Raw genomic sequence first — 111,458 nt, 5'->3', positions numbered from 1 at the left:
GCCGCTTCACCCCGTGGATCGTCAGGTCGGAAGAGCCGATCCCTTCGATTTCGGCGCCCATCGCGGTGAGGAGATTGCACAGATCGACAATCTCGGGTTCGCGCGCGGCATTGAACAAGCGGCTTGTGCCATTCGCCAGTACCGCTGCCATCAAGGCGTTCTCGGTCGCACCGACTGAGACCACTGGAAAATCGAAATCGCCGCCGGGCAATCCGCCATCGGGCTGCATGGCTTTTACGTAACCCTGCGCCATCTCAATCTCGGCGCCAAAGGCTTCGAGCGCCTTGAGGTGCAAGTCGATCGGCCGGTTTCCGATCGCGCAGCCGCCAGGCATGGATACGGTAGCCTCTCCCATCCGCCCTAGCATCGGCCCAAGCACCAGAATCGAGGCGCGCATTTTGCGAACCAGATCATACGGCGCGACGGTCGACGTGATCCGTGTCGCCTCCATCGTCATGACCCGACCGAAATCCTCCGGACGCGTCCCTTGGATCGCGGTAGTCACCCCGAATTGGTTCATCAAATGCTGAAAGCCGTCGATGTCAGCCAGCCGCGGCAAGTTGCGTAGAGTCAGCGGTTCTTCCGTCAGCAACGCGCAGGGGATCAGCGTCAACGCAGCGTTCTTGGCCCCGGAAATCGGGATCGTACCCGACAGGCGATTGCCGCCTTTGATAATCAGTTTATCCATGACGCATCGCCTTAGCGGATCATGCCTTTCGCGCAACTGACGCGGAGGACCATTATCCTCGACATTGACCTACCGCTGCTCGGACGGCACGACAGTCGAGCAATCAGGGAGCCTCTTTCATGACGTCGCACAAGCCCATCAAAAAAGCCGTCTTTCCCGTCGCCGGGCTCGGCACACGCTTCCTCCCAGCAACCAAAGCGATCCCGAAGGAACTGCTCCCAATCGTTGATCGCCCTCTGATCCAGTACGCGGTCGACGAAGCGCGCGAGGCCGGGATCGAACAGATGATCTTTGTCACTGGTCGCGGCAAAACTGCGATCGTCGAGCATTTCGATGTCGCGTATGAGCTCGAGGACACGATGAGCGAGCGCGGCAAGGATATGAGCGTGCTCGATCCGACCCGGGCTACGCCGGGCGATATCATCACCGTTCGCCAGCAAGTGCCGCTGGGTCTGGGTCACGCGATCTGGTGCGCGCGGGCAATCGTTGGCGACGAGCCATTCGCGATCTTCCTCCCCGATGAGCTGATGATCGGCAAGAAAGGCGGGACTGGCTGCATGAAACAGATGGTCGATGCCTATAATGAAGTAGGCGGCAACCTGATCAGCGTGCTCGAAATTCCGATGGAGGAAGTGTCCAGCTATGGCGTGATCCAACCCGGTGCAGAACAAGGCTCGCTGACCGAAGTGACTGGCTTGGTGGAGAAGCCGCCGGTCGCCGAAGCGCCTTCGAACAAGATCATCTCAGGACGCTACATTCTGCAACCGGAGGTCATGCGCACTTTGGAAAACCAAGGCAAAGGCGCTGGTGGAGAGATTCAGCTGACCGACGCGATGGCGCGGATGATCGGTACACAGCCGTTTCACGCGGTCACGTTCGACGGCAATCGCTACGATTGCGGCAGCAAGGTTGGCTTTGTCGAGGCGACGTTGGCACTGGCACTGGAACGCGAAGACATGGGCGCGGATGTTCGCGCCATGGTCCAGAGACTGCTCGGTTAAGTGTCCTTGCCAAAAATGTCGCCGGTCATACGTGCGATCATCTCATCGTCGAACTGCCAATCCTGAATCAGATATTTCGGATGCAGCGCAGCGTTGAGGCAAGCCAGATGGACGCTTCCGCCCTGACTCATCCCTGTCTCGGGATCGAGCGAGACATCGATGGACGTGAATTCCTGGCCCATTCCCTTGCCGCAGATCCAGCACGGGCTGAGGTTGGGCTTTGGAGCTTTCTTGGCAGGTTTCTTAGCCGTCGCAAGCGGCTGATTAAGCCGATCGATCAGGTCGGTCATCGCAAGATTGAAGCCCGCACGATCATCGGACTCTGCCCAAAGGTCGCTTAGCTCGCTGTCGGAGATCACCATCGACACGCTGTCGCGCGCATTGTCGAACAATTCGTCCGGCGGCGGTCCAAAGGCATGGACTGTCTGTGCCAGATCGTCCGGCATGTCCTGATGCCGATGGCCGCGCATTGCCGCCACGCATTCGCCGACCACGATCACGCGGCAGGCCTTGTCGACGTCCAATGCCGCGCCGACATCGTGCAGTCGAACTTCGTTAGCTAAATCGTCGAGGGACCGGATTTCACCAGCGAAATCCAATGCATCGTCGTTTTCGAAGGAACCCGTGCCCCATACGCCCATAAAGCAAACCTCCCGGATGGCGGTGCGCTATCCGGGAGGCCTTGCGATGTAGTAAAGATGGGGTGAAGTTATTCGGCGGCTTCATCCGTCGGCAAGTCGTCTGGCGAAGTCCCGTCTTCGATCCCATCATTCGCGATGAATTGCGGTTCTTCCGCCTTAGGTTCCCCAGCAGGGTCTTCAGCCGCAGCCTCAACCAGGCTGCCGAGCGAAGAACCGTTCAAGCCCAATTCCTTCATCAACCCGTCAAGCACGGGTGCCTGAGCGCGGTAGGCCAATGCGGCTGACACAGCGTCGGTCGCAAGGTTGCCCGAACCGCCTCCAACTGCGCCGCCGCCATCGTTGGCCGCGCCGCCTCCGGAACCGCCATTGGTGAGCCCGTCGACCTGAACGATCTTGATCGAGTCGATTGCCTCCATCGGCTTTGCGCTTTCCTTGATGACCTCGGGCAGCACTTTGAGCAGCGCCAGTTTGGTCTGCAGGCTGATCTGATCCATCGACAGGATGTTTGCCGCTTCGTTGATCGCTTCCTGACCGGCGGCTTCGACTTCAAAGCGCACTCGGTCGGCTTCGGCGCGCAGGACTTCGGCGTCGGCATCCCCCTTCGCCTCGAGCCTTGCAGCCTCGGCACGGTTGGTCGCCGCGTCCTTCTCTGCTTCAGCTTCAACCTTGATGCCGATAGCTTCACGTTCAGCCTGCTTGGCCGCTTCGATCAGCTCGATCTTCTTCTGACGTTCAGCAATCTCGCTTTCACGTGCAGTCGCGACTTGCTCTTCAGCCGCAACAGCCTTGGCACGGGCAGCATCGGCTTCGGCCTTGGCCTGGCTTTCTTCGCGAGACTTGTTCTGGACCGCGATCTGCTGTTCCTGACGAGCGATTTCGAGAGCGCGCACCTGATCGATCCGGGCCTCTTCAACCGAGCGATCAGCTTCGATCTGCTGGCTGTCGACCAGTTTCTTGGCTTCGATCTTCGCAGCGTCGGCTTCGCGCTGGCGCTCGGCCTGTTCGCGAGCAATCTCCGCCATTTGCGCGGCACGGCGCACTTCGACTTCGCGTTCTTGAGCAAGCCGTGCGTATTCCTGATCGCGCCCGATTTCGAACGATTTGGTATCGGCTTCGAGGTTTTTCGTCTCCATCTGGACACGCGTGTCCTGCTCGATGTCGTTGCGCAGTTTCTTGCGCGCTTCGATCTGTTCGGTGAGCTTGGTCAGGCCTTCGGCATCGAACGCGTTGTTGGCGTTGAAGTGCTCGATTGAGGTCTGGTCCAGCCCAGTCAGAGAGACCGATTCCAGTTCGAGGCCGTTCATCGCGAGGTCGTTTGACGAAACCTGCTGCACCTTCTGAACGAAGTCCGCACGCTGTTCATGCAACTCGTTCATGCTCATCCCCGCCGCGACCGAGCGCAGCGCGTCGACGAATTTACCCTCGACGAGATCCTTGAGCATTTCCGGCTGCATCGTGCGTTGACCCAACGTTTGCGCCGCCATCGCAATCGCGCCTGCATCCGGGCGAACGCGGACATAGAATTCCGCCTTCACATCGATCCGCAAACGGTCGAGCGTAATCAGAGCTTCGCCATCGCGGCGTACAACCGCGAGCACCAGAGTGTTCATGTTGACCGGCATGGTCTCGTGGAACACCGGAAGAACCAGCGCGCCACCATTCATCACGACCTTTTCGCCGCCAACACCGGTCCGCACGAAGGCGATTTCCTTGGAGGCCCGGCGATAAAGCGTGGTGAGGAAGAAGATGATCCCGAAAAAGAGGACCAAGACGATCCCGATCCAGACCGCATATTCGACTAGGTAATCCATATTTTCTCCTGTTTCGTTCAGCGCGGCCCTTGGGTTGTCGCGCGACTAATGGTGGTTCCGCCTATTCCAGACCCAACAGCGGATTTTCATACTGGACCCCATAAAAAGTCTCGCCTTCGCGCCGCACCAAGAGGACGGTTTCGCCCTCGTGCAGCTCCGCGGCGGGATCATGCGGTTCAACCATGACAAAATGGGGGTGACCATGCATGTCGATCACCTTTGAACGCGCCGGTGAACCCGTCCGCGCGGTGCCAATCTGAATCTCGGCATCGCGACGGACCAGGCTTTCCAGCCCGACTGCGCTGGTCTCGTCCTTTGGCAGCATGCGCTCCAGTGGACGGGACAGAACACCGTTGACCGGCAACGCTGCTCCTCCTGCGAGGAGAGCTGCGAGCGGCGCGTAAAATGGCGTCCCAAGCAGAGAGATCGCCAATTGCTGTCCTGAGACGCCGATCGCGGCAAACACCACCAGGAACATCATCAGCCAGATCATGAGCGGCACGCGGCCGATCCCGAGCAGACTGAGCCCTCCTTCAAGCAAGCCGCCACTGACGGCGCCATCCGCATCGAAGTCCAAATCGACATCGGCATCGCCTTCGAACAGCTCGCCGAGCCCGATCACCTGAGCGATGACAAGAAACAGCATAAAGCCGATAGCGACGGCAAAAGGCAGGTTGTGCGGTTCGAGCAGGGTCATGTCATTGCACCTGCAACGAAGCACGCCGCAAACACTGCAACGGTCTCGTTCCTGATTTTTCCCATGAACATGGCATTAACACATGTTACGTTGAAATAACAGGAAAATCGTACAATCTTTCGACATAAACCTCATATTGCATCAATATTTTCTCTCAAACCTTGTATTGTTGCGCAGACTTCCTATTTGAGATGCTTAGGCTGCTTCTGTTGAGGCCGTAATTCTGAGCGGCAGCGACTTTAGTCCGCCCACGAATGTGCTGGTCGCACGGCGCGCCTCTCCGGCAGGTTCGACGCTCTCGATCCGATCAAGCAAAGCCTCGAACAATATCCGCATTTCCAGCCTTGCCAGGTGCAAGCCCAGGCATTGGTGCGCGCCCGCTCCGAACGCCAGATGGCGGTTGGGCGAACGCCCCGCATCGAATCTGCGCGGATCGTCGAATTGCGCCGGATCGTGATTGGCCGCGACATAGTTGATCATCATCCAGTCGCCCGCTTTGATCGACTGTCCGCCCATTTCGACGTCTTCAGCGGCGGTGCGCATGAAGTGCTGCACCGGTGAAGTCCAGCGGATGGCTTCCTCGACTATTCCGGGCAGCAGCGAGCGGTCGGCTTTCACTTTCGCAAACTGCTCGGGATCGTTGGCGAGTGCCATCATAGCTCCGGCGGTCGAAGCGCTGGTCGTGTCGTGTCCGGCAGTGGCTACAATGATGTAATATCCCGCCATGTCACGCGGAGGCAGCGGCTTGCCGTCGACCGTCGCATTGGCAATTACGCTGGCGACGTCTTCGGTCGGATTGACGCGGCGGTCCTCAGCCAATGTGGCGAAGTAGTCTTCAAATGTCTTCACTGCCCCTGCGACCAGTTGCACCACCTGCTCAGGGGTCATGTTGTCCATGCCGCTGCCGGAAAGGTCTTTGTCCTGTCCGCCGAACAATTGCTGGGTGAGCATCTGCATGCGCGGTTCGTCTTCGGGCGGCACGCCGAGTATCTGCATCACCACCCGCAGGGGAAAGGGGCCAGCGACCTCCTTCACAAAGTCCACTTCCGGACCCGCCTCGATCATTCGATCCACGGTCCGGTGCGCCAGAGCGCGTATCTCGTCCTCAAGCCGCCCGAGATTGCGCGGCATGAACCATTCTTGCGTCAGCTTGCGATATTTCGGGTGGATCGGCGCGTCGAACACCACCAGCGAATCCACCAGCATGTTCGACCCTGTCGCCGCGCGGCTGAATTCAATCGCCTGATTGAAGCTGAACACAACCGGGCGCGGATTGTTGAGGAAGGTCGCGTTGTCCTTCGAAATGCGCATCACGTCATCATAGCCGGTGATCAGCCAGAACGGCTCGAACAGACCTTCTTCCTCAGGCATGATCTTCGCCACCGGAGTGCTCGCACGGATGTGATCGAACGTGTCGAGCAGACCGTCCCACTCAGCGTAAGAATGCGGGTCGATGACTGCTTTGGCGAGCGCGGTCGGCAGAACGGCAGGATCGCTGGCCACTATGCGGTCTCCTGCGCCTTGGCAGCATATTCGTCGCGCAGCTCGCGCTTGTAGAGTTTGCCGTTGGCTTCACGCGGCAGGTCAGGGCGGAAATCGAACAGTTTGGGCATTTTGATCCGCGCCAGTTGCGGCGCGAGAAATTCGCGCAACTCGCCCTCAAACGCGTCACCGGCATCCGCCATATCGAGCGGCTGCACAACCGCGACGACCTTCTCGCCAAGGTCCGGATCGGGCGCGCCGATCACTGCGGCATCCATCACTTTATCGTGAGTAACCAGCAGGTTCTCGATTTCCTGCGGGTAGATGTTGACCCCGCCCGAAATGATCATGTGGCTCTTTCGATCGGTCAGAAACAGGTAACCGTCCGCATCGACATGGCCGATATCGCCGAGCGTCATCCAGCCTTTTGGATGCATCGCATCGGCGGTCTTTTCAGGATCGTTGTGATAGGTCGGAAGCAGCACGTTTTCGAAGAAGATGAGGCCATCCTCACCCGGTGCAACCTCTTCGCCCTCGGGCCCGCAGACGTGGATCTGACCGTAGATCACCTTGCCAACCGAGCCCGGATGTTCGAGCCAATCGGCGGCGCCGATCATCGTCATCCCGATCCCTTCGGACCCGGCATAATATTCGTTCACAATCGGCCCCCACCATTCGATCATCTCGCGCTTGATCGGCACAGGACACGGAGCGGCAGCGTGAAGCGCCCGCTTGTGGCTGGAAAGATCGTATTTCGTCCGGATCGCAGGATCGAGCTTCAGGAACCGCACGAAGTGCGTCGGCACCCATTGGCTGTCGGTAATCTTGTACTTCTCGATCGCCGCCAGGGCTGCTTCGGGTTCGAACTTTTCGAGCACCACCAGCGTCGCACCAAGGCGCTGCGCAGCCGAGCACCAGGCCAGCGGCGCCGCGTGATAAAGCGGCGCAGGCGACAGATAGATCATTGAGCCATCGGCGGGCATGCCCGCGCCCATTGTCGCTAGCCCCAGAAATGGAATCATAGCCTGGGGATCGGGGTCTTCCGGAGGTGCAGGGCGAATACCCTTGGGCCGCCCGGTCGTACCCGAACTGTAGAGCATCGTCGCCCCGGCACGCTGGTCGGCAATCGGGTCGGAAGGCTGCGCTGCAAGCGCGCCATGGAAATCTTCTACGCCCGCATCATCCACCAACAGCACCGGCAAGTCAGGGCAGTCCTTGCGAATATCCTCCATCACCCCGTCGAAGGCATGCGAGGTGATCAACAGCTTCGCGCCGCTATCCTTGAGAATATAGGATATTTCGGGCGCAGTCAGCCGGGTGGAGATCGGCACCAGCAACGTTCCGGCGCGCTGCGAACCCCAGACCAGAGTGAAATACTCGATCCGATTTTCCAGCAGGACGGCGAACGCCTCATCGGGCGCAAACCCACGCGCCCTCAAAAGCTGCGCAAAGCGGTTCGCCGCTTTGTCCATCTCGCCATAGGTCATCTGCTCGCCCGACCCCGCCATAATAACGGCAGGATGGTCGGGGCGGTTCGCGGCATGCGCGATCGGATGCAAGCTCATTCGTAAGTCTCTCCCTTGCGGCGGCCACCCAAGGTGGACGCGCTGTCTCTCGGGAAGGAAATCTAACGGCGAAGGGGGCGCTCGCAAGCGAAATCGGCAGCAGCACCTGTCTGCAACTGACGCACAAAAAAAGGCGGCGGGATGACCCGCCGCCCATATTCGGACACCCTCTCCAATGTCCGACCCGCTTCCAGGCGGGTTATCTCGTCTGGCGAATTACTCGCCGCCGCGTCCGGTCATTTCGCTGCTTTCGCTAGCGGCGACCCGCGGTGTGCGCTCTACCATATAGGGAATTGGATCGACTGCAACCCCATCGACGCGCACCTCGTAATGGAGGTGTGGACCGGTTGAGCGGCCGGTCGAACCGACATAGCCGATCAGATCGCCTTTGCGCACGCGCTCACCAGCAGCAACGGCGAGTTTGGAAAGGTGCGCGTAACGCGTTTCCATATCGGCGCCGTGATCGATGCTGATGTAAAGACCGTAGCTGGAGAACCAGTCGGCGCGGCCGACCATTCCATCAGCAGTGGCATAAACCGGAGTACCCGTCGGCGCAGCAAGATCGACACCTTTGTGACGGCGGCGCTTACGCAGGACCGGATGGTTGCGCATCCCATAGCCGCTCGTCAGGCGAGCACCGGCCAGAGGCATGCGCGAAGGAATGGCAACGATAGCGCGTTCGACCGGGGCATCCGGCCCAGCCTTATCCAAAGCGACCCAGCTCGCGAAAAGTTCGCGAAATTTGGTGTCGCCGGTTGTCAGAGTTTGGTTCTGAGCCTCACGAACAGGCTCTGTAACATCGGCCGCTGCCGCGTTGGCAGAAGAATTGGCGATTGCGGGGGTGGCCGCGATCAGGGTGGCGGCCGCGAAGGACGCGCCTGCCAACCTCGAAAAATGCCGCTTGATTAGCGTGCTCATACCTGACCCGGTCCTATCTTCATTGCGGCGCTTTCGCCTGCAAAAATGGTTCAAAGCGCTCAGCCCGCTTTGGCGAAGTTCATCGCCGCTGCGTTCCTCTGCTTTCGATTTGAACTGGCCCCAAGACCCGCCAGAACTTGTAAAACGGTGTTATCGAGCTGATTCGTTAATGCGCAATGTTTTCGTAAAAATCGCGCGACAAACCGGCTGCAAGACGGGCTGAGTCGTTGAATGGCGGCTTAACTGATCCTCTGAAGTGCTCCCGAACCAAGGATTTCCATAGGTTTTGGGGATTCTCTCCAGCGCTTTCGGCAACCCGCAGAAAGTGTTTGGTGCCAAAACCGACATGATTGATTTCATCGTCAAGGATACGCGCAAGGATTTTTCCACCGTGATCGTCACCCGCCGCCTTCACGCGTTCAAGCGTGGCCGGTGTGACATCTAGCCCGCGCGCTTCGAGCACCATTGGCACAATGGCCAACCGGGCTGCCACATCGCCGCGTGTGGAATGCGCAGCCTGCCACAGGCCGCCATGCGCCGGCAGCGCGCCGTAGTGGCTCCCGAGACTCTCGAGCTTGCGAGCCAGCAGCGCGAAATGCATCGCTTCGTCGGCGGCGACGGATAGGAAATCGTCAACGAACTCCTCGCCCATCGCCTCACCGAATCGGCCCGCCATATCCAGCGCGAGATCGATCGCGACGAATTCGATATGCGCCAGGCTGTGCCACAGCGCGATTCGCGCGCGCTCCGATCCGAACTTGCCGCGCTTGGGCATCTGATTCGGAGGAAGCAGCTCAGGATGGGCCGGTCGCGCCGGTTCGTCGGGCATTTCTTGATCAAAAACACAGCCAAGGTCCCTGCGCCGCCAGCGCCTTGCGACATCGCGCGTCGCAAAGCACTTGGCGCGCGGATCGGCGGTGAGCAACGCCGCTCGAATGGCGGATGCGACCGATTCCATAGTCTCAGAGAGCTTTCGCCGCTGCGAGCACTTCCTCGGCGTGGCCTTTGACCTTCACCTTGTTCCAAACCTGCGCGATTGTGCCGTCTGCGCCAACCAAATATGTCGTGCGTACCATGCCCATATAGGTCTTTCCGTACATCTGCTTCTCGCTCCAGATGCCAAGCGCGTCGGACAGACCGTCTTCCTCTGCATCGGTGGCGAGCGGCGTTTTCAGATCGTGCTTGGCAATGAAGTTCTGATGCTTCTTGGCACTGTCCTTGCTCACCCCTAGCAATTCTACACCTGCCGCATCGAAGTCGCCTTTCAGCGCCGTAAAGTCTTTCGCCTCGGTGGTGCAGCCGGGCGTGTTGTCCTTCGGATAGAAGAACACGACCAGTTTCTTACCCTTGAAGTCGGACGACTTGACCGTGCCTCCATCGGGCGTGCCCATTTCGATATCGGGCATTGCATCACCGGCGGCGGGGAAATCGGTCATCATTCTAACTCCAATTGCTGATCGAAAATGTCGGCCCAGGCGGCGGCGACACATGCGCGGGAAACGGCGAGATCCTGTGTCAGTTCCGCGAAGCTTTCGCGGCGGCAAGCCCGCGCCAGAGCATTAGCGGCGGCTGGTGGCGGTTCAACTCCGTCGGGAGCCAGCAATCGACCGGCAACGAGCAAATCCGTCAGGAGATCATGCGCCTGGGCAAAGTCCGCTGGCAGAAGCCCGCGTTCGACCAAATTGCCAATTGCGACGCTAAGATTGGGCGACATGGCATCAGGCCGGCTCACCGACAAGTTCTTAGCCTCGCGCAATTGCACGAAGTGAACGAGAAATTCGACGTCGACCAACCCGCCGCGCGCCAGCTTCACATCCAACTCGCCGCGCATCGGCTTATGTGCGGCAATCTCACCGCGCATGGTCAACACCGCATTGCGCAGTGCATCAGCGTCACGCTCCTGCGCCAACACGCCGGCCATCACCTTCGTTAACTCCGCACGAGCGGCGTCGGAGCCGACAATCACGCGCGCACGGGCGAGCGCCATATGCTCCCAAGTCCAGGCGCTTTCGCGCTGATACTTGGCGAACGCTTCGACAGATACGGCAAGCGGCCCCTGATTGCCTTGCGGGCGAAGCCTTGTGTCGACCTCATAAAGCGGACCTTGCGCTGTCGGCACAGAAAGCGCCCCGCTAACTCTGGTTGCGAGCCGATTGAAGTAGAGTGTGCCGCCGAGCGGTCTACGTCCGTCGGACTCCGCACTGTAATCGCCGGTAAACAGGTAGATCATGTCGAGATCAGAAGCGTGGGTCAGCGCTTCCCCGCCGAGACGTCCCAGACCCAACACAACCAGTTCACTGCCTTCGATATGGCCATGATTGCGGGCGAATTCGGTTTGAGCAGCTTTGGCTGCAACAACAATCGCAGCCTCCGCCGTTGCAGACAAAGCCTGCGCGATGGATTGCGGCGGATACTCCGCTTCAATCAGGCGCAGACCAAGCTCCAACCGTTCCTCACCGGTTACGCGCCGGATGCAATCAAGCTGCGCTTCGTAGTCGTCCCGTTCGGCTCCATTCTCCATCCGCTCGACAATCTCGGTCACCGATACTGGAAACGAGAGAGGTTGAAGATCAAGCAGGGTATCAAGCAGCTCCGGTCGCCGCCCAATCTCGTCAGATAGCATCGGCGCCAGAGTCAGCGCGGCGATCAGGCGGTCGAGCAGTTCGGGTCGCGCATCGAGCAGACGAAAGAGCGCAATCGCCGAGGGCGCCCGTTCGAGAACGCTTTCCCACCGTGTGAGAGCCCGGTCCGGATCGTCACTCGCAGCCATCGCTTTGAGCAGCGCGGGCAGCAATCGGTCAAACGCTTCTAGCGCTTGTGGTGAGCGCAGCGATTGAAACCGGCCGTCGCGCCAACCTTCGATCCGTGTGGCAAGCCTTCTCGGTCGCTCGAAGCCAAGCTGCTTTAGCCGCTCAGCAAACTCGGTGGTTTCCCGACTGGACTGTGGGAGCGTAGGCTTCGCTCCGACCAATTGCTCATAAATCTGTCCAGAACGCTCGGTAATCTCGACCAGTTCTTGAATAAGCGCCGCGCCATTGGCCAAGCCATCGAGCCGCGCGACTGCGTCGAGAGCGTCGCCATCAGGTAGGCTATGGGTCTGCCGGTCGTTTATCATCTGCAGCCGGTGCTCAATGGTGCGTAGGCGGTCGTAGGACTCACCAAGAATTCGCGCCTCATCGAGTTTGATCTGCCCTGCCGCCGCCAATGCATCGAGCGCAGAGCGTGTCCGGCGCACTCGCAGCGACGGGTCGCGTCCGCCGTGGATCAGCTGGTGGGTCTGCGCAAAAAATTCGATCTCGCGAATACCGCCGCGTCCGCGTTTGACGTCAAAGCCCGGGCCGGGACTTGTGGGGCCATCATGATTGTCTCGGATCCGGGCCGTGAGCGCGCGGATTTCCTCGATAGCACCGAAATCGAGATGGCCGCGCCAGACGAAGGGGCGAATCGCGTCGAGAAAGGCTTCTCCTGCCGAAATATCGCCAGCCGCCGCTCTTGCCCGGGTGAAAGCGGCGCGCTCCCATGCCAGCGCAGCCCCTTGATAATGCGATAGCGCAGAGGCTCGCGGCACAACCAGCGGGCTAATCTCGCTTGCCGGACGCAGGCGGAGATCGACGCGCAGAACGTATCCTTCGGCGGTGTTCTCGGATAGGAGCTTGACGATCCGCCGTGCGTAACGCTGAGCCGCATCACCCGGGTCATCGGTCGCGCGTCGTGGGAGCGTTTCTGGATCGTAGAGCAGGATCGGGTCTATGTCGGACGAGTAATTCAGCTCGCCCGCGCCCTGTTTGCCGAGCGCCAGCGCAATGAACCCGTCAGCGCTGTCTTCGCCAGACCGTTCGGCAATCGCTGTTCGTATGGCTCGGTCAAGCGCGCGATCGGCGAAGGAAGTGAGTTCCTGCACCACCCGGTCCAGCGTGAATGCGCCTGCCAGATCGGCGATCGCAACCGTTGTCGCCAGCGCCAGCCGCTCTCGCCGCAACGCAACACCGGCGTCATCGTGCTGCCCCCGCAGGCGCGTCCATTCGAATGCGGCTTCGACATCACCTGCAGCCAGCAACTCCGCCAGTTCCGGCTGCCTATCGAGAGTACGCGCGAGAAACGGGGCATTCTCCCGCGCCCGCTCCAATGCGCGGTTCCAATCAGGTTGTGCCGTGGTCGCCATCGCGCCTCTCTTGCAGTGCCCCTCACGCTCTGCAAGAGAAGCCCGCAGCAAATTGGACGAGGGAACTTTCTCAATGATCAAACGCGCAATTGGCCTTGGTGCCGTTCTTGCGGGCGCACTCGCGCTGGCAGGTTGCGAAGATATGATGCCTGGCGGCGACGCTGCTGCCGAGCTTATCATCCCCGAAGTGGAGTCGGGCGAAATCTCCGAAGCCACGATGAAGGACATCACCCGCGAACTGTCGAGCGACGAATTCGATGGGCGCATGCCGGGCACCGAAGGCGAGACCAAGACGGTCGCGCTGCTCACCGAACGCTTCGAAGCTGCGGGCCTTCAGCCGGGCAATGGCGATAGCTGGGTGCAGGAAGTGCCGTTGGTCGAGATTACCGGCAAAAACTTTGCCCCGCTTACCATCACCAATGGCGAAACGGATTTCGCGCTGGATTTCGGCAGTGAATGGGTTGGCGTCACCTATCGTGAAGATGCGCAGACGCAGCTTGCCAACAGCGAAATGGTGTTCGTCGGTTACGGTATCAACGCTCCAGAGCGCGATTGGAATGACTACGAAGGCGTTGATGTCACAGGCAAGACCGTGGTGATCCTCGTCAACGATCCCGACTATGAGACCGAAGGTCTCGAAGGGAAATTCAACGGCCGCGCGATGACGTTCTATGGCCGCTGGACCTACAAGTATGAAGAGGCCGCTCGCCAGGGCGCAGCGGGTGCGATCATCGTTCATGACACCGAACCGACGAGCTATGGCTGGAATGTCGTGGAAAGCAGCTGGAGCGGCCCGCAAGCCTATCCTCAGCGCGGTGAAAATGCCCCGGATCTCACGATCATGAATGGCTGGGTGCAGAAAGAGGTCGCCCGCGAAATCCTTGCTGCTGCCGGACAGGATCTCGACGAGCTTACCGCTGCCGCGAAGACGGAAGACTTCGAGGCTGTCGAACTCGGCATGACGGCTTCGACCAGCTTCGAAAACGACATCCGCACATTCTCTTCACAGAACGTGATCGGCGTTCTTCCCGGGAGCGAAGCACCAGAAGAATATGTCATTCACACCGCGCACTGGGACCACCTTGGGCGCTGCACACCGGCACCCGATGGCGACGACATCTGCAACGGCGCGGTGGACAATGCGACCGGAACGGCCGCTCTTGTCGCCCTGGCTGAAGCGCATGCCAAAGCGGGTGCGCCAAAACGCAGCCTTGTTTTCCTGGCGGTTACTGCTGAGGAATCCGGTCTGCTCGGCGCATATTACTACGCTTCGAACCCGGTCTTCCCGCTCGATCAAACCGTGGGCGGGATTAACATGGATGCGTTCCTGATCGCCGGCCCGGCCAAAGACGTAACCGTCGTCGGCCCGGGCAAATCGCAGCTCGACGCATTCCTTGATGCGGCGCTGGTGGCCGACGGCCGTGTGGCGACTCCGAATCCCAATCCGGAAGCAGGCTACTACTACCGCTCGGATCACTTCGCCTTCGCCAAGCAGGGCGTGCCGATGCTCTATCTCGACGGCGGTGAAGACCTGATTGAAGGCGGGCGCGAAGCGGGCGCTGCGGTTGCAACCGACTACCGCGACAACCGCTATCACGGACCGAAAGACGAGTTCGACGAGAACTGGGACTGGTCGGGCGTGATGGCCGATCTGCAGCTTTTCTACCGCATTGGCCGGTCGATGGCGCAAAGCAGTAGCTGGCCGAACTGGAACGAAGGCGACGAATTCCGCGCCACCCGTGACGAAAGCTGCGCCAGCGCCGATACCGGGTGCTAAGCAGCACCTAGCGTCGCAGAGCGGTACTGAAAGCCGATCCATGGCCGTCCTGATGCCCCCGGAATGGGCACCGCAGGATTGGCTGTGGATCGGCTTCCCGCATCTGGCCGAGGAATGGCCGGGCTATCTCGATCGCGCGCAGGAGCAGCTTGCAGCCTTTGCCAATGCGGTGGCGGAGAGCGGCCAGGACGTTCGGCTGCTGGTCCGCGACGAAGCCAATGAAGCGCGTGCCCGGTCGCTCGTCAGCGAAAAGGTGACGCTCGAACGACGCTCCTATGGCGACGTCTGGTTGCGGGACACCGGGCCGCTCATCGTGTTCGATGGCAAGAGCCGTTCAGCACGCCGTTTCGGCTTCAATGGCTGGGGCGGCAAGTATGAAATGCCGGGCGACGAGACGATCGGCGCCGAGCTGGCACGCGACGCCGGCATGCCGCTCGAAACGTCGGCCATGATCCTCGAAGGCGGTGCTGTCGATGGCGACGGCACAGGCCTCGTCGCCACAACCGAGCAATGTCTGCTCAATCTCAATCGCAACCCCGGCATGTCACGCCCGAAAATCGAGGCTGAGCTGGAGGGAATGCTCGGTTTCGACCGCGTTCTTTGGCTCGGCGACGGGCTGATCAACGACCACACCGATGGCCATGTTGACAATCTAGCGCGGTTTGTAGGACCAAACCGATTGGTCGTTCCGGAAGCGACCGGAAACGACGATCCCAACGCCGCGATCTATGACGACGCGGCGGAGCGCGCCAGCGACTACGGCGTTGATGTGGTCCGCATTCCGTCTCCGGGCCTCATCATCCGCGACAGAGCAATTGAACCTGCCAGCTACGTTAATTTCGCGATCACAACGCATCTGGTCGTCGTCCCAACCTTCGGATCGCCTAACGACGCGGATGGAGTTGCAGCGATCGCAGCCCTTTTCCCGGACCGCGAAACGCTCGGCCTGCCCGCCGATGCCGTGCTGGCGGGCGGCGGCGGATTCCACTGCGCCAGCCAACAAATGCCTCGGCAAATGGGCGCTGCGCTGAAAAGTTAACCTGTCGTTAGGAATTTGCCGCGATCCTGCGCCCTATGACGAAGGCTATCGCCCTTTCCCGGACCGCCTATGCAGCGGCGCAGCAGCGCCAGTTGGATATTGCGCGCAGTGCGATCGTGCTGGCCTGCGCAGCCTCGCTGATTTTCGCCGGACAAGCGCTCCCTTTCTAAATCTTTTTCAGACCGCGTAACCAATCGCTCCGCCGCCGCGAACACCCTAGCGACGACCAGCGGATGCGAGAATGCGCGTGACGAAACCCCTCTACGCCCCCCTAATCGCGCTGATCACCCTTGCGACAGCATCGCTGGTCGTCCCCCATCAAAGCTCGGCACAGGCCGACGGAGAAAAACTCTCCGACGAGCCGGTCTTGCTTGAGCTGTTCACCAGCCAAGGCTGCTCATCATGTCCCCCGGCAGATCGCCTTGCGCAGAAACTTGATCGTGAAGGCGAGCTGATCGTCATTTCTCGCCCGGTCGATTACTGGGACAGGCTCGGGTGGAAAGATACGTTTGCAAGCCCCGCCAACACCAGCCTCCAACGCACCTACGCCCAGCGCGGACTGGCGGGATATAATGGCGTCTACACCCCCCAGACCGTGGTCGATGGCCTGCTTGGCGAAGTGGGTTCGAATGAAGATAAGATCCGCCGCTTTGCGGCAGAAGCAGCCAGAGCGAAGCGCGCAGCCATTCGAATCCTCAAAACCAAAGGTGGCAATTTCGGTGTAGGTTTGGGCGGCACAACGAAACAACGCGCGGAGTTGATGCTGATCGGAGTGTCCCGGAGCGAAACCGTCGCGATCGGACGCGGAGAAAATGGTGGGCGCCAAATAACTTACACCAACGTTCTGGTTGGCGAGAAGCGTATCGCAACCTGGAACGGTGGCAAAGCCAGTCATCCGATAGATCGCAGCGCACTCAACATTCGTGGAGCCGATCGCTATGCTCTGGTCTTGCGCGAACAGGGCGGCGGCCGCGTTCTTTCGGCGCGCTGGATCGATTAGGACAAAGATGTCGTAAAACACCATTTCGCTAGCCCAACTCGCTCTGCTATTCTTGCATCAAGCAGGAGGAGCGAAGTCGATGCCCTACACACCATTTACCCGCAACGAAGTAAAACGGATTTTCCAGCTATCCGAGCAGGGCCGAGGACATGCGGGTGAGCGCCACGTCAACATCACAAATCAGGGTATGGCCGAACGGCAGATGGGCACGCACGAACGCAGTGGAATCTCCGACGTCACCTCGTTTGTGAAGTTCGATGATCAGATCGACGCCGCGCTCGCGCTTCTCAACGCTCCAGCCAACGACGCAGCGCTGGAGCGTTTTCGTGTCGAGAAGAAACAGGGCCGCGGTTATTCCGGCGGCGGGGGTCGCTATGTCGAGCTCACCCACACTCTCAATGCGCCGGTTCTGATGCGCTATGCAATTGGAGGCACCACTCGAACGTTTCCATGTCGCCGGGTGAAAATGATCATCGACAAGTGCAACGGACGCCCGCGCAACATCCACATCGTCACTTTTTTCGGCGAGTTTGGCGGCTGATCAGAGCAGTTTCCAGAGCGCGCCCAGCGCAGCTCCGCCCAAAACCAGAGCTGTACTGATCTGCCACTGGCGAGCGGTTACCCTGCCAAAGGCGCGGTGGCCGAACCAGTCCCCGATAAGCACAAACGGGAAGAGCGCCGCAGCCAATGCGGCCTCGCGCCACGTTCCTACGCCAAGCGCAATGAAGAACAGCGCCGATAGCGGCGTGACCACGAGGAAAATCGCCATCATCGAAGCGCGTGCCGCTTCGGGGGCTAACCGCCCACGCAGATAGAAGGGTGCCATTCCCGGGCCGGGCATGCCTGCAAAACCGCCAAAAAAGCCTGTCGCCAACCCCGAAATTGCCAACGCCGATTTGCGCGGCATCTCGACCTTGCCGAGCGGCACGACGACCAAGACGAACGCTCCGAGCGAAACCAGCGCGATCAGAACCCGCGCCCAATCGGCAGGGAGTGCGGTCAACGACCATAGGCCAAGCGGCATGAACGCGAGCGCAATCAGCGTAAGCGGCACCGCCGAGCGGTCGGCATCGCGGCGAATGCGACCGATGTCGGTCAATCCAATCAGGAATAGCGACACGATCCCGACCAGCACCGCCGCCGCCGGATCGATTGCCAGTTGCAGCACCGGCACCAGCACCACCGACAGGCCAAACCCGGCAAGCCCACGGACGAAACCTGCCGCAAAGGCGGTGAGCGCGGCAATTGCCAACGCCTCAGGCGCAAATCCGAAGATCGCGGAGCGCCTTGCTACGCAGCCAGATCGGGCGGGGTCGCAGCAGAGGTCAACAGCGAAATCGCCTCGTCGAGCGAGAGTACTCTCTGCTCTTTCTCGCCGAGCGTCCGCATTGCAACACCGCCTTCCTCTGCCTCGCGTTTGCCGACAACCAGTATGTGCGGGACCTTCGCCAATGAATGCTCGCGCACTTTGTAATTGATCTTCTCGTTGCGCAGATCGCTCGTCACGCGAAGTCCAGCTGCCGCGAGCTTCGCTTCGACCTCTTCGGCATAGCCATCGATATCCGAAACAATCGGCGCGACCACGGCCTGCACAGGCGCGAGCCACACGGGGAGGCGGCCCGCATAGTGCTCGATCAGAATGCCGATAAACCGCTCGTAAGAGCCGAAGATCGCGCGGTGCAGCATCACGGGGCGGTGCCTTCCGCCATCCTCACCGACATAGGTCGCATCGAGACGGTCGGGCAACACGCGGTCGCCCTGGATCGTGCCGACCTGCCACGTCCGGCCAATTGCATCGGTCAGGTGCCATTCGAGTTTCGGCGCATAGAACGCGCCTTCGCCCGGCAGCTCTTCCCAGCCATATTCTTCATTGTCCATGCCTGCTTCGGCCACGGCGTCACGCAGTTCCTGCTCGGCCTTGTCCCAGTCCGCATCGGAACCAAAGCGCTGCTCAGGCCGCGTCGCGAGCTTCACGTGATAGGTGAAACCGAAGTCCTGATAGACGCTGTCGGCGAGCTTGCAGAACTTGCGCACTTCCTCGACCACCTGGTCTTCGGTGCAGAAGATATGCGCGTCGTCCTGCGTGAATTGCCGCACACGCATCAGGCCGTGCAGCGCGCCGTGGGGCTCGTTGCGGTGGCAACAGCCCATTTCGCCCAGCCGGATCGGCAGGTCGCGATAGGACGTGATGCCCTGCTTGAAGACCAGCACATGCGCCGGGCAGTTCATCGGCTTGATCGCCATCCAGTCGGCATCTTGCTCGACTGACGGCTTTGCTAGGCCGTCACCCGCTTCGTCCACTTCGGGCACCATGTCGGGCACGGCGAACATGTTCTCGGCATATTTGCCCCAGTGGCCGGATTGCTCCCACTGGCGCACATCCATCAGCTGCGGCGTCTTGATCTCACGGTAGCCGCCGCCATCCATCTTGCGGCGCATATAGCTCTCCAGCTCGCGCCAGATGCGATAACCTTTGGGGTGCCAGAAGACGCTGCCATGCGCCTCTTCCTGAAGGTGGAACAGGTCCATCTCGCGGCCCAGTTTGCGGTGATCGCGCTTGGCCGCTTCCTCAAGGTTGTGGAGGTGCTGTTTCAGCTGCTTCTTGTTGAGCCAGCCGGTGCCGTAAATGCGCGTCAGCTGTGCGTTGCGCTGATCCCCGCGCCAATAGGCGCCCGCCGTGCGCATCAACTTGAAAGCCTGCGGATCAAGCTTGCCGGTCGAAGCAAGGTGCGGCCCGCGGCACATATCGAGCCACGCTCCTTCGGTGCCCGGCTCGCCGGACCAATAGACCGTCAGATCTTCGTCCTCTGGCAGTTCCTGCGCCCACTCGGCTTTGAACGCTTCGCCTTCGGAGGACCATTTCTCGATCAACTGCTCGCGCGACCAGACTTCGCGGACCAGCGGCTTGTCTGCCTTGATGATCTCGCGCATTTTCTCTTCGATGGCAGGCAGGTCGTCCACACCGAATGGCTCGCGAGAAGCCGGGGCCATCACGTCGTAGTAAAAGCCATCATCGGTTGCTGGGCCGAACGTGATCTGCGTGCCTGGCCATAGCGCCTGAACAGCCTCAGCGAGGACGTGGGCGTAATCGTGGCGGACCAGCTCGAGCGCGTCGGCCTCATCCTTGGTGGTGATCAGCGCGAGTTCCGCGTCGCCTTCAAACGGGCGGCCGAGGTCCCGCACTTCGCCATCCACGCGCGCGGCCAGCGCAGCTTTGGCAAGGCCCGGCCCAATCGCAGCGGCGATATCGGCAGGCGTGCTGCCCGGTTCTACTTGGCGCACGGATCCATCGGGCAGGCTGATCTTGAGCAATTCGGTCATCGTAAAAATCCGTCTCGTTTCGCGCGCCCATGACATAGTCGCGCGCTCGCTTGAAGAGCAGCGTTTTGTTTTGTGCCGATTTCAGGAGGACGCTGCGCCACCCGAAACCCAAAGTCCGGGGCGCGGCGATCGCTGCGACTAAAGCGCGAGCACCCGCCCCCGGACATCCGAGGTCGTAGTGGTCGTGGTTATGGTCAGCAGCTTGGCCATGCGCGCTAAATAGCGATGAGGGATGGAAAAGTCATTACCTTGCACACGACCGGGAAGTCCGGAAAGGACACGCTCCTTTATGGAAAGTGTGCTTGACAATTTCGCGAATCAATGACAAGTGTCCTTTCCATAGTTGAAAGGGAGCTTTCCTTATGACCCGATTTCTTATGGTGATCACCTGGGCCGCCTTCATTCTCGGCGCCGCGATCTGGACACAGGCACAGGGGCTGAACAGCGGTGCCAGCTTTGGCATTATCGCCGGGCTGAGCGGTGCCGCCTGGGGCACGCTGCATTCCGACCTCGGCTGTGGCCGTAGGTGTGCGCAATGAACGCGCAGGTCGAAAACGCGCCGGCAGAAGGTCGCGCCTGCGTGATCGCCGCCGGATGTTCGGTCCTCACGGCGCTGCTGGTGCTTTTCCTGTGGAAGTCCGACGCCATCGGTATCACCACCGCCTACATCCTCGCGATCATCCCGACAGCGTTGATGGTCTTCGCGTTCGTGAAGACCATCAGCCAGAAGCAGACGAAGGCAAGCCTGCGCTACCTCGCGCGGATGGCCATCGTCATGGCGTTTTACCTGCTGACCCTGTTCCTCGCAGAAAACCTGATCGAGGATCGCGGTTTGACCGGACCTCTGGCGGTTATCATAGCGCTTCTTCCAGGCTTGTCCTTCGCAGGGGTGATCTGGATATTCGGCGGACTGATCGTGGAGGAGACCGACGAATTCTATCGGATGCTCTACGTCCGACAGGGCCTGATAGCGACCGCGATCTCGTTCACACTCGCGGCCGTCTGGGGATTCCTCGAAACCTACAAGATCGTTCAGCCAGTCGAGGCATACTGGTGGCCCACCATGTGGTGCTTCGGCCTCGGCATCGGTGCGATTTTCAACAAGATCAAATACGGCGTGTACGGAGAGATCCGGTGATGAGAATGACCGTCCAGAGGCTCGATTGGTTTGTAGCGCTCCCCTTGCTCGCATCGGTGGTCATGATCGTCGAGATCGATCCACCCCGCGAGAGCATTCTTTCGATCGGGCCGTTTGTGCAGGGGATGATTGTTATTGCCCTATCGCTTGTAGTTTGTGTTTCGATAGCGGCCGCCTCCGCTCTCGATAGGCGATGCAGCGAAGAATATGTCTTCCAGATCATGGCCAATGCAGCTCTCGTCGGCTTTGCTTCGACCATGCTCATCAATCTTCTCTGGTTGATTGGAGTGAAAGTCTTCGGCTTGCCGGACCTATCCAGTGAAAACATGATCGGTATTCTCACATTGTGCTGGGCGCTCGCCTATTACTGGTTCCGCATCAAAGGCATCGCCCAGTGAAGAACCGTCTCAAAGTCCTCCGGGCCGAGCGCGATTGGAGTCAACAAGACCTCGCCGACCGCCTTGGCGTCAGCCGTCAGAGCGTCAACGCGATCGAGAAGGGCCGTTACGACCCCTCGCTCCCGCTCGCCTTCAGCATCGCCGAAGTGTTCGAACTGGCGATCGAAGAGATATTCAGCCGAGACTAAACGTCGAGGGAGTGGGTCCCCGCCGCGCTGGATATCCGCTTTGTGCCCGCCAGCTTGGTTGAGCGCTGCTTGATCGTGTCGACAAAGCGGTACTCGGTCGTCGCGCGCTCGGGGGTTAGCTCGACTGCCATATAGCCACGCTGGGAAGTATTGGCCCATTTGAGTTGCTCGTTTGTGCTCATTGCCGCTGCTGCAAAATCTGCGGGCGGAACCGCTGCCAGGGTCCGCTCCAAACCGGGCGAAGTCACACCGGGAACGCCGAATTCGACACCGGCCTTCGCGCCCTGATGATCCAGTTCGAACGCCCAGCCATTGTGGCTATCGCCCGCCAGAACCAGCAGATTGGCATCCGCATCCAGCGCTCCCTTCAGCGCGCGTTCGCGGGCGGCGGGATATCCATCCCAAGCATCCATATTGGCGGGCAGCCCAGTCTGGCTCGCCAAGGACGCCGCAATCAGCCGTTGGCGTATCCAATCCGGCATTTCGTCGCTCAAGCCGTCCACTATGCTCGACGGAGTTCTGAGATTGCCCATGAGCACTTGTTGCACCAACACCTGCCACGTCGCCCCGCGCGCCTTCGACGCCGCCAGACCTGCCGCCAGCCACTGTTCCTGCGCCGCGCCAAGCAATTGGCGCTCTGGGTCAGCCCAGTCGCCATTCTTGAATGTAGCCAGAGCGGCGATAGCTGCTTCGGGATTCGCCGCGCCTTCGAGCACTTTGCCAAGATCGAGCTGCTCGTCGCGCCCTTCGAGCCGTGTATCGAGCCGGAACAGGGTTGCGAGGTCACCGACATCGTAGGTCGCATAGGCCTCATCGGAGACCGGCATCCACTCGCGATAGACGCGCTTGGCGATAGATTTACGCGCGCTCCATTCGCCCTCGCTGTCGGGCTGATGGTTCTGTGCGCCGTCCTCCCAACTGTCATTCGCGCTTTCGTGGTCGTCCCATACCGCGATCATTGGGAGCACCTGATGCAGGCGCTGGAGGTCTGGGTCCGCACGATACGTCGCGTAGCGCAGCCGGTAATCGGCTAGCGCGACAATCTCGGTGTCGGGGTTGAGGCGGCGGCCCGGATTGGTTTCGGCTGGGCCGGGGTAATTGTCCTTGCCGTATTCGTAGATGTAATCGCCCAGATGCACGGCAAGGTCGCAATCATTGGCTTCGACCGCGTGTGCGTAAGAATTGAACCAGCCGAACCCGAAGTTGGAGCAGGAGAAGACCGCCATGCGGAACTTTTCGGTCGGCCCTTGCGGCAGCGTCCGGGTCCGTCCGATTGGCGAAACGGTGCCATCGGGGGCAACGAAGCGGAAGAAGTACCAGCGGTTTGGCGCGAGACCACTGGCAATCGCCTTCGCGCACCAGTCCCGGTTCGGTGAGGCTTTGACCTGACCTTCGGAAACCGGATTGTTGAAATCCTGCGTTTCGGACACCTGCCATTCGAGCGTGGTTTCCGCCTCACCAACATAGCGCGTCCAAAGCAGCACGCTCGACGATTGAGGTTCGCCGCTCGCAATCGAATGGGTGAAGCCACTGCCAAAACCCCGCGCGATTGCTGGAGCCGAAGCGATGGCTGCGGACGCTCCTACAAGCGAAAACAGCCCGCGCCGCGTAAGCGCAGATGCAGGTCGGGCAGGAAGGCTTACTGGGTCGTTCTTGATCATGGCGGCGCTATATTCCTTCCCAGTGTCGAAGCTGTGACAACCCTTGCGCTGCACCGCATAGCACAGGCATTAACGCGCGCATGAGCGACGTTCAATTTCATGAAATGCAGGACGGTCGGCGGATCGCGTACCGGCTGACCGTAGACACTGAGCCAAAAATTGGCCCGACATTGGTGTTCCTGCCCGGTTATATGTCCGACATGGCTGGCGGCAAGGCGACCGCGCTGTTCGAAGAAGCACAGGCGCAAGGTCGTGCGTGCCTACTGCTCGACTATTCAGGTTGCGGAGAAAGCTCGGGCGATTTTGCCGACGGCACCCTCAGCTGCTGGCGTGACGAAGTGCTGACCTTGATCGAAGCGCATGTCAGCGGCTCTGTTCTCCTGGTCGGCTCTTCGATGGGAGGGTGGCTGATGCTGTTGATCGGCGAAGCGCTGGGTGATCGCCTTGCTGGCATGGTCGGCATCGCCGCCGCGCCTGATTTCACCCGCTGGGGATTTGGCGAAGAACAACGCGCGGTGATGGCCCGCGGTGAAACTCTGTTCGAAGAAAACCCCTACGGACCAGAGCCGACGCCAACGCATCCCGGTTTCTTCGCTGACGGCGAGGCCAATTTGCGGCTTGAAGACCAGATCGCCATCAGTTGTCCGGTGCATCTGCTCCACGGACAACGCGACGAGGATGTTCCTTGGAAGACCAGCCTGAAACTCGCTGAAGCTCTGCGTTCGGATGCGGTTCAAGTGACCTTTATCAAAGACGGCGATCACCGCCTGTCGCGCGATCAAGACATCGCCCGGCTGAAGGCGACAGTCGCCAGCTTCTATTAACGGAAACCGATAGCCAACGTGTCCATCCTTCTCGCCCTGCTGCTGCAAGTCGGCCCCAATCCTGTCTCCCCGCCGCCCGGTGCCGAAGAGGAAATCCTCAACCGACCGCCGCGCGAAGACGCAATCGCGCCGCCGTCAAATCCGACCAGTGCCTGGCTGCAGGATTGCCTCGATCAATTGGATGAAGATCCAGCGCGCGCGCATTCAAAAGCGCAGATTCGTCGGAGCGAGACCGCTGGGGCCGAGCGGGTTGTCGCCAATCATTGCTTGGGACTAGCCGCGACGGAATTGGGTTTGTGGCAAGACGCTCAAACGGCATTTGTCGGCGCCAGAGACGAAACGCCGCCGGAAGAGCTGCGCACCCGAGCACGCTTTGGGACGATGGCAGGCAATGCCGCACTGGCAGGCGGCGATCCTCAGGAAGCGGTGGCCCTGCTGACTGTGGCGCAAACCGATGCCCGCGCGGCTGCCTCGGCCACGCTTGAGGCGCTCGCCGCCACCGATGCCGCCCGCGCGCTGGTCGCTATGGACCGGACCGACGAAGCCCTGGCGGCGCTCGATACGGCAAACCGGCTTGAACCGAACAAAGCCGAAGGCTGGCTGCTCAAGGCGACTTTGCTACGGCGGCTGGAGCGGCTCGATGACGCGCAGGCCGCGATTGAAACGGCTGTTAGGCTTGCCCCGCTCGAAGGGCTGATCGGGCTGGAGGCTGGTGTTATTGCCGTCCTGTCGGGCCGCGAAGATGCTGCGCGGCAGAGCTGGCAGTCGGTGATCGACACCCAACCGGATTCGCTGGCAGCGCAGACCGCGAAGAACTATCTCGCTCAGATTGAACCCGCGGCTGAGGAGCAAGCAACGCCATGACCGAATTCTCCGTCCTCGATCTCGTCCCGGTACGCGAAGGCGGAAGTGTGGCAGAGGCTTTCGATGCCGCGACCGACCTTGCTCGCTATGCCGAGAAGCTCGGTTGCAAGCGTTTCTGGGTCGCCGAACATCACGCGATGGACGGAATTGCCGGCGGTGCAACCTCGGTGGTGCTCGCACATATCGGCAACGCCACCAGCCGTATTCGGATCGGGTCGGGCGGGATCATGCTGCCCAACCACACGCCGTTTCAGATTGCGGAGCAGTTCGGGACGCTCGATGCTCTGTTTCCCGGACGCATCGACCTGGGGCTAGGCCGGGCACCGGGTGCCGGGCCGGAATTGCAGCGCGCTTTGCGAAAGAACCTTGCGCAGGCTTCGGAATATTTCCCGCAGGACGTTGTGGAACTGCGTGCGCTGCTTACCGGCGATCTGGATTTGCCTGTTGCAGCCACGCCGGGCTTGGGTGCGAACGTTGAATTGTGGATGCTCGGGTCGAGCCTGTTCGGTGCGGAACTCGCCGCCAAGCTTGGCATGCCCTACGCCTTCGCCGCGCATTTTGCGCCGGACCATCTTGATGCGGCGCTTGAAGTTTATCGCCGCGATTTTCAGCCATCCGAAGCACTCGAAAAACCGCATGTGATGGTCGCAATGAATGTGTTCGCCGCCGATACCGGTGAAAAAGCGCAATTGCTCGCATCCAGCCAGCAACAGAGCTTTGTGCGTTTGCGCACAGGCAATCCCGGTAAGTTGCCGCCGCCCATCGCGGACTACACCGCTACCCTGCAAGCACCCGCGCGCACGATGCTCGATCATATCGGGCAGGCAGCCGCTGTCGGCTCGCCTGCAAAAGTGCGCGACGATATCGAAGTGTTTGTGAAGCGCACGCGCGCCGACGAGATCATTCTGTGCGGGGCAACCTATGACCCCGAAGCCCGGATCCGCTCGCTCGAATTGACCGTCGAGGCCTGCTCGACTGCCTTGGCAGCTTAAGCAGGAACTCCCAAGCAAGCGGACCCGGGGAATGGCTGAGTACCGTGCAGCGCCCATCCGTCAGAGGACGGGACGGAAGTGCGCCGCAATTCCTTTATAGAGGCCGCGATCCAGTTCCGGGCGATGCCGTAAAATTTAACTGCCGGATCGGTAGTGATCCGGCTTGCGCGGACTCGCATTAAGGGCGTATTGGCGACGGATAACTACAAACCGGCACAACAAAATTTCACGTTGTTCGAGTGCTGGAAGCAGGATGCCGGGAGCACATCATGGTATCGAAGAGGGCGAAGAAACCCGCGAAAAAGGCCAGCAAGCAAGATAGCGCCATGCGCTCGGCACTGGCAAAGCACCTCACCGACGCGATCCTCCCCGGCGAGCCTTGCCTTGAAGGCGAAGACAGGAACGACGCGGCCGATTTCCTGCTGAAAGCCGCGCAGCATCGCGAGCTTGATCGGTCGTCACTGTTGCTAGAATCTGCGACAGAAGAACGCCGAATGCTCCGGATCGCCGTGGTCAATGACGACATGCCGTTTCTGGTCGACTCGATCGCAGCGACCATTGCCGCACAGGGGCTGAGCATCGACCGTCTGGTTCATCCGGTGGTTCCCGTTTCCCGCGATGACCAAGGTCAGTTGGTGAAGCTGGGCAAATCCGGCGATGATTTGGGATCGCGCGAGTCGATGATCTACATCGAAACGCCGCGCGTTGACGCGCGTCAGCGGCGCGAATTGCTCGCTCAATTGCGGGTGACGCTGGGCGATGTGCGCGCAGCTGTGAATGATTGGCCCAAAGCGCAGAGTGCGATGGCAGCTGACGCTGAAGTGCTTGAAGCCAGCAATCCCGAAGCCGCAGCGATGCTCGAATGGCTGAACGGCGGGATGCTTACCCAGCTGGGCCACCTGACGCGCAACCGCGATGGCAGCCACAGAGATGTGCACGGCATTTGTCGCAAGAGCGCCAAGGCGCTGCTGGCGGACGCTTCTTACGATCTTGCCTTCGAGTGGTTTGATCAGACGCCCAAGGGCGGCGAGCGCCGCGATCTGCTGATCATCAAGTCGAACCGCCTGTCCAATGTCCATCGCCACGTGCCGCTCGACCTGTTCATCGTGCCGCACCGCACCGGGCAGGGTAAGAGCAGCAAAGTCTCGGCGCTGTCGATCCATGCCGGGGTCTGGACCAGCGCGGCTTTGGCATCTCACCCTGAGAACGTGCCGCTGCTCCGCAAGATGGTCACCGAACTGACCGAAGAACTTGGCTTCGATCCCGGCGGGCATGCGGGCAAGGCTCTGGCCCACGCCTTCACGGTTCTGCCGCACGACCTGATCGTTTCGCTGGAAATGGCCGATATTCGCCAGCTCGCGACGACGATCATGAGCCTGGTCGACCGCCCTCGGCCGCGCCTGGTGCAGGTGCGTTCGCCACTCAAACGCCATGTTTTCGCGTTCGTCTGGCTGCCACGCGATACTCTGTCGACCGATGTGCGGCTCAAGATTCAAGACCTGTTGATGAAGCAGGCGGGAACGCAAGTTCTTGACTGGAGCCTTGAAGTCGAAGGCGGAGCGCTCGCCATGCTCGAGTTCATGCTCGACACGCGCGAAGCCTCCGGAAAACTCGATACCGCCGGGATCGAACGTGAACTTGAGGACTTGCTGCGCGGTTGGGGCGAAGCGGTCGAGCATCACCTTGCCGGTGGACCCGAGGGCTCGCGAGCCACCGCCATTGCATCGCGCTACGCCTCGGGATTCCCGTCGAGTTATCGCTTCCGCTACGGCGCGGAAGAGGCCGCGATCGACATCTCCCGCCTGCGTGCGCTTGCTGTCCAGGAAAGCGATACGGGAGAGCACCTGCGCGACGCCCGGCTGTATGGTCTTGCAAAAGACGAACCGGAAATTCTGCGGCTCAAGGTCTATCATCATCAGGGCATCCTGATGCTGTCCGACGCCGTTCCCGCGCTTGAAAATTTCGGCTTCACAGTGATCAAGGAAGTTCCAACGCTGCTCGATCCGCGGTCGCTCGGGACAATTCACGAATTCACCCTGTCGTTGCCCGAGGGGGACAAGGCTGCTCCGCTGCTCGACCGGGCATTCGTCATCGAACGGGCGATCACCGAAGTTCTGAACGGGCAGGCGGAGAACGATCCGTTCAACCGGCTGGTGCTGAGCACGGCGCTCGAAGCGCGCGAAGCCAACTGGCTGCGTGCCTTCTATCGCTACCTGCGACAGACCGGCATGAGCTTCACCATCTATACCGTGGTCGATGCCTTGAACGCTGCACCGGCGGTGACGCGGGCGATGATCGATCTGTTCGTCGCTCGCCACGATCCAGCCTTCGAAGGCGACCGTGACGAAGCCGCAGAGGCTGCGATCCAGAGCTTCACGCGCGGCTTGGCCAAGGTCTCGGCCATCAACGATGACCGTTTGCTTCGTCTTTACCGCGCCTTGATCGATTCCATCCTGCGCACCAACGCCTTTGCCGATGCCGCGCAAGAGGCGCTGGCGTTCAAGATCGATTCTTCGCTGGTCCCAAACCTGCCAAAGCCCGTGCCGTGGCGCGAAATCTTCGTCTATTCGCGCCGGGTGGAGGGCATCCATTTGCGCTCGGGCGCGATTGCGCGCGGCGGCCTGCGCTGGTCAGACCGCCGCGACGACTTCCGCACCGAAATCCTCGGGCTGATGAAAGCGCAAAAGGTCAAGAATGCGGTCATCGTACCGACCGGAGCGAAGGGCGGGTTTTATCCCAAGCAGCTCCCTTCACCCGCCAAGGATCGCGCAGGCTGGGCCGCCGAAGGGCAGGCGAGCTACGAAGTCTTCATTCGCACGCTGCTGTCGATCACTGACAACATTGTCGACGATTCGGTTGTGCACCCGAACGATGTCGTCATCCATGATGGCGAAGACCCCTACTTCGTCGTCGCCGCAGACAAGGGCACTGCGAGATTCTCCGATGTCGCGAACGGAATCGCGCAAGCCAAGGACTTCTGGCTCGATGATGCTTTCGCCAGCGGTGGATCGAATGGCTACGACCACAAGGCTATGGGCATCACTGCACGCGGCGCATGGGTGTCCGTTCAGCGCCACTTCCTCGAAATGGGAATCGACGTTCAGAAGGACAGCGTGCGCGTGGCCGGCTGCGGCGACATGTCGGGCGATGTGTTCGGCAATGGCATGCTGCTGTCGAAAGCGATCAAGCTGGTCGCAGCATTCGATCACCGCCACATCTTCATCGATCCCGACCCCGATCCCAAAGCCAGCTGGAAAGAGCGCAAGCGATTGTTCGATGCGCCAAGCTCAAGCTGGGAGGATTACAATTCCGACCTGATTTCCAGCGGTGGCGGCGTGTTCTCGCGCGATCAGAAGAGCATCAAGCTGTCGAAGAAAGCACGCGAGGCTCTTGGCATCGATGGCAAGGAAATCGAGCCCGATGCCCTGGTCAGCGCGATCATGAAATCGCCGGTCGACCTGATCTGGTTCGGCGGTATCGGCACCTACATCAAGGCCGAAACGGAGAGCAATTCCGATGTCGGCGATCCAGGTAATGACGCTCTACGTGTCAATGCCATCGAGGTGCGCGCCAAGGTCATCGGCGAAGGCGCCAATCTCGGCGTGACCCAAGCCGGGCGGATTGCGTTCTCGCTGAATGGTGGGCGGATCAACACCGACTTCATCGACAATTCGGCCGGGGTCGATTGCTCGGATAACGAGGTCAACATCAAGATCGCGCTGGCAGCCGCAAACCGCGCTGGCAAACTGTCCGACAAGCGCCGCAATGCGCTGCTCGAAGACATGACCGATGAGGTCGCCGATATCGTGCTTGAGGACAATCGCCTTCAAGCGCTTGCGCTGTCGATAGCCGAAGCGGGCGGGGCCGACGCCACCGCATCCTACATTCGCCTGACCGAACAACTCGAAGATCTCGGCGATCTCGACCGCCGAACCGAAGGACTTGCTTCAAGCGACATCCTGACCCGCCGTGCGGCGGACGGAAAGGGGCTGACCCGGCCAGAGCTGGCGGTGCTGCTATCATCGGCCAAACTGGTGCTGCAGGACGCAATCGAAGAATGCGGGCTGCCCGACGATCCGATCCTCGAAGATTCGCTGATCGCGATGTTCCCGGAGCCGATGCGCAAGAAGTTTGCGCCACGCATTCGTGAACACCGCCTGCGCCGTGAATTGGTTGCAACCGATCTGGCCAACCGGATCGTTAACCGCCTGGGGCTGGTACACGCTTTTGAACTGGCGGAGGAGGAAGGCGTCGGCCTCTCCGATGTCGCCGCCGCCTTTGTCGTTGTCGAGCGACTGTTTGATCTCGGCGCGCTGTGGTCGGAAATCGACTCAGGCAAGATGAACGAAGACGCGCGCATCGCGCTGTTCGACCGTCTCTCCGCTGCCGTTGGCAATCTGATGTCAGACGTGCTGCGTACTGCCTCTGGACAGGTCGAAGCGGGCGAGATGATTTCGCAATTGCGGGGCCGCGTGACCGATCTGACCGACGCTCGCGACGAATTGCTTTCCTGCGAGCCGCGCGAGCGGTCCCGGCAATTGCGCGAGCACTTTGTCGAACGCGGCGCTCCCGATGCACTAGCAGCGCGCGTGGCCAATCTGTTCGATCTTGATGGATCGATCGGTCTGGCGCAGCTCGCGCTCAAGACCGAGATCGACGCGCGGATGCTGACGCATGCCTTCACCGATATCGGCGAGCGGATTGGGCTGGATTGGGCGCAAAGTACGGCAGCCCATATGTCGCCTTCAGATATCTGGGAGCGTCTGCTGGTCGATGGATTGGCACGTGATTTCCAGCACATGCGGTTGGAATTCCTACGGCGGTTGATGCGCCGCAAGACCGGCAAGGACGACCCGCAAGGGGCCGTGGCGGACTGGGCGGAGCGCAATCAGGGCGCTGTAGATCAGTTCCGGAGCATGATCGGCAGAGCGCAGGCGCAACCGCCCATTGCCCCGGCTGTTCTCGCACAGATTGCCAGTCAGGCGCGTAACCTGCTCGAACGGTGAAGATCGCCCGCAAGCAATGCCAGCTTGACGAAGTGAAGCATTTGCGGGCACGCATCAGCGCATGGTGAGTGAGGGAAACGGGTCGGCTGGGCAGGCTGACGTTGTGATTGTCGGCACCGGCCATGGCGGTGCGCAGGCTGCGATCGCGCTGCGGCAAAAGGGGCATGAAGGTTCGATCATGATGATCGGGCGCGATTCCGCCCCTCCGTATGAGCGCCCTCCGCTCTCAAAAGAATACCTCGCAGGCGACAAGGGTTTCGAGCGGATCATGATCCGCCCCGAGAAATTCTGGGCCGACAAAGATATCGAATTGCGGCTTGGCAGCGGTGTCGCGGAAATCGACTGGATGGCGCACACGGTGACGCTCTCCGACGGAAACACCATTGGCTACCGCAAGCTGATCTGGTCGGGTGGGGGCGACCCGCGCAGGCTCCCATGCACCGGCGCAAATCGGAAGAACGTCTTTTACGTCCGGGACAAGCGTGATGCCGATGCGATGATGGCCGCGCTGGAGGCAGGTGCCAAACAAGCGGTGGTGATCGGTGGCGGCTACATCGGACTGGAAGCGGCGGCCGTGCTTCGCAAGCTTGGTTGCGGCGTAACACTGGTTGAAACCGAAAGCCGGGTCTTGAAGCGCGTTGCGGGCGAAGAGCTATCCCGTTTCTACGAGGAAGAGCACCGCCGCCAAGGCGTCGAAATCAGGCTTGAACGCGGCGTGACCGAAGTGGTCGGTGAGGACAGGCTGGCAACCGGCGTCAAGCTCGACAATGACGAGATATTGCCGTGCGACATGGTGGTGGTGGGAATCGGAATCGTTCCGGCGGTCGCGCCGCTGATCGCAGCTGGTGCCGCTGGCTCCAACGGGGTCGATGTCGATTTTTGCTGCCGCACATCGCTCGACGATATCTACGCGATCGGCGACTGCGCCGCGCACGCCAACCCCTATGCAGACCAGGCGGTGATCAGGCTCGAATCGGTCCAGAACGCGCATGACATGGCGAACACCGTGGCGAAGGCGATCATGGGCGACAAAGAGCCATATCACGCGCTCCCTTGGTTCTGGTCCAACCAGTATGATCTCAAGCTGCAGACCGCAGGCCTAAGTCTGGGATACGATGCGACCGTGCTGCGCGGCGATCCGGAAAGTCGCAAATTCACCGTGGTCTACCTGAAAGAAGGGCGCCCCATCGCATTCGACTGCGTGGGCACGATGAAGGACTATGTGCAGGGCCGCAAACTGCTCGAGAAGGGGATCGAGAAAGTCGATCCGGAGCTGTTGGCCGACACAGACGTGCCGCTCAAGGAACTGATTTAGGCGCGCAGTCTAGCAAGCGCCCATTCCGCTGCCTCGGCCACGACGGGATCGGGATCGCGCTGCAACGCCTCGACCGGGGCAATCAGGTTTGCATCGCCGCTGTTGCCAGCCGAATAGAGACAATTGCGGACGAACCGATTGCGTCCGATCCGTTTGATCGGCGAACCTGAGAACACTTTGCGAAATCCGGCGTCGTCGAGTGCCAGCAATTCGGCGAGTTTTGGCGCGGTCAGCTCGGCGCGTGGGAGGTATGCCCGCGCCGCGTTGGCGGTTTGGGCAAACTTGTTCCAGGGGCAAACCGCGAGACAATCGTCGCAGCCATAGATGCGGTTGCCCAGCGCTTCGCGGAATTCCTCGGCAATCGGGCCTTTGTGCTCGATTGTGAGGTACGAAATGCAGCGCCGCGCATCGAGCTGATAGGCGCTCGGGAAGGCGTCCGTGGGACAGCTGTCCAGACAGGCGCGGCACGAACCGCATTGATCGCGCTGCGGCTGCGACGGTGACAGATTCAGTGTCGTGTAGATCGCGCCGAGAAACAGCCAACTGCCATGCTCGGGGCTGACGAGATTTGTGTGCTTGCCCTGCCAGCCAACGCCAGCTGCTTCGCCGAGCGGCTTTTCCATCACTGGCGCGGTGTCCACGAAGACTTTCACCTGCGCCTCTGGCCGTTCCACCACAAGCCACCGGGCCAGCGCCTTCAGCCGCTTTTTCACGACATCATGATAGTCCTTGCCCTGCGCATAGACCGATATCCTTGCGCGATCCCGGTGTGCTTCCAGCGCCATAGGATCATGCGCGGGGGCATAGCTCATGCCGAGCGCGATCACGCTCTGCGCTTCAGGCCACAGCCCTTGCGGCGAACGGCGATGGTGCGCGCGTGCTTCCATCCACTCCATCGAGCCGTGGTGGCCTTCGCCCAGCCATTGTTCGAGGCGCTCGGCCCGCACCGGATCTTCGCCCGCGCTCGCGATCCCGCAGGCAGCAAAACCCAGTGCCCGTGCCTGCTCTTCGATCCGCTCCGTAAGATCACCTGTCATCGCGCCGTTAACCATGCTTGGGGTTGCTCCCGTTTAGTCCTGCGCGTTAACCGTGGCACTCATGCATATGGCGATAGGCGAACACATGTCGGCGAGCAATCGGGCCGCACCCCCTTCTGAAATCCGCAAGCTCGCAATCGAGGCGCGCGGACTGGTGAAACGCTTCGACGGCACCTTGGCGGTGGCAGGCGTGGACCTGTCGGTGCCCGAAGGCGCGATCTACGGCGTGCTCGGACCCAATGGCGCGGGCAAGACCACCACATTGCGCATGTTGCTCGGCATTATCGACCCGGACGAAGGCGTACGCCGCATTTTCGGGCATGATCGTCCGCACGAAATCGGCCGCTTGATCGGATACCTGCCAGAAGAGCGCGGACTGTATCCGGCGATGAAAGCGATTGAAGCGATTGCCTTCATGGGGGCGCTGCGCGGGCTGCCACTGGCCGAAGGGCGCAAGCGCGGACTGGAATTGCTCGAACGCCACGATCTCAGTCACGCAGCAGATCGCCAGATCCGCCAGCTGTCGAAAGGCATGGCGCAGACCGTGCAATTGCTCGGAACCTTGGTTCACCAACCGAAACTGGTGGTACTCGACGAACCGTTTTCCGGCCTCGATGCGATCAACCAGGGCAAGCTGGAGCGTATGATCCGCGCCTTGGCAGAAGACGGGGTCACGGTAATTTTCTCAACCCACGTCATCCACCATGCCGAGCGCCTGTGCGAAGGTGTCGCGATCATCGCCGGAGGCAAGGTGCCTTATGCGGGAAGCGTCGAAGCGGCACGCGACCGCATCCCGGCACAGGTACGCCTCGAAACCCGAGCGCGCGAAGGGGGTTGGACTTCGGCCCTGCCCGAAGACGCGCGGCGCGAGGGGGATTTCTTCTATTTCTCGCTGCCGGAAACCGGGGTCGAGCCCTTGCTCAAGCAACTCATCGACGGCGAGGCGGGTATTCTGTCGCTTTCGATCGAGCGCGCTGGCTTGCATGATGCATTCGTCGCCATCGCCGGTGAAGCAGCCGCTCGCCAGCTTGAGGCCGATCAGGCGGGAGAAGCGGTATGAGCGATTTCGATCAAGCCACAGTCGTCGCCAATCCGCGCCTCTCGCGGCTCGAGGCCGCCTGGGTCATCGCCCGGCGCGATTTCATCGCCGTGCTGTTCAGCCGCGCCTTCCTGTTCTTTCTGATCGGGCCGCTTTTCCCGGTGATCGTCGGTGGCCTCGCGGGGAGCATCGGCAAGCAAGTCTCCGTCCAAGCGGTCAGCACCGAAATCGGCATCGCCATGAGCACCGAGAACAACGCCAAGATCCTCGCTGCACGCGAACAGCTTGTCGGCGAATTAGGCGGAGGATTGCCTGAGCTGCGCGAAGTGCCCGAGGCCCAGAGCGAGCCGGACTTCGACGCCAAGGAATTCCTCGATCAACGACGCGGCAACTACGCAGCCATCGTCACGGGAACGCCTGAAGCGCCTGAACTCGTCGGCACCGAGGGCCAGGTGAACCGCTGGGAAGGTCCGATCGGGCTAATAGCCGCAGCATCGCTTCGGGCCGCGCCTACCGAATTTCCTGCGATCAACCAGACCATCGTTGCCAGCAGCGCGGCATCGGAACGCTCGACCCGGACCCGCACCGCACAGGCAGCGCAAATGGTGCTCTTCCTGCTGACAATGCTGCTCGCGGGCATGGTCCTATCCAACCTCGCCGAGGAAAAGGGCAACAAGATCATCGAAATCCTTGCCGCCGCCATCCCGATGGACGCGGTGTTCATGGGCAAGCTGTTTGCGATGCTGGGTGTTTCCTTTGTCGGGATCGCTGTGTGGGGCGTTGCGGGATGGGGCTTCTGGACCGTGGCCGAGGACGCGATCATCACGGTGACCAACACCGATTTCGCCAATCTTCCCGGCCCGGCGGTGGGTTGGCCGCTCTTCATTGCACTTGGCATCGTCTATTTTTCGATGGCGTACCTGCTTCTGGGAGCGCTGTTCCTGACGATCGGCGCGATGGCGAACACGGTTCGCGAAGTGCAAACCATGTCGATGCCTGTGACGATGATGCAGCTGATGGTGTTCTTCCTCGCCGCCTATACGATCACACAGCCCGGATCCGCGCTCGAGATGTTTGCGATGATCTTCCCACTGTCCTCGCCTTTCGCGATGCTGGCACGCGCCGCTCTTGACGAGACATTGTGGACGCATGCTGCGGCGATTGCGTGGCAAGCGGTGGCGGTCGTCATCCTAGTCAAAGGCGGGTCGATGTTGTTCCGCAAACGCGTGATGAAATCGGGCGGCGCAGGGCACGACAAGACCAAGCGCCGCAAGTGGGGCTTTGGGTCACGCGGCAGCGCGAACGCTACGGCGGAGCCAGCGGAATAGGGCCAGCCGAATAGGTCGCAAATCGCAACCCACTATTGACATGGGTGTCAGTTAAGGCAGGATGCGAATCGAGGAACCGGCTGCACCATAAGAAGACCGAAGCACTGCCGGACGGGAGAGTAGAATGGCGACAATGGCCCCAGAACGTCCAAAGGTGCGCACCAGCCCTACGGCTTACCAGGCGCTGAAGGCGCATTTCGAAAAGCACCCTGAAGAACGCCCGCAGCATTCGCACAAATGGGACGTCAGCCGCAGCGACATCTACTTTGAGGACCGCTGGCAGCCGATCTTCAAGGAAATGCAGGACGCAGGGCCGCTGCACTACATCCCGGAAAGCCCCTACGGCCCCTATTGGGCAGTCGTCGGCCACAAGGCGATCCAGCATATCGAAGCACTGCCCGAGACTTTCTCGTCCAGCTGGGAACATGGCGGGATCACGATCCTCGAACGGCTGAGCGAAGAAGAGCTTGAAGAAAGCACTGCCGATCGCCGCGAATTGCCGATGTTCATCGCGATGGATCGGCCACAGCACACGGGCCAGCGCCGTACGGTCGCGCCCAAATTCACGCCAAGCGCGATGACCGACATGGAAAAGGAAATCCGCCGGCGGACAGGCGAATTGCTCAACACGCTGCCGCGCGGCGAGGTCTTCGATTGGGTCGACACGGTCTCGATCGAACTCACCACCGGAATGCTGGCAATCCTGTTCGGTTTCCCTTGGGAAGATCGCCGGATGCTGACTTTTTGGTCCGATTGGTCCGGGGACACCGAACTCGCCACGGTTCGCGAACTCGACGAATTGCGCTGGGAACTCCTCCACGAAATGGGTGCCTATTTCCAGTCGCTGTGGATCGAGCGGACAATGGACAAGGAGCCGGGCAACGATCTCATTTCGATGATGATCCACTCCGAAGCCATGAACCAGATGCGACCGGAGGAATTCATCGGCAATCTCGTGCTGCTTATCGTCGGTGGCAACGATACAACCCGCAATTCGATGAGCGGGTTCATTCACGCGCTCGACAAATTTCCCGATCAGCGCAAACTGTTTGAGGAAAATCCCGAAATCATCCCCAATACGGTGCAGGAAATGCTGCGGGTTCAGACCCCGCTTGCGCATATGCGCCGCACCTGCACCGAAGACACCGAAGTGTTCGGGAAGACGATCAAGAAGGGCGACAAGGTTGTGCTGTGGTATCTCGCGGCCAATCACGAAGAAGAAATCTTCCCGGATCCCCACAAGCTTGACCTAAACCGTGAAAACGCCCGTCGGCATATCGCGTTCGGCTATGGCATCCACCGCTGCGTTGGTGCGCGCCTGGCCGAGCTGCAATTGCGCGTCCTGCTTGAGGAAATGCACAAGCGGCGGATGCGTGTGCATGTTGCGGGCGACGTTGAGCGGGTTCGGGCAAACTTCGTCCACGGTTTCCGCAAGCTTGAGGTCGAAATCACCGAATTCTGACGCGGCGTTTTCCGCGCCAAAACGTAACCTTTTCCCGTTTGCCTGCGTATCTGGTGTAGAGACCTTTTTCCAAGGACGGGATAACTATGCGCTTCGCACAGATACATCGCAGAAAATTCCTCGCAGGCGCAGCGGTTGCCGTTGCCGCCCCGGTACTTGCCGGTTGCGGTGCGACACCGGCTGAAGCCAAGAAGAACTTCCGCGTTACCAAGACACCGGCCCAGTGGCGGCGCAAACTGTCTCGCGCCGAATATCGCATTCTGCGCGAAGCCGGGACCGAACGTGCCTTCAGCTCACCGCTCGACAAGGAAAAGCGCAAAGGTACCTTTGTGTGTGCAGGCTGCGGCAACAGGCTGTATTCCTCAGCGCACAAATACGACAGTAAGACCGGTTGGCCGAGCTTTTACAAGGCGATCGACAAGGGCGCTGTGGGCACTTCGACCGATTACAAGATCGGCTATCCGCGCACCGAAGTGCACTGCGCCGATTGCGGCGGCCACCTGGGGCACATTTTCGGCGACGGACCAAAACCGACCGGCAAGCGCCATTGTATCAACGGCCTCGCGATGGATTTCGTCCCAGCCTAGACCTGCGCTGCAGCTGATAGAGCAATCATCGGTAGAGCCGGGAGTAAAGCAAACACCACTCCCATTGTGGCGAGAACGCGCGGCGCAGGGCGTTTCATATTTCGGATAGCCCGCAGCCAATGCCGCACTTGCCAAGCAAGCGGTGCGGCGGCGAGCGCGCATGCAATTGCGCCAAATCGTGCATCGAGCACCGACACCAGCAACGCAGCGCCCAGGATAATGGCATAATCCCCCCAGAACCGGCGCAGCCAGTCACGAGACGATTGCGCGAGGTTCATGGCAGCTATCACTCCGATAATGGGCGTAACCCCGTATTGCAGGATGGTTGCGAAGCCCTGGTTCCAGATCGGCAAACCCGCATTGGTCGCCGCTTGATCGTCTGCCAGCCCAAGCGGGCCCGCAAACAGAACCGCACCGGCTGAACCAAGAAATACGAGACCAATCCCGCCAAGGCGCATGGCCGGAGGAATGGGTTCCAGCTTGGAAAGTGCAGTGAGTGCAACCGCGCTCGCGGCAAAAACTCCGAGGTGCAGCAGACTGACTGTGCCCGAATAGTTCGCTGGATTGGCAAGCAGGAAAGTCAGCGCATACAGCGCTCCGCTGGCAATCGCGAGTGACTGAGAAGCGCTGACCAACCAGTCGCGGGCATTGCGGTCCCGCAGCCAGCGTAGCGCAAGAACGCCGAATATGGCCGCGACCAGCAACAGGCCATCGGTTGAGATTGCGAGCAATACAGCGCAGCTCACTCCGAGACCTATGCCCGCGATGCGCGGCTGACGGGACATGAGGGCGTTTACCGCAGTGAGAACGCAAACGATCTGCCACGCCAGGAAATCGATCCGTTCCGAAGCCAGCCCGAACATGACCGGTATGGAAATAGCCATCACCAGAGCGGCAAGCGACGCCTCCTCATCCCCCATCAGTCGCCACGCGATCCGCGCAACAAGCATCATCGCGCACAGCAAGGCGGAGAGCGATACGATCGCCAAAGCCATCAGCTTGGCATTCGCGGCTGCCACAAAAGGTGAGAGGGCAGCATGCACAAGCCAAATTGGAACATCGACCAGCCGATCAACGCCGTCAAAACTTGGCAGAGTTGCTCCGCCCATATCGCTCCAATGGACCGCGACTAGAACTGTCGCGACAAGGCTCCAGGCGATCGCAACGCGGGCGATGAATTCGATTGGAAAGGCATTGCGGCGACGGTCGACCAACATAGCCTCAGTCTCCCCGCCGAACTTGTGCCGGAGCGATCATGGTGTCGCTGTCCAACATCCGGAAGGCGAGCACGGAAAGCGCGCCGAAAACATCGGCGCCGTGCTGTCGGATTCTTGGCTGATGGGCGTTCCCCATCCCGTTCATTCCCCCGATCAATGGGCCAAAACATTGGTCCACTGCCCGGAATGAACGATATTGGTTAGGACCCGGTAAACGCGCGAGGCGGCCCCTCGACCGGAAATGTTATTCCTCAAGTAGAGCGGGAGCCTGCAACCGAGCGGCCATCCGCGCAAAATCTCCCAACGTGAACGTGTCGTCGAACACGACCCCGTAATTCTGATCGCGCCGCCAGCGCACTTTGGCGCGTACTTCGTTTAGCTCTTCACCCTCGATGCGAAGGTTCTGATCGATCGCAAACAGACCATCACAGCTGAACCGCGCACCTTGTTGAGAGAGGTTTTCGACGATCGCTTCACAGGATTGCGTGAGCGTGCTGACGGTGATGGGAAAGCACAGGCCCAGCCGCAAACCGCGCTTGGGATATTCCCCGGACTCGGTGATCAGCTTTGCAACCCGGACCGGCTCTGTGAATTCGAACCCAGCCTCGTTCCCGCGCTCCCACACGCTGCGGATCGTGTATTGGGTGCCTCCGGGCAGCTCCAGATCGAAAGTGTCGCTTTTGGGCAGCTTGTGAAACAGCCGGACGCTGACGCCTGTCTCGGACACATCGCGTATGACGCAGACAAACTCGCCCTGATCGGCGATCAGCTTGGCAGCGCGGATCAATAGCGTGAAGCGCGGCGCGGCACGCTTATCCGCGCCCGAGACCGCATCGGCCGACAGCTCTTCTTCGGACTGCGGTGACTTCGCTGCAATATCCATGGTCGCTCGCCTTGGCTCGCATCAGCAATGTCGCTGAGCGGAGCGTCGTGTGATCCCTAACCCAATCAGGCTCTGGCCTAACTTCCCCGGAGTTAAGACAGAGATAATGGACCATAGGGGATTGATGAATATTGCAGTATTTCTTCGCAATACTTGTCGTCAAGACATCCAAGGTCACGCCAAATTCCTCCTGCGCGCGTGTTTAGGAGCTTTCCCGTCGCAAGGAATTGGCGCTTTGGGACAGGACAATCTCGAACTCGAAGAGTTAGCAAGCGCGACTGCGCGCCGGCTGGTCAGGCCGTCCCCCGGAGAAGTGAGCGAAGTGAATTTTCGCGAGAGAAAAACTGGTGCGGGTGGCGGGACTCGAACCCGCACGATCAAAGATCAGGGGATTTTAAGTCCCCGGCGTCTACCATTCCGCCACACCCGCCCATTTGCCTGAGCCGCGCGCCGCGATAGCCAGCCGTCTTGAGTCAAGCAAGCGGGCACCCCTTGCGCAGGCGCCCCCAGCGCTCCATTTGGAATGGCAGCTAGCGATCGTCACATTTCAAGGGGCACCTCATGGCGAATGAAGTGGTGGAGACGATCCAGCCAGCGGTGGTCCTGCTGGGCCTCGGCATTGGCGCTGCTCTGGTTTCAAGGGCGTGCAAACTCAATCCGATCGTCGGATATCTGGTCCTAGGTCTCAGCCTGGCCTCGCTCGGCTTTGCCGATGATTTCAGCGGTTCGGTGGTCGCGACGCTCGCCGAGGCGGGGATTATGTTCCTGCTGTTCAATCTCGGCCTGCATTTTTCGCTTGGCCGGATACGGTCCGAAGCGGCGAATATCTTTGGATTTGGCAGCCTGCAGATGCTGGTTGCAGGAGGCGCGTTCGCTGGCCTGTTTTACGCGTTTGGCTTGCCCATGGAATTCGCGGTGATCGGCGGGTTTGCCATGGGGCTGTCATCGACGGCCGTCGTAATCGGCCTTGTGCGTGAGCGCGCGCAAGAGGATTGCCCTGTGGGGCGGGCCGCACAATCGATCCTGATTTTTCAGGACATCGCTGCGATCCTCTTGCTCGTCGCAGCCGGTGCCTTGGGAACGGGCGGAGCCATGCTCCCCGCATTGGGGGCAGCCGGTGCCAAAGCCTTGGTGGCTTTCGCGATTGCAGTCTTGTTTGCGCGTTATCTTACCGAGCCGCTCTTCCGGTTGATTTCGCGGGCAGGCAGCAGCGAGGTTTACACCGCGACCGCCTTGTTCATTGCGCTGGCGGCGGGCTGGGCGACTGGCATGTCGGGCCTTTCCCTGACGCTCGGCGCCTTTCTGGGCGGCATGGCGGTCGCGGATTCGCGCTATCGCATCATGGTCCAGACTGAGATCGACGCATTTCGCGGGCTGTTTCTGAGCTTCTTCTTCATCTCGGTCGGGCTGGCGATCAATCCGGCCATTCTGGTCGAGAACTGGCTCCTGGTGATAGCGGCAGCGACCGGTCTGATTGTGCTCAAATGCGGTCTGAACGTGCTTGCGGGTCTTGCCAATCGTTGGTCGGTGCCAGGCTCGATCCAGCTTGGTTTCCTGCTCGGACAGGGCAGCGAATTTGCTCTGGTCCTGTTCGCGATGCCCGCCGTTGCCGGATTGGTTGAGCCCCGCCTCATTTCCATCTTTGTCACGGCCATCGCAATCAGCCTTGCCGTTACGCCGCTGGTTTCGAACCTAGGGCGCAAGCTTGCAGGCAAATTACGCGCTGGACCGCCCGACGAAAAAATGGCGGGTGACGATGCGCCTGTGGTGATCATCGGGCTCAGCCCGTCAGGGCGCGCGGTGGCAGATGCGCTTGCCTTCAACAATGTCGGCTATCTCGCGGTCGAAGCCAATCCGGAGCAGTTCGAAACGGCGCTTGCCGATGGCTATCAAGTGCATCAGGCGAACCCCGCCGATCCGCGCAGTTGGGACGCGCTGGGAATGGGCAAACGCGAAGTTGTGCTGGTCGCGACCGGCAACACGGAAATCTCGCGCGAACTGACTCCGTTGGTGCAAGAACGCCTGCCCGGGATTACCCGGATGATAGCCTTGCGCGGCTCCGATGCGGTTGAAGAGTTTACCGATCTTGGCATGCTGCCGGTGGATGTCACTTCGGCGCACGGCATTGAACTGCTCGTCGATTCCGTTTTCAAGGCGATCAATATCGAGCGCAAGCGTCCGGTTCGGGAACTCACGCTGGAAGAAGTCGCACTGGAAGCGGCCTGACCGATACTGATGTTGGGGTTGGCGCTGAAGCGCCGACCTTTAGTCGTCGTTCAAGCGGCGACGGATTTCCTTGCCCGCCTTGAAGTACGGCACACGCTTGGCCGGCACGGAGACCGCTTCGCCAGTGCGCGGGTTACGACCAGTGCGGGCTTCGCGTTCGCGTGTTGAAAACGCACCAAAGCCGCGCAGTTCAACCCGGCCGCCTTCGGACAATCGCTGCGCGATCTCATCGAAGAAGATATCGACCACTTGCTCGATCTCTTCTGCGCGCAACTCCGGATTGTCTTTGTGAAGTTCCTGCAGCAGTTCGGATCTGATCATTTAGACCTCCCCACGAATCCGTCGGACCTGCATACCCACGGTTCGCCGCTTGTGCGGGCTAGCCCGCTGTTCCCAAAAATTGCGCTCCGACCCGAAGAGCACTCTAATTTGATAGTGCCAGAGCAGAGCCTTCGCCGCAAGCGATGGTCGAAATAATGCTGGTTAACGGGGTGGTCGCTGCTCAGCTGCGCTCAAGCAGGCGAGCGAGATCAAGGCCAAGCCGCTTCATGCGCGAGCGGATTTCTGGCCATTCTTCGCTGAGGAACTGATCGCGTTCACGTTCTCGCAGGCGCTCTGCCGCGCCATCGACAACGTACATGCCGACGCCGCGCTGGACCTCGACCAGACCATCATTCTGAAACTGCTGATACGCCTTGGCCACTGTCAACGGGTTAGCCCCTTGTTCGGCAGCAAGCGCGCGGACCGAAGGCAGCATCTTGCCTTCGGGATAGACGCCTTCAATGATGGCGGCCGCGATTTGATCGCGCAGTTTGAGATATACGGGTCGGCTTTGGCTCATGACATCCTCGTTAGGTGCATCAGTGCCATAATACAGCCATGCGCGTCAAGCTATCGCCAATGCGGCACTACGCGCTGCAGTGGGGTCGAATTGGACGAAATGCTTCACCGTTCGACGGACCGACAGGTCGAGCGTCCAATCCGGTGGACATCGATTGGCTTTCGGGTCAAGACGCATAACGCCTTGGAATACGGGGGACCTCAATGTCGCTTTCTGGTTTCGCTCGCGCACGGTTTGCTGCGCTGACTGTCTTGGGAAGCGCATTTGCGCTTGCCGCTTGCACCACCACCGGCTCGGCCAATTCTGCCAGTAGTAGCGCCAGCAGCGATGATGATGAGCCGCGCTTTGCGGCCTTGACCGAAGCCGAAGGCCCTTTCCCCTCTACCTACTCCGCCTATCCCGGCGTCGAGACGCTGATCATCCCGGCCACCGTCTATGACGGGGCTGGCGGCAGGATCGACAATGGCTGGGTGCATTTTCGCGGTGGCAAAATCGTCGCGGTTGGCGGTCCGACCACCGCGCCGCCAGACGTCGCCAATGTGATCGACGGCAGCGACAAGTTCGTCACACCGGGCATCATCGATATCCATTCACACCTTGGCGATTATCCAAGCCCTTCGGTGCAGGCGCATTCCGATGGCAACGAAGCAACAAGTCCAACCACGCCAGATGTCTGGGCCGAGCATTCGGTCTGGCCGCAGGATCCCGGTTTCAGCCGGGCGATGGCCAATGGCGGCATCACTGCCCTGCAAATCCTGCCCGGCTCCGCGAACCTGATGGGCGGACGCTCGGTAACGCTCAAGAATGTGCCAAGCCGCACGGTCCAGGGCATGAAGTTCCCCGGTGCGCCTTACGGCTTCAAGATGGCCTGCGGTGAGAATCCGAAGCGGGTCTATGGCGGACGCGGGCGCAAGCCCTCGACCCGGATGGGCAACTTCGCCGTGAACCGCCAGACCTGGTACGACGCGATCGACTACGCCAACAAGGACGAATCCGATCGCAAGCGGGACCTTGGCAAGGAGACGCTGGCGGGCGTTTTGGCTGGCGATATCCTGGTTCACAACCATTGCTACCGCGCCGATGAAATGGCGCTGGTCATGGATATGGCCAAAGAGGTCGGGTACAAGGTCACCGCCTTCCACCACGCGGTCGAAGCCTACAAAATCGGCGATCTGCTGCGCGAAAACGACGTGTGCAGCGCGATCTGGGCCGATTGGTATGGCTTCAAGATGGAAGCCTATGACGGCATCTTGGAAAACGCGGCTCTGCTCCAGAAAGAAGGTGCCTGCGTCGTTATCCACTCGGACAGCGACAACGATATCCAGCGCCTCAACCAGGAAGCCGCCAAAGCACGCAAAGCGGGTCTGCGGATGGGGATCGAGATTTCCGATGCCACGGCGATCCAGTGGATTACGCTAAACGCGGCCAAGGCGATGGGCATCGCCGACATGACTGGCAGCCTCGAGCCCGGCAAAATGGCCGACGTGGTGCTGTGGAACGGCGATCCGCTGAGCGTCTATTCGCGGCCGGAGAAAGTCTGGATCGACGGCGCGCTGATGTTCGATGCGATGGATCGCAAACGCCGGCCGGTGAGCGATTTCGAGCTCGGCCAGCCCGGTGAAGGAGACGTGAAATGAAGACGCTTCTCACACTCGCAGTCTCCGCCTTTGCTCTCGCCGCCACACCCGCCGCTGCGCAGGACTTCGTCATAGCCAATGCGACCGTGGTCAAAGGAGACGGCAGCGAACCGATCGAGAACGGTGCTGTCATAGTTGAAGATGGCAAAGTGATCTTCGCCGGCGCGAGCGCTGGACAGTCGTTTGAGACAGATATGGTGCTGGACGTGAATGGAGCCTTCGTGACTCCCGGCCTGTTCGCCACCATCACTACCCTCGGCATCTGGGACGTTAGCGCGGTACGCGATTCGAATGACACCCGCGCAGGCGGATCGCCGTTCAGCGCAGCGCTGGACGCCGCGCCGATCGTCAATCCCAGCTCACAGCACATTCTCGTGCACCGCGCCGCTGGGATCACCCGCGCTGCGACGACGACGCTGCCTTCGGGTTCGATCTTCGCCGGACAGGGCGCTATTATCGATCTCGATTCGGACGCTAGCCCGATTATGCAAGCCCGCGCGTTCCAGATGGTCGATCTGGGCGAAAGTGGTGCCCGGATTGCAGGCGGAAGCCGGGCTTCAACGCACACCTTGTTCCGCGCGGCTCTGCGCGAGGCGCAAGCGCTGATCGGAGCAAACGGCACACCGCAAACGACCGAGATCACAAAGGGCGAGGACGTCATGCTGAGCCGCTTCGATGCGGAGGCACTCGTGCCGGTCGTGCGAGGCAGGCAGAAGCTTTACGTTTCGGTAGAGCGTGCGGCGGATATCCGCGTCGTTATCGGCCTCAAGCGTGAATTCTCACAGCTCGATCTGGTTATCGTTGGCGCCAGCGAAGGCTGGTTGGTCGCGAATGAACTTGCCGCATCCGGCATTCCGGTGATCGCCGACGGTCTCGATGATCTGCCAGCAGGCTTCGATGAACTCGCGGCGACCCAAAGCAATATCGGCCGAATGGCCAAGGCCGGAGTGAAAGTCGCGATCAACGCCGCTTCGATGGAAGATCCTCGCCGATTGCAGCAGCACGCTGGTAATCTGGTTGCGCTGACCAAGGTGCCCGGCGCCGACGGGCTGAGCTGGGGCAAGGCTTTTGCTGCGATCAGCTCGATTCCAGCGGATATCAGCGGAATGGGCGGACGCGTGGGCGTGCTCGCTCCGGGCGCAGTAGGCGATGTGGTGATCTGGGATGGCGACCCGCTTGAAGTCGGCTCGGTGCCGACAAGGGTCTATATCGGCGGTGTCGAACAACCTCTTGGCAGCCACCAGAGCCGTCTGAAAGAGCGCTATCGGGACCTCGATGAAAGCGACTTGCCCAAGGCTTACGATTGGTAAGGGGTTAAGTCGCCGGCCACTGGCCGCGTGTCTCGCCCTCTTCGAAAAGGTGCTTTGAACCCCATTCCGCCATCTCGCGATAGAGCGGCACCAATGCGTGCGCGCTGTCGGTCAACACATAGCGCGCGCGTTTGCCCTCGGGCGGTTCGCGCACCAGCAAACCTGCTTCCTGCAAAATTGCCAAGCGTGACGTCAGCGCTGCGCGGTTGATCCCTAGCCGATCGACGAACTGCTCGAACCGGTCCACGCCCAAGAACGCCTCCCGCAAGATCAGGATAACCCAGCGATCGCCAAGCAGCCGCGCGGTGCGGCCAATCGGGCAGGGGGAACGCGAAGGGCGATAGCTTTTCATGCAGTCTGCATATCAGACTTGCGCTGGTCGCTGGCAAGAGGCATAACATCTGTAAAGCAGACTTTATGCGAGGCGCCACATGAGCAATTCCCGGTTTGATTCTCCCGAAGCGTCTCTCGAATATATGCGGAAAGTCGCAGTGAAGGGCTCTGGCTTCACCAACTGGCTGCAAGTCGAGCCGCTGAAGGTCTGGCAGGGCGAATCCGAACTGCTCCTCGAGTTGCGAGCGGAGATGACTCAGCACCACGGATTTGCACACGGGGCGATCGTCGGGCTGATGGCGGACAATGCCTGCGCTTGGGCCGGTGCGTCGGTCGTTGGTGACGTCGTGACTGGCGGATACACGATCAACTTTCTGCGCCCGGCACAGGGCAAGCGCCTGCGCGCAAAGGGAAATGTGATCAAACCCGGCAAACGACAGGTCATCGTTCGCGCCGATGTTTGGGCGGAAGGTGGCGAGTCCGATCCGGTCCATGTCGCCACCGCGCAAGCGACCATCATTCCCACCGGGCTGGCTTCCTGATACCGTTCCGCCGGGCCGCCCGCTCCGTCCACCCTTCCACCCGGAGCCTACCGGGACACAATCCAAGTGGAAGGGTGGAGGGAGCGGGTGGCGAGGGATCCATAGGAGACACCCATGGACGGGGCACTTATCGAACTTATCTTGGCCAATGCGGCCTTTGTCGGAACCCACTTTGCGATGTCGCATCCGCTGCGTGCGCCGTTGGTAAAGATGCTCGGCGAGGTCGGTTTCCAGATCGCCTATTCGCTGGTCAGCATCGCCACGCTCGCTTGGATCTATTTCGCCTTCACAGCCGCTCCGCCCGCCGATCTGCCCGGGAGCGGTGATATCGGATGGGGTATCGCCACCCTTTTGACATTGCCCGCGATGGTGCTGTTCGCCGGATCGATGGCGGGAAATCCAGCGCTCGGATTGCCCGGATCGGAAGACATGGCCCGGGCCGAGCCCAAGGGTGCATTCCGCGTCACGCGCCACCCGATGATGTGGAGCTTCGCGCTTTGGGCGCTTTCGCACATGGTGCTGTTCTGGAGCATGCGGACGATGATCACTGCGTTCGCCATGGGCTTTCTCGCTCTGGTCGGAGCGCACATGCAGGACCGCAAGAAAGAGGTACTCATGGGCGATGCATGGGAGACCTGGGAGAGCAACACGAGCTTTTGGCCACGTCTCGGATCGCTTTTCGGAGTTGGCACAGGACCGTGGGCGATCGGGCTGATCCTGTTCGTCTTCCTCAGCTGGCTACACCTGCCAATTGGCGGCATCGCGGCCGGTATCTGGCGCTGGTTCTAGCCGCCCCGCTCCTGCCACAGCGCAAGTATCCAGTCGCGCCGCGCAACTTGCGAACGCGGTTCGAAGGTCAGACTATGCCCTGATCCCTCGTATGGCTGAAAGACGGCGTTATCTGCCTTCTGACTTAGCGTCCTTCCCTGTTCGAACGGGATCAACGTGTCCGCATCGCCGTGTTGGATCAGGATCGGCATGTCGAGGTCGTCGATCTTCTCAGCGTTGCGATATTGATCGCGAACCAACATCCTCGCCGGCAGCCACCACAGATTGCTTTGCGCCGCTTCGGGGAGAGAAGTAAAAGGAGCGACAAGGATCAGCGCGGCGGGATCGTGACGCAGCGCCATCTCGGTCGCCACGCCGCTTCCAATTGAATTGCCGATGATGATCGTTTCTTCGCGCGCGATTTGCTTGTCGGAGAGCCACGCCATCGCCGCTTCGCCATCGCGGTAGAAGCCTTGCTCGGAAGGGTCGCCCGAATTGCCGCCATAGCCTCGATACTCGACCAGCAAGCTGCCGAATCCAGCCTCCGTCAGTCCGATGTTCGAAATGCTGGCCTCGGCAAGCGTACCGCCATTGCCATGGAAATAGACGACAGTGGGCAGGCCATCGGCTGCTTCCCGATAGAACGAACGCAGGCTCAATCCGTCGGAGGTTTCGAGCTGCACTTCCGAATAGCCCGGCGTCAGTGGCGCGGGCGTTTGCGGCGCGGGATAGATAAAGCGTGACTGAAACGACCAGAGCACGACCAGCAGTACGACATAGAGGGTCGCGACGAAGACCAGCGCGTTGAACAGCAGCCTCATGTCGGTGCCCTATTCGCCCTTGAAGGTCGGCGGGCGCTTTTCGATCAGCGCGGCGACGCCTTCGGCATGATCCTGCGTCATGTGCATCATCGCCTGTGTGTTGGCCGCCATTTCGAGCGCCGTGTCGTAACTGACCTGCTGGCCCTGACGCAGCAGGTTCTTGGCCTGTCGCAACCCATGCGGAGGCATCGCGGCGATCTTGCTGGCGAGTGTTTGGGCTTCGGCAAGCAAATCGTCATGCGGCACGACCCGGCTGACCAGCCCCCAATCCTGCGCTGTTGCGGCGTCGATCACATCGCCGGTGTAGAACAGCTCCGCTGCGCGGCTCTGACCAATTACGCGCGGCAGAATCCAGGTTCCGCCATCTCCGGGGATGATCCCAAGCTTGAGGAAGGTAACGCCGAACATCGCTTTGTCCGAAGCGATGCGAATATCGGCGAGACAGGCCACATCGCAGCCCAACCCGATCGCTGGCCCATTGATCGCCGCAATCACCGGCACGCGCAGCCCATACAGCGCGCGCAGCATCTGATGGATGTTGTCGCGGTACCCGTCCGAGATCGCAGGCGGATTGCCGCCAAACGTACCGGTCTTGTCGCGCATAGCCTTGATATCGCCGCCTGCGCTGAATGCTCGTCCGGCTCCGGTCAGGATAACGCAGCGCGTTTCGAGATCGCGATTGATCTCGGTACAGACGCGCGCAAACTCGTCGCCATCGCCGGGAGCACCGAGCGGGTTCATCGTATCCGCGCGGTCGATGGTGATCGTGGCGATGGATCCGGCACGGTTGATCGAAAGTAATGGCATGGAAAGCTCGAAGCCTTTCGTTAGCTTGGGCGAACAACGGGATTATGCAAAAGTGGATGGAATCTTGATAGAATTGAGAGGGCTACTGGTTGACCGTAGCTAGCGTTACGTAAGTCTGCAGCGGGGGCTGGAGAAAATTAAATGCCTGGTCTTCCGTTGGTTGTCATAACATCGCCGCTGTTGATGGGCCAGCCAGCTGCACATATCGCAGCAGCTCCGATTGCGCACCTGCCCGAAGTTTCGGTCGCATCGCGTCAGATCGACACACCGCAGACTACGCTGATCTCGTCGAACTGGTCGCTGATCGCCGTTCAGGGCACCACTTCGGGACTTCCCGCAGGCGAGGATCAGCCTGAAGTTGATACTTGGGAAGACGAACCCATGAATGAGATCGTCGTTCAGGGCGCCTACGGCCCTGCCGAAGGCGATCCGATGGAGCGGATGAATGCCGATACATTCCGCATCACTCAGGACGTCGACAGAGCGGTTGTTGCCCCCCTGGCTTATGCGTACGAAGACGGCCTGCCGGGGCCTTTGCGCGACGGATTGCACAATGCCGTGCGCAATCTAAGCGAACCGAGCAATGCGCTAAACTTCCTGCTTCAACTCAAGGTCGGTAAGGCGTTCGAGACTCTGGGGCGGTTTGCGATCAATTCGACCCTTGGAATCGGCGGCCTGTTCGACATTGCCGGTGAGCCTGGAATCGGTCTGCCGTATCGCCGAAACGGGTTTGCCAACACGTTGGGATATTACGGGGTCGGGTCGGGCCCTTATCTCGTGCTGCCGCTTGCAGGGTCGACCAGCGTTCGCGATGTGATTGGAAACGGTCTCGACGGTCTTCTGCTTCCGACTGTGGTTGGCGGGCCATTCCGCGATCCGGCGGTCGGCATTCCGTTATTTACAGTAAGCTCGCTGCAATCCCGGCTTGAGATCGACGAGCAGCTGGAACGGATCAACTCGTCGGATGACCCCTACGCCACAATGCGCGACGGATATCTCGCTCAGCGCAAAGCCACTATCCAGGAATTCCGCGATGGATCGCCGTTGCAGGGTATCCCTGACGCAGATCGGCCCGATGGCGAACGGTTGATGTCGCTGGCGAACGATCCGGCACCGGACCTTGATGAAACAAACGTTCAGGACCAAGGCGCGGACCGCATCACCAACCTAGATACAGGCGGTCTTCGATATGCCCCGGGTGAGATCGTCCTGGTGCAGACTCGCAAGAGCCACCCGACGCGCTAGGCAGGGATCAGGCTCGTGCCCCCTCTTCTGCTGCGGTCGTGTTATGCTTGAGCGCTTTCAGCACCGTCTCGACGATATTCGGAGCGGTCAGCCCCGCTTCTTCGTATTGCTTTTCGGGCGAGTCCTGATCGATGAAGGTATCAGGCAGGCGCAGGGTGCGGACCTTCAATCCGTTGTCGGTCAAGCCTTCATCCGAGGCATAGGTCAGCACATGCGCGCCGAGGCCGCCAATGGCGCCTTCTTCGATGGTCAGCACAACCTCATGCGTGCGCATCAGTTTCGCGATCAGGTCTTCGTCGAGCGGCTTGGCGAAGCGCATGTCGGCAACCGTGGTCGAAAGCCCCTTGGCCTCGAGCTGGTCGGCCGCCTTCTTGGCTTCTTCAAGCCGAGCGCCAAGCGAGAGGATCGCGACCTTGGTGCCTTCGCGCACAACGCGGCCCTTGCCGATTTCGAACTTCTCGAGCTGGTCCGGGATCGGAACGCCCGTGCCGCTGCCGCGCGGATAGCGGAAGGCTATCGGGCCATCGTCATATTCGACCGCAGTGTAGGTCATATGCGCCAATTCGGCTTCATCTGCTGCCGCCATCACCACCAAGTTCGGCAGCGTTGCGAGGTAGGTGATGTCGAAACTGCCCGCATGGGTGCAGCCATCGGCACCGACCAAACCAGCGCGGTCGATAGCGAAACGTACCGGCAGGTTCTGGATCGCGACGTCATGGACCACCTGGTCGTAAGCACGCTGCAGGAAGGTCGAATAGATCGCCGCAAACGGACGCATGCCCTGTGCTGCCAGACCGGCAGCGAAAGTCACACCGTGCTGTTCTGCAATGCCTACGTCAAAACTGCGCTCGGGATGAGCTTTGGCGAAGCGATCAACGCCGGTGCCCGAAGGCATCGCAGCAGTAATTGCGCAGATGCGGCTGTCGGTTTCGGCCAGTTTTGCCAGAGTGTCACCAAAGACGTTCTGATAGGCAGGCGGGCCAGCCGCGCCTTTCTTCTTCTCGCCGGTGATGACGTCGAATTTGGGCACGCCGTGATATTTGTCGGCGCTTTCTTCTGCGTATTTGTAGCCCTTGCCCTTGGTCGTCACGACGTGGATCAGCACCGGGCCTTCCGACGTATCGCGGACATTTTCGAGAACTGGGATCAGATGATCGAGATTGTGCCCGTCAATCGGGCCGACATAGTAGAAACCCAATTCTTCGAAAAGCGTCCCGCCGGTCACCATGCCGCGGGTGTATTCTTCGGCCTTGCCGATGGCTTCGTGCATCCGGCGGCTCATCTTCTTGACCGCGCGCGAGGCGAGGCTGCGCAGGCCGAGATATTCGCTCGAGGACACCATCCGCGCCAGATAGGCGGACAGTCCGCCCACCGGAGGTGCGATCGACATATCGTTATCATTGAGGATCACGACCAGCCGATTTCCCGCCTGCGCGGCGTTGTTCATCGCTTCGTAGGCCATGCCCGCGCTCATCGCGCCGTCGCCGATTACCGCGATCCCGCGTCCAGGCTTGTCATTCAGCTTGTTGGCCATGGCGAAGCCAAGCGCCGCGGAAATAGACGTCGACGAGTGCGCCGCGCCGAACGGATCGTATTCACTCTCGGCACGCTTGGTGAAGCCGCTGAGGCCTCCGCCTTGCCGCAAGGTCCGGATTCGGTCGCGCCTTCCGGTGATGATCTTATGCGGGTAGCATTGGTGGCCGACGTCCCACACCAGCTTGTCGTCGGGCGTGTTGAAGACGTAATGGATCGCCACGGTCAGTTCGACCACACCGAGACCCGAACCCAGATGCCCGCCTGACGTACTCACCGCGTCGATCATCTCGGCGCGCAGTTCGTCGGACAATTGCCGGAGTTGTTCGGGCTGGAGTTGGCGAAGCTCGTCGGGTGTCGGGACCTGATCGAGCAACGGCGTTTCTGGTGATCGACTCATATCAAAAGCTTTACACCCTCAAATCCTGCCTGTCGATGAACGGGTCGTCGCTCGTGAGCAACGGTTTGTCTGCTAAGTGTGAGTTTTACGCAATGATCGCTGTGTCAATATCGAGTGACAGTTGCGTCAGGCGCAAGCTTGGCAAAGCCCGCGAATCTCCAGGACCGGCCTCTCGGGCTTGAATTGCTTCGACGAAGCAATCTTGCGCACCGTCCGGCTGACTTCTTCATCATCGACATGGGTCGCCTCGCCGCATTCGTCACAGACAAGGAAAATACAATCATGCGCGCAGCCCGGGTGGGTGTTGGCGAGATAAGCGTTGGAGCTTTCGACCCGCATGGCGAGATTGTTCGACACGAACAGGTCAAGAATGCGGTAAATGCTGTTGGGCGCGACGCGTTTTCCGCGCGCCTGCGATAGATTGTCCGCGATATCGTAAGCTGAGGCTGGGCGCTCATGCTTCGCCAGCTCGGTGAACACGGCCTCGCGCATGCCGGTCCACTGCTCGCCCGACTCGATTAGTGACGCACGCGCCGCCGCGACGAGACTTTCGCCGCTCAATTCCTGGTGCGCGTGCGAATGCGGCGCTTCTTTCAGTTTGGTGTCCATGCCGGGAATATAGGCACACTCGCCCGGTGATGCCAGCCAAGCGTCAAATCCGGCCGGGCATCAGCCGTCGCGCAGGAATCTCGGCCGGTAATCTGAAGGGAACATCGCTTTGAGCGCCCGAACCTTGGGCTTGTCCCAGCGCAGGATGTATCCGTGGCGCGGGTTCTTGGCCATGAAGTCCTGATGATAGGTCTCAGCGGCGTAGAACTTCTTGTGGCTTTCGATCTTGGTCACGATCGGACGCTTCCAGACGCGCGAGGAACCCATTTGCTTCAGATAGGCTGACGCAACGGCGCGCTGTTCGGCGTTAAGGGGGACCAGCGCCGTGCGGTAATGCGCACCGACATCCGGTCCCTGGCGGTTCTTCAGCGTTGGATCAGCGACCACCGAGAAGAAGATCCGCAGCAGCTCGTCATAGCGCACGACATAGGGATCATAGGTGATCTTGACCGCTTCGGCATGGTTGGTTGTGCCGGTGATGATGCGGTTGTACTTGGCCGTGCCAGCAGCGCCGCCGTGATAGCCGGCAACCGCAGACTTCACGCCTTTGACATGGCTGAAGACGCCTTCGACGCCCCAGAAGCAGCCACCCGCGAAAATCGCGGTTTTCAGCCCAGCGCCTTCCTTGGCGATGCGCTTGGGGGCGGGAGCATTGACCGGCTCTTCCGCGAATGCGGGAGCGGCACAACCGGAAATGGCGAGCGAAGCGGCAGCGATGCCGAGCGTCAGGCGCTTCATTCTTCGACCTCGATCAAAAATTCAGGCGCGACTTCGACCGGCTCAAAAGGCACTTCGGCGGCCTGCGCAGCCGGCGCGAAATCAGCGTTGACCTGTGACCAATCGTCGATCGAGGCTGCACCAAGGGCAAGCGCAGTGGCAACAAAGCCGATGCCGAAATTGCGGTACAGGTCGGGGGTGAAGAGGGCCATTTTCGAATCTCGTCGGGGGTCTGTGTGTTGTGTCATCGGTTCCATACCGTTCAGGGCTTTCAGCTCAGTGAACATTGCTGTCAGGAAAGCCATTCGCGACAAACCGCGACAAAGTTACGTTTGTTCTTGGGAAAAGTTGCGCTGCAACTTTCCCACCCTCAGACGCCGGGCGCGGGAGTCTTTGTATTACGCATCCCATCCGGGATGCGATATCCTCGCTCATGCGATCAGAGATCGCATCGCTGCGGGCGGCCAGTCGGCCTTGCGGTCGCTGGCGCGACCGTGCTCCGCGACAAAGTAGCAAAATTGCACTGGTTCGACGCCGCAGGCGTCGCAAGGGCGACCGCCCGTTGCGCCTTATGGCGCGGAAGCCAAGCAGCGCGGATGCGCTGCGCCCGGCGCTTGAGGGCGCAACAAACTAATGCCTGAAATGCCGCATCCCGGTTAGGACCATTGCCAGGCCTGCCTCGTCCGCCGCTGCAATGACTTCTTCGTCGCGGATAGATCCGCCGGGCTGAATCACGGCTGTTGCGCCTGCTTCCGCAGCTGCGATCAGGCCGTCGGCGAAGGGGAAGAAAGCGTCCGAAGCTACCGCGCTACCGACCGTCTTGGGCGCAGCCCATTCGTAGGTTTCAGCTGCCTCAGTCGCCTTGATCGCGGCAATGCGAGCGGAATCGCGGCGGTTCATCTGGCCAGCACCTATACCGGCGGTCGCGCCGTCTTTGGCGTAGACAATCGCATTGGATTTCACATGACGCGCAACTGTCCAGGCGAACAGGCAATCCTTCAATTCCTGCGGCGTCGGTTCGCGCTTGGTTACGACCTTGAGATCCGCTTCGCTCACCGAGCCATTGTCGCGACCCTGGATCAGCATCCCGCCCGCGATGGTCTTCATCGCAAAGCCGCCGCGCCTAGGATCGGGCAAGGTCCCGCATTCGAGCAAGCGCAGGTTCTTTTTACGGGCGAACACCTCGCGCGCCTCGGCACTGACCTTGGGAGCGATCACCACTTCTGTGAAGATTGCGGCGATGGCCTCGGCGGTCGCGCCGTCAAGCTCGGTGTTGACCGCGACGATCCCGCCAAAGGCCGAAACGCTGTCGCATTGCAGCGCCGCGTTCCATGCATCGAGCAGAGAGCCACCCTGAGCGACGCCGCATGGGTTGGCGTGCTTGACGATCACGACCGCCGGATCGCTCCCGGCGAATTCGGCAGCGAGCTCCAAAGCGGCATCGGCGTCGTTCAAATTGTTGTAGCTGAGCGCCTTGCCCTGCAATTGCTCAGCCTGCGGGACGCCTGATGTGCCGGTGACCTGCGGGATATAGATCGCTGCCGATTGGTGCGGGTTCTCACCGTAACGCAGCACGTCGTCACGCTTGAACGCCAGCGGCATCGTGTCTGTGAATGGCGTGGCCTTCAGCGCCTCCATGCCGAGCGGATGGGTGAAGGCATCGCCGAACGCGAACCAGTTGGCGATGGCGGCATCGTATGCGGCGGTCCGGGCATAGGCCTTGCCTGCCATGCGTATCCGGAACGCTTCGCTGGTCGCACCATCATTGGCGTCCAGCTCTTCGAGCAGCTCGGCATAGTCCGCCGCGTCCGTCATGATCGTCACGAAGCCGTGATTCTTCGCCGCCGAGCGCACCATACTTGGTCCGCCAATATCAATGTTCTCGATGATCTCTTCGCGGGATGCACCCTTCGCAACGGTCGCCTCAAACGGGTAGAGATTGACCACAACCAGATCGATCGCGCCGATTTCATGTTCGGTCATCGCGGCGACGTGTTCATCATTGTCGCGCAGCGCCAGCAACCCGCCATGCACCTTGGGATGGAGGGTCTTGACCCGGCCATCCATCATCTCGGGGAAGCCGGTAAGGTCGGAAACATCACGAACTTCCAGGCCCGCTTCGCGCAAGGTTCTCGCGGTGCCTCCTGTGCTCACCAGTTCCACACCGCGTGACGCCAAGGCAGCGCCCAGTTCCGCCAAACCGCTTTTGTCGGACACTGACAGCAGCGCCCGCTTGATCGTCAAATCACCCATTCTTCTTGCCCTTTGGGATCTATCCCATTTTCTTGAGCAGCCAGGAGAATTGCCCCCCGCCACGCGACGTCATTCCTTCGATCACCAATTGCTCGGTCCCATGTGGACGGCCTTCGCCGTCGACCCACAGACTGTCTTCGCAAGCCAGTTTGAGATTGCTCGCATCGGGGCCATCAGCGGCAAGCCGGAATTGCCACAGCCGGCCATTGGGCAGCAGCAGGCTCGCGCCTCGCCCATCATCGGAAAGGTGTGCCTCGACTCCGCGCCCCAAATGGAACCGGATCGCAAAGCCAATCTTGCCGCGCTTGCCCTTGCGCGAAACTGGAACGAGGATGTCCTCGCCCGCGAGCTGATGGCCATCATCGCGCAGGGTCAGCACGCGGCGATGCGTCAAGCCAAAGCGCGCGGCGTAGCCATCATGGCTCGCCTCCATCCGGGTCGCGCTGCCATGTTGCCGCGTGAGTTCGCGGGTTTCGGTCTCGACCAGTTCTGCGCCCTTACCGAGCTTGCCGTGAAGCAGCACTGCAGTGGAATTCGCGTTGTCTAGAACCAGCGTCGAATGTGCCGCCGTCGCGCGAAGCCCCTGCCCGATCCGTGCAGGAACTTGTCCGCCCGACATAGCCGCACCGCCGCAATTCACGACGACGCGCGATCCGCCGTCGGAAAGCTCGAAGGCCAATGTCGACGCGCAGCCCATCCGCGCATGACGCGCTCGCGGAGGCGGGGCTGCATCAAACTGCAGGATCGTCTCGCGCGCGCTCAGCCTTTGGAAGCCCCAATGCTGCACGTCCTTCAGCGGACGGGTACGCACACCCGTCGCGGCAATCAGAGCGGCAACACGGTCTGCGGAGATCGCCCCTTGTCCCTGCCAATTGCCCAAGGCTCCATCGCCGTGGCGCAAAGATAGAAGCGGCGGCACGAGCAATTCACGCATCACGATAAGCGCGCGCGGCGGCTCGACCTCTGCAGCCTCATAACAGGCGAGCAGATTGGTAAGCAGCGCAATGGCGTCCATTTGCGCGGCTGGGCAGCGCGACAGCACTCCCCCATCCTCGGCCACAAGGTCACCCAGCGATTTGATGAGCGCCGCTTCGCCATAGAGCCGCCGAGGCTTGCCCTCAGGCAGCAGCAGTCCAGCAGCGGTCACCGCAGCCCACCCGGCGACCTGCCCAAAGCCTGCGCCAGCGCGCGCCGCCTTACGATCGAGCCAGTTTGCGGTATCTTCGATAGCTCCCAAAAGGCGCGGTTTCAGATCGCCTTCGTGGTTCGCCAGTACGATTGGCGCGTGGACAAGCCACGCCATCAGGCGCAGGCCGGTGTGCTCCACATTCCAAGCGGCGCCCTTTGCTGGAACAGGATTCGCGTCCAGCCACAGCCCTGTGATCCTTTCGGCCACTGCGCGGCAATCGGCACGAGGGGCGCTGGCGGCCAGATCGAACAACCACCCGAAACTGTGCAGCGAACGCTCAAGGCCGGGACTCAAACGCGCATTGCTATCGAAATCCACTTGTCCAATGGCCGTTTTGACACCGTGGATCAGGAAATGCCCCGCCCGCAAAGCAGTGCCAGCCGCACGGTCGCCGCGAACCGGGCTTTCAACCGTTGCCAGGATCCGCATCGCTTGTGGCCGCCGGAGAGGCGCAGAGAGCGTATGCCCGGGGACGCCCATCCGGTAAGCCATGCGGATCAGCGCTTCACCTGCGCTGCTGCGCGGCGCGACCACATCGGTCAGCGCGAGAGCGCGTGATGGCTCGACTGTTTCGGTGGTTTCGGATGTGTTGTCAGAAGCTTCGTCGCGGAGCGGGTCCTCACCTTTGCCAAGCGGCAGAGCGGACTGATCGCCAGTGTCTTCGCTCAGCTCATCGACAAGCGGATCATCGTTGTTGCTGAACAGCGTTTCCATCACGAAACTCCCTTCAGCGCGGCGATGTTGGCCGCATATTGCCCTGCGCCGCCTTTGAACGTCGCGGACCCGGCGACCAGAACATCGGCCCCTGCGGCGACACACTGCCTGGCGGTTTCTGGATTCACGCCGCCATCGACTTCGAGATGGATCGGGCGACCTTCGCGCTCGATCATCTCGCGAATGCGAGTGATCTTGGCGAGCTGCGACGGGATGAAGCTTTGCCCGCCGAAACCGGGGTTGACGCTCATGACGAGAACCAGATCGACAAGGTCCATGAGGTTGTCGAGCACTTCAACCGGCGTGCCGGGGTTCAGCACGACGCCTGCCTTCTTCCCCAGCGCGCGGATCGCTTGCAGCGTGCGGTGAACGTGCGGCCCGGCCTCGGGATGGACAGTGATGATATCCGCGCCGGCTTCGGCAAAGGCTTCGAGATACGGATCGACCGGCGCGATCATCAGGTGGACGTCGAATGTCTTGTCGGTGTGCGGGCGCAGCGCCTTCACAACGTCCGGCCCGATGGTGATATTGGGCACATAATGCCCGTCCATCACGTCGATATGGACCCAGTCGGCCCCGGCCTCGTCGATCGCGCGCACTTCTTCGCCCAGCCGCGCAAAGTCGGCTGACAGGATCGAGGGGGATATCAAAGGTGCTGGCATGATCGCTTTCACGCGCCCATTCGCGTGATGTACGCAGTACAGGAGCCGCGAATCCCGCCACAAGCGTGCGCAAACCTCTTTTCCACGGTGCTAAACACCGATTTACGAGGCTGAACCGCTCCAGCAGCACCAATTCAGGTGCAATTCAGCGCCAAGATGGCAATTTACGGATCAAATCTGCGGAATGACTCAAGGCCAAAGCATTCGCTGCCACGCCATGCCGCATCAGGCAATCACAGCAATAGACGGGTTATCATGAAAGCACTTGCGACAGGATTGAGCGCGCTCGCGCTGTTAGCGGCAGGCTCCGCTGTACCAATCGCGCCTGCTTCGGCGCAGGCGACCAGCACCAGCGATTATCGCAACACTATCGGCAATGACATGCGGCGCTGTGCCCCGGGCAAAGGGCCGGCAGTGCGCGTGACCGTCAACGGCGTGAAGAGCGCAACAGGCAAGGTTCGCGTGCAGGTCTATCGCGGCACGAAGGCCGATTGGCTCCAGAAGGGCAAATGGCTGAACCGGATCGAGACCAACGCGCGTAAAGGCCGGATGACTTTCTGCGTGCCTGTTCCTGCGAGCGGAACCTATGCGATCGCAGTGCGCCACGACGCAAACGGCAATGGCTCGACGGATATTCGCAAGGATGGCGGGGCGATGTCGAACAATCCTTCGATCAACATATTCAATCTCGGTAAGCCGAGCGTAAGCAAAACGAAGTTCAATGTCGGATCCGGAGTCAGTTCGATTTCGATCGTGATGAAGTATTTCGGCTAAGCTGACGTCTCAGCGCTGCTGGCGGCGATGACGCCAGAGCGACCATAACACGCTCGGCGCGGCCAATATCGGATAGCGCTCACGGAACGGCGTGACTTCAACCGGCATGCCGGTGTGACGCTCAATCTTCCATGCGGCGTAGCGGGTCGCCCCTTCAAAAGTGGTGCTAGCCTTAATCAAGCGCGCAAAATTCAGCGGCTTGCCCAGCCGCCTGCGTCTCTTCCACCAATCGAGGGTGAGTGACCGTTGCTCTGCTCCGAACTCAGGACGGAGAGCGTCACCATCGGTCTCGAATGGAATACCGGCTGCCTCAAACGCCAGCGGGAGCAACCCGGCGAAATGTTCGGCATTCACTGACAGGATATCGTTCTCGCGCCCCGGCTTTTCGACCCGGAACTCGGCTTGGTAGGTCGCGCGAAATAGCGCACGCCAATAGTCCTCCGCAGTCCCGCTTTCGGGCCCTAGCGCTGCCGCGAGTTTGGCTGCGGTCTGAGCCGCCGCTCCGATCGCCTCGATCACATTCTTTCGTGCCGCATCATCCCCTTGCCATACCATCGCGCTCGGCTGCACGAACCGCGCCCAAATCGTTGTGTCGGAGAGTTCTCCTGACGCAGCCTCGGCAAAGGTCGACAGCGCCATTGTCGCAACCTTCGCCCTCAGATTGACTTCGCCATGCTGCCGCTCATGATAGCTGACCCGCGGCCAGATCCTGGCGCGTTCTTCGCCCGGCAGCAAAACATAGAAATCAAGCACGCCCTCAAGCGAACCGGTCCGCAAATTCGATCCGTAGAACAGCACCGCCTGCGCCCCGGCATCCTCTGCCAGCGCGCGCGCGAATTCCCTCACCGCCGGATCAACCGGCGCAGCGAGGCGTGAGGAAATGCGCTCGGCGAGCGCCGACATCAGCTTTGCCGGATCATGGGACGACGAATTCCAGCTCAGGCCCCTGACCGATCAGGTAGCGGCCAGCGGGAAAGGCTTCCCCGTCCAGGATGAACTGGTCGTCGATATCGAGCGTGAATTGCGAGGCGCTGAGCTGGTGAATCCCGCGCTCGCGCAGCTTTTTGGTGAAGTGCCCGGTGATCACACCGGGAACCAGCGCCGTCGTGCGCCGCGAAATCTGATCGACCGCCACCAGCTTGAGGCCCTTGCGCAGCTTGCCAAACGGATTGATCCCGGCAGGCAGTCGCTCCAGCGTGCTTGCAAACAGCAATTGCCGATATTCCGGATCGCCAAGCCCGCTATGTGCCATCGGCGCTTCGCCGCGGCCCAACATGATGTTCATCCGGGCACCGCGCCGCCATTTGTTCGAGCGCGAGGCAAAAACCGACTGCGCCAGCGCCCATAGCGCCGTGGCGCCAACAGCGAGGCCATTGAAAGCACCCAAACGGTGCGCGCTCTGGCCAGCTTGCGTGGCAGTCGCAAAGGCGCCTGCACCGAGAATGAACCCGAGCACATTGGCATTTGCCGTATCGGGCGCTGCCACCTCAATCGGACGACGGTGAATACGAATGCCGATCTCAAACGCGTCGATCGCATCCTGAAGATTCCATTCGGCTGGAATTCCGAGATCGACCGTCAGTGCGTTGGTTTTGCCTTTGGGCAACACCGCAATCGCAGGCCAATCGTCGCCGAAGATACCATGCCCGCAGGTCAGGACGTCGCGAACGGTGCCATCCCCGCCGTTAATGACGAGCAGGTCGATGCCGCGTGCAGCCAGTTCTGCCAGAGCTTCTGGCAACTGAGCACGGTTGCCTGGTTGAGCGATGAGAACATGCGGGCAAACGCCGCAGTCGAAGTCCGCGCCCTTGTTCCGGTGGCTGCGCGGGTTGTAGATCACACCGACCTTTGGAGCCACACCGGGCGCGCGCACAGGGCGCCCACGCCCGTTAGACGGACGGTAAGCCTGCACGCTCGGCAGCTGCGAAAACTCGTAAATTGGCGTCGCCATGTCGGTCCTTTAACCGCGAAACAGTGAATTTGTCACTGCTATCCTGACCCTAATGACTGGCATTCGGTCGCATTCCTTGATCGGTTACATCGGTATTGATGCATTTTTCGCAAGGTTTGTGTCAGGCTTTCTCTGCGTGAGCTTGTCTGTTTCGGACGAAGTGTCCCGCCGAGATTCCTGCTGATCTCTGACGGCGAACACGATAGACTGGCGGCATGCTGACAACTTCACTGCTCGAATCCGCCCGTTCACTCGCCCCTGAAATCACCGCGCTACGCCGCGCGATCCATGCCGAACCCGAACTCGGACTCCACACCCCGATGACGATGGCCAAGGTGCGCGAGGCGCTGGCGGATCTGCCACTGGAGTGGAAGACGGGCGCTTCGACAACGGGCGCAGTGGCAACCTTGCGGGGGGGCAAAGCCTGCGATGACTCCCCGCGCGTGTTGCTTCGCGGCGACATGGATGCGCTGCCGATGGACGAGAAGACCGATCTCGAATTCGCTTCGACCATCCCGGGCAGAATGCACGCCTGCGGCCACGACACGCACACCGCGATGCTGGCCGGTGCAGCGCGATTGCTGTGCGACAAGAAGGACGAGATTGCCGGCACAGTCGATTTCATGTTCCAGCCCGGAGAAGAAGGGCATCACGGCGCACGCTTCATGCTGGATGACGGGTTGATCGACCCGCTACCCGATGCCGCCTTTGCGCTGCACATAATGCCGAACGCTCCTTTCGGTGTAGTTGCCGGGAAGCCCGGCCCGCTTATGGCGGCGGCCGACCAATTCAACATCATTGTGAGGGGCAAAGGCGGGCATGCTTCCATGCCGCATGATTGCTCGGACCCGGTGCCAGCGGCAGCCGCGATCGTTGGCACGTTGCAGTCGATGGTCACCCGCCGCTTCAACGCTGCAAGCGCGGTTGTTGTGACCGTCACACAGATCCACACGGGGACGGCGCACAACGTCATTCCGGACGAAGCCATGCTGGCCGGAACAATCCGTACTCTCTCACCGGAGCATCGCGCCAAGGCGCACGCCCTGCTCGCCGAAACCGCCGCCGATATCGCTCGAAGCTATGGGGTCGAAGCAAGCTGCGAGATCGAAGCGGGTTTCCCGGTTACGATCTGCGATCCGCAAGCGGTGGCGCTAGGCAACAAGGTCGCGACAGAGATCGGCGGCGAGGAAGGGTGGCGCGATTTGCCCGCTCCGATCATGGGCGCAGAGGACTTCTCCTACATCCTCGAGAAAGTGCCGGGCGCGATGTTCTTCCTGGGTGTCGCGCCGCAGGGCGAGGACTGGACGCAATGTTGTGCGATCCACTCTCCGCGTATGCATGTCGATGAAAGCGCGCTGCCTCAGGGCACTGCGATGCTGGCAGGATGTGCGCTTGAATTTATCGAGAACGGCTTCGCGTAATTTGAAAACGAACAGGCCGATGCAGTGAATAAGCAGTCGACTTGATATTGTCATGAATGTTGCTTGAGCCCGGATTATTTGCTCTTCTTCTCTTGGGGTTGGAATGAATTCACCGGAAACGGTGGATCAATTTGGGGGAGAATTTTCATGCGGCTTGCTCTATTTGGAGCGTTGCGGTCTTTTGCAGCAACATTTGCTGCCGGGCTGGGGGTTGTTTCCTTGGCCTCCCCGGCGATAGCGCAATCGGGCGACTGTCTCGCGATACAAACAACCGGCGAAAAGACCACGCTCACGGCGCTTTCGGATGTGTGGTTCGGCGACGGGAGCTATCGTTTCGCGATCATGCTCGCGTCCAACAAGCGCGCAGGCCAAAACGGGATCGGTTTTATCGGCGATCCAGACGCGCTCGCCTCGAAGAGCAAGGTCTGCATCCCGCATATTGCCGAGGGCGAGCAATTGCGCCGCCGATATGATCGCTATGTCGAGGCAGTCGAAGACATGGCAGTCGCGCAGCCGTGGGAAGAGGTCGATACGCTAACCCCGCTTCCGCAAACCGGCACATACCGGGTCGCCACCTGGATCAGGAGCGACCAGGTCAGCCGCTATCCCAAGACGCCGTCAACCAGTTTCGACTATGCGATGGGCGGCGACACATGGGTGACACTTGAGCCCAACCTCCAGAATTTCTGCAAGGCATACGCCAATGACGTCAGCAGCGACCCGGCTGCTCTTACGCTCAGGCTGGAACAGCGTCTCGGCCTGCCTCCAGTGTCCGCAAAGACCCACTTCGTCATCTTCGAGATCGACGCCGCTGCGCCAAATAGCGGGCAGAAGATCTTCCGCCCCTGCGGAGACACGGCGACCAACACGAACACCTGCAAAGCCGGCATCACAACCGACAATCTGTTCCTCTATCGCCAGTATTATCAGGCGTTCGGCACGACCAAGCCAGTCCAGTACCCCTGGACCTCACTAGGCTACACCTTCGATTGGGCGCCAAATCCGGACGTTCTCGGCAAGCGAGACGGCTTCGTCCGCGTGGGCGAAAGCGAGTATGTCGTGCCGGAGAAGACGATGACCAAATTCGTCGGCATCACACCAACGGCGCAATATTGCGCACCCTGATCAGACGAAGCGCGCGATCAGTTCTTCCAGCGGAAGGTCTTCTCGCTCGCCCGTCGCTCGGCTTTTAAGCTCGACAGTACCACGTTCTACACCCTTCGGACCGATGATGATCTGCCACGGCAGACCGATCAGATCCATTGCGGCAAACTTCGCTCCGCCGCGTTCATCGCGGTCATCATAGAGCACGTCGACCCCGGCATCCGATAGGCGCGCATAGATCTGCTCGGCCAATTCACTGGAGGCCGCATCGCTGGCGCGGATGGTTATGATGCCAACGCGAAACGGAGCAACGGCTTCGGGCCAGATGATGCCATTGTCATCATGCGAGGCTTCGATGATCGCACCAGCCAGTCGGGACACGCCCACGCCGTAGCTGCCCATTTGCGGGGTAACGACATCGCCATCCGGCCCCTGAACCTTAAGGCCCATCGATTCCGAATATTTGGTCCCGAAATAGAAGATGTGCCCGACTTCGATGCCGCGTGCCGTCCGCATCGTGTCGCGCAATTCCGACTCTTGGGCTTCATCGCGCATTTCATCAGTCGCGGCGTAGAATTTCGTGCGATCCTCAACGAAGGCATCGATCGCATCATTGTTCGAGAAATCGGGCAGCTCCAGGTCGGTGCTCGCTTCCCACTCAGGATGGTAGAACACGTCGCTTTCGCCGTTATCCGCCAGCAGAATGAACTCGTGGCTCATGTCCCCGCCGATCGGTCCCGGATCGGCCTTGGTCGGGATGGCGTGCAGACCCATCCGCGCGAAAGTCCGCAAATACGCGACGAACATGCGGTTGTAGCTGTGCCGCGCGGATTCGATGTCGAGGTCGAACGAATAGGCATCCTTCATCAGGAATTCGCGCCCGCGCATCACGCCGAAGCGAGGGCGGATCTCGTCACGAAACTTCCATTGGATGTTGTAAAGCGTGCGCGGCAGATCGCGGTAGGAATTGATCGAACCACGCATCAGCGACGTGATCACTTCCTCGGCTGTCGGGCCGAACAAGAGATCGCGATCATGCCGGTCGCGAATACGGAGCATTTCCGGTCCATAAGCGTCATACCGGCCGGACTCGCGCCACAAATCGGCGGGCTGGATCGTAGGCATCAGCATCTCGATCGCGCCCGCGCGGTTCTGTTCTTCGCGTACGATCTGCCCGATCTTGTCGAGCACGCGCAGACCTAGCGGCATCCAGGCATAGATCCCCGCAGCGGTCTGACGCACCATACCCGAACGCAGCATCAATTGATGGCTGACGATCTGCGCATCGCTGGAATCCTCGCGCAGCAACGGCAGCACGTATTGGGACAGTCGCATGAAATCCTCCGAACCATGCCCGAGACAAAGGTACCGGGCAGAATTGCGGGCCTACTATCACTCTCTTCCGCGGAGTACACCCACGGCGAGGCCGACAAGCTTATACAAAGAGGAAAAGCTGGCGCACCCGAGAGGATTCGAACCTCTGGCCTCTGCCTTCGGAGGGCAGCGCTCTATCCAGCTGAGCTACGGGTGCCTGTTGTCATCAAGACATCGGGCGCGGCGCTTAGCAAGCCCCTTTGCTCTTCGCCACCCCATTCTCTCGCCTTTTCGGGTCGCCGTGCGATTTGCACGGGGCCGCTTAACCAATCGGCAAGGGCGGGTGCCTATGCAATCCCCATCATGTCAGCCCTTCCTCCCGATCAGACCCGCGAAATGCGGAGCTCGACTAAGCGCGATAGCCATTCGTCTGAAGCGCTCGCGCAGCGGTGGGAAGAATTGCATGCGCAAGCCGCAGAGCTGGCGGAGCTCGCTGCGATTGCGCCCGAGTCGTTTGGCAAAGGACTTGCCTGCTTCCCAGAGCGCTTTGAAGCCGCATCTCAGTGGCAACGCGAACTGGTGTGGCAGGGTATCGAGGATATCGATGCGATGATGCAGCCGGGATTGACGGCGCTGCGCACCATCGCCCTTCGCGATCAGGCTGTGACGGCACCGGCACTTGCCCTGTGGCGCGAGTTTTTCTGCGCTCGCAATGCTGTGCTTGCATTGGTCGAGCAATCGCCACTCAGCGAAGCCGCGCGCGCCGCTTGAACGGGTCGGACGACACAATCCTCGCTTGACTGTGTTCGCACTATGTTCCAGCTTTGGGGCATGACCGACGCAGCCTCCCCCACACTTGATTCGCCGACCATCACAGCGGGCAATGTCGCGCGCGGCATCATGCGGCTGTTTGCGCGCAACGACATTTGGTGCCTGCCAGAAATGCCGCTCAAGAACGGTCGGCGCGCCGACCTTATGGGGGTAGATGCCAAGGGTCTTGTAGTAATTGTCGAGATCAAGGTCGCGCGCGGCGATCTGCTTGGCGATGCAAAATGGCCCGATTATCTCGATTTCTGCGACCGGTTTTTCTGGGGCGTGCCGCCGGGTCTGGATCGCGGCCCGCTCGAGACCGAGGCCTATCAGCCGGATGATTGCGGTGTGATCGTGGCGGACGGCTACGATGCAGAGATTGTGCGGCAGGCTCCGCTGTCTTCACTCGCATCGGCACGGCGCAAGGCTCAAATCGAGCGGCTGGCACGCGCAGCTATGCGGCGACACACCGCGATGCTCGACCCGCATTGCGCCGATATCAGGGTGTGACAACAAGAGCTGGCAATACACGCTGTATTCGTTCGCAAATCTGAGTCATAGATAGGCGGTGCTGAGCTCCGACACGCCCGTATTGCTTGCGCTTTTGATCGTGAGCCTGGCTACATCCCTGATGGTTGCGCTGCGCTATTTCCTGTCGAGCGGGTTGTTCGCCTGGGCGACCAAACGGATGCGGCCTGGCCTCTATGACGGTCTTGAACAGCAAATCTCTCGCGAGATCCGCTGGTCGTTGATAGCAGCGCTGATCTACGGCGCGCCTGCGGGGATCGTATTCTGGGGGTGGCGCCATCATGACTGGACCCTGCTCTACACCGATCCTGCCGCCTATCCGCTGTGGTACATGCCGGTGTCGGTTCTGATCTATCTGTTTGTGCAGGACACATGGTTTTACTGGTCGCACCGCGCGATGCATCACAGGGTTCTGTTCAAGCCGATGCACGCCGTCCACCACCAAAGCCGTCCGCCAACGGCCTGGACGGCGATGAGCTTTCATCCGCTGGAGTCGCTGACCGGCGCTATCGTGATCCCGGCGCTGGTCTTTTTCGTCCCGATCCATATCGGCATGGTCGGTGTGGTGCTGGCGATTGCGACCATCATGGGGGTCACCAATCACATGGGCTGGGAGATCTTTCCCCGGTCGCTTGTTCATTCCCCATTGGGAAAGCTGCTGATAACGGCCAGCCATCACGAGCGGCATCACGAGGAGTATCGATGCAATTTCGGCCTGTATTTTCGGTTCTGGGATCGTGTCTGCGGGACGGATCGCGGGTTCTCGGCTCGCATCGTCGAAGAGGCGGGACACGCACCGCGCGCCGCTCGATGAAGGCACCTGCCCTTCTGGTCGCGGGCGCGTTGGCCGGCGTCGCTGCACCTGCTGCCGCCAATGAAGTGACGATCACCGTCACCAATCTGCGCTCGACCGAGGGTGTTGTGCGGGCTTGCATGACAACCAACGAGGACGTGTTTCCGCGCTGCCGGAAAGATCCGGCTTCGCACCGCACCGTTGTCCCCGCTGGTAAGACCGTCACAATCCGCTTTACCGGAGTGAAGCCGGGCGACTACGCCATCGCGCTGCTGCATGACGAGAATGACAATGGCAAAGCCGATCGCACGCTCGGTATGATCCCGCGCGAAGGATATGGCTTTTCCCGCGACGCCAAAGTGCGAATGGGACCGCCCAAATTTCGAGACGCAGTTTTCACGCACGGCGCCGAGAAGCAGAAACTGAACATCAAGATGCGGTATTTCTGACGTCAACTCGCCAAGTTTTCAGGCTCTGTGACGTCAGAATCGCTGCATCCGCTCCGGATTGCAGCCAAGCGCCCAAATAATCGCCCAACTTTCCGGCGCGACTTAACAATATGTTTACCACGTAAGCCCAGAACCCCTCCGATAACCGGTCAAACAAGGGGCATTACTGGCCATGGACACGCTTCGGGGCGCATTTGATACCAACGATGGGGCTGAAGACAGCCACGATTGGGATGCCCATGATGATGAGGTAGCGCGTCAGCTGCCGCCGGAAGCGATTGGCCAGGACGAGCGCCGCATGCAGGTGCGCGCCTATAATCACTGGGCCAGCCTGCTGGGAGAGCGCAGCTACCCTTCGATCGAAGACCTCGAACCGCACAATCTGACCGATTTCGGTCCAAACTCGGTCCTGCTGGATTTTTCGGCCGGGATCGACGATCCAATCGTGCAGTATCTCGGCGACAAGCTGGGCGAAGAATGCGGTGCGCAAGGGCCGATTTCGAAGCTGTCGGACGTTCCGCCGCGCTCGCTGCTCAGCCGGATCACCGATCATTACATGCAGATTCTCGCCAATCAGGCGCCAATCGGTTTCGAAGCTGAATTTGTGAATCAGCGCGGTCACTCAATTCTCTATCGCGGAATCCTGCTGCCCTATTCGAGCGACGATGACACAATCGATTTCATCTATGGCGTGATCAACTGGAAGGAAATGGCCGACCAGATGACCGCCGACGAGCTCCTGCTCGAAATCGACCAGGCGCTGGAGACAGACGAGCCGGTTGAAGACGAAGACGAGCCGCACAAGCATCACGCCGATCCGGTCACCGACTGGGCGGATTCGCCGCTTGCCGATCTCGATGTCGGGGCGGGCGACACCGAACATGCTGCACCTGAAATTGAAAGCGCCGAAGTCGCTGATGATTTTGCTGACAACATCGCGCCGCTTATCGATGGCCTCGACGAGCCAGAGCGCGAAGACGATCTGCCGATACCCGATTTCGGTCAGTACAGCCTCGACGATGAAGACGATGACGAAGAGGAAGACGGTGATGCACCGGGCTACAGCTTCGCGTCGCTGACCGACTACATCGAGGCGCCTGCCAAAAAGGCACTCGACCTCGGCAGCGCTGAATTTGAGGCATCTGAATTCGATGCTCCCGAGTTCGACAGCTCCGAACTGGAAGCGAGCGTCGAAGAGACCATCGCACAGGATGACACCTCGTACGAGGCGGAGCCTGTCGCGGAAGTAACCGATGAAGTCTCAGTCGAACCCGCCGAACTTCCTGAAGACGCTGGCCTTTACGATTGCCTCGCCTCAGCCCGCGAACTGGCACTAAGCGCCCGCGCTTCGGAAGACCGCAGCCGTCAGGCGCTCTACGCCGCCGTTGGCCGCGCTTACGATTTCTCGCTCGCCGCCAAGAGCGAGCCGGACGAATACAACGAGTTGATCGAGGAAAGCGGCCTGACGATTCAGGATCGCGCCCCGATGACTCCGGTGGTGAAGCTCGTATTCGGTAGCGATTACGACAAGACCCGCCTTACCGAATATGCTGCTGTACTGAGCCATGCTCATCGGCTGGAGCTGGAGCGCGGATCGCTTGCCGAATTCTTGACCGCAGCCGAAGGCGGATTGAAGGGCGTGGTAGGCGCCGAACGCCGCCTGCGCCGTGAAGAAAGCGGTAAGACGGTCGAACCGGAAGATGCCGTCCGCCACGCGCTGGCGAAGAAGCTGCGCGAGTTGGAAGCCCTCACTCTGGATGCGCTGTCAGGCGAAGGTCCGGAATTCGCTCTGGTGATGGTGCGCCGAGACGGCACAGGCAATGTGGATGTGCTGGGCGAAGTGCCCGATGATGTTGCACTTGTCGAACGCGCCGCACGCAAACTGGTCGGCTAACTGCCCTCACCCAGCGGTAGCAGGCGCTTGGCCTGCTACAAGAACAAGTCTAAGCGGCAGCCGATGTTTTTCGGCCGAGCCCCCTTGCGCGTGCAACCGTTCTTCGGATTCCGTAGCGAGGACCGGATCTCGCTGACGGCGCGAGCGCTGCGGTCGCGCGAGGCATTGTTCAACAGCCGCAATTTCCTGAGTGATTTTAGAACGATGCTGGGGCAATACACCTCTCATGAAGTGCCCGGCGTTGAGGTAGAATTCGAATATCAAAGCGCCTGCGGCGAACCATTGAGGCATACCGCCACCACCGATGATGAAGGCTTTGCGCGGTTCGACTTCGCATTCCCTTCGCCGCACAATCGGCCTGCTCAAACCGAATGGGAAACGGCGACGCTTCGTTGGCAAGCGGTGGCGGGACAGCACGATGGCGGCGAAGTCACGGCGCACATCCTTGCTCCCGGCACTAGGGCGGGCGTCGGGATTATCTCCGATGTCGATGACACGATCATGGAGACCGGGATAACCGGAAACCTGCGAGCCATTGCGCGCAACTGGAAGCGCGTGATGGTGCAAATGCCGAGCGAGCGTATCCTCGTGCCGGGAGCGCGCGATTTCTACGCTGCGCTTGGCGGCAACCCGGCTATAAGTCGGCCAGATGAGCCGCAGGCGCGCGAGCGTCCGGTGTTCTATGTGTCGTCAAGCCCTTGGAATCTCTTCACCTATCTCGTGACTTTCAAACGTGAGCGCGATCTGCCGCTCGGGCCGATTATGCTGCGCGACTGGGGCTTCAACCGGAAGACCCTGGGGTCGGAAGGGCACGGATCGCACAAGCTCGAAGTAATCGAGCGCGTCCTCGACCATTATCCGGATATGCGCTTCGCTCTCGTCGGGGACGACACGCAAAAGGATGCAATTGCATTTGCCGAGATCGTCGCCGCTCGTCCCAAGCAAATTGCTGCTGTGTTCATCCGCACGGTTTCCTGGGCAAACCCCAACGAAGCACAGCTTGCGGCCCGCAACGCCATCGAGCAGGCGGGCGTTCCGTTCTGGACCGGCAGCGATTACCGCGCGGTAGATGAGTTTCTGGCCGAGATTGGCCTGGACTCAGACAAACAAGTCGAACACCTGGTTCGCGCTAGTGAAGACGATATCGGGGCAAAGGATTGACCACACAAAGATCGAAAAGGATCCGCCGAACAATGCTTTGGATTATCGGCGGGCTTGTCCTGCTTGTCATCGCAGGCGCTTTGGCGCTGCAATTCGCCATTTCGCGCAATGGACCGGCGGTTCTGACTCAAGTCGACCGACTGACCGGTGGTTCGGGCGATGCGGGCCTGCGTGCGTCGATTTCTCTCGGCGAGCACCCATCGCAAAAGGCAATCGTCTGGGCGCCTGAGAACCGCGATCCGGACTCCGAACCCCTTCCTGTGCTGCTCTTCGTTCATGGAGGCAGCTGGAACTGGGGTGATCCAGTCGATTATGGATTTGTCGGGCGGTCGTTTGTACCAAAAGGGTTCATCGTGGTTCTGGGCGGATATCGCCTGCATCCGGACGCCGTCTATCCGGCCATGCTCGAAGACACCGCCCGCACCATCGCATGGACCCGTCAGGAAATCGCGCAATATGGCGGCGATCCTGACCGTATCACCATCGCCGGCCATTCGGCCGGAGCCTACAACGTCGTCCAAACCGCGCTCGAGCACCAGTGGCTTGGCCGCCACGGCATGTCGGCGAATGATATTGCGGGCGTTGTTGGCCTGTCGGGGCCTTACGATTTCCATCCGTTCGATAGCGATTCGACGATTGCTTCGTTTGGAGATGCGCAAAACCCGGAAGCGACACAGCCGATCAACCACGTGCGCAGCGACGCGCCGCCGATGTTGCTGATCCACGGCGACAAGGATAATCTGGTCAAGCCGCGCAACACACGCGAGCTCGCCAAGCGGATCGAAGCGGCTGGCGGCAACGTCACAATGCACTTCTATCCGGAAATGGAGCACAACGATCCGTTGATCTCGCTCGCCGCGCCATGGCGCTCAAACCGCGATGTTGACGACGTTATCGCGGAATTCGCCCTTTCTGCGACACTAAAGGACGAAACTTCAGTTCCGGTTCAGGGCGAAACGCGCTAATCCCGCGCCTATGCCCACAGCATCCCTCTCCAGCACGGCGAAAGAGCGCCTGCCTATTTTCGGCGCTTACCTGCTCGCCTTCATCGCGAGCCTCGCATTCGCATTCCAGCCGGTTGCCGCGCAATCGATCCTGCGCGACGCCGAAACGGAAGCTTTGCTCAACGATATGGCCGCGCCGCTGATCGAGGCGTCTGAGCTTGAACCCGGCAATGTCGAGATTGTCCTGATCAACGACACGTCGATCAACGCCTTCGTTGCCGGCGGACAGGTCGTCTATGTCCACGCCGGCCTGATCAACGCTGCGGAAACCGCCAACGAAGTCCAGGGCGTGATCGCGCACGAGCTTGGCCACATCACCGCAGGACACGTGGTTCGGTTCGAAGAGCGCACCCGCAGCGCGCAGGGCATCACCATTCTTTCGCTGTTGCTCGGCGTTGGCGCAGCCCTGGCTGGCGCTGGAGACGCAGCGCTTGGCGCGATCATGGCAGGGCAACAGGCTGCGCTGGGCAGCTTCCTCGCCTTCAACCGGAATCAGGAAGCCTCAACCGACCTCGCTGGCGCTCGCTATCTGTCGGGCGCAGGCATTTCGGGGCGCGGCTCGATCAAGTTCTTCGAACGCCTGCGCAGCCTCGAAATTCGCCGGGGTTTCAGTCAGGCCGATGAAGCCGCGTATGGCCGCACCCACCCTCTTTCGGGCGACCGGATCGCAACCCTGCGCGAAGTCTATGAGAAAGACCCCGCCTGGGACACACCGGATGATCCCGAATTGCAGGCCCGCTTCGAACGCGTCCGCGCCAAGCTTTACGGCTACCTCGCTGAACCCAAGCGTACCTTCAACTTGTACCCGGAAAGCGATACCAGCGATCCGGCACGCTACGCCCGCGCCTATGCGTTCCACAAGGATGCGCAGATGGACAGGGCGATCGCCGAAGCCGATGCGCTGCTGGCGACCGATCCCGACAACCCCTACTACCTCGAGCTCAAGGGGCAGGTGCTGCTCGAATCCGGCAGGCCGGAAGAAGCTCTCCCGCATTTGCGGCGCGCCACCGATCTGACGCTTAATCAGCCGCTTATCGCCTCAATGTTCGGTCACGCTCTGATCGCGACCGAAGATGAAACGAACTTTGCCGAAGCGGAGCGCGTCCTGCGCGCTGCCGTTGCACGCGACCGGTTCAATCCCTTTGCATGGTATCAACTGGGCGTGGTCTATGCCGAACGCGGAGACATTCCGCGCGCACGGCTCGCCAGTGCAGAACAGCAGGTCATGGCGCGGCGTTATCCCGAAGCCCTGCGTAACGCGCAGGCCGCCGAAGCAGGCTTGCCGCGCGGCACGCCGGATTGGATCCGCGCACAGGATATTTCGCTGCAGGCACGGGCTGAACTGGAAGCGCTGCGCGACCGGCGCTAGGCTCGCCACTCACACGCAATCGGACCGGCTTTTATGAAATCTTCGCTTCTCGGCACGCTTTCCACTGCGTTTATGGCGCTGGTGTTCGGCTTTCTCGGCGCGGCAGCGTGGTCCTATTCGGGCCTTGCCGACAATCGCACGCGGACCTTCCTGCTCGATAATCCCGACATGCTGCCGCAGATGGCACAGGCCTATCAGGAACAGGAAGCCGCCAAGCGGCTCGCCGGGCTGGGTGATGAGGTCTACCAGCCTTTCCCCGGTGCCATTCTCGGCAATCCCGAAGGCTCCAAGGTGCTGGTCGAATTCACCGACTACAATTGCCCCTATTGCGAAGCGAGCCTTGCCGATGTCGAGCGACTGGTCGCCGAAGACCCCGATCTGAAAGTCGTCATCCGCGAATGGCCGATCTTCGAAGGCAGCGACATTGCATCCCGTATGGCCCTCGCTGCTGCTTCGCAGGGCAAATATCAGGCCTTCCACAAAGCCATGTTCGAATTGGGACCGGCCTCGCCGGAAAGCGTCGAAGCTGCTGCAATACAGGCGGGACTAGACCTTGACCGTGCCCGCGCGGATGCCGCATCGGATGCGGTGACGGTTGAACTGGCGCGCAATCTGACGCTGGCGCAATCGCTTGGCTTTGGCGGGACGCCCGCGTGGGTGACCTCGACCAAGGCCGTCGAAGGCGCCATTGGCTTTGACGGTTTGAAAGAAGCGCTGGAAAGCTCTGGCAACAGGGCAGACGCCGCCACGAGCAGCTAATGCGGCTTCGCATCTCTCCCCTTCTTGCGGCGATGATGCTCGCTAGTGCGGTTGCCGCGCCCGCAATGGCGACTCCCGATCTGGACGATGTGGACTTGGTGGCCGAGCGCGCCGCCATCGAACATTTCCAGGGACTCGATCAGAAATTGCAGGATGTCGGGTGGAAATTGGCGCGCGGCAATGCCCCGTTTTGCACCCGCTTTACCCTGTCCATTGGTCTGCAATTGCAGGATCTGGCCAGTTATGGCGGGCCGGAGATTGCCCGCGCCGCTTTGGGTATGACCGGCGATTTCGCGGTGCAAACGGCTGCGCGCGGATCGCCTTCTGCGCTGTCGCACGCGTTTCCGAAAAACCGGGAAGTCATACAGCTCGCAGGTGTTGACCCAAACACCTGGGAAGCCGAGGACCGCCATTATTGGCAGCGACTCACCAGAGCACACGACTGGATCGACGATGCCCTGCATCACAGAGGCATAGCCACGTTCCACTTCGCGAACGGCGAGACTGCGCAAATTGAGCCGGTCAAAGTCTGCGCCACCCGTTTCGAACTCGCAGGTGAGGGCAAGCGCGCCGTAGCCGATGGGCAGCGCGTCGTGCTCGGCATGAACTTCCCCGGCTTCGCCTATGACGAAGAAATTTTTGCTGGCGCGGTCGCACACGAACTCGCGCACAACCTGCTCGGCCACCGCAAATGGCTGGAGGCCAATGGCGAAGGCCGCCGCAATGTCCGCCGGATCGAACGCGAAGCCGACCGGCTGATGCCGTGGTTGATGGCCAATGCGGGCTATGATCCGCAGGCCGCCTATCGCTTTATGACCACCTGGGGGCCGAAGCACGATGGCGGGCTGTTCCGCGCTCGCACCCATGATGGCTGGGACGAGCGCGCCGAATTCATCGCCGCCGAACTGCCGTTGATCAAAGAGTTGATGGAGCGCGACGGTTCAGCCGACTGGTCGGTGCATTTCACCCGTGAAATCGACCCGAATGCAGGCGAAAAGGTCGCACGCGGCGACTAACCGAGACGGCAATAAGCGCGGCAAACGGTGCGGTGTGAGCGCTCATTCTGCGCGAAAGCCCCTGCTAACCGCGAAAAAATGGGTTACATGTCGGAAATATGGCGATGATCCCGATCCAGCCTGCACCGTTCTTTGAGAGCAAGAACAGGGCGTTCTGGTACCTCCAGCTGGCCGGCTGGGGCGGGGCTTTCCTGTTGCGCGCCCTATCGGCATTGGCCAATGGATTGCCGCTCGATTGGCTCGCGGTGATCCTCGTCAACACGCTCACCGGCTTTTCGATAACGCTGGTTCTTTCGGTGGTCTTTCGCCAGCTGATCAACCGCAAACCCTATGTGACCTGGGGCGGCACCGTTATGGTGCTGATCGGCGCGGTGGTGGTGCACGCCTTCCTCGATGCATGGGTGCAGGGGATTTACTACGGCGAGAGCCGCGAGACGACCTTCGCGCAGCGCTTCATCGGCATCACCTATATCCCGCTGACACTGCTTGGAGCATGGAGCGCGCTGTATTTCGCGATCAATTACTTCCTGACGGTCGAGCAGCAGGCCGACCGGCTTGAGCGGCTGGAGGCGCAGGCCACCTCGGCGCAGCTGGCGATGCTGCGTTATCAGCTCAACCCGCACTTCCTGTTCAACACGCTCAATTCAATCAGCACCTTGGTGCTGCTGAAACAGACCGAACCCGCCAATGCGATGCTGACCCGGCTTTCGGGCTTTCTGCGGCACACTCTGATCGCCGAACCGGGAAGCCAGGTGACACTCGCGCAGGAAGTCGAGACGCTGCAGCTTTATCTCGGGATCGAGCGGATGCGGTTCGAAGAGCGGCTACGCACCAATTTCGAGATCGAAGACGAAGCCTTGCAAGCCAAGCTGCCATCGATGCTGTTGCAACCGCTGATCGAAAACGCGATCAAATATGCCGTCAGCCCGCAGGAAGAAGGCGCGCGCATCTCGCTGACCGCCCGCGTGATTGGCGAAAGGTTGCGCCTCACGGTTGAGGATACCGGCCCGGGCGTAGACGGCCCGCTGCAGCACAGCCTGCTTGAATACTCGCCCGACGGATCCGGTCAGCCGGTCTCCACCGGCGTCGGCATTGCCAATATCCGCAATCGGCTGATGCAGGCTTACGGCGACAAACATCTGTTCGAGACCAAATCGGAGCCCGGTGGCGGCTTCACGGTCCTGATCGAAATTCCATATCAACGGGCAAGCGAAAGCGCGAGCGAGCCCGAATCCGGTCGTGACACTGCAGGCTCCCCCGCCGCCGCAGCGTCAGGCGATGCCAATCAAGGAGGTACACAAGATACCCCCGCAGATGCATCGGCGACCGTAATCCCCCTGAACCCCGCGCGCTCATTAGGATCCAATGCATGACGATTAGAACTATCCTCGTCGACGACGAGAAACTGGCCATTCAAGGCTTGCAAGTTCGCTTGCAGCCGCATGAAGATGTCGAAGTGATCGACACTTGCTCGAATGGCCGCGAGGCGATCCGCAAGATCAAGACGGAAAAGCCCGACCTCGTCTTTCTCGACATTCAAATGCCCGGTTTCGACGGCTTTTCCGTGGTGAAAGGCGTGATGGAGATCGAGCCGCCGCTGTTCGTTTTCGTCACCGCTTACGAAGAACACGCGATCCGCGCGTTCGAGGCCAATGCCGTCAATTACCTCATGAAACCGGTCGATGAAGACAAGCTGGCCGACACCATAGAACGGGTGCGCCAGCGCATTGCCGAGAAGAAATCGACCGAGGATGCCGAACAATTGCTCGAAGTCCTCGCCGATGTCGCGCCGGATCGCGCGGCGCAATTCTCGGATGCCGGCGGCGACAGCGCCGAACGGTTTGAAAAGCTCATCAACGTGAAGGATCGCGGCCAGATCTTTAGGGTCGAAGTCGACTCCATCGAACATATCGACGCGGCAGGCGACTACATGATCATCTCCACCGGCGACAATTCGCTGGTGCTGCGCGAGACCATGAAGGACCTTGAGCGCCGTCTGGACCCGCGCAAGTTTCAGCGCGTGCACCGTTCGACCATCGTAAACCTCGATCAGGTCCGGCAAGTGAAGCCGCATACGAATGGCGAGTGTTTCCTGGTTCTGGATTCAGGTGCCGAGGTGAAGGTGTCGCGCTCGTATCGGGATGTGGTTGCACGCTTCGTGCATTGATTGTTTTGGTTTCCGCACGCCCATCCGGGCGTGCGAATTCCTCGCTCACGCGGCCAAATAGCCGCATCGCTGCGGGCGGGCAGTCGCCCTTGCGGTCGCTTCGCGACCGTTTATTGAGAAGCCATGACCTTCATCCTACCCGGTTTCGACCTCGACACCTTCGTTCGCTCCACGCTCGATGAAGACCTCGGCGTTGGGCTCGAAGGCGGCGGTAAAGACGTCACCAGCGAAAGCGTTATCCCCGCCGATGCGCGCTTTTCGGGGGTGATGGACAGCCGCGAGGCGATTGTGGTCGCGGGACTGCCGCTGGCCGAGGCGTTCTTCCGTCACCTCGACCCCGATGTGTCGATTGAGACGCTCGCGCATGACGGCGACAAGGTCACGCCTGGCGCTGATCTGATGCGGCTCAAGGGCAATGCCCGTGCGATGCTGACGGCGGAGCGGAGCGCTCTCAATATTGTTCAGCACCTCTCAGGTATTGCGACGATGGCAAACGAATACGTCACCGCCATGCGCGCACCCGGAGGCAATCCTTCCTGCACCCTGCTCGACACCCGCAAGACCTTGCCCGGTCTGCGCGTGCTTGAGAAATATGCGACCCGGATGGGCGGCGCGCAGAACCACCGGATGGGCCTGTATGATGCGGCGATGATCAAGGACAACCACGTCGCGGTCGCAGGCAGCGTCGGCGAAGCGGTACGCCGCGCACGCGATGCCGGGGTGTCGCACATCATCTGCGAAGTCGACCGGCTGGACCAGATCGAACCCGCGCTGGAAGCAGGCGCACATCACCTGTTGCTGGACAATATGTCCCCCGAGGTGCTCGCCGAAGCAGTGAGCATGGTAGCTGGCCGGGTCCCAACCGAAGCCAGCGGGGGGATCAATCTGGATACGATCGCAGCAAAGGCCGCGAGCGGGGTCGATTACTGCTCTGTCGGGCGACTGACCCAAAGCGCGCCCGCCGCCGATGTGGGCCTCGACTTCACGCCGCTATGAGAGGCGGGCGATGAAGCTCGCATCGGGACCGCGACCGCTCTCAATCAACCTGTTCGCAGCAATCCTGCTTGCATTGGCTTGCTGGAACCTCACGGTCGCGCTCTTCGATCTGCCTGCGCAGCAGGACTTTCTCGCGTCGCTCGGGCTAGGACTGGAATGGAACCGCGACTGGACCATTGTGACCAGCTCGGCGTGGTTCACCATCGAGTTGATCCCGGTTGTGCTGGTGTGGCTGGTCGCCGCCGGGTTCGCCCGGTGGTTCATCACGGCGATGGCGGTGATCAAGATCGTGCTGATCCTGTCCAATCTGCCGATGCTCTACGCCTTGCCCGGAATTCTGGCAGGCCAGTCGATTTCTCTCGTCGCCGTCGCACTGTTATTCACGCCGGGTGCGAATGCATGGTTCAATAGAGAGGAGGCCGACGCTGCGCTTTTCAACTAGCCTGTTCGCGATCCTGTTAGCGCTGATCATACCGGCCACCGCCAATGCGCAGGCGTATCAATGCCGCATGCCGCAGATATCCAGCGTGCCGCAGGTCACTCCCAACTCGTCAAGGCGCGAGCTGCCTGTGACCGGCTACACAATGGCGCTGAGCTGGTCGCCCGCCTTTTGCCGCACACGGCAGGATAGCCGCTCACACAAAACGCAGTGCTCAGGCGAGAATGGGCGGTTCGGCTTTGTCGTCCATGGACTGTGGCCGGAAAGTTCGGGCAGCTGGCCGCAATGGTGCTCGACCCGGGGCGTGCTCAGCCCGGCTGAGATCCGCCGCAACATGTGCATGATGCCCTCTGCACGCCTGATCGCACGGCAATGGGCTAAGCATGGCAGCTGCATGGTCAAACGGCCCGACACCTATTTCAAGGTCACGCGCATCCTTTGGAAATCGCTCCGCATCCCCGATTACGACCGGATCAGCCGCGAGGATGGCCTGACCGCAGGCCGCATCCGCAAGGCCTTCGCTGATGCCAATCGCGGCTGGAGTCCGAGTCAGATCGGCGTGAAGTTAAACCGGGACGGCTGGTTGGAAGAAATCCGCCTCTGCTACGCGAAGAACTTCAGGCCCAAGCGCTGCGATGCGAAGCGGTTTGGCGCCCGCGACGGTGTGCGGGCGAAGATTTGGCGGGGGCTTTGAGGCGTCTTCTAGCGCAATTCGACGATCCTGTTTATTCCGTCGACGTCGACTGATCGCTCTTCATCACCGTCGATTATCTTGGCTGTGCCTTTCGTAAATCCGCGCATATCGAAAAGGTTGACCGACACGTCACTTATGGTGGCCGGATTGGTGCAGATGAACTCCATGTCGAAGGTGACCATCCATTGCCCGTCTCGCTTGGCAATGCTCTCGCTGCCTTCGTCATAGCGGCATCCGGCGCTCGAGGTGAATGCGAATTTCGAGCCTACCGAAGCCTCGATTCCTTCGATGTCCGGCGCGATCGCCCGTGACAATTCGTCTCGCAGAGCGTTGTAATCATCCCATTCGGGCACCCCGTGCTGTTCAGGGGGCAATTCAAGGTCGGACGACACACCATAATTGGCCATTGGAGATTCGATCACTAGCCCGACATATTCATTGTCATTGAGTACAAACAGCAATTCGACCGGCCCAGCACCTGCGAAATTGTCCGGCGCGCCCTGATCACTCGGCTGCTCATCCTCGGCCTCTGCCTCTCCGCATGCGCTCGCCAGCAGCAAAGCTGCAATCACTGAAGTGGCTCTGATCATTGAAATCCCCTGTCGCATCGGCACTCAGCGCACCCGCTTATAGTCCTCGCCGCCGATCCACAGGACGCCGTAGCGCCCAAATTTGCCGCGCGGCTTGGCCGACCCGCTGTAGAACACCGATGTGCGGACCACTTTGCCGTTGCCATAGGTCAGCTTCAGTGTGGAGCCGCTGAGCGCCCAGCGTCCGGAGGTCGCCGAGCGCGAGCCGCCCACACCTGCGCCGGAACTGGCTGACTTGCTGGTCGACTGGCTGAAGGTCCCATTGGCGTTGAAGGTGAATTGCTTGACCTGCGCGGTAAGCACCTGCCCGCCAAGCGCGGTGTTCCCTCCGCCGCCAACTGCCTGATAGGTGCCGTTGAGGTGGCGCGCCGCCGGAAGCGCTGTTGGCGGGCCGACAGTAGGTTTCAGATCGGATGTGTCGCCATCGCTCCAGCGCACGTGCACATTGCGCCCTGCACTGCGCCATGTGCCCACGTCGGAGGCCTTGGCTCGCCTGATCGCGCTCACGCTTACATCGTCGACCGCATAGCTGCCGAGCTTCGCCGCCGTGCCGCCATCCATCAGCGCAACCAGATCGTAGGTCGGATAGACCGCACCGCCGACGCCGTATTTGTATTTCAGCTCGAACATCACGCGCTGCGCCGTTTGCCCGCGAGTTCGAGGCGAATTTGATCGTGTGGGTGCCGGGGCCTGGCTTGCCGCCGTGGCCGCTGCACCCGGCGCGCCCAAGGCCGCCATCTTCTCAGTCGCCGCATCGATGCGCTGGGCAAGCCCTGCCGCAGATTTCGGACCGAGATGCGCCATTACCAGCACCGAGCCATCGCTCTGGCGCACGCCGACAACCCGGCCAAGCATTGGCACATTGCGGCTGACATATTCGACATCCTGCACATTCAGCGCGCCCGCCGTGCTGGGCTCGGAACGGACCACGATGTCGGCCCTTCCGGTCATGATGTCGGCAAATTCCTGGACGCTCGCGGCGGCGCTCGCGCCCTTATCGTATGTGCGGAACACCATGACTTCGGCCCCCGTTGGCGCCTGATAGATGGTGAGGCTGTTGTTCTCGGACCGGTTCCAATTATCAGGGGCGACCTGCGAGGGGTCCGCGTGAACGGGCTGCCCAAATGGGGCCAGCAATACCACTAGGAGAAGGATGAATCGCATTCGACTGATACCCCCTGGCTACACAAAGACAGAGCGCATGGTTGAGGCTGCCCATGCAAGCGCATTCGCGGCAGGAGGGGGCCTGCGCACGACCGATGCTTTGACGCGGGTCAATGAACAGCCCCCAGGGTTCACTATCATTGGCTCATTATGATTGAGATCGAACAGCTAGCCCCCGACGCCCATCGCATTGTTGTGATGGCAGAATTTCGCCAGGACGATGCCAAGAGAATCGTCGATTTTGCCAAGGAACAACTCGATTCCGGAGGAGGCGGCAGCCTGCTGATCGACCTGACATCGATGGCCGGGTTCTCGTTTTCGGCGGTCACGGTCGAGTTGGCACATCTGCCCAGCGCGCTCAGATACGCTTACCGGCTGGACCGGATTGCGATCATCTCAGACGAGGAATGGATCCGGAGCGCAGCGCGCGTCGAAAGCGCGCTGATGCCGGGTCTGACCTACGAAGTGTATGACGAAGATGAAGCCGACACCGCCCGCGCATGGGTGCTGGGAGAGGAAGAGTCGCCGCACAAGGGCGCGATCCGCGAACTCGATATCGGCAAGCCCGAAATCGCGGTGTTCGAGTTGAACGGACGCCTCGACCGGGACGAATCCGAACGCGGTGTCGCCATGGTCCGCGCCCGGCTGGAGGCCCCAGATTGCTCCCGGCTGATGCTGATAATCAAAGGGTGGCACGGCTTCGATGTCGACACGATGTTCAGCAGTCAGGTGATGGGCGGTAAGCTCGACCTGATCGGCAAGCTTGATCGCTACGCCATCGTCGGCGGACCTGATTGGATTGGCGGTATGGCAAGCGTGATTGGAGCATTGCTGAAACCAGAAATTCGCTCATTCGATCTGGACGAGCAGGTTGAGGCTCTGGATTGGCTCAAGGGTGAGCGTGCGACATCAAGCCGCGATTCCGAACTGATCGAATAGCGCATGACCGAGGCGAAACTCGAGACTTGGGACGCGATCGTCATCGGCTCAGGCATAGGCGGCATGACCACAGCCGCCGCACTCTCCAAAGTGGGTCACAAGATCCTGCTGCTTGAACAGCACGCGACGCTCGGAGGCCTGACGCACAGCTTCTCGCGCGGCGGTTTCACATGGGATGTCGGCGTGCACTACCTCAGTTCGATGGCTCCGGGCGATGCGATGCGCAATCGTCTGGATTGGCTATGCGATACGCCGATCGAATTTGTTTCGCTCGGCTCGGTCTACGACATTCTTCACATCGGATCGGCGGAGCCATTGGCGCTGACGCGGCCTTACGAAGCGCAGGAACGCGACCTCAAGGACCGGTTCCCCGATGAAGGCGAAGCGATCGAGGCGTGGACACGGGCGTTGCGTGATGGGCTGCAAGCCATGCACAAGATCTTTCCAACCCGAGCGATGCCCGAGCTTGCCGGCGACATGCTCGACTGGTGGAACCGCGATGCGATCCGCAGATGGTGCAGCCGCACAACCAAGGAAGTGATCGACGATCTCACCGATAATCCCGAACTCGCTGCGGTGATGGCCGCGCAATGGGGCGATCATGGCGGGCGACCGAGCACAGCAAGCTTTGCGATGCACGCCCTGATCGGCGGTGCCTATCTGGAATCGGGTGCGTGGTACCCGGTCGGCGGCAGCGCTGCCTATGCGGATCATATCATCCCGACCATTACCAAGAATGGCGGCGAAGCGCGCGCTGGAGTGCGTGTCGAGGAATTGCTGCTCGAAGATGGCGTAGCGGTCGGGGTGAGGACCGACGGCGGAGAAGATATCCGGGCCAAGGCGGTTGTGTCCGACATCGGCGCGCGTGAGACGATTGATCTCCTTCTGCCCGAAGATGCCGGTCCCAAAGATTGGAAGGCCGAAATCCGCGCGCTGCCCTCAAGCATAGCGCACTACACGCTGTTCCTGGGTTTTCAGGGCGACATCGAAGCGGCTGGTGCAACCAAAGCGAACCATTGGATCTATCCAACCGGCGATGTCGACGTCGTGTGGGACGATGCGCCGGACGGCCCGCCGCCGCACATGACCGTCTCATTCGGCTCGCTTAAGAACCCAGAGCACGACCCAGGCCCAGAAGAGAAACACATGGGGCAATTGCTCGTCTGGGCCGATTGGGAAGCGGTCGCGCAATGGGCGGGCCAACCGGCAGGATCACGCGGTGATGACTATGCCAACTTCAAGCGCCGCGTCGAAGACACGATGATGGCGATGTTCGAGCGTCACTTCCCCGAACTCGCCCAGCTTGTTGTGTACCGCGAGCTGGCTACACCGCTATCGACGGTGGCGTTCACCGGGCACCGGAAAGGCGCGTTCTATGGCCTCGACGTAACGCCCGAGCGCGTCATGTGCGACGCTCTGCGCGCTAAAACCCCCATTCCCGGCCTGTTCCTGACCGGTCAGGATGTTGCCAGCCAAGGCATACCGGGCGCGCTGATGGGTGGATATCTGAGTGCGGCCAATGTGGATCCCAAAGTCTTCCCGAAATTCAAGGGATGACGTGCAAACCTTTGCTCCAGCGAACTATCGCCGCTGTCTGAAAAACCCGCGCAGCAGCTCCGCCGCTTCAATCTCGCCCATGCCCGAATAGACTTCGGGACTATGTAAGCATTGCTTGTGTTCGAACACCCGCGCTCCGTGCTCGACCGCGCCGCCTTTTGGGTCACTCGCCGCGTAATAGAGCCGCGCGATCCTTGCGTGGCTGATCGCTCCGGCGCACATCGCGCACGGTTCCAGCGTGACATAGAGATCGCAGCCGGTCAGGCGTTCGTCGCCCAGTGCCTCCGCCGCCGTCCGCATGGCGCGGATTTCTGCATGGCCGGTCGGATCTGGCGGGGATCGCGTGGCGTTGGCCGCCACGGCCAGCACTTCGTCGCCCTTCACAACAACCGCACCCACGGGCACTTCCCCAGCTTCAGCAGCCTTACGTGCAGCTTCAAGTGCAGTCTGCATGGGTTGCGGGATGGGCCATCTCTTTCCTTGGCGGGTCATATCAGGTCGCTAGCGGGACCGCCGAACCCAAGCAACTTGCTTGACGATTCGGCACCTCAAGGCTATGCGCGCCGCTTTCCGGGATAACCCGAGTTGCTGGACTGCCGAATCACTCGGCCACCCTGAACTCGCCCGCCACTTGAACGTAATGAGAGATATCATGTCGCGGATTTGCGAACTGACCGGCAAAGGTCGCCAGGTCGGCCACAATGTGAGCCACGCCAACAACAAGACCAAGCGCGTCTTCCTGCCCAACCTGCAGAACGTCACGCTGCTGAGCGAGAAGCTGGATCGCGGCTTCAAGTTCCGCGTTTCGACCCACGGTCTGCGCTCGGTTGAGCACAATGGCGGGCTCGACAACTGGCTGCTGAAGACCAGCGACGACAAGCTGTCGGCGCGCGCGCTCAAAGTGAAGCGTGAATTGGTCAAGGCCACCAGCGCCGCGTAAGCGCCGTTTGGCTTGGGGCCGCTGGGCTTCATAGAATTTGAGAAAGGCGTGCGAGGCTACTTGCGCGCCTTTTGCTTTGTCTGGCTTTCATCCGAAGCTGGCTCTTCAAACTCTGGGTCGAATGTCAGCTTCACGAGCAGGGTCCGCTGAAACGCGGACAAGTTGTCGTCGGACACGAGCCACACGGTAAGCTTGCCATCGGCCCGAGGCCTGATCGCCAACCCTTCGTAATTCTCGCGCGGGACCACACCTGCCAGATCGAGCGTTATTTCCGGCGCCCATTCCTCACCAGCCTGAGGCGGCGCGCCAATCGCCAGCTTGCTTTCAAATGGCGGCCAGCCGTGCCAGCCAAAATCGAGATTGCGCAGCAGCACCAGCACGCGCCCGTCGGGCAATTGCGCCATATCGGTTGCCGCGTGGCTGTATGCCGGGTTGCGATAGGTGAAGCTCTGCGATTCCACGCCCGACACGGGATCGCCTGCGAAGATCAGCCCTTCGGTCGATCCTTCGGGCAGGATCACGAACCGCCCATCCGTAAGCCGAACCATCGCTTCCGCGCCCGAATTGATCGTCCAGTCGACCTCGTCATCGAGATCGCGCAGACCATCGATTTCGCTGGCGACGGTAAAGCGATGTACGGTGTGGACGTTCTCGAACCCGAGCCAATAGGCCCCGGTTTCCGGGTCGCGGGTGGCGGATTCGATGTCCCACAATTCCTTGGCGCGGCCCGGCTGAACCAGCTGGCGAACGACATTGCGCACGGTCGAGGGCTGGTCCGGCTCGGTCAGTGTGAACCGTGTGCCGCGATCCGAAAATGCCCGCAGCGTGTCATCCTGAAGTGCAAACATCGCGGAAAAGCCGCCGAACATCAGGTTGTAGGCTTCGGCGTGCCATATCCCTTCAAGGGTCCAGCCCTTGATAGAGGTATCGTTGGCACCGGCGATCTTGGTCACGGAAATATCTTCAGTCGGGCTTTTCGGAACTTCGGATCGCAACCACGTTCCGGGTGCGCAGATCATCGCCAATACGATGCCCGCAATCAGCCGTTTTGGCCGACTCATCTCAGTTCATCGGCCCCACAAACAGCAGTGGATCGAGCCGCGCGCTATTCCATTTGAGACCCCAGTGCAGATGCGGGCCCGTCGCACGGCCAGTCGAACCGACATTGCCGATATACTGGCCCTGCTTCACCACCTCACCTTCCTTCACCGCAATCTTCGATGAGTGCAGGAACGCGCTGTTAAGGCCCATGCCGTGATCGATGATGATCAGCCCGCCTTCGAGGCTGAAACCCATCCGTGCAAGCACCACCACACCATCAGCAGGCGCAACATAGGGCACCCCATTACCGGGCGCGATGTCGATACCGGAATGATAGCTCCCTGGCTCGCCGCGATAGATTCGCTGGCGCCCGAAGCGGCCCGAAATGCGCCCCTTTACCGGCCAGATGAAATCCTGCTTCCAGCCATCGGCGTCGGTCACTTTGGCGCGGGCGGCGTTGATCGCTTCGTATTCCGGCTTACGGATCTTCCAATAGGCTTCGCTGGAGCGTCCGCCCCGGCGCGAAACATTCACCCGCTCAATGTTCCATTTGCGCGGGCTGACTGTCAGCGCTTCGGTGACGGTCTGCCTCGACGCATTCGTAGCGGAGAGTTTCAGGGAACCCGCACTGTCACGGTCGAAAGCGGCGAAGAACGTTCCGTCCTCTGCGATTTCCAATTCTTGTCCCCCAAGCGAAGCGCGGACTGTGCCATCAGGCACAACCCCGCGGATAAAGCCGCCTTGCGTCAACTCGCCCGAATACGAAAAGCTGGTGTTCAGATTGACCGGCGCTGGCGGCAAGACTGGGTCGTTCAACGGCTCCGGAAAGGGCCGCCCATCTTCGATCGTCGGGGTGTAGGTCTGCTCGGATGCGAGGGTCTGCTCAGCCTCGGGGGCCGAAGCCGTTTCAGGCGCCGCAGCTTCGCTGCCGGTGCAGCTCATCAGGCCAGCCAGCCCCAGCCCAGCGATTGCCATTTTCGCCCATCGCATGGTCGATAGACTCATTCTTGTTCGAGCAGGCGGCGCGTTGCAATTTCAGGCGTGGCGTAAGCCTCCTGATGCTCGGCGCTCCAATAGCGGAGTTCCTCGAGCGGGATGACTTCACCGGTCACGGAGCACAGCACATGCTGACCCGGGCGCAGCACGCGGAAGCTGGCGGGTCCGTAATAGAGTTTGGCGGCTTTATCGCTGGTCGACATCAACATGCGTGTCCTTTTAGCAGCATGGGCTTAACCGAACAAATCATCTTGGGTCGGCGGAGCAGTGTTTCGAGTCGTTTTTTTGGGCGGCTTGCGCACAGGCGTTGGCTTGACGGGTGGCGGAACGGACCCGACTCCGACTTCGAGCGCGCCGTCCTTGAACTGCAAGCTGAGCGCTTTTTCCTTCGCAGCCTGCACCTTTCCAGTCAGCGCTTTGCCCGAGGGGTCGCGCACGATGGCATAGCCGCGTTCCAGTGGCTTCTCCGGATGGAGCTGGCTTGCGATGCGGGTAAGGGAGGCGAGCCGCTCGCGACCTTCCCTGATCGGGCGTTCGACCAGGGCCGGAACGAGCCTCACTCGGTCCAGACGTCTTTGCGCGTCGGTTTGCGCCCGGCCAAGTGTAGTCGGAGAAAGCCGCGCGGCGATCCCGGCTAATTGCTCGCGGCCCTGACCTGCACGGTCGGTTAGCCCTCGCCGCAGCCGTTCTGACAATTCGTCGAGCCGCTGCGCTTGCGGTTGCAGCAGGGTCTCCATCCGCGGCATTCGGCGGACCCGCGCCTCGAGGCGTTCACGTCCCATTTCAACCGGGCGGTGCACAGCCCGGCGTTGACGCGCGGCAAAATCGGCCAGCGTGGCTTCGAGGTCCACGCGTACCGGGACCGCCATTTCCGCCGCAGCACTAGGAGTTGGAGCACGGCGATCGGCAGCGTGGTCTGCCAGCGTCGTATCGGTCTCGTGTCCGACTGCAGAAATAACCGGAATGGTACATTCGGCGATGGCGCGAACCACTGTCTCTTCGTTGAAGCCCCACAAATCCTCGATCGAACCGCCTCCGCGCGCAACGATCAGCAGATCGGGGCGCGGCACTGCGTCGTTAGGATCAAGTTCAGAAAACACTCGAATCGCTGCGGAAACCTGTTCCGCTGCGCCCTGCCCCTGCACCAGCACCGGCCAGACGATAACATGGCTGGGAAATCGATCCGCGAGCCGGTGCAGGATATCGCGAATAACCGATCCGGTTGGTGACGTGACCACGCCGATGGTCTTGGGCAGGAACGGAAGAGGCTTCTTGCGCTCCCTCGCAAACAGCCCCTCGGCCTCCAGCCGCGCGCGGGTTTTCTCCAGCAGCGCTAGCAGCGCGCCCTCGCCCGCGATCTCCAGGCTATCGATCACGATCTGGTATTTCGAGCGCCCAGCATAGGTCGTCAGCTTGCCGGTCGCGATCACCTCCAACCCGTCTTCGGGAACGAAAGCGAGGCGATTGGTGCTGCCGCGCCACATCACTCCGTCCAGCACCGCTTTCTCGTCCTTGAGTGCGCAGTAAAGGTGCCCTGAAGCCGCCCGCTTCACGCCCGACAATTCCCCGCGCAGCCGGACATAGCCGAACCTCTCCTCGACCGTCCGTTTCAGCAGTGTCGAAATCTCGGTGATCGACAGCGGCTGCGCGTTGTCGCCCTGCCGCTCGCGCGCTACCAGCCCTGCTGGATCGTCGGATGAGGTAGGAGCGCGCGCCATGAATGTCCTTTTGCTTGGCGGTGGAGGCCGTGAACATGCGCTGGCGTGGAAGCTGGCGCAATCCCCCAGCCTGACCGCGCTGTACGCTGCCCCCGGAAATCCCGGAATCGCCGAATGCGCCAAACTGGTGACCATCAACGCGGACAATCACGAGGCAGTGGCGCTGTTCTGCAAGGTCAACGACATCGCGCTCGTCGTGGTCGGCCCCGAAGCGCCGCTGGTAGACGGCCTTGCCGACAGCATGCGGGCCGAGGGCATTGCGGTGTTCGGCCCGTCACAGGCCGCCGCTCAGCTCGAAGGTTCGAAGGGCTTCACCAAGGATCTGTGCGAGCGCGCGGGCATCCCCACCGGCGCCTATGTACGTACCACTGCGCTCGACGAAGCCCGCGCGGCTCTGACCCGCTTTCAGCCGCCGTATGTGCTGAAGGCAGACGGTCTCGCAGCGGGCAAAGGTGTGGTGATCGCCGAAGGGATCGAGCAGGCGGAAATCGCACTCGCTGACATGTTTGGCGGACAATTCGGCGAAGCCGGAGCCGAAGTGGTGATTGAGGAGTTCCTCTCCGGCGAGGAAGCGAGCTTCTTCGCCCTGACCGATGGCGAGACGATACTCCCGTTCGGCACGGCGCAAGATCACAAGCGTGTAGGCGAAGGCGATGTAGGGCCGAACACAGGCGGCATGGGCGCCTACTCCCCCGCCCCGGTGCTGACTGCTGAGCTGCAACAGCGCGCCATCGACGAAATCATCCGCCCAACGGTCGAAACCATGCGCGCCGAGGGCATGCCCTATTCAGGCGTGCTCTATGCCGGGCTGATGCTGACGGCCGACGGCCCGAAGCTGATCGAATACAATTGCCGTTTCGGCGACCCCGAATGCCAGGTGCTGATGATGCGCTTTCAGGGCGATTTGGTGAAGGTAATGCTGGCCTGCGCGAAGGGCGAGTTGGCGGGCATTGAGGCGCAGTTCGCCGAGGACACCGCGCTAACCGTGGTGATGGCCGCCAAGGGCTATCCCGGATCTGCGGAAAAGGGCGGCGTAATCAATCTTGGAGAGGCTGAGGCAGAGGGCGCGAAAGTCTTCCATGCCGGGACAGCGATGAAGGACGGCGCGTTGGTTGCGAATGGTGGCCGCGTGCTGAACGTGACTGCAATGGGCGCGAACGTCACCGAGGCACAGGCAGCAGCGTATCGCGCGGTGGATGCGGTGCAGTTCGAGAGCGGATTCTGCCGGCGGGATATTGGCTGGCGGGAAATTGAGCGGGAGAACAATAGATGATGGGAGCCAAACGTCAGCCCCCATCATCACTCAGCACTGATAGTTATCTCGGATTACATCATTGTAATAAGTACCGGTCGATGAGGCAGAGCAAAGGCCCTGCCAAACCCACTGAGGGACACCGCAGAAATCATATCCACGCCCACTCGTAAACACGATGTGGAGCCCCCCTGAGGGTGGGTCATATCTCGCGTGCGAGATTGCTGTCGAACTGAAAGACGCCAACAGCATTAGCGCTTCCAATCAGGTCTTCTGATTTTCTCTCGTTCGGTTTCGCGCGGATGCTTATCGGCATACTTCTCCGTCACAAAGCGACCATCAACTGAACTACGATGCGCCGTTTGGCGCGCTACTTTACGTCCCATAATGAGGGCTCCTTCTATCGAAGAAGCCTTGACCGATCCGGCAAACATCCGCAGTTTGAGGATGCTGTTTGGTAGCAGCCGGATCGCACTGGGCGGCTTCTAGTCACCCCAGCGAACGAAAGGGCCGAGTCCTTCGAATGGAGGGCTCGGCTTTTCGTTGCCCATGAGTATCGTGAATCACGATTGGGGTTCGCGCAAGAGGAATAAGCCTGTGGATATCGTAAGCGGCCTAGATTGCCATGATTTCATCTGAGATGCACGGTGCGACTCTGCGAGATTCCTAGAGAAAATCGCTTGGCAAGAGGAAAAATCTTGTCGGGGAAAAGTCGTTTACCCACAGGCTGGATGAGACTTTCCCAGAATCAACGTCCTCAAAACCCGCAGAAAATTGACTCTTGAGGCCCAATCGAGTCGCGAGTCGCGCTCAAAATTTGACAGATTGTTAGCTTGTGGGCTTGCGCTCTTCGGCTAGCGAATCAACGTTGATCAACCCCACCCTCCATCAAAAATACCTCCGGATCGTCACCCATTAGCTCACGCAGTTCCTTGTCGAGCCACGCTCTGAACGCCCGCACCTTGGCGGAGTTCTTGCGGACTTCGGGGTAGACCAGGCGGAAGCTGTGGGTGAGCCATGCCACCTGTGCGAAAGGGCGGATCAGGCGGCCGTCCCGCAACTCGTTCTGAAACATTGGCGGCATCAGAAGCGCAGCACCGTGGCCGCTGATCGCTGCCTGTGCGTCGAGTATTTGCGAGTCGAATTGCAGCGCCCCGCTGCTGCTTGGTTGAGATGCGGACTCGCTGCATGTCGCTTCGTCCCAGCGCTGCCACCACGGGTAATCGGGCGAGACGCGGCGGTTGCGGGTCAGGTCTGCTGGTGCACCGAGCGCATTGGCTTCCACAAAGGACGGGCTCGCAACTGGCGCAATCCCTCCGCGCATCAGGAAATGGCTGTGCAACCGCTCGGGCGGATGCTGAGTGTAGCGGATCGCCACATCGCAATCGCCCGCCTCAAGGTCGACAATCCGGTCACTGACATCGATCCGGACGGCGATATCCGGATGGGCAAGCTGAAAGCAGCCGAGACGCGGCGCAAGGAATTGCGTTGCCATAGTTTCCGCGCAGGCGATCGACAGCACCGCGTCATCATCGCCGCGCAACCCTTCGAACGCACCCTCCATGTCGGAGAACGCCTGCGAGATGCGCGGCGAGAGCGCTTCGCCCGCCGGGGTCAGCGCCATCCCACGCCCTTGTCGCACGAACAAAACGGTGCCGACGCGCTCCTCCAGCACCTTGATCTGATAGCTGACGCCTGCCTGTGTCAGTCCGAGCTCTTCCGCCGCGCGGGTGAAATTCCCGTGGCGCGCCGCCGCTTCAAACACACGGATCGCTGCAAGGGGAGGAAGGTTCGACATCGCAATACTATAAGTGTGGCTTATGGTTGAAGCCAGCGTTTTGTTGGTACTGTCGCGATTGATGGGACAACTAGTGGTCACCCAAACACGGAGGTGACCCATGAAAAGACTAGCACTCACACTCGCCCTTTCGCTCGCCGCAGCTGCCTCGCCTGCAGTGGCCAGCGGCCCCGACACCCGCACTGTTACCGTTTCCGCAGCCGATCTGAACCTGAGCAGCGAACGGGGGCGCACAGTGCTCGACCAGCGGCTCAGCTCGGCGATCGACAAGGTCTGCGCCGTCCATAAGAGCCCGGGCCTTCCCGCCTGGATCAGCTTCCGCAAATGCGTCGAAGCCAAGACGCAGGAAGTTCGGCCACTGCGCGACGCTTTGATCGCGCAGGCCCTGAGCACCGCGAAGGTGGCCGCGCGATAGGACGCCGCTGGCTGTCCCTGCGATCCCGTCCGACTCAGTCCCCTCGGGCGGGATCGCTTGCCAAGCACAAGTTGAACTTGATGTATGCGCGCACGCCTTCGAGACCCGCGTTATTGATGTCGATCAATGATTGATTCACCGTGGTGTGGTTGTCTTGGTGCATGACCTATCGCGCCCTGATCCTCGCCCTGTCCGCCGTGCCATTGGCCGCCTGCCAAACGACCGGCACGCAAGCGCCGCAAACGGCTGCGCCCGAACCGCCTGCCTTCGTTGAAGCCGCATGCGGCGGATGCCACGCCGTGCAGCCGCCGTTTCTTTCGCCCAATCCAGCCGCGCCAAGCTTCGATTCCATCGCTAATCGCGAGGGGTTGAGCGAAGACACGCTCGCCGCCTGGCTTACCGACGCGCACAATTATCCCGAAGTGATGGATTTCGATCTCTCCCCGGAACAGGCTGAGGAGATCGCCGACTACATGATCACTTTGCGTCGGGGTGATTTTCGCCGGGTGAAGTAGGAGGGTTGCTCCAACAACTACTCGTCCGTCCACGGATTGGGCCGAGCTGCCGTATCGCGCCAGGACGGGTCGTCAGGTCGGTGCGAACAGCCGAATTGTGACACAGCAAGACCGGTGCCGTCGGTCATTGCAAGGCGCTCCTCGACGCGACCCAAAACTTTCGTCTCTCCTTGGCTCGAGGAGATCTGAAGAGCCTGCTCCACAACTGCCCGCAGCTTTCGCAGATCGGCTTCTGCGAGCTCGTGTGGACATGGTTCGGTCTCGATCCAGTTCCCATCCTCATCGAACACCATCAAATCGTAGGATGTGTTTGGGGACCAGGGCCAGTATCCGTGGAAAGTAATCTCGTCGAAGCTGGACGAGTAAGACAGGCCATTGACCTCGCCATACTCCGTGGTCCCCCGCTCAACGCATTCGGTTTCCACCTGCACCCTCGCATCAACCCAGGCTTCCTGGGCCATCCAGTCGACGCAGCCGCCTTCAACGGGTTGTTGCCAATACCATACAATCCCGTTTTTCAGAGTGATGTCGGGTCGGGCGCCGGCGGGGATTGGATCAGGCGCGCAGCCCCCAAGCACCCCGATCGCGGCCAAGCCGAGCGCCGTATTCAACCAGTTCGATGCCATAAGCGGGGGCTATCACCGCTGCGTACCGCAAGAAAGGTGCGCGCTTTCCTACTCGGCTGGGGACGGGTAGATTTCGCCCGCTCTTTGAAATCGTTGAACCTGAACCAATGCGCATTTCGAGTTGGAAAAGTGTCAACTTCGCCCCTCGCACACAACCCTCTCTATTCCTGAGGTAATTCGCGTAAAACACTGGGTGACACCGTGTCAGGTGTGTCAACTTTGAGTTCTTTGCTTCCGCACGCCCATCCTTGCGCGCGGACGGGCTACAACCTCTCCGCCATCATCGCTTTCATGTCTGCTTCGGGGCGCGGGCCGTAATGTGAAATGACCTCGGACGCTGCAATCGCGCCGCGTTTGAGGCAACTGGTCAGCGGCTCGCCGCGTGCGAAGCCGGAGAGGAAACCGGCGGCGAACTGATCGCCTGCGCCGGTCGTATCAACCACTTTGGTCACGGGCACAGCGGCGACTTCGGCGCGCTCACCATGCGCGATGGCCACCGCGCCTTTTTCGCTGCGGGTTGCGACCAGGACCGGGACCTTGCCCGAAACCGCCGCAATCCCGGCTTCGAAATCGTCTTCGCCGGTCAGCGTCGCCAGCTCGCTTTCGTTGACGAACAAGATATCGATCACGCCGTCATCGATCATCGCGCGGAAATCGTCACCATGGCGGTCGATTACGAAGCTTTCGCTGGCGGTGAAGGCGATCTTGCGACCGGCATCGCGGGCAACTTCAATTGCGCGGCGCATCGCGCGGCGGGGCTCTTCGGGATCCCACAGATAGCCTTCGAGATAGAGGATCGCGCCGCTTGCGATCAGATCCTCGTCCAGCGCGCTGGCTGGCAGAAACTGGCCTGCGCCAAGGAAGGTGTTCATCGTCCGCTCGCCATCGGGCGTCACGAAGATAAGCACGCGTCCCGTCGCGGGTTCGCCATCACGGGCGGGGGTGTCGAAATCGATCCCGGTCGCCTTCATGTCGTGGCGAAATACTTTGCCAAGCTGATCATCGGCGACCTGGCCGATAAACGCGCATTGCAGCCCCAGCGTGGAAAGCCCCGCCAAGGTGTTCGCAGCCGATCCGCCCGAAACTTCGCGAGCCGGCGGCATCGCATTGTAGAGCTCGTCGGCGCGGGCCTCATCGATCAGGGTCATGCCGCCGCGATTAAGCTGCAATTCCTCGATTAGCTCTTCCTGGCACGATGCAATTACGTCGACCACGGCATTGCCGATGGCGATCACGTCATAACGCGGTTCGGTCACAAATATTGGTCCTGTTGTTTGGGATCAGGGAAGGTTGCGGATCGCCTAGCGGGGTAGGCGCGCTAGGCCAAGGGGCGAGATGATCTGCGGATGGCCCGGTGAACCGGTTTGACTTGCGCTGCCCGGCTGGCGCATTCGGGGTCTTGATGTCTCCGGTTATCGCTTCCCTGTTCAAGGCCGCCCGCCAGCTCGCCGATCCGGCGGTGGTGAAGGTCGCGGTGAAAAGCATCGGCATCACACTGCTGCTGTTCGTTATCGGTGGCTACGGGGTCTATCGCATCCTGCTCTGGATCGGGAACGAGTACGCGTGGTCGGCAGGCGGGACGCTGGAAGCCGTTGCGGCAATTATCCTGACGCTGCTTGCAGCGTGGTTGCTGTTTCGCGTTGTCGCACTCGCAGTGCTCCAGTTTTTCGCCGATGAGATCGTCGCGGCTGTCGAAATGCAGCATTATCCGGAGGCAGCGTGCCGCGCGAAAAAGCTGCCGTTCAAGCGCGATCTTGCCAATTCGCTGAGGGGTGCCGGGCGCGCGGTGCTGTTCAACCTGTTGGCGCTGCCGTTCGCGGTAGTCCTGATGTTTACTGCGATTGGACCAGCGATCGTATTCCTGTTGGTCAACGCTGTCCTGCTGGGCCGTGAGCTGACCGATATGGCCTGGCTGCGGCACTGCGGTGATGAGCCAGTGGGAAGCCCGGTAAGCGGCTTTGACCGGTTTGTGCTGGGCGGCGCAATCGCCGGGCTCATGCTGGTGCCGCTGGCAGGGTTGCTCGCTCCGATTATCGGCGCGGCGGCAGGAACGCATGTGACGCATGGTGCAATGAATCGCCTGGGATCAAAGGGGTCTGCCCATGCGTAAACTTGCTGCCTTGCTCTCCGCCCTTGCGATCTCGGCCTGCGCCGGTGGCTCCGGGACGGCGCCCGCCCGAACCGCTTCGACCGCTGCGCGCCCGCCGGTCTCGGCTCCGCCTTCAAACGGGGCCTTCCGCCCGCCGCAAGTGATGCGCCAGCGCGGATTGGACGGAGTGATTGGTGCGCGCGCCACAACACTCACTGCACGGTTTGGATCCGCGCGGATCGACTTGGCAGAGGGAGACGCGCGCAAGCTGCAATTTTCCAGCGATCGCTGTGTGCTCGACATCTTCCTTTACCCGCTGGAAGCAGGGTCAGAACCGGTCGCAACGCATGTCGATGCCCGCTTGCGCTCCGGCGGGGGCGAAGTCGATCGGGCGGCCTGTATCGCCGAGATAGAGCGACGGTAAATCGGCTTGGTAACCCCGTCTTAAGTGCGTTCGTGCCATAAGATGCGCGAATTGCAGAGGGTTTGACCGGCATATGACGACGCATTTTTCTGAGCTTGCGCAGCGCGCAGCGGACGATGGACAGGTTTCGCCAGAGGAAGTCCTGGCGCTTCGCCGCCAGGGCTGGGGCGATGGTGTGATCCATCAGGACGAAGCCGAGGCTTTGTTTGCGCTCAACAATTCATTGAGCGAGCGCTCAGAAGAATGGTGCGATTTCTTTGTCGAAGCGATTGGCGAATATGTGCTCAATGGCACTAAGCCGCGCCTGCAATGCAACGATTCCGAGGCGGCATGGCTTATTGCGCAGGTCGATCACGATGGCGTGGTCGACAGCATGGTCGAACTGGAAACCATCGTCCGGATCGTCGAACGTGCTGAAAACGTGCCTGTTCGCCTCAAGAATTATGTTCTGGAACAAATCGAACGCGAAGTGCTCACCGGAACCGGCCCGACCCGCTGCGGCGGCGATTTGTCGGCCACACACATCAGCTCCGCCGAATGCAGGATCCTGCGCCGGGTGATCTTTGCCAGCGGAGGCTATGGCCCCGCTGCCGTGAGCCGGTTCGATGCCGAGCTTCTGTTCCGTCTGAAAGACGCAACGCTGGAAGATGAGAACGCTCCCGAATGGGCAGACCTGTTCGTCGACGGGGTGAGCAACTTCCTGCGCGGCTTCACGCTCGACAACGCGCAATTGAGCCACGAGCGCAAGCTGGAGCTGGTGAAATTCGTCGAAACCGAAAGCAAAGGCCACGGCGCATTTCTGGGCGCGATGGCGAACAGCACAGCAGGTGTCGGCGAACGCATCGACTGGGCTATAGAGCACCTCAAAGGCACGGACGGTCCGCAGAACGACTATGCCGTTGACTTTGCCGCCGGTGATGCTGTCACCGACCAAGAACAAAGCTGGGTCGATGCGCAAATCGATGGCGATGGACAGATCGACGATCTCGAACGCCGCCTGATCGCGCGGCTGGCCGAGGAAGACTGACCGCTACGCGCCGAAATCGAGCGGTGCTTCGGCGCCGCCTTGTTTCGGTAACGGCCCGCGTGGTGGAACTGCGGGCATGCGCATTCCGCTCTCCGGCGGTTTACGTGGCGGCCTTTGGCTCAAGTTTGTCTTGAGCACCCGCAAATGCGCGATTTCGGCCTTGAGCAGGATGATTTCATCTCTATCGGTCGCGGTATCCAGTTTCACTTGGAGCGCCGCCAATTCGCGCTGGATCAGCGCTACCACACGCACAAGCTTGGCGTGTTGGCGTAAGTCGCGCTCAACCCGCGCGGTGCGCTCTACGTTGGTGCGTTGCTGCGCAAGGCGTTTCTGCTCAATGCGAAAGCGACGCTCATTCTCGAGCGTGCGTGCCGAAATTGTGCGCCTACGCTCGCCCGCGTTGCGCATCAGTTCTTCGTAGCGCTTCTTGTAGTCAGGTTTCCGCTCAGCCATAGGTGCCTTACTATCACACTACACCGCTGTTCGCCATAGGCGCAGAGCCCTGAAGTCAGACCATAAAGCTCTCGCCGCAACCGCACGCACCCTTGGCGTTGGGGTTTTCGAACACGAACCCGGCGGTGAAATCGTCTTCCTGCCAATCCATGGTCGACCCAACGAGATACAACACGCTCGCGCCGTCGATGTAGAAAATGCCGCCCGGCGTTTCGATTTTCTCGTCGAATTTGGCCTCTTCGGCGACGTAATCGACCGAATAGGCAAGGCCTGAACAGCCTCGGCGCGGGGTTGAGAGTTTGACACCGATCGCATCGTCCGGAGCCTTGCTCATCAGGTGTGCGATGCGATCCTCGGCACCCTTGGTCAGAATGACAGCGGCTGGACGTTCTCTGGTTTTGGTGCTCATCACAGCATCCCCAGTTCGAGCCGCGCTTCGTCGGTCATCTTTTCGGGGCTCCATGGCGGGTCCCAGACCAGATTCACCTCGGCATCGCGAATTCCAGGCACAGAGGACGCGCGCAGTTCGACTTCACCGGGCATTGTCTCAGCGACCGGGCAATGCGGCGTCGTCAGCGTCATTGTTACAGTCGCATCGGCTTCGTCATCGACTTCGACGCCGTAGATCAGGCCGAGATCGTAGATATTGACCGGGATCTCCGGGTCGTAGATTTCCTTAAGCGCATCAATCACGGCCTGTTGGAGCTCGCTACCGGGGCCACCCACAGGACCTTCGGCAGGCTTGGCGGCGAGGAAGCCATCGAGATAGTCGCGTTCACGCTTAGCAGGAGCAGCATCCGTCTCGCCTTCATCGGGATCGACCGCATCGGACACGCGCGCACGGGGTGGTTTTGCAATCACCTCGTCATTCGGAGCCGGAGCTGCGACAAATTCGCGTTCTTCAGTGGGCTTGTTCATGGGCCTACTCTCTTCCAAAAATTCGTCTTGTGCGGGCAATGCCTTCGAGCAGCGCATCGACATCGGCATCGGTCGAATAGACGCCGAAGCTGGCGCGCGCGGTCGCGGGAACGCCGAGATAGTCCATCAAAGGCTGTGCGCAATGGTGCCCGGCGCGGATCGCGACATTGGCTTCGTCCAGAATCGTGCCGAGATCGTGCGGGTGGATTCCGTCGATCGCAAAGCTGACAATTCCGGCGCTGTCCGCCGGGCCGAAGAGTGTCACATCGTTCATCGCACCCAATTCGCGGCGCAGGCGCGCGACCAGCGCAGCCTCGGTTTCGTGAATGCGGGCCGTGCCGATTTCGGTGACGTAGTCAGCAGCAGCGGCGAACGCGACAGCTTCGGTGATGGCCGGGGTGCCCGCCTCAAAGCGCTGCGGGGCGGGTGCATAGGTGGTCTTCTCGAAGGTAACGCGGTCGATCATCGATCCGCCGCCTTCCCATGCGGGCATGGCATCCAGAATTTCGCTCCGCGCCCACAAGGCGCCGATCCCGGTCGGCCCGTAGAGCTTGTGCGCGCTGAAGACATAGAAATCGCAATTAAACGTCGTCACATCAACTGACATGTGCGGTGCCGACTGGCAGCCATCGAGCAGCAGCTTTGCGCCCACTCTGTGTGTCAAAGCCGCAGCGCGCGGCGCATCGAGCACGCTGCCGAGCACATTCGAGACGTGGCAGAATGCGACCAGCTTGTGCCGATCCGTCAGCATGACTTCAGCAGCGTCGAGATCGATCTGGTGATCAACGGTCAGTGGGCAGACATCGATTTCAGCGCCGGTGGCCTCCGCCACCATCTGCCACGGGACGATATTCGAGTGATGCTCCAACTGCGAGAGCAGGATGCGATCGCCCGGCTTAAGGTTTGCTCGGCCCCAGCTATTCATAACGAGGTTGATCGCCTCAGTCGCGCCGCGCGTGAAGACGATCTCATCCTCGCGCCCACCCAGGAATGTCGCAATCGTTCGCCGCGCACCTTCATAGGCTAGCGTCATCTCGGCAGAACGCGAATAGACCCCGCGATGTACGGTCGCATAATCCTCACCCAAGGCACGCGCCATCGCATCGATCACCTGACGCGGCTTCTGGGCCGTCGCGGCGGTATCGAGATAATGCCACGGCGCGCCGTCCCGGGTCACGAGGCCCGGAAAGTCGGCGCGCAGATCGCGGATGGTTTGCGTGTCCAAGGCGGCGGGTGCGTTCACTCAGAATTCTCCGCTTTGGGCGGAAATCGATCTCTAATGATGCCGTCGACATAATAGAGCGCTTCAGCTTTCCGAAGCTGATGGTTGGTAATCCTGATTTCGGCGCCGCTGCGATAGATTTGCATTACCGGATTACCCGGCTCCGAAATCGAAAGTGCACTTGCCTCTACCTCGGACGCGCATTTTTCGACAATCTTGGTTGCCCAGCGCCAACGCTCAGCATCCGCCGGGTGCCAGTCGTGTTTTTGTAGCCATTCGTTTGTCTTGGCGATCAAGCAATCGTTTGCCGCATCGAGCTCCGGCGTGCGCTGCTGAACGATACCCGGCATGGATTGGAGCAACAAAAGGCTGGCGATCAGGCTCACGGACATACCGCTTTCGTCCATTTCCCGGCATCGTCACCACGGGCGCATTTGCGCCGCATGCCAGCTTCAACCGCTTCCCAGCTTCCTGCATTGGCTCGCACGCCTAAGCGCAGTTGAATGCCGCGCACCGAATCGTCGCGTATTCCATCGACTGTCACCATCACGATCCGCATCGACACATCGCTGGGATGGTCAATCTCCTCGAATTCGGCATCACGAGCCTTGATACCAAAGTCTCGCAAATAGAACTCTGCGATGTCGCGCGGATCATCATAGCTAATGGCGTATCTTTGGATGGGGCTGAACGCGCTGACCGGCGGAGCCTCGGCACTCTTCGTGTCCTCGGCGTGAAGCACCGTCGCTCCTCCCACAAGAAGTCCAGCTACCGGTAGTGTCGCAAGCAGATACTTTTTCATCATCACACTCTCCCTTCCAATGCTTCCAATGCCTTTTCGAGAAGCCGTTCGCGCGTGGCCTCATCGTCAAGCGCAACAAATGCGTCGCCGATGAAGGCCTGCACCAGCAGCTTCTGCGCAAGCTCAGGCGATAATCCGCGCGCGGCCATGTAGTAGCGCGCCGCCTCATCGAGTTCTCCGACGGTCGCGCCGTGTGCGCACTTCACGTCGTCGGCGAAAATTTCCAGCTGCGGCACCGCATTGGCGCTGGCGCCGGCCTCCAGCAGTAGACCTTTGAAGCTCTGCGCAGCGTCAGTCTTCTGCGCGTGCCGGGCCACCTTGACCTCACCCAGGAAATTGCCAGTCGCCGTGCCCCATTGCACCGCGCGGACCGTCTGATTCGACGTCGCACCGGGCTGTGCGTGGACAGTAGTCGTCACGAATTCCTGCACTTTTTCGCCGCCGCCAATGGTGACGCCGCCAAACTCAAAATGCGCGCCTTCGTCCAGAGTCACTTCCAATTCGACCCGTGCATATTTGCCGCCGGTTATGACCTTGAACGCTTCGAACCTTCCGCCTTTGCCGACATGCACCCTGAGCCGATCGACCATGCCCGGCGAATCTGCTCCGGCGTCATGCGCCGTGTATTCGAAACGGGTTTCCCCCGCAGGCACGTCCAACACGCGCCAGTGATTGATCACCGCCGGATCGGACTGCGCAATGAAGTCCATATCGGCATAGCGCCATGCTTCATCGCGCCGCGTCGGAAGAGTGGCGGCCTCAGGCATCGACGAGACTTTCGTTCACGAGAGCATCGTAGCCTTCGTCTTCGAGCCGCAGCGCCAGCTCCGGCCCGCCGGTCTGCACGATCCGGCCATCAGCCAGAACGCTGACTTTGTCGGGTTTTACGACGTCGAGCAGTCGCTGATAATGGGTGATCAGCAGCACGCCCTTGCCGGGCTGACGCATGATCGCGTTGATCCCTTCACCAACAATCCGCAGCGCATCGATATCGAGGCCGCTATCGGTCTCGTCGAGCACCGCAAAGGCGGGGTCGAGAATGCCCATCTGCACCATCTCGGCGCGCTTCTTCTCACCGCCCGAAAAGCCGACATTGACCTGCCGCTTGAGCATTTCCATGTCCATTTTCAGCAGACCGGCCTTTTCCTTGGCGAGCTTCAGGAACTCGCCGCCCGATAGCGCTTCTTCGCCGCGCGCCTTGCGCTGCGAATTCAGTGCCTCGCGCAGGAACTGAACGTTCGAGACACCGGGAATTTCTACTGGGTACTGGAAGCCAAGAAACAGGCCCGCAGCGGCACGCTCATGCGGGTCCAGATCGAGCAGATCCTGACCACGGAACTCCACAGAGCCAGCCGTCACTTCATAGCCAGGCTTACCGCCGAGGACATTCGACAAGGTGGACTTGCCCGCCCCGTTGGGGCCCATGATGGCATGAATCTCTCCGACTGCGACTTGCAATGTCAGGCCCTTGAGAATGGCGGTATCGCCAACTTGGGCTCGGAGGTTGTTGATTGTCAGCATGTTGATCTCTGTACTATTTTCCGACGAAATCGGAGGAAGAGGGCGACGGCGCAGGTGAGCTGGACCGAGACTTCACGACCGAAGGATCAGGCAGATCTATCACCAGCGGTTTGGGGCGAGCAGGCGGTCCTTCAGCCTCAGCGCGCTGAACTGCGGCAATGCGCATGGCGAACTGTTCATCGAGATCACGCCCGCGCTGGATGTGAATCTTGCCAATATCGTCAAAGAGTTCTTCAAGCTGCGCTTCGGTCAATTTGGTCTTGGCATCTGCGAAAGTATTGATCGATATCGCAATCGACTGAGCGCGAACCTGCTCGCATCGCGGCACATCGCTGCGGTGTTGTTCTTCAAAATCGGCAACGCCTGTCACGTAACGCATCCCAAAGGTCAAACAGCCACGATAGTCGGCCACATAAGGCTGAATCACACGTGGATATTCGACTGTCCATGTCTCGGGATCATCATTGCGGATTGCCACGGCAGTTGTGCCAACGCCTTGGAGGCTCATAATGAGTGCGATTGCGGTTGAGATCATCGTATCAGTCCCTTCTCTGATCTTCGCCTGAACTGGAGTCGCTATCGTTATCGCGCGCTCTGCGGCTCGCTTTTCGGTCTTCGATGCGCATGCGCATCCCGGCGGTGATACGTTCCAGCACACCGTCCATATTGTCGAGTATCTCGGAAGCCTTGATCCGCATCACCTTGATGCCGACCGCCTCCAGACTCTTGTCCCGGCGCGAGGCCAGCGCTTCGTTATCGCCATCCTCGAAGATATCGACCGCCATGCCGAGCGAGTGGCAATTGAAGTCGACTATCGCGCTGCCGACAACAGCGTGGCGCTTGAACGTGTGCCGCCCAAGATTGGCCGTCGCGAAACGCTTAGCGAGCGCCTTGTGAGCGTCGGACGAAAACCGCCGCCGCTCACGCGCCTGGTTGTGCAGCTCATCAAGACGCGAATCCGAAATCTTCCACCCGCGCCCCTTCTTGTTGAGGGTCGCTGCAACGTCATCATCACCAGAGCCGGTACGGATGCCTAGGGTTTTGCGTTCAGTCATTGGTCAAGACCAAACAATCTTGACCAAAAACTACCCTTCGACTTTGGAGCCGCTTTTTGTTCAGAATGAAGAGGGGGCGGGCCTTCTGTTTCCGAACGAGCTTTCTGTCGCTCGAGGCGCTCCGCCGCTTTTCGCTCTTCTCGCTCCACCTCAACCCGCATCCCTTCAATCTCAGATTGCAGATACCCAGGCGTGTCGGCTGAATTTTTTGCGATGTCGAAGGATAGTCCCAAATAGGCACCATCGGTGAGCTGCGAGACGGCCTGCAAGAATATAAGCGCAACTAGATTTTCCCTGAAGTCCCCTCGGGTTACAGACATAACTCCCTGCGAGTCCTTGAAGTACGGATCCAGTTCGATAAGGTCGGGGCTGTCCTTCGAAAGATAGTAAAACTCGAAGCCAGTTTCATGACCGTCAAGTTTCGCTGGCAGATAGCCGGTGTGATTGAACATCTCGATCGTGGAATCAAACTCCACCGAATGGCCTGAGTCCTGGCACTTTGCGTTGATCTCGGAAACTGTTGGCATTCCGCTGTCCTGCCAAACCACGAGATTTTCCATCGACACTAGCCCACACTCCCCTCAAGCGAGATCGCCAGCAACTTCTGCGCTTCGACCGCAAACTCCATCGGCAGCTCTTTCAGCACGTCCTTGGCGAAGCCGTTGACGATCAGCGCCACGGCCTCTTCTTCGTCCAACCCGCGCTGCTGGGCGTAAAACATCTGGTCGTCGCTGATCTTTGAGGTGGTCGCTTCGTGCTCGATCTGCGCGCTGGGGTTCTTCACTTCGATATAGGGCACAGTGTGCGCGCCGCTCTCATCGCCGAGCAGCAGGCTGTCGCACTGCGTGAAGTTGCGCACGCCATCCGCTTTCGGACCAACGCGAACCAGGCCGCGATAGGTGTTGTTCGATCTGCCCGCGCTGATCCCTTTGGAGATGATCGTCGAGCGCGATCCGCGCCCGTTGTGGATCATCTTGGTGCCGGTGTCGGCCTGTTGGAAGTTGTTGGTCACGGCGACTGAATAAAACTCGCCGACGCTGTCTTCGCCGTTCAGGACACAAGACGGATACTTCCACGTCACCGCAGAGCCGGTTTCAACCTGGGTCCAGCTGATCTTGGATCGATCGCCCTGGCACAGCCCGCGCTTGGTCACGAAGTTGTAGATGCCGCCGACGCCTTCGGAATTGCCCGGATACCAGTTCTGGACGGTCGAATACTTGATCTCGGCGTCTTCCATCGCGACCAGCTCGACCACGGCGGCATGCAGCTGATTCTCGTCGCGCATCGGCGCGGTGCAGCCTTCGAGATAGGAGACGTAGGACCCCTTCTCCGCAATGATCAGCGTGCGTTCGAACTGGCCGGTATTCTCCGCATTGATGCGGAAATAGGTGCTGAGCTCCATCGGGCAGCGCACGCCCTCTGGCACATAGACGAAGGTGCCATCGGAAAAGACCGCGCAGTTAAGCGCCGCAAAGTAGTTGTCGCGCTGCGGCACGACCTTGCCGAGCCACTTTTTGACCAGCTCGGGATATTCCTTGATCGCCTCGGAAATGGAGAGGAAGATCACGCCGGCCTTCTTCAATTCCTCACGGAAAGTGGTCGCGACGCTGACGCTGTCGAACACCGCATCCACCGCGACTTTCTTCGCGCCCTTTACGCCAGCCAGAACCTCTTGCTCACCGAGCGGGATGCCGAGTTTGTCATAGACCGCCTTGATATCGGGATCGAGATCGTCGAGCGAATCCAGCTCGACCTTCTTGGTCGGCGCGGCGTAATAATAGGCGTCCTGATAATCGATTTTCGGATAGCCGACCTTCGCCCAATCCGGCTCTTCCATCTGCTCCCACATGCGGAACGCTTTCAGCCGCCAGTCGAGCATCCATTCCGGCTCACCCTTCTTGCCGGAGATGAAGCGGACAGTGTCTTCGCTCAGACCCTTTTCCGCGAACTCGGTGTCGATATCCGCCGACCAACCGTGCTCATACTCGGCCGCCGCTGCGGCTGCATCCTTCGCATCCGCATCCATTTCCTTTGGCATCTCTGGAGTTTCGAGATCAAGATTATCGGTCATTAGGCCGCTTCTTCTTTGAGAGGATTGGTCAGTTCAGGCGCAGGAGGATTGCGCAATTGATCGAGAGAGATAGCCGCCAGAGCGCCGCGTAGCGCGCTGTTGATCACAGGCCAGTGCGGTTTCATCGTGCAATTGGCCTCGAAATCGCAATCGACGCCGTCGACGCAGGCGGTGAGCGCAATTGGCCCTTCCACCGCTTCCACAATGTCGGCAACGGTGATCGCAGCTGCCGGGCGGCCAAGCTGCAAACCGCCGCGCGCGCCTCGTTCCGAGCGTAGCAGGCCTGCAGCGGTCAATTTGGAAACCAGCCGCTGCACAGTTGGCACCGGTAAGCCCGTTTCCGCCGCCAATTCCGCTGCGCTCACACGCCCATCGCCGCAATGACGCGAGGCCTGCGACATGGTGATGACAGCATAGTCAGCGAGATTCGAAAGGCGCATGCAACTCAAACAGTAATTCGGACAGATTCGTTCCGAATTGGGAAATAAGAGCAATTTGGTCGGAATTCAACGCAAATGCGCCTGTTGCGAGTCGTTAGCGTTTCACGCGCGTGAGACCTCTATCCGACCACGCGAAACGGCTTAAGGCGCTCCAGATTCTGCATATGCGTTAATCGTTGAAACATGGGTCCACCCTCCCCGCCAAGACGCGAAGGCGTATACCCACAAAAGCGGCGGATCTCCTTAGCCATGTGGGATTGATCGAAGAATGCTTCGGCGATCTCGGCTTCTGCTTCGTCGGTGAGATCGGGCTGCGACAAGAGATTGGCGGCGCGGATTGCCCGAAACTTACGCGCAAGCGCGCTTGGAGTGAACCCGAAATAGCGCAGCACCAGGCGCTCAATCTGCCTGCGCGAATAATCCCGACCGTAGAAAAGCGCTTCGACAGGAGGATTTAGCGAAGTCCCCAGCCACGCAAGCACCGCATCAATCAAGTCTTCGTGAGATTTTGGGACAGGCTTCAGGCGAGGGCGAATCCACTCCGCAACCTCGTCACATGCCTGCTCTCCCGAAATTTCTCCTGCCAGACACCGTTCGGTCAGCTCATCCGAAAAACGATCAATATCCTCGCCCAACACCTGACTGGCGGGCAAGAAGCTATTGCCATGAGTGTTGACAGGCGCCTGTGTCAGCGAGGCCCAGCCATGCGGTGAAAGTGAGGCCCCCAGACATCGCCAAGGCCCTCTCAAATGAAATGGCGCGGCAACTTCAAAAGCGTTGAAGAGGATGGGACCGCCATCAACCTTGTCGGTACGATCACCGAATTTTGCATATCCGCGTCCCTTGATCGTAAAGAACAACTGGCCGAGCGCGCCGGGGTGACGATCCTCGATCAGATCCTCGTTCCACTGCAAGTCGAAGGTGGCCAGAATATACTTCTCCAAACCTTCCGGAGGATCAAAGTAGGTGAGCTTGAAATGCTCGGTGCTGGCATCAATCGCCGGCTTTGGTCGATCGTCTGATTCACTCATTCAATTGCTCGAAACTCCTTGAGTCGATCAAGGTTCTTCATTTGGATCATCGTGTGGAAAAGCGGGTCTTGAGGGCCTCCAAGCCGTGTTGGAGTATAGCCGCAGAAGCGCCTGATTTCACGGATCATGTGCGGCTGATCGTGGAATGCCAATGCAATCTCGCTTTCTGCTTCGTCGCTCAGATCCTGTTTCGAAAGCAGAGCGGCGGCGCGCACCGCCCGAAATTTTCGCGCCAAGGCTGCGGGCGGCAACCCAAAGTATCGTTCGACCAGCCGCTCGGCCTGGCGGCGCGAATAGGTTAGCTGTGAAAACAGCCTCTCCATTTCGGGATTGAGCGACGAACCAAGCCAGCCAATCGTGCTTTCGATCAGTTTTTCATGAGAAGAAGACACAGTCGAAAGGCGCGGCGCGATCCAGGCGGTCAGCTCATCGCAGGCGGCTTTCCCTTCGATTTCATCCGCCAGAAACCGCCGATTGAGATCGTGCGCAAAATGGGCAATCTCGGGACCAAGCAGCTCCTCGGCAGGATAGAATCGATCAAAGTGTTCACCAGCATGTCTGTTGGTCAGCGCCGCCCAACCGAGTGGTGACAATGACGCACCGATTGCGCGCCAGGGCCCCTGCATCTGCATCGGAGTTGCCGAACTGAAACCGCTGAAAGCATAGACCCCGGGACCGGCAGGATCGAAGCGATCGCCGAACGTAATGCCCCCTTCGCCGCTAGGAAACAGAACCAGCTGGCCCAATGCACCGGGATGCCGGTCTTCGAGCAGTATGTTTTCGGTCTCGAAGCAAAAAGTCGTCAGGATATGCCTGCCGAGCTCCGGCGGCGGATCATAATAGTCCAATGAAAAATGGGTCGGCATAGCTGCCTGGAGCGACCCTCAGCTACACCGACCCACAGGTATCGAAACCAGGTCTGATTGACCCATTTTGGATACTGCGGGGACAGTGATTAAGGGGCGAATTGGTGGGCGCATTGTACCTCAGCGACATTTCAATACATCGAAGATACCTGTGGTACCATTCAATCGATCAGACGCCCTTCGTGCTCGCAATCCAGCCATCGACATTCTCTTCCAGAATCGAAAGCGGCACCGGTCCGCTGACAAGCACGGTATCGTGGAACCCGCGAATGTCGAACTTGTCTCCAAGCTCCGTTCGGGCTTTTTCGCGCAGTTCCATAATCTTGAGTTTGCCGATCATGTAGGCTGTCGCCTGGCCCGGAGTGGTGATGTAGCGCTCGATCGCCTTGACCACGTCGCCCTGCGGATTGGGGGTGCTCTCGGAAAGGTAGGCAATCGCTTCCTCGCGGCTCCATTTCTTCGAGTGGATGCCGGTGTCGACGACTAGCCGGCAGGCCCGCCACAGCTCCATTCCGAGCCGTCCGAAATCGGAATGCGGGTCTTCATAGAAGCCCATGTCCTTGCCCAATTCCTCGGTGTAGAGGCCCCACCCTTCGGTATAGGCCGTCCAGCCACCGAACCGGCGGAATGGCGGCAGATCGCCGAGTTCGGTTTGCAGCGCGCGCTGTAAGTGGTGGCCTGGAAACCCCTCGTGATAGGCGAGCGCCTCCAGCTCGTTTTTCGACATGTCCCGGAGGTTATAGAGGTTCACATAATAGGTGCCCGGGCGAGAACCGTCTGGCGCGGGGCTTTGGTAGAATGCCTTGCCGGCGCTCTTTTCACGGAACGCCTCAACCGGCTTGATGATCATTTTTGCCTTGGGGAGCCTGCCGAAATAGTCGGGCAGTTTGACTTCCATCGCATCCAGCTTGGCCTGTGCGTCGCGCAGATAGTCCTCGCGCGTCTCGTAAAAGAACCGGTCGTCTGTGCGGGTGAATTCGAAGAAGTCCTGCAGACTGCCTTTGAACCCGACCTTGGTCATGATGGCGCGCATTTCACCGTGGATACGTTCAACCTCGCCCAGGCCGATATTGTGGATCTCGTCAGCGGTCAGATCGGTCGTCGTGTAGCTCTTGAGAAGAGCAGCGTAGTATTCATCACCGTTCTGCAAGCGCCAGATGCCATCGTCGGTCGGAGCGATCGCTTGCTGCCGTTTCATTTCGGCAAGCAGGCGCTCGTAAGCTGGGAGTGCGGACGTATTCCACGCCTCGCGAGCCATATCCATCATCGCAATAGCCATGCTGGCTTCCGCCTGCGAACCTTCTGGCAGATCGGGAATGAACGGTGATAGTTTCTGGTTGAAGTCCTGAAGTACGGCGTTGTCATCACCGGCTGCGATCAGTGCTTCCAGATCCGAAATCACATATGGATAGACCCAGTCGGGAGGCATGACGCCTGCACTGGCTCGTTCGCGGCTTTCGGCAATTAGGGCGTCAAGCTGCGGCCCGATACCTTCGATCCGAGAGATGTACGCATCTACATCTTCCGTCGTGCTAATCCGATGAATGTTGATCAGGAACGCTGGTATCGAGGTATGCGCACCTCGGCGGTGATCGAACAAAAAGCCATTCTTGCGAAACGGATAGAGTGACGCGCTGCGTTCGGCGGTCAGCTCGAACAGGCGGTAAGAAAGCGCATCCTGTTCGGACAAGCCGCCTAGGTCATAGCTCGCGCGCATCTTCGCTGCGTTATCCTGGAGCAGCCGATGCTCGCGTTCGTCAGCGGCGTCGGAAACCTCGTCCCACTTGCCGTAATCCTCGTCGCGAATGCCGCGATAGGCCTTACTTGTCGGAGACAGTTCCAGCCGTGCCACATCGTATTCTTCGAACAGGATGTTGATGCCCGATTGGGCCGCTTCAGCTGCACTCTCGGGAGCAGTCTCGGCCAGAGTCGGCGCGACCGCTGGAGCGGCAAGAGCAAAGGCGGAAGCGGAAAGCAGAACGAAACGGCGCATGAAGATCCCTCGGTTGATGCTGCCAAAAACGAATAACGTAGCAGCACGTAATAAGTGCCGCGCAGCGCACAAACTATCCCAGCTCGCGGAAATTCTTTGGGTCGATCATTTCGCTGAGAAACGGGTTGTCATCGTCCGACAGGCGTGCCGGCGTCCGTCCGGCAAACCGGTTGATCTCGCGAATCATGTGCGGCTGATCAAAGAACGCATTGCCCAATTCGGCTTCGAACTCGGGAGTGAGCTGAGGGAATGACAGAAGGGCAGCGGCTCTCAACGCCCGGTACTTGCGCGCCAACGCTTGCGGCGGGAGCCCGAAGTACCGTTCGGTCAGGCGCTGAACCTGACGATCCGAATAGGCCGCTTTCCCCATCAATTCGCTCAGTTCCGGATTCAGCGACGACCCAAGCCAATTGTTCACCACGCGAATCAGCTCCGCATGGCGCGAATTGATGGGCTTGACCTTGCCTCCAATATATTCGCCCAGAGCTAGTGCGCAGTCACGGCCGCTTTTCGTACCCGAGCGATAATCTCGGATGAGGTCCTGACCGATTGGACCAATATCCTCACCGAGGATCTCACTGGCCTCGCGCAAGCGATCTCGATAGTCACCAGCGTGAAGACCTGTCAGCGACGCCCATCCAAGCGGCGTCAACGCTGCGCCAATCACATGGAATGGCCCGTTGACGATAATCGGCGTCGCTGTCGAAAGCGGCGTCAGGATTGCGATTTCAGGATTGGGATCGCGGTGTCCTTCGCGAAAGTGCATCTCGCCTTTGCCGCGCGGAAACAGGCTGAGATGACCGACCGACGCGGGCTGAATATCGCGGATAACCGGTTCTTCGCAGCGGAAGTGATAGAGCGTCGTGACATAGTCGCTGATCGCTGCAGGAGGAGCGATGTAATCGACAGTGATGAGCGATGACGCGGTAAGCTCGTAATCGGCCTTACCGAAATCCAGCGAGTCCTGGTCTGTGTATGGATCTTCAGAATCGTACATGCGAGCGCCCCGACACGCGTCATGTAACTGGTTTTACTGAGAATGGCACAAAAAAAGGGCGGCCCAGTGTGTGGGCCGCCCATTTGAGTTGAGGAACTCTTCGCATTGCTGCTCCGAGCCCTTCGGGTCGCAGGGAGATGTCTAGCCACACTTCCGCGGGAAGAATTGTATGCAAACGACAAGGTTTAACCCTAAGTGATTTTTCTAGCGATTTTACCGACTCTTAGAATCGGGGCGCAGGGCTAAGGAGCCTTCTGCGTCATCAAACCGAGCCAATCGCTGATCGCCAAACGACCCCTCGACAGGCGAATCGAATTTGGCTTAGGCGGCGGCAATGCTGTTCCGACTTCTCAAACCCGCAATATTTGCTCTCGATTCGGAAACGGGCCACCGGCTTGCCATCGCCTCGCTCAAGAAGCTGCCGGCACGAGGCGTAGGTTCTCGCCCCAAAGATGCAGGGCCGCTCTCGATCGATGTGGCTGGGTTGTCGTTTCCCAATCCCGTGGGCGTCGCGGCTGGTTTCGACAAAGACGCCGAGGTGCCCGACGCATTGCTAGGGCTCGGATTTGGCTTCACCGAAGTCGGGTCGATCACGCCGCGTCCGCAGGCGGGCAATCCCAAACCGCGCCTTTTCCGGCTGGTTGAGGACAATGCCGTAATTAACCGCATGGGGTTCAACAATGCGGGCGGTGAAGCGGCGCTGGCACGAATCAAGGCGCGGCAGGCCCGTCCGGGTATTCTCGGGATCAATGTCGGCGCAAACAAGGATTCCGAAGATCGAATCGCGGATTACGCGACGATGACGCGGATGATGGCACCCTATGCCAGCTACCTTGCCGTGAACATCTCAAGCCCCAACACCCCGGGGCTCAGGGCTCTGCAGGACGAATCGGCGCTGACGTCGCTGATCGACGCGGTGATCGATGCACGGGCGGAAGCGGAAGGTGGCGCAAAACCGCCAATCTTCCTCAAAGTCGCCCCCGACCTGGAACCAGCCGATATCGATGCGATCGCCCGCATCGCGATCGACAAACAGCTCGGGGCACTGATCGTCTCCAACACCACGATTTCGCGTCCCGAACTTCGCTCTCACCATGCCACCGAGACGGGCGGCCTATCGGGAGCGCCGTTGCGCGCGCTTGCGCTGGAGAGGCTGCGCGATTTCCGCAAGGCAACCGGGGGCGCGATCCCCCTAGTCGGAGTTGGCGGGATATCCAGCGCCGATCACGCCTGGGAGCGCATCCGTGCCGGTGCCAGTCTGGTCCAGCTCTACTCCGCCATGGTCTATGAAGGTCCGGGTCTTGGTGCACGGATCGTTCGCGGGCTTGAGCGGTTGATGCGGCGCGACGGCTTCACCAGCATTGCCGAAGCGATCGGAACCGAATAGCGCGAGAAACTATGACAAAGACACTTCTTACCTGCCTCGCCCTCGCCGCCTCTTTGGGCGGTTGCGCCGAATACAGTGAGCCAACCTCTGCGGTAACACCAGCCGCCGAGCCATCTTCGCGCGGTGCCGTCAGCGCTGCTGACCCGAGAGCAACCGAAGCGGGCGAAGAAATACTGGCGATGGGCGGTTCTGCGACCGACGCCGCGATTGCGGTGATGCTCGCTTTGACGGTCGTCGAGCCGCAAAGTTCGGGCATCGGCGGCGGCGGCTTCATGGTCCGGTCTGATGGCGACAGCCTTGTAACGATCGATGGGCGAGAG

The 111,458-nt window shown here is 60.4% G+C and carries 113 protein-coding genes and 2 tRNA genes (2 of these 115 only partly in view); 54 read left to right on the top strand and 61 right to left on the bottom strand.

What is annotated here, in order from left to right; translation table 11 throughout:
* Nucleotides 1-688, bottom strand: the 5' portion of a protein-coding gene (gene murA / locus Q0837_RS15895) for a UDP-N-acetylglucosamine 1-carboxyvinyltransferase (protein WP_298471023.1). It extends 596 nt beyond the left edge of the window; only the first 688 of its 1,284 coding nucleotides appear in the window; the start codon lies at nucleotides 686-688; its stop codon lies off the left edge, out of view.
* 119 nt (nucleotides 689-807) lie between these two features.
* Here murA and Q0837_RS15890 point away from each other — a divergent pair, with 119 nt between their 5' ends.
* Nucleotides 808-1,689: a UTP--glucose-1-phosphate uridylyltransferase gene (locus Q0837_RS15890; protein ID WP_298471021.1), complete on the top strand. Its 882-nt coding sequence runs from the start codon at nucleotides 808-810 to the stop codon at nucleotides 1,687-1,689.
* On the opposite strand, the gene Q0837_RS15885 is transcribed toward Q0837_RS15890, so the two are convergent.
* The 9 genes from Q0837_RS15885 to glnE form a co-directional block, all read right to left on the bottom strand.
* The gene (locus Q0837_RS15885) at nucleotides 1,686-2,330 is read right to left on the bottom strand and encodes a DUF4259 domain-containing protein (RefSeq protein ID WP_298471019.1); all 645 of its coding nucleotides are present in this window, start codon (nucleotides 2,328-2,330) and stop codon (nucleotides 1,686-1,688) included. The two genes, Q0837_RS15890 and Q0837_RS15885, sit on opposite strands and share 4 nt — an antisense overlap.
* A 68-nt stretch (nucleotides 2,331-2,398) precedes the next feature.
* On the bottom strand, nucleotides 2,399-4,141 hold the full coding sequence (locus Q0837_RS15880; RefSeq protein ID WP_298471017.1) for a flotillin domain-containing protein: 1,743 nt from the start codon (nucleotides 4,139-4,141) through the stop codon (nucleotides 2,399-2,401).
* 61 nt (nucleotides 4,142-4,202) lie between these two features.
* Complete coding sequence (locus tag Q0837_RS15875) at nucleotides 4,203-4,838, bottom strand: OB-fold-containig protein (protein ID WP_298471016.1); 636 nt, start codon at nucleotides 4,836-4,838, stop codon at nucleotides 4,203-4,205.
* A gap of 195 nt (nucleotides 4,839-5,033) precedes the next feature.
* Nucleotides 5,034-6,344 (bottom strand): cytochrome P450, encoded by a 1,311-nt coding sequence (locus Q0837_RS15870; protein WP_298471805.1) that lies wholly within the window; start codon nucleotides 6,342-6,344, stop codon nucleotides 5,034-5,036.
* On the bottom strand, nucleotides 6,341-7,885 hold the full coding sequence (locus tag Q0837_RS15865) for an acyl-CoA synthetase (RefSeq protein WP_298471015.1): 1,545 nt from the start codon (nucleotides 7,883-7,885) through the stop codon (nucleotides 6,341-6,343). The genes Q0837_RS15870 and Q0837_RS15865 overlap by 4 nt, the downstream gene beginning before the upstream one ends.
* A 216-nt stretch (nucleotides 7,886-8,101) precedes the next feature.
* Nucleotides 8,102-8,803: a M23 family metallopeptidase gene (locus Q0837_RS15860; protein WP_298471013.1), complete on the bottom strand. Its 702-nt coding sequence runs from the start codon at nucleotides 8,801-8,803 to the stop codon at nucleotides 8,102-8,104.
* Between the two features lie 166 nt (nucleotides 8,804-8,969).
* Nucleotides 8,970-9,761 (bottom strand): ferritin-like domain-containing protein, encoded by a 792-nt coding sequence (locus Q0837_RS15855; RefSeq protein WP_298471012.1) that lies wholly within the window; start codon nucleotides 9,759-9,761, stop codon nucleotides 8,970-8,972.
* A gap of 4 nt (nucleotides 9,762-9,765) precedes the next feature.
* Nucleotides 9,766-10,239, bottom strand: coding sequence for a peroxiredoxin (locus Q0837_RS15850; protein ID WP_298471802.1), 474 nt, complete (start codon nucleotides 10,237-10,239; stop codon nucleotides 9,766-9,768).
* A complete protein-coding gene (glnE, locus tag Q0837_RS15845; protein ID WP_298471010.1) occupies nucleotides 10,239-12,965 on the bottom strand; it encodes a bifunctional [glutamate--ammonia ligase]-adenylyl-L-tyrosine phosphorylase/[glutamate--ammonia-ligase] adenylyltransferase in 2,727 nt (908 codons plus the stop codon). The genes Q0837_RS15850 and glnE overlap by 1 nt, the downstream gene beginning before the upstream one ends.
* A 73-nt stretch (nucleotides 12,966-13,038) precedes the next feature.
* On the opposite strand from glnE, the gene Q0837_RS15840 reads away from it, so the two are divergent.
* The 5 genes from Q0837_RS15840 (at nucleotide 13,039) to Q0837_RS15820 (ending at nucleotide 17,322) form a co-directional block, all read left to right on the top strand.
* Nucleotides 13,039-14,742: a M28 family metallopeptidase gene (locus tag Q0837_RS15840; RefSeq protein WP_298471009.1), complete on the top strand. Its 1,704-nt coding sequence runs from the start codon at nucleotides 13,039-13,041 to the stop codon at nucleotides 14,740-14,742.
* A gap of 40 nt (nucleotides 14,743-14,782) precedes the next feature.
* On the top strand, nucleotides 14,783-15,781 hold the full coding sequence (locus Q0837_RS15835; protein WP_298471007.1) for an agmatine deiminase family protein: 999 nt from the start codon (nucleotides 14,783-14,785) through the stop codon (nucleotides 15,779-15,781).
* Nucleotides 15,782-15,816: 35 nt separating this feature from the next.
* Complete coding sequence (locus Q0837_RS15830) at nucleotides 15,817-15,951, top strand: hypothetical protein (protein WP_298471005.1); 135 nt, start codon at nucleotides 15,817-15,819, stop codon at nucleotides 15,949-15,951.
* A gap of 77 nt (nucleotides 15,952-16,028) precedes the next feature.
* Nucleotides 16,029-16,781: a thioredoxin family protein gene (locus tag Q0837_RS15825; protein ID WP_298471004.1), complete on the top strand. Its 753-nt coding sequence runs from the start codon at nucleotides 16,029-16,031 to the stop codon at nucleotides 16,779-16,781.
* Between the two features lie 79 nt (nucleotides 16,782-16,860).
* Entirely contained in the window at nucleotides 16,861-17,322 is a 462-nt protein-coding gene (locus Q0837_RS15820; RefSeq protein WP_298471002.1) for a hypothetical protein, read from the top strand.
* Here Q0837_RS15820 and Q0837_RS15815 read toward each other — a convergent pair whose 3' ends face one another.
* Nucleotides 17,323-18,033 carry a sulfite exporter TauE/SafE family protein gene (locus tag Q0837_RS15815; RefSeq protein ID WP_298470999.1) on the bottom strand — a complete coding sequence of 237 codons (711 nt, stop codon included), beginning with the start codon at nucleotides 18,031-18,033 and terminating at the stop codon, nucleotides 17,323-17,325.
* A 38-nt stretch (nucleotides 18,034-18,071) separates the two neighbouring features.
* Nucleotides 18,072-20,102: a threonine--tRNA ligase gene (gene thrS, locus Q0837_RS15810; protein ID WP_298470997.1), complete on the bottom strand. Its 2,031-nt coding sequence runs from the start codon at nucleotides 20,100-20,102 to the stop codon at nucleotides 18,072-18,074.
* 362 nt (nucleotides 20,103-20,464) lie between these two features.
* On the opposite strand from thrS, the gene Q0837_RS15805 reads away from it, so the two are divergent.
* The 4 genes from Q0837_RS15805 to Q0837_RS15790 are packed head-to-tail and all read left to right on the top strand — an operon-like array spanning nucleotide 20,465 to nucleotide 21,826.
* Entirely contained in the window at nucleotides 20,465-20,641 is a 177-nt protein-coding gene (locus Q0837_RS15805; protein ID WP_298470995.1) for a hypothetical protein, read from the top strand.
* Nucleotides 20,638-21,240, top strand: a complete 603-nt coding sequence (locus Q0837_RS15800; RefSeq protein WP_298470993.1) for a hypothetical protein — start codon at nucleotides 20,638-20,640, stop codon at nucleotides 21,238-21,240. Before Q0837_RS15805 ends, Q0837_RS15800 begins: the two co-directional genes overlap by 4 nt.
* On the top strand, nucleotides 21,240-21,638 hold the full coding sequence (locus Q0837_RS15795) for a hypothetical protein (protein WP_298470991.1): 399 nt from the start codon (nucleotides 21,240-21,242) through the stop codon (nucleotides 21,636-21,638). Before Q0837_RS15800 ends, Q0837_RS15795 begins: the two co-directional genes overlap by 1 nt.
* Entirely contained in the window at nucleotides 21,635-21,826 is a 192-nt protein-coding gene (locus Q0837_RS15790; protein WP_212448698.1) for a helix-turn-helix transcriptional regulator, read from the top strand. The genes Q0837_RS15795 and Q0837_RS15790 overlap by 4 nt, the downstream gene beginning before the upstream one ends.
* On the opposite strand, the gene Q0837_RS15785 is transcribed toward Q0837_RS15790, so the two are convergent.
* Entirely contained in the window at nucleotides 21,823-23,487 is a 1,665-nt protein-coding gene (locus tag Q0837_RS15785) for an alkaline phosphatase (RefSeq protein WP_298470988.1), read from the bottom strand. The two genes, Q0837_RS15790 and Q0837_RS15785, sit on opposite strands and share 4 nt — an antisense overlap.
* A gap of 80 nt (nucleotides 23,488-23,567) precedes the next feature.
* Between Q0837_RS15785 and Q0837_RS15780 the strand changes: the two genes are divergently transcribed.
* From Q0837_RS15780 to Q0837_RS15760, 5 genes are all read left to right on the top strand, one after another.
* On the top strand, nucleotides 23,568-24,311 hold the full coding sequence (locus Q0837_RS15780; RefSeq protein ID WP_298470987.1) for an alpha/beta hydrolase: 744 nt from the start codon (nucleotides 23,568-23,570) through the stop codon (nucleotides 24,309-24,311).
* Nucleotides 24,312-24,329: 18 nt separating this feature from the next.
* The gene (locus tag Q0837_RS15775) at nucleotides 24,330-25,175 is read left to right on the top strand and encodes a hypothetical protein (RefSeq protein ID WP_298470985.1); all 846 of its coding nucleotides are present in this window, start codon (nucleotides 24,330-24,332) and stop codon (nucleotides 25,173-25,175) included.
* The gene (locus Q0837_RS15770; RefSeq protein WP_298470983.1) at nucleotides 25,172-26,167 is read left to right on the top strand and encodes an LLM class flavin-dependent oxidoreductase; all 996 of its coding nucleotides are present in this window, start codon (nucleotides 25,172-25,174) and stop codon (nucleotides 26,165-26,167) included. Before Q0837_RS15775 ends, Q0837_RS15770 begins: the two co-directional genes overlap by 4 nt.
* Before the next feature lie 269 nt (nucleotides 26,168-26,436).
* Nucleotides 26,437-31,173, top strand: coding sequence for an NAD-glutamate dehydrogenase domain-containing protein (locus tag Q0837_RS15765; RefSeq protein ID WP_298470981.1), 4,737 nt, complete (start codon nucleotides 26,437-26,439; stop codon nucleotides 31,171-31,173).
* 61 nt (nucleotides 31,174-31,234) lie between these two features.
* Nucleotides 31,235-32,488: an FAD-dependent oxidoreductase gene (locus tag Q0837_RS15760; protein WP_298470979.1), complete on the top strand. Its 1,254-nt coding sequence runs from the start codon at nucleotides 31,235-31,237 to the stop codon at nucleotides 32,486-32,488.
* Here Q0837_RS15760 and queG read toward each other — a convergent pair.
* Complete coding sequence (queG, locus tag Q0837_RS15755; protein ID WP_298470977.1) at nucleotides 32,485-33,540, bottom strand: tRNA epoxyqueuosine(34) reductase QueG; 1,056 nt, start codon at nucleotides 33,538-33,540, stop codon at nucleotides 32,485-32,487. The genes Q0837_RS15760 and queG overlap by 4 nt on opposite strands.
* A gap of 70 nt (nucleotides 33,541-33,610) precedes the next feature.
* Here queG and Q0837_RS15750 point away from each other — a divergent pair, with 70 nt between their 5' ends.
* From Q0837_RS15750 to msrB, 4 genes are all read left to right on the top strand, one after another.
* Complete coding sequence (locus tag Q0837_RS15750; protein ID WP_298471799.1) at nucleotides 33,611-34,585, top strand: ABC transporter ATP-binding protein; 975 nt, start codon at nucleotides 33,611-33,613, stop codon at nucleotides 34,583-34,585.
* Nucleotides 34,582-35,892: an ABC transporter permease gene (locus tag Q0837_RS15745; RefSeq protein ID WP_298470976.1), complete on the top strand. Its 1,311-nt coding sequence runs from the start codon at nucleotides 34,582-34,584 to the stop codon at nucleotides 35,890-35,892. Before Q0837_RS15750 ends, Q0837_RS15745 begins: the two co-directional genes overlap by 4 nt.
* A gap of 124 nt (nucleotides 35,893-36,016) precedes the next feature.
* Nucleotides 36,017-37,354: a cytochrome P450 gene (locus tag Q0837_RS15740; protein WP_298470975.1), complete on the top strand. Its 1,338-nt coding sequence runs from the start codon at nucleotides 36,017-36,019 to the stop codon at nucleotides 37,352-37,354.
* Nucleotides 37,355-37,440: 86 nt separating this feature from the next.
* Entirely contained in the window at nucleotides 37,441-37,941 is a 501-nt protein-coding gene (gene msrB / locus Q0837_RS15735) for a peptide-methionine (R)-S-oxide reductase MsrB (protein WP_298470974.1), read from the top strand.
* Here msrB and Q0837_RS15730 read toward each other — a convergent pair.
* The 3 genes from Q0837_RS15730 to Q0837_RS15720 form a co-directional block, all read right to left on the bottom strand.
* Nucleotides 37,938-39,158, bottom strand: coding sequence for a hypothetical protein (locus tag Q0837_RS15730; RefSeq protein WP_298470973.1), 1,221 nt, complete (start codon nucleotides 39,156-39,158; stop codon nucleotides 37,938-37,940). The two genes, msrB and Q0837_RS15730, sit on opposite strands and share 4 nt — an antisense overlap.
* Nucleotides 39,159-39,402: 244 nt before the next feature.
* Nucleotides 39,403-40,041, bottom strand: coding sequence for a PilZ domain-containing protein (locus tag Q0837_RS15725; RefSeq protein WP_298470971.1), 639 nt, complete (start codon nucleotides 40,039-40,041; stop codon nucleotides 39,403-39,405).
* 345 nt (nucleotides 40,042-40,386) lie between these two features.
* Nucleotides 40,387-40,471, bottom strand: a tRNA-Leu gene (locus Q0837_RS15720).
* A gap of 131 nt (nucleotides 40,472-40,602) precedes the next feature.
* Between Q0837_RS15720 and Q0837_RS15715 the strand changes: the two genes are divergently transcribed.
* Complete coding sequence (locus Q0837_RS15715; protein ID WP_298470970.1) at nucleotides 40,603-42,267, top strand: cation:proton antiporter; 1,665 nt, start codon at nucleotides 40,603-40,605, stop codon at nucleotides 42,265-42,267.
* 39 nt (nucleotides 42,268-42,306) lie between these two features.
* Here the strand turns inward: Q0837_RS15715 and Q0837_RS15710 are convergent, their stop codons facing one another.
* A complete protein-coding gene (locus Q0837_RS15710; protein ID WP_298470969.1) occupies nucleotides 42,307-42,588 on the bottom strand; it encodes an integration host factor subunit beta in 282 nt (93 codons plus the stop codon).
* A gap of 181 nt (nucleotides 42,589-42,769) precedes the next feature.
* Nucleotides 42,770-43,108 carry a GntR family transcriptional regulator gene (locus Q0837_RS15705; RefSeq protein ID WP_298470966.1) on the bottom strand — a complete coding sequence of 113 codons (339 nt, stop codon included), beginning with the start codon at nucleotides 43,106-43,108 and terminating at the stop codon, nucleotides 42,770-42,772.
* A gap of 203 nt (nucleotides 43,109-43,311) precedes the next feature.
* On the opposite strand from Q0837_RS15705, the gene Q0837_RS15700 reads away from it, so the two are divergent.
* Together Q0837_RS15700 and Q0837_RS15695 are read left to right on the top strand one after the other, a co-directional pair.
* Entirely contained in the window at nucleotides 43,312-44,745 is a 1,434-nt protein-coding gene (locus Q0837_RS15700; protein ID WP_298470965.1) for an amidohydrolase, read from the top strand.
* Nucleotides 44,742-46,055, top strand: a complete 1,314-nt coding sequence (locus Q0837_RS15695) for an amidohydrolase family protein (RefSeq protein WP_298470963.1) — start codon at nucleotides 44,742-44,744, stop codon at nucleotides 46,053-46,055. The genes Q0837_RS15700 and Q0837_RS15695 overlap by 4 nt, the downstream gene beginning before the upstream one ends.
* A 4-nt stretch (nucleotides 46,056-46,059) precedes the next feature.
* Here the strand turns inward: Q0837_RS15695 and Q0837_RS15690 are convergent, their stop codons facing one another.
* Complete coding sequence (locus Q0837_RS15690) at nucleotides 46,060-46,407, bottom strand: helix-turn-helix domain-containing protein (RefSeq protein ID WP_298470961.1); 348 nt, start codon at nucleotides 46,405-46,407, stop codon at nucleotides 46,060-46,062.
* 79 nt (nucleotides 46,408-46,486) lie between these two features.
* On the opposite strand from Q0837_RS15690, the gene Q0837_RS15685 reads away from it, so the two are divergent.
* On the top strand, nucleotides 46,487-46,930 hold the full coding sequence (locus Q0837_RS15685) for a PaaI family thioesterase (protein ID WP_298470959.1): 444 nt from the start codon (nucleotides 46,487-46,489) through the stop codon (nucleotides 46,928-46,930).
* A 114-nt stretch (nucleotides 46,931-47,044) separates the two neighbouring features.
* Entirely contained in the window at nucleotides 47,045-47,719 is a 675-nt protein-coding gene (locus tag Q0837_RS15680) for an NnrU family protein (RefSeq protein ID WP_298470957.1), read from the top strand.
* On the opposite strand, the gene Q0837_RS15675 is transcribed toward Q0837_RS15680, so the two are convergent.
* Nucleotides 47,716-48,519: an alpha/beta hydrolase gene (locus Q0837_RS15675; protein WP_298470955.1), complete on the bottom strand. Its 804-nt coding sequence runs from the start codon at nucleotides 48,517-48,519 to the stop codon at nucleotides 47,716-47,718. The two genes, Q0837_RS15680 and Q0837_RS15675, sit on opposite strands and share 4 nt — an antisense overlap.
* 9 nt (nucleotides 48,520-48,528) lie before the next feature.
* Nucleotides 48,529-49,326, bottom strand: coding sequence for a crotonase/enoyl-CoA hydratase family protein (locus tag Q0837_RS15670; protein WP_298470953.1), 798 nt, complete (start codon nucleotides 49,324-49,326; stop codon nucleotides 48,529-48,531).
* Nucleotides 49,327-49,467: 141 nt separating this feature from the next.
* Between Q0837_RS15670 and Q0837_RS15665 the strand changes: the two genes are divergently transcribed.
* Nucleotides 49,468-50,571 carry a VacJ family lipoprotein gene (locus Q0837_RS15665; protein ID WP_298470950.1) on the top strand — a complete coding sequence of 368 codons (1,104 nt, stop codon included), beginning with the start codon at nucleotides 49,468-49,470 and terminating at the stop codon, nucleotides 50,569-50,571.
* A 7-nt stretch (nucleotides 50,572-50,578) separates the two neighbouring features.
* Here the strand turns inward: Q0837_RS15665 and dxs are convergent, their stop codons facing one another.
* The 7 genes from dxs to rpe form a co-directional block, all read right to left on the bottom strand.
* Nucleotides 50,579-52,504: a 1-deoxy-D-xylulose-5-phosphate synthase gene (dxs, locus tag Q0837_RS15660; RefSeq protein ID WP_298470948.1), complete on the bottom strand. Its 1,926-nt coding sequence runs from the start codon at nucleotides 52,502-52,504 to the stop codon at nucleotides 50,579-50,581.
* A gap of 126 nt (nucleotides 52,505-52,630) precedes the next feature.
* On the bottom strand, nucleotides 52,631-53,113 hold the full coding sequence (locus tag Q0837_RS15655; RefSeq protein WP_298470946.1) for a Fur family transcriptional regulator: 483 nt from the start codon (nucleotides 53,111-53,113) through the stop codon (nucleotides 52,631-52,633).
* A gap of 60 nt (nucleotides 53,114-53,173) precedes the next feature.
* Complete coding sequence (gene msrA, locus Q0837_RS15650) at nucleotides 53,174-53,851, bottom strand: peptide-methionine (S)-S-oxide reductase MsrA (protein WP_298470944.1); 678 nt, start codon at nucleotides 53,849-53,851, stop codon at nucleotides 53,174-53,176.
* Nucleotides 53,848-54,042 carry a hypothetical protein gene (locus tag Q0837_RS15645; RefSeq protein WP_298470942.1) on the bottom strand — a complete coding sequence of 65 codons (195 nt, stop codon included), beginning with the start codon at nucleotides 54,040-54,042 and terminating at the stop codon, nucleotides 53,848-53,850. Before Q0837_RS15645 ends, msrA begins: the two co-directional genes overlap by 4 nt.
* A 418-nt stretch (nucleotides 54,043-54,460) precedes the next feature.
* On the bottom strand, nucleotides 54,461-56,083 hold the full coding sequence (gene purH / locus Q0837_RS15640; RefSeq protein ID WP_298470940.1) for a bifunctional phosphoribosylaminoimidazolecarboxamide formyltransferase/IMP cyclohydrolase: 1,623 nt from the start codon (nucleotides 56,081-56,083) through the stop codon (nucleotides 54,461-54,463).
* A 19-nt stretch (nucleotides 56,084-56,102) separates the two neighbouring features.
* Nucleotides 56,103-57,986 (bottom strand): heparinase II/III family protein, encoded by a 1,884-nt coding sequence (locus tag Q0837_RS15635; protein WP_298470938.1) that lies wholly within the window; start codon nucleotides 57,984-57,986, stop codon nucleotides 56,103-56,105.
* Nucleotides 57,986-58,648 carry a ribulose-phosphate 3-epimerase gene (rpe, locus tag Q0837_RS15630; protein WP_298471796.1) on the bottom strand — a complete coding sequence of 221 codons (663 nt, stop codon included), beginning with the start codon at nucleotides 58,646-58,648 and terminating at the stop codon, nucleotides 57,986-57,988. The genes Q0837_RS15635 and rpe overlap by 1 nt, the downstream gene beginning before the upstream one ends.
* A gap of 255 nt (nucleotides 58,649-58,903) precedes the next feature.
* Between rpe and Q0837_RS15625 the strand changes: the two genes are divergently transcribed.
* Complete coding sequence (locus tag Q0837_RS15625) at nucleotides 58,904-59,422, top strand: DUF2141 domain-containing protein (RefSeq protein ID WP_298470937.1); 519 nt, start codon at nucleotides 58,904-58,906, stop codon at nucleotides 59,420-59,422.
* 9 nt (nucleotides 59,423-59,431) lie between these two features.
* Here the strand turns inward: Q0837_RS15625 and Q0837_RS15620 are convergent, their stop codons facing one another.
* Both Q0837_RS15620 and Q0837_RS15615 read right to left on the bottom strand, forming a co-directional pair.
* A complete protein-coding gene (locus tag Q0837_RS15620; protein WP_298470936.1) occupies nucleotides 59,432-60,325 on the bottom strand; it encodes a hypothetical protein in 894 nt (297 codons plus the stop codon).
* Nucleotides 60,326-60,338: 13 nt separating this feature from the next.
* A complete protein-coding gene (locus Q0837_RS15615; protein ID WP_298470934.1) occupies nucleotides 60,339-61,373 on the bottom strand; it encodes a diacylglycerol kinase family protein in 1,035 nt (344 codons plus the stop codon).
* A gap of 215 nt (nucleotides 61,374-61,588) precedes the next feature.
* Here Q0837_RS15615 and Q0837_RS15610 point away from each other — a divergent pair, with 215 nt between their 5' ends.
* On the top strand, nucleotides 61,589-62,794 hold the full coding sequence (locus Q0837_RS15610) for a M20 family metallopeptidase (protein ID WP_298470932.1): 1,206 nt from the start codon (nucleotides 61,589-61,591) through the stop codon (nucleotides 62,792-62,794).
* Nucleotides 62,795-62,941: 147 nt separating this feature from the next.
* Nucleotides 62,942-63,919, top strand: a complete 978-nt coding sequence (locus Q0837_RS15605) for a hypothetical protein (protein WP_298470930.1) — start codon at nucleotides 62,942-62,944, stop codon at nucleotides 63,917-63,919.
* On the opposite strand, the gene proS is transcribed toward Q0837_RS15605, so the two are convergent.
* Both proS and Q0837_RS15595 read right to left on the bottom strand, forming a co-directional pair.
* Complete coding sequence (gene proS / locus Q0837_RS15600; RefSeq protein WP_298470929.1) at nucleotides 63,920-65,233, bottom strand: proline--tRNA ligase; 1,314 nt, start codon at nucleotides 65,231-65,233, stop codon at nucleotides 63,920-63,922.
* Between the two features lie 119 nt (nucleotides 65,234-65,352).
* A tRNA-Arg gene (locus Q0837_RS15595) sits at nucleotides 65,353-65,429 on the bottom strand.
* 146 nt (nucleotides 65,430-65,575) lie between these two features.
* On the opposite strand from Q0837_RS15595, the gene Q0837_RS15590 reads away from it, so the two are divergent.
* From Q0837_RS15590 to Q0837_RS15520, 15 genes are all read left to right on the top strand, one after another.
* The gene (locus tag Q0837_RS15590) at nucleotides 65,576-65,983 is read left to right on the top strand and encodes a hypothetical protein (protein ID WP_298470927.1); all 408 of its coding nucleotides are present in this window, start codon (nucleotides 65,576-65,578) and stop codon (nucleotides 65,981-65,983) included.
* Between the two features lie 60 nt (nucleotides 65,984-66,043).
* Nucleotides 66,044-66,532, top strand: a complete 489-nt coding sequence (locus Q0837_RS15585) for an MmcB family DNA repair protein (protein ID WP_298470925.1) — start codon at nucleotides 66,044-66,046, stop codon at nucleotides 66,530-66,532.
* Between the two features lie 121 nt (nucleotides 66,533-66,653).
* Entirely contained in the window at nucleotides 66,654-67,364 is a 711-nt protein-coding gene (locus Q0837_RS15580; protein ID WP_298470923.1) for a sterol desaturase family protein, read from the top strand.
* Complete coding sequence (locus Q0837_RS15575; RefSeq protein WP_298470922.1) at nucleotides 67,361-67,792, top strand: DUF2141 domain-containing protein; 432 nt, start codon at nucleotides 67,361-67,363, stop codon at nucleotides 67,790-67,792. The genes Q0837_RS15580 and Q0837_RS15575 overlap by 4 nt, the downstream gene beginning before the upstream one ends.
* 172 nt (nucleotides 67,793-67,964) lie before the next feature.
* Nucleotides 67,965-69,686, top strand: coding sequence for a hypothetical protein (locus Q0837_RS15570; RefSeq protein WP_298470921.1), 1,722 nt, complete (start codon nucleotides 67,965-67,967; stop codon nucleotides 69,684-69,686).
* A 63-nt stretch (nucleotides 69,687-69,749) separates the two neighbouring features.
* Nucleotides 69,750-70,847 (top strand): phosphatase domain-containing protein, encoded by a 1,098-nt coding sequence (locus Q0837_RS15565; protein ID WP_298470920.1) that lies wholly within the window; start codon nucleotides 69,750-69,752, stop codon nucleotides 70,845-70,847.
* 32 nt (nucleotides 70,848-70,879) lie between these two features.
* Entirely contained in the window at nucleotides 70,880-71,812 is a 933-nt protein-coding gene (locus Q0837_RS15560; RefSeq protein ID WP_298470918.1) for an alpha/beta hydrolase, read from the top strand.
* 10 nt (nucleotides 71,813-71,822) lie between these two features.
* The gene (locus Q0837_RS15555) at nucleotides 71,823-73,220 is read left to right on the top strand and encodes a M48 family metalloprotease (protein WP_298470916.1); all 1,398 of its coding nucleotides are present in this window, start codon (nucleotides 71,823-71,825) and stop codon (nucleotides 73,218-73,220) included.
* Nucleotides 73,221-73,253: 33 nt separating this feature from the next.
* Nucleotides 73,254-73,979, top strand: coding sequence for a DsbA family protein (locus Q0837_RS15550; protein WP_298470915.1), 726 nt, complete (start codon nucleotides 73,254-73,256; stop codon nucleotides 73,977-73,979).
* A 65-nt stretch (nucleotides 73,980-74,044) separates the two neighbouring features.
* Nucleotides 74,045-74,995 (top strand): hypothetical protein, encoded by a 951-nt coding sequence (locus Q0837_RS15545; RefSeq protein WP_298470913.1) that lies wholly within the window; start codon nucleotides 74,045-74,047, stop codon nucleotides 74,993-74,995.
* Nucleotides 74,996-75,093: 98 nt separating this feature from the next.
* A complete protein-coding gene (locus tag Q0837_RS15540) occupies nucleotides 75,094-76,368 on the top strand; it encodes a sensor histidine kinase (protein WP_298470911.1) in 1,275 nt (424 codons plus the stop codon).
* Nucleotides 76,365-77,162 carry a LytTR family DNA-binding domain-containing protein gene (locus tag Q0837_RS15535; RefSeq protein ID WP_298470908.1) on the top strand — a complete coding sequence of 266 codons (798 nt, stop codon included), beginning with the start codon at nucleotides 76,365-76,367 and terminating at the stop codon, nucleotides 77,160-77,162. The genes Q0837_RS15540 and Q0837_RS15535 overlap by 4 nt, the downstream gene beginning before the upstream one ends.
* Before the next feature lie 123 nt (nucleotides 77,163-77,285).
* The gene (gene nadC, locus Q0837_RS15530) at nucleotides 77,286-78,158 is read left to right on the top strand and encodes a carboxylating nicotinate-nucleotide diphosphorylase (RefSeq protein ID WP_298470907.1); all 873 of its coding nucleotides are present in this window, start codon (nucleotides 77,286-77,288) and stop codon (nucleotides 78,156-78,158) included.
* A gap of 10 nt (nucleotides 78,159-78,168) precedes the next feature.
* Nucleotides 78,169-78,600, top strand: a complete 432-nt coding sequence (locus Q0837_RS15525; protein WP_298470905.1) for a hypothetical protein — start codon at nucleotides 78,169-78,171, stop codon at nucleotides 78,598-78,600.
* Nucleotides 78,554-79,291: a ribonuclease T gene (locus Q0837_RS15520; RefSeq protein ID WP_298470903.1), complete on the top strand. Its 738-nt coding sequence runs from the start codon at nucleotides 78,554-78,556 to the stop codon at nucleotides 79,289-79,291. Before Q0837_RS15525 ends, Q0837_RS15520 begins: the two co-directional genes overlap by 47 nt.
* An 8-nt stretch (nucleotides 79,292-79,299) precedes the next feature.
* Here Q0837_RS15520 and Q0837_RS15515 read toward each other — a convergent pair whose 3' ends face one another.
* On the bottom strand, nucleotides 79,300-79,881 hold the full coding sequence (locus tag Q0837_RS15515; protein WP_298470901.1) for a hypothetical protein: 582 nt from the start codon (nucleotides 79,879-79,881) through the stop codon (nucleotides 79,300-79,302).
* Between the two features lie 24 nt (nucleotides 79,882-79,905).
* The gene (locus Q0837_RS15510; RefSeq protein WP_298470900.1) at nucleotides 79,906-81,045 is read right to left on the bottom strand and encodes a hypothetical protein; all 1,140 of its coding nucleotides are present in this window, start codon (nucleotides 81,043-81,045) and stop codon (nucleotides 79,906-79,908) included.
* A gap of 150 nt (nucleotides 81,046-81,195) precedes the next feature.
* Here Q0837_RS15510 and Q0837_RS15505 point away from each other — a divergent pair, with 150 nt between their 5' ends.
* Both Q0837_RS15505 and Q0837_RS15500 read left to right on the top strand, forming a co-directional pair.
* Nucleotides 81,196-81,984: an STAS/SEC14 domain-containing protein gene (locus Q0837_RS15505; protein ID WP_298470897.1), complete on the top strand. Its 789-nt coding sequence runs from the start codon at nucleotides 81,196-81,198 to the stop codon at nucleotides 81,982-81,984.
* Nucleotides 81,985-81,987: 3 nt separating this feature from the next.
* Nucleotides 81,988-83,541 (top strand): NAD(P)/FAD-dependent oxidoreductase, encoded by a 1,554-nt coding sequence (locus Q0837_RS15500; RefSeq protein ID WP_298470895.1) that lies wholly within the window; start codon nucleotides 81,988-81,990, stop codon nucleotides 83,539-83,541.
* 24 nt (nucleotides 83,542-83,565) lie between these two features.
* Here Q0837_RS15500 and Q0837_RS15495 read toward each other — a convergent pair whose 3' ends face one another.
* Complete coding sequence (locus Q0837_RS15495; RefSeq protein WP_298470894.1) at nucleotides 83,566-83,994, bottom strand: nucleoside deaminase; 429 nt, start codon at nucleotides 83,992-83,994, stop codon at nucleotides 83,566-83,568.
* Between the two features lie 199 nt (nucleotides 83,995-84,193).
* Here Q0837_RS15495 and rpmB point away from each other — a divergent pair, with 199 nt between their 5' ends.
* Nucleotides 84,194-84,481 (top strand): 50S ribosomal protein L28, encoded by a 288-nt coding sequence (gene rpmB, locus Q0837_RS15490; protein ID WP_298471793.1) that lies wholly within the window; start codon nucleotides 84,194-84,196, stop codon nucleotides 84,479-84,481.
* Nucleotides 84,482-84,537: 56 nt separating this feature from the next.
* Here rpmB and Q0837_RS15485 read toward each other — a convergent pair whose 3' ends face one another.
* The 4 genes from Q0837_RS15485 to xseA are packed head-to-tail and all read right to left on the bottom strand — an operon-like array spanning nucleotide 84,538 to nucleotide 88,236.
* Complete coding sequence (locus tag Q0837_RS15485) at nucleotides 84,538-85,542, bottom strand: esterase-like activity of phytase family protein (RefSeq protein WP_298470891.1); 1,005 nt, start codon at nucleotides 85,540-85,542, stop codon at nucleotides 84,538-84,540.
* 1 nt (nucleotide 85,543) lies between these two features.
* Nucleotides 85,544-86,527 (bottom strand): M23 family metallopeptidase, encoded by a 984-nt coding sequence (locus Q0837_RS15480; protein ID WP_298470889.1) that lies wholly within the window; start codon nucleotides 86,525-86,527, stop codon nucleotides 85,544-85,546.
* Nucleotides 86,524-86,727: a DUF2093 domain-containing protein gene (locus Q0837_RS15475; RefSeq protein ID WP_298470887.1), complete on the bottom strand. Its 204-nt coding sequence runs from the start codon at nucleotides 86,725-86,727 to the stop codon at nucleotides 86,524-86,526. Before Q0837_RS15475 ends, Q0837_RS15480 begins: the two co-directional genes overlap by 4 nt.
* A 24-nt stretch (nucleotides 86,728-86,751) precedes the next feature.
* Nucleotides 86,752-88,236 carry an exodeoxyribonuclease VII large subunit gene (gene xseA, locus Q0837_RS15470; protein ID WP_298470885.1) on the bottom strand — a complete coding sequence of 495 codons (1,485 nt, stop codon included), beginning with the start codon at nucleotides 88,234-88,236 and terminating at the stop codon, nucleotides 86,752-86,754.
* Here xseA and purD point away from each other — a divergent pair.
* Nucleotides 88,235-89,509: a phosphoribosylamine--glycine ligase gene (purD, locus tag Q0837_RS15465; RefSeq protein WP_298470883.1), complete on the top strand. Its 1,275-nt coding sequence runs from the start codon at nucleotides 88,235-88,237 to the stop codon at nucleotides 89,507-89,509. The genes xseA and purD overlap by 2 nt on opposite strands.
* Nucleotides 89,510-89,539: 30 nt before the next feature.
* Here purD and Q0837_RS17585 read toward each other — a convergent pair whose 3' ends face one another.
* A complete protein-coding gene (locus Q0837_RS17585; protein WP_366519673.1) occupies nucleotides 89,540-89,740 on the bottom strand; it encodes a KTSC domain-containing protein in 201 nt (66 codons plus the stop codon).
* A gap of 610 nt (nucleotides 89,741-90,350) precedes the next feature.
* Nucleotides 90,351-91,286: a LysR substrate-binding domain-containing protein gene (locus Q0837_RS15460; protein WP_298470881.1), complete on the bottom strand. Its 936-nt coding sequence runs from the start codon at nucleotides 91,284-91,286 to the stop codon at nucleotides 90,351-90,353.
* A gap of 100 nt (nucleotides 91,287-91,386) precedes the next feature.
* Here Q0837_RS15460 and Q0837_RS15455 point away from each other — a divergent pair, with 100 nt between their 5' ends.
* Both Q0837_RS15455 and Q0837_RS15450 read left to right on the top strand, forming a co-directional pair.
* A complete protein-coding gene (locus Q0837_RS15455) occupies nucleotides 91,387-91,701 on the top strand; it encodes a UrcA family protein (protein WP_298470880.1) in 315 nt (104 codons plus the stop codon).
* Between the two features lie 161 nt (nucleotides 91,702-91,862).
* Entirely contained in the window at nucleotides 91,863-92,216 is a 354-nt protein-coding gene (locus tag Q0837_RS15450) for a hypothetical protein (RefSeq protein WP_298470879.1), read from the top strand.
* A 17-nt stretch (nucleotides 92,217-92,233) separates the two neighbouring features.
* Here the strand turns inward: Q0837_RS15450 and Q0837_RS15445 are convergent, their stop codons facing one another.
* On the bottom strand, nucleotides 92,234-92,677 hold the full coding sequence (locus Q0837_RS15445; protein WP_298470877.1) for a hypothetical protein: 444 nt from the start codon (nucleotides 92,675-92,677) through the stop codon (nucleotides 92,234-92,236).
* Nucleotides 92,678-93,105: 428 nt separating this feature from the next.
* A complete protein-coding gene (locus Q0837_RS15440) occupies nucleotides 93,106-94,098 on the bottom strand; it encodes an adenosine kinase (RefSeq protein ID WP_298470876.1) in 993 nt (330 codons plus the stop codon).
* Between the two features lie 146 nt (nucleotides 94,099-94,244).
* Here Q0837_RS15440 and Q0837_RS15435 point away from each other — a divergent pair, with 146 nt between their 5' ends.
* The 3 genes from Q0837_RS15435 to Q0837_RS15425 all read left to right on the top strand — a co-directional run bounded on the left by Q0837_RS15435 (nucleotide 94,245) and on the right by Q0837_RS15425 (nucleotide 96,382).
* Nucleotides 94,245-94,952, top strand: coding sequence for an EI24 domain-containing protein (locus Q0837_RS15435; RefSeq protein ID WP_298470874.1), 708 nt, complete (start codon nucleotides 94,245-94,247; stop codon nucleotides 94,950-94,952).
* Nucleotides 94,945-95,355, top strand: coding sequence for a hypothetical protein (locus Q0837_RS15430; RefSeq protein WP_298470872.1), 411 nt, complete (start codon nucleotides 94,945-94,947; stop codon nucleotides 95,353-95,355). Before Q0837_RS15435 ends, Q0837_RS15430 begins: the two co-directional genes overlap by 8 nt.
* Nucleotides 95,356-95,428: 73 nt before the next feature.
* Nucleotides 95,429-96,382: a hypothetical protein gene (locus Q0837_RS15425; protein ID WP_298470870.1), complete on the top strand. Its 954-nt coding sequence runs from the start codon at nucleotides 95,429-95,431 to the stop codon at nucleotides 96,380-96,382.
* A gap of 3 nt (nucleotides 96,383-96,385) precedes the next feature.
* On the opposite strand, the gene Q0837_RS15420 is transcribed toward Q0837_RS15425, so the two are convergent.
* The 17 genes from Q0837_RS15420 to Q0837_RS15340 form a co-directional block, all read right to left on the bottom strand.
* Entirely contained in the window at nucleotides 96,386-96,835 is a 450-nt protein-coding gene (locus Q0837_RS15420; RefSeq protein WP_298470868.1) for a hypothetical protein, read from the bottom strand.
* Nucleotides 96,836-96,890: 55 nt separating this feature from the next.
* Entirely contained in the window at nucleotides 96,891-97,244 is a 354-nt protein-coding gene (locus Q0837_RS15415; protein ID WP_298470866.1) for an iron-sulfur cluster assembly accessory protein, read from the bottom strand.
* Entirely contained in the window at nucleotides 97,244-97,753 is a 510-nt protein-coding gene (locus Q0837_RS15410; protein WP_298470864.1) for an SUF system Fe-S cluster assembly protein, read from the bottom strand. Before Q0837_RS15410 ends, Q0837_RS15415 begins: the two co-directional genes overlap by 1 nt.
* A 4-nt stretch (nucleotides 97,754-97,757) precedes the next feature.
* On the bottom strand, nucleotides 97,758-98,996 hold the full coding sequence (locus tag Q0837_RS15405; protein WP_298470862.1) for a SufS family cysteine desulfurase: 1,239 nt from the start codon (nucleotides 98,994-98,996) through the stop codon (nucleotides 97,758-97,760).
* Nucleotides 98,993-99,361: a hypothetical protein gene (locus Q0837_RS15400; protein ID WP_298470861.1), complete on the bottom strand. Its 369-nt coding sequence runs from the start codon at nucleotides 99,359-99,361 to the stop codon at nucleotides 98,993-98,995. Before Q0837_RS15400 ends, Q0837_RS15405 begins: the two co-directional genes overlap by 4 nt.
* Nucleotides 99,358-99,780 (bottom strand): hypothetical protein, encoded by a 423-nt coding sequence (locus Q0837_RS15395; protein ID WP_298470860.1) that lies wholly within the window; start codon nucleotides 99,778-99,780, stop codon nucleotides 99,358-99,360. The genes Q0837_RS15400 and Q0837_RS15395 overlap by 4 nt, the downstream gene beginning before the upstream one ends.
* Nucleotides 99,780-100,544 carry a SufD family Fe-S cluster assembly protein gene (locus Q0837_RS15390; RefSeq protein WP_298470858.1) on the bottom strand — a complete coding sequence of 255 codons (765 nt, stop codon included), beginning with the start codon at nucleotides 100,542-100,544 and terminating at the stop codon, nucleotides 99,780-99,782. The genes Q0837_RS15395 and Q0837_RS15390 overlap by 1 nt, the downstream gene beginning before the upstream one ends.
* On the bottom strand, nucleotides 100,537-101,298 hold the full coding sequence (sufC, locus tag Q0837_RS15385; RefSeq protein ID WP_298470856.1) for a Fe-S cluster assembly ATPase SufC: 762 nt from the start codon (nucleotides 101,296-101,298) through the stop codon (nucleotides 100,537-100,539). The genes Q0837_RS15390 and sufC overlap by 8 nt, the downstream gene beginning before the upstream one ends.
* Nucleotides 101,299-101,311: 13 nt before the next feature.
* Entirely contained in the window at nucleotides 101,312-101,833 is a 522-nt protein-coding gene (locus tag Q0837_RS15380) for a hypothetical protein (RefSeq protein ID WP_298470854.1), read from the bottom strand.
* Nucleotides 101,834-101,837: 4 nt separating this feature from the next.
* Nucleotides 101,838-102,353 carry an endonuclease domain-containing protein gene (locus Q0837_RS15375; RefSeq protein ID WP_298470851.1) on the bottom strand — a complete coding sequence of 172 codons (516 nt, stop codon included), beginning with the start codon at nucleotides 102,351-102,353 and terminating at the stop codon, nucleotides 101,838-101,840.
* A complete protein-coding gene (locus Q0837_RS15370) occupies nucleotides 102,350-102,913 on the bottom strand; it encodes a hypothetical protein (protein WP_298470850.1) in 564 nt (187 codons plus the stop codon). Before Q0837_RS15370 ends, Q0837_RS15375 begins: the two co-directional genes overlap by 4 nt.
* A 5-nt stretch (nucleotides 102,914-102,918) precedes the next feature.
* Entirely contained in the window at nucleotides 102,919-104,424 is a 1,506-nt protein-coding gene (sufB, locus tag Q0837_RS15365) for a Fe-S cluster assembly protein SufB (protein WP_298470848.1), read from the bottom strand.
* Nucleotides 104,424-104,864 carry an SUF system Fe-S cluster assembly regulator gene (locus Q0837_RS15360; protein ID WP_298470846.1) on the bottom strand — a complete coding sequence of 147 codons (441 nt, stop codon included), beginning with the start codon at nucleotides 104,862-104,864 and terminating at the stop codon, nucleotides 104,424-104,426. The genes sufB and Q0837_RS15360 overlap by 1 nt, the downstream gene beginning before the upstream one ends.
* Nucleotides 104,865-104,983: 119 nt before the next feature.
* Nucleotides 104,984-105,895, bottom strand: a complete 912-nt coding sequence (locus Q0837_RS15355) for a helix-turn-helix domain-containing protein (protein ID WP_298470844.1) — start codon at nucleotides 105,893-105,895, stop codon at nucleotides 104,984-104,986.
* The gene (locus tag Q0837_RS15350; RefSeq protein WP_298470842.1) at nucleotides 105,892-106,761 is read right to left on the bottom strand and encodes a helix-turn-helix domain-containing protein; all 870 of its coding nucleotides are present in this window, start codon (nucleotides 106,759-106,761) and stop codon (nucleotides 105,892-105,894) included. The genes Q0837_RS15355 and Q0837_RS15350 overlap by 4 nt, the downstream gene beginning before the upstream one ends.
* A 169-nt stretch (nucleotides 106,762-106,930) precedes the next feature.
* Nucleotides 106,931-108,754: a DUF885 family protein gene (locus Q0837_RS15345; protein ID WP_298470840.1), complete on the bottom strand. Its 1,824-nt coding sequence runs from the start codon at nucleotides 108,752-108,754 to the stop codon at nucleotides 106,931-106,933.
* A gap of 73 nt (nucleotides 108,755-108,827) precedes the next feature.
* Entirely contained in the window at nucleotides 108,828-109,751 is a 924-nt protein-coding gene (locus tag Q0837_RS15340) for a helix-turn-helix domain-containing protein (RefSeq protein WP_298470838.1), read from the bottom strand.
* 334 nt (nucleotides 109,752-110,085) lie between these two features.
* Between Q0837_RS15340 and Q0837_RS15335 the strand changes: the two genes are divergently transcribed.
* Complete coding sequence (locus Q0837_RS15335; RefSeq protein WP_298470837.1) at nucleotides 110,086-111,138, top strand: quinone-dependent dihydroorotate dehydrogenase; 1,053 nt, start codon at nucleotides 110,086-110,088, stop codon at nucleotides 111,136-111,138.
* An 11-nt stretch (nucleotides 111,139-111,149) separates the two neighbouring features.
* Nucleotides 111,150-111,458, top strand: the beginning of a protein-coding gene (ggt, locus tag Q0837_RS15330) for a gamma-glutamyltransferase (protein WP_298470835.1). 1,410 nt of this gene lie beyond the right edge of the window; 309 of the gene's 1,719 nt are visible here — the first part of the coding sequence; the start codon lies at nucleotides 111,150-111,152; its stop codon lies beyond the right edge, outside the window.

The organism is uncultured Erythrobacter sp. (genome assembly GCF_947499705.1).
Lineage (GTDB): Bacteria > Pseudomonadota > Alphaproteobacteria > Sphingomonadales > Sphingomonadaceae > Erythrobacter.
The sequence above is the reverse complement of the archived record's forward strand: the minus strand, read 5'-3'. Positions and strand labels throughout refer to the sequence as shown.

Bases quoted from the DNA above. Each gene is read 5' to 3' on its own strand.
- Q0837_RS15420 (WP_298470868.1), bottom strand. From the start codon at position 96,835: ATGGCTGAGCGGAAACCTGACTACAAGAAGCGCTACGAAGAACTGATG.
- Q0837_RS15800 (WP_298470993.1), top strand. From the start codon at position 20,638: ATGAACGCGCAGGTCGAAAACGCGCCGGCAGAAGGTCGCGCCTGCGTG.
- Q0837_RS15805 (WP_298470995.1), top strand. From the start codon at position 20,465: ATGACCCGATTTCTTATGGTGATCACCTGGGCCGCCTTCATTCTCGGC.
- Q0837_RS15445 (WP_298470877.1), bottom strand. From the start codon at position 92,677: ATGGCCCAGGAAGCCTGGGTTGATGCGAGGGTGCAGGTGGAAACCGAA.
- Q0837_RS15480 (WP_298470889.1), bottom strand. From the start codon at position 86,527: ATGAGTCTATCGACCATGCGATGGGCGAAAATGGCAATCGCTGGGCTG.
- Q0837_RS15370 (WP_298470850.1), bottom strand. From the start codon at position 102,913: ATGGAAAATCTCGTGGTTTGGCAGGACAGCGGAATGCCAACAGTTTCC.
- Q0837_RS15730 (WP_298470973.1), bottom strand. From the start codon at position 39,158: ATGTTGGTCGACCGTCGCCGCAATGCCTTTCCAATCGAATTCATCGCC.
- thrS (WP_298470997.1), bottom strand. From the start codon at position 20,102: ATGACCGAATTGCTCAAGATCAGCCTGCCCGATGGATCCGTGCGCCAA.
- Q0837_RS15715 (WP_298470970.1), top strand. From the start codon at position 40,603: ATGGCGAATGAAGTGGTGGAGACGATCCAGCCAGCGGTGGTCCTGCTG.
- dxs (WP_298470948.1), bottom strand. From the start codon at position 52,504: ATGAGTCGATCACCAGAAACGCCGTTGCTCGATCAGGTCCCGACACCC.
- Q0837_RS15335 (WP_298470837.1), top strand. From the start codon at position 110,086: ATGCTGTTCCGACTTCTCAAACCCGCAATATTTGCTCTCGATTCGGAA.
- Q0837_RS15460 (WP_298470881.1), bottom strand. From the start codon at position 91,286: ATGTCGAACCTTCCTCCCCTTGCAGCGATCCGTGTGTTTGAAGCGGCG.
- Q0837_RS15565 (WP_298470920.1), top strand. From the start codon at position 69,750: ATGTTTTTCGGCCGAGCCCCCTTGCGCGTGCAACCGTTCTTCGGATTC.
- Q0837_RS15695 (WP_298470963.1), top strand. From the start codon at position 44,742: ATGAAGACGCTTCTCACACTCGCAGTCTCCGCCTTTGCTCTCGCCGCC.
- Q0837_RS15625 (WP_298470937.1), top strand. From the start codon at position 58,904: ATGAAAGCACTTGCGACAGGATTGAGCGCGCTCGCGCTGTTAGCGGCA.
- Q0837_RS15840 (WP_298471009.1), top strand. From the start codon at position 13,039: ATGATCAAACGCGCAATTGGCCTTGGTGCCGTTCTTGCGGGCGCACTC.
- Q0837_RS15515 (WP_298470901.1), bottom strand. From the start codon at position 79,881: ATGATCAGAGCCACTTCAGTGATTGCAGCTTTGCTGCTGGCGAGCGCA.
- Q0837_RS15375 (WP_298470851.1), bottom strand. From the start codon at position 102,353: ATGACTGAACGCAAAACCCTAGGCATCCGTACCGGCTCTGGTGATGAT.
- Q0837_RS15525 (WP_298470905.1), top strand. From the start codon at position 78,169: ATGAAGCTCGCATCGGGACCGCGACCGCTCTCAATCAACCTGTTCGCA.
- Q0837_RS15350 (WP_298470842.1), bottom strand. From the start codon at position 106,761: ATGCCGACCCATTTTTCATTGGACTATTATGATCCGCCGCCGGAGCTC.
- Q0837_RS15425 (WP_298470870.1), top strand. From the start codon at position 95,429: ATGACGACGCATTTTTCTGAGCTTGCGCAGCGCGCAGCGGACGATGGA.
- msrB (WP_298470974.1), top strand. From the start codon at position 37,441: ATGCGCTTCGCACAGATACATCGCAGAAAATTCCTCGCAGGCGCAGCG.
- rpmB (WP_298471793.1), top strand. From the start codon at position 84,194: ATGTCGCGGATTTGCGAACTGACCGGCAAAGGTCGCCAGGTCGGCCAC.
- Q0837_RS15535 (WP_298470908.1), top strand. From the start codon at position 76,365: ATGACGATTAGAACTATCCTCGTCGACGACGAGAAACTGGCCATTCAA.
- Q0837_RS15740 (WP_298470975.1), top strand. From the start codon at position 36,017: ATGGCGACAATGGCCCCAGAACGTCCAAAGGTGCGCACCAGCCCTACG.
- glnE (WP_298471010.1), bottom strand. From the start codon at position 12,965: ATGGCGACCACGGCACAACCTGATTGGAACCGCGCATTGGAGCGGGCG.
- Q0837_RS15835 (WP_298471007.1), top strand. From the start codon at position 14,783: ATGGCCGTCCTGATGCCCCCGGAATGGGCACCGCAGGATTGGCTGTGG.
- Q0837_RS15475 (WP_298470887.1), bottom strand. From the start codon at position 86,727: ATGTTGATGTCGACCAGCGATAAAGCCGCCAAACTCTATTACGGACCC.
- proS (WP_298470929.1), bottom strand. From the start codon at position 65,233: ATGCGACTGTCCCAATACGTGCTGCCGTTGCTGCGCGAGGATTCCAGC.
- Q0837_RS15680 (WP_298470957.1), top strand. From the start codon at position 47,045: ATGGACGGGGCACTTATCGAACTTATCTTGGCCAATGCGGCCTTTGTC.
- Q0837_RS15570 (WP_298470921.1), top strand. From the start codon at position 67,965: ATGGACACGCTTCGGGGCGCATTTGATACCAACGATGGGGCTGAAGAC.
- Q0837_RS15850 (WP_298471802.1), bottom strand. From the start codon at position 10,239: ATGACCGATTTCCCCGCCGCCGGTGATGCAATGCCCGATATCGAAATG.
- Q0837_RS15710 (WP_298470969.1), bottom strand. From the start codon at position 42,588: ATGATCAGATCCGAACTGCTGCAGGAACTTCACAAAGACAATCCGGAG.
- Q0837_RS15635 (WP_298470938.1), bottom strand. From the start codon at position 57,986: ATGGAAACGCTGTTCAGCAACAACGATGATCCGCTTGTCGATGAGCTG.
- Q0837_RS15855 (WP_298471012.1), bottom strand. From the start codon at position 9,761: ATGGAATCGGTCGCATCCGCCATTCGAGCGGCGTTGCTCACCGCCGAT.
- xseA (WP_298470885.1), bottom strand. From the start codon at position 88,236: ATGGCGCGCGCTCCTACCTCATCCGACGATCCAGCAGGGCTGGTAGCG.
- Q0837_RS15495 (WP_298470894.1), bottom strand. From the start codon at position 83,994: ATGCAGACTGCACTTGAAGCTGCACGTAAGGCTGCTGAAGCTGGGGAA.
- Q0837_RS15455 (WP_298470880.1), top strand. From the start codon at position 91,387: ATGAAAAGACTAGCACTCACACTCGCCCTTTCGCTCGCCGCAGCTGCC.
- Q0837_RS15580 (WP_298470923.1), top strand. From the start codon at position 66,654: ATGGTTGCGCTGCGCTATTTCCTGTCGAGCGGGTTGTTCGCCTGGGCG.
- Q0837_RS15585 (WP_298470925.1), top strand. From the start codon at position 66,044: ATGACCGACGCAGCCTCCCCCACACTTGATTCGCCGACCATCACAGCG.
- Q0837_RS15670 (WP_298470953.1), bottom strand. From the start codon at position 49,326: ATGCCATTACTTTCGATCAACCGTGCCGGATCCATCGCCACGATCACC.
- sufC (WP_298470856.1), bottom strand. From the start codon at position 101,298: ATGCTGACAATCAACAACCTCCGAGCCCAAGTTGGCGATACCGCCATT.
- Q0837_RS15520 (WP_298470903.1), top strand. From the start codon at position 78,554: ATGCATGGTTCAATAGAGAGGAGGCCGACGCTGCGCTTTTCAACTAGC.
- Q0837_RS15430 (WP_298470872.1), top strand. From the start codon at position 94,945: ATGCGTAAACTTGCTGCCTTGCTCTCCGCCCTTGCGATCTCGGCCTGC.
- Q0837_RS15610 (WP_298470932.1), top strand. From the start codon at position 61,589: ATGCTGACAACTTCACTGCTCGAATCCGCCCGTTCACTCGCCCCTGAA.
- Q0837_RS15860 (WP_298471013.1), bottom strand. From the start codon at position 8,803: ATGAGCACGCTAATCAAGCGGCATTTTTCGAGGTTGGCAGGCGCGTCC.
- nadC (WP_298470907.1), top strand. From the start codon at position 77,286: ATGACCTTCATCCTACCCGGTTTCGACCTCGACACCTTCGTTCGCTCC.
- Q0837_RS15550 (WP_298470915.1), top strand. From the start codon at position 73,254: ATGAAATCTTCGCTTCTCGGCACGCTTTCCACTGCGTTTATGGCGCTG.
- Q0837_RS15505 (WP_298470897.1), top strand. From the start codon at position 81,196: ATGATTGAGATCGAACAGCTAGCCCCCGACGCCCATCGCATTGTTGTG.
- Q0837_RS15750 (WP_298471799.1), top strand. From the start codon at position 33,611: ATGTCGGCGAGCAATCGGGCCGCACCCCCTTCTGAAATCCGCAAGCTC.
- Q0837_RS15345 (WP_298470840.1), bottom strand. From the start codon at position 108,754: ATGCGCCGTTTCGTTCTGCTTTCCGCTTCCGCCTTTGCTCTTGCCGCT.
- Q0837_RS15655 (WP_298470946.1), bottom strand. From the start codon at position 53,113: ATGGACACCAAACTGAAAGAAGCGCCGCATTCGCACGCGCACCAGGAA.
- Q0837_RS15390 (WP_298470858.1), bottom strand. From the start codon at position 100,544: ATGCCTGAGGCCGCCACTCTTCCGACGCGGCGCGATGAAGCATGGCGC.
- Q0837_RS15500 (WP_298470895.1), top strand. From the start codon at position 81,988: ATGACCGAGGCGAAACTCGAGACTTGGGACGCGATCGTCATCGGCTCA.
- Q0837_RS15450 (WP_298470879.1), top strand. From the start codon at position 91,863: ATGACCTATCGCGCCCTGATCCTCGCCCTGTCCGCCGTGCCATTGGCC.
- Q0837_RS15765 (WP_298470981.1), top strand. From the start codon at position 26,437: ATGGTATCGAAGAGGGCGAAGAAACCCGCGAAAAAGGCCAGCAAGCAA.
- purD (WP_298470883.1), top strand. From the start codon at position 88,235: ATGAATGTCCTTTTGCTTGGCGGTGGAGGCCGTGAACATGCGCTGGCG.
- Q0837_RS15555 (WP_298470916.1), top strand. From the start codon at position 71,823: ATGCCCACAGCATCCCTCTCCAGCACGGCGAAAGAGCGCCTGCCTATT.
- Q0837_RS15340 (WP_298470838.1), bottom strand. From the start codon at position 109,751: ATGTACGATTCTGAAGATCCATACACAGACCAGGACTCGCTGGATTTC.
- Q0837_RS15795 (WP_298470991.1), top strand. From the start codon at position 21,240: ATGAGAATGACCGTCCAGAGGCTCGATTGGTTTGTAGCGCTCCCCTTG.
- msrA (WP_298470944.1), bottom strand. From the start codon at position 53,851: ATGAAGCGCCTGACGCTCGGCATCGCTGCCGCTTCGCTCGCCATTTCC.
- Q0837_RS15665 (WP_298470950.1), top strand. From the start codon at position 49,468: ATGCCTGGTCTTCCGTTGGTTGTCATAACATCGCCGCTGTTGATGGGC.
- Q0837_RS15760 (WP_298470979.1), top strand. From the start codon at position 31,235: ATGGTGAGTGAGGGAAACGGGTCGGCTGGGCAGGCTGACGTTGTGATT.
- Q0837_RS15705 (WP_298470966.1), bottom strand. From the start codon at position 43,108: ATGAGCCAAAGCCGACCCGTATATCTCAAACTGCGCGATCAAATCGCG.
- Q0837_RS15690 (WP_298470961.1), bottom strand. From the start codon at position 46,407: ATGAAAAGCTATCGCCCTTCGCGTTCCCCCTGCCCGATTGGCCGCACC.
- Q0837_RS15785 (WP_298470988.1), bottom strand. From the start codon at position 23,487: ATGATCAAGAACGACCCAGTAAGCCTTCCTGCCCGACCTGCATCTGCG.
- Q0837_RS15605 (WP_298470930.1), top strand. From the start codon at position 62,942: ATGCGGCTTGCTCTATTTGGAGCGTTGCGGTCTTTTGCAGCAACATTT.
- Q0837_RS15725 (WP_298470971.1), bottom strand. From the start codon at position 40,041: ATGGATATTGCAGCGAAGTCACCGCAGTCCGAAGAAGAGCTGTCGGCC.
- Q0837_RS15575 (WP_298470922.1), top strand. From the start codon at position 67,361: ATGAAGGCACCTGCCCTTCTGGTCGCGGGCGCGTTGGCCGGCGTCGCT.
- Q0837_RS15885 (WP_298471019.1), bottom strand. From the start codon at position 2,330: ATGGGCGTATGGGGCACGGGTTCCTTCGAAAACGACGATGCATTGGAT.
- Q0837_RS15380 (WP_298470854.1), bottom strand. From the start codon at position 101,833: ATGATCTCAACCGCAATCGCACTCATTATGAGCCTCCAAGGCGTTGGC.
- Q0837_RS15360 (WP_298470846.1), bottom strand. From the start codon at position 104,864: ATGCGCCTTTCGAATCTCGCTGACTATGCTGTCATCACCATGTCGCAG.
- Q0837_RS15865 (WP_298471015.1), bottom strand. From the start codon at position 7,885: ATGAGCTTGCATCCGATCGCGCATGCCGCGAACCGCCCCGACCATCCT.
- rpe (WP_298471796.1), bottom strand. From the start codon at position 58,648: ATGCCAGCACCTTTGATATCCCCCTCGATCCTGTCAGCCGACTTTGCG.
- Q0837_RS15890 (WP_298471021.1), top strand. From the start codon at position 808: ATGACGTCGCACAAGCCCATCAAAAAAGCCGTCTTTCCCGTCGCCGGG.
- sufB (WP_298470848.1), bottom strand. From the start codon at position 104,424: ATGACCGATAATCTTGATCTCGAAACTCCAGAGATGCCAAAGGAAATG.
- Q0837_RS15745 (WP_298470976.1), top strand. From the start codon at position 34,582: ATGAGCGATTTCGATCAAGCCACAGTCGTCGCCAATCCGCGCCTCTCG.
- Q0837_RS15780 (WP_298470987.1), top strand. From the start codon at position 23,568: ATGAGCGACGTTCAATTTCATGAAATGCAGGACGGTCGGCGGATCGCG.
- Q0837_RS15645 (WP_298470942.1), bottom strand. From the start codon at position 54,042: ATGGCCCTCTTCACCCCCGACCTGTACCGCAATTTCGGCATCGGCTTT.
- Q0837_RS15510 (WP_298470900.1), bottom strand. From the start codon at position 81,045: ATGCGATTCATCCTTCTCCTAGTGGTATTGCTGGCCCCATTTGGGCAG.
- Q0837_RS15620 (WP_298470936.1), bottom strand. From the start codon at position 60,325: ATGTCGGCGCTCGCCGAGCGCATTTCCTCACGCCTCGCTGCGCCGGTT.
- Q0837_RS15560 (WP_298470918.1), top strand. From the start codon at position 70,880: ATGCTTTGGATTATCGGCGGGCTTGTCCTGCTTGTCATCGCAGGCGCT.
- Q0837_RS15355 (WP_298470844.1), bottom strand. From the start codon at position 105,895: ATGAGTGAATCAGACGATCGACCAAAGCCGGCGATTGATGCCAGCACC.
- Q0837_RS15820 (WP_298471002.1), top strand. From the start codon at position 16,861: ATGCCCTACACACCATTTACCCGCAACGAAGTAAAACGGATTTTCCAG.
- purH (WP_298470940.1), bottom strand. From the start codon at position 56,083: ATGGGTGATTTGACGATCAAGCGGGCGCTGCTGTCAGTGTCCGACAAA.
- Q0837_RS15700 (WP_298470965.1), top strand. From the start codon at position 43,312: ATGTCGCTTTCTGGTTTCGCTCGCGCACGGTTTGCTGCGCTGACTGTC.
- Q0837_RS15590 (WP_298470927.1), top strand. From the start codon at position 65,576: ATGTCAGCCCTTCCTCCCGATCAGACCCGCGAAATGCGGAGCTCGACT.
- Q0837_RS15415 (WP_298470866.1), bottom strand. From the start codon at position 97,244: ATGAGCACCAAAACCAGAGAACGTCCAGCCGCTGTCATTCTGACCAAG.
- Q0837_RS15395 (WP_298470860.1), bottom strand. From the start codon at position 99,780: ATGATGAAAAAGTATCTGCTTGCGACACTACCGGTAGCTGGACTTCTT.
- queG (WP_298470977.1), bottom strand. From the start codon at position 33,540: ATGGTTAACGGCGCGATGACAGGTGATCTTACGGAGCGGATCGAAGAG.
- Q0837_RS17585 (WP_366519673.1), bottom strand. From the start codon at position 89,740: ATGCTGTTGGCGTCTTTCAGTTCGACAGCAATCTCGCACGCGAGATAT.
- Q0837_RS15545 (WP_298470913.1), top strand. From the start codon at position 74,045: ATGGCGACTCCCGATCTGGACGATGTGGACTTGGTGGCCGAGCGCGCC.
- Q0837_RS15830 (WP_298471005.1), top strand. From the start codon at position 15,817: ATGACGAAGGCTATCGCCCTTTCCCGGACCGCCTATGCAGCGGCGCAG.
- Q0837_RS15685 (WP_298470959.1), top strand. From the start codon at position 46,487: ATGAGCAATTCCCGGTTTGATTCTCCCGAAGCGTCTCTCGAATATATG.
- Q0837_RS15875 (WP_298471016.1), bottom strand. From the start codon at position 4,838: ATGACCCTGCTCGAACCGCACAACCTGCCTTTTGCCGTCGCTATCGGC.
- Q0837_RS15485 (WP_298470891.1), bottom strand. From the start codon at position 85,542: ATGAGTCGGCCAAAACGGCTGATTGCGGGCATCGTATTGGCGATGATC.
- Q0837_RS15410 (WP_298470864.1), bottom strand. From the start codon at position 97,753: ATGAACAAGCCCACTGAAGAACGCGAATTTGTCGCAGCTCCGGCTCCG.
- Q0837_RS15675 (WP_298470955.1), bottom strand. From the start codon at position 48,519: ATGAGGCTGCTGTTCAACGCGCTGGTCTTCGTCGCGACCCTCTATGTC.
- Q0837_RS15435 (WP_298470874.1), top strand. From the start codon at position 94,245: ATGTCTCCGGTTATCGCTTCCCTGTTCAAGGCCGCCCGCCAGCTCGCC.
- Q0837_RS15540 (WP_298470911.1), top strand. From the start codon at position 75,094: ATGGCGATGATCCCGATCCAGCCTGCACCGTTCTTTGAGAGCAAGAAC.
- Q0837_RS15615 (WP_298470934.1), bottom strand. From the start codon at position 61,373: ATGGCGACGCCAATTTACGAGTTTTCGCAGCTGCCGAGCGTGCAGGCT.
- Q0837_RS15880 (WP_298471017.1), bottom strand. From the start codon at position 4,141: ATGGATTACCTAGTCGAATATGCGGTCTGGATCGGGATCGTCTTGGTC.
- Q0837_RS15770 (WP_298470983.1), top strand. From the start codon at position 25,172: ATGACCGAATTCTCCGTCCTCGATCTCGTCCCGGTACGCGAAGGCGGA.